Below are 115,343 nucleotides of genomic sequence, written 5' to 3'. Positions count from 1 at the left end.
ATTTGTGAATCATCAATTTGGAACAGCAAGTGCACAAGCGATGGTATTATTTGTTTTCATTTTTATTGCTACATTACTTCAATTTAAGTTTGCTGAGAGAAAGGTGCATTATAAATGATCGTTAAACAGTGGAAACAAAATTTCCTATTATACATGCTGCTCATTATTAGTGCAGTAATGGTGTTTTTTCCTGTACTCTATGCGTTTTTAATAAGCTTTATGACACCAGATGATATTCAAATGAGAAGGTTATTTCCGACCCAATTTACTTTCGATAATTTTATGAATATCTTTCGAAAAGTACCGCTTTTTACATACTTGTACAACAGTTTAATTGTATCGACGATTGTTATGATTGGACAACTTATCGTATCCAGTTTAGCAGCTTATGCTTTTGTTTTTCTTCAGTTTAAAGGGAGAAACGTAATTTTCTTCTTGTTTATTTCAACGATGCTTATTCCGTGGGAAGCAACGATGGTACCGAACTTTTTAACGATTCAAAACTTTGGTTGGATCAATAGCTTTGCTGGGATGACAGTGCCATTTTTTGCAACAGCTTTCGGTATTTTCTTATTACGCCAACATTTTATGACGCTTCCGAATGAATTGAAAGAAGCTGCTTTTATTGAAGGGATTGGAAATGTAAGGTTTTTATTCAGCGTTGTAATTCCGTATTGTAAAACGAGTTTTATTACGCTTGGAGTATATAGCTTTTTAACAACATGGAATATGTACTTGTGGCCGCTCTTAGTGACCACTGATGAAAAAGTCAGAACAGTTCAAATTGGTGTGAAGCAACTTCAATCTCAAGAAGTTGCAACTGATTGGGGAAGCGTAATGGCCGGTGTTACGGTTATCGTCATTCCAACGTTGATTTTACTATTTTTAGGGCAAAAGCAATTACAACAAGGATTAACAAAAGGTGCAATTAAATAAGCATACATAGGAAAAGGTGGGATTGAGATGAGTTTATTGAAAAAAAGTGCTGCTCTTTTAATGGCAGCCACAATGGCATTAACTGGGGCTGCTTGTTCAAATAGTAAAACAGAGGGGAAACCTGAAGCGCAGGCAAAAGTAGCACCAGTTGAAAAAAATGGTGATAAAACTGTAATTCGTTTTTGGCATGCGATGGGTGGAAAAACACAAGGTGTACTAGATGGGCTTGTTGCAGACTATAATAAATCGCAGAATAAGTACGAGATAAAGGCAGAGTTTCAAGGAACATACGAAGAGTCTTTAACGAAGTTTAAAACGATGTCTGCTACGAAAGAAGCTCCAGCTCTTGTTCAATCGAGTGAAATTACAACGAAATATATGATTGATAGCAAAAAGATTACGCCTATCGATAGTTGGATTAAAAAAGATAAGTACGATACATCAAAATTAGAAAAAGCAATTACAAATTATTATTCAGTTGATGGAAAAATGTATTCTATGCCATTTAATTCATCTACGCCAGTATTAATTTATAATAAAGATGCTTTTGCAAAGGCTGGGTTAGATCCAGAGAAAGCTCCACAAACATATGCTGAATTAAAAGAAGCCGCGAAAAAGTTAACGTTTAAAGAAGGCGGAAATGTAAAACAATATGGATTTTCTATGCTCAATTATGGTTGGTTCTTTGAAGAATTGTTAGCGACACAAGGGGCTTTATATGTAGATAATGAAAATGGCCGTAAAGATGCTGCAAAGAAAGCGGTATTTAACGGTAAAGAAGGACAGAAAGTATTTGGAATGTTAGATGAATTGAATAAAGCTGGTGCACTAGGAAAGTATGGAGCAAGTTGGGATGATATTCGTGCCGCGTTCCAATCTGGACAAGTTGCTATGTATTTAGATTCTTCAGCAGGTGTTCGTGATTTAATTGATGCATCTAAGTTTAATGTAGGTGTTTCGTATATTCCGTATCCAGAAGATTCAAAGCGAAATGGTGTTGTTATTGGCGGTGCATCATTATGGATGACGAATATGGTTTCAGAAGAAACGCAGCAAGGTGCATGGGACTTTATGAAATATTTAACGAAGCCAGACGTACAAGCAAAATGGCATACTGCAACAGGATATTTCTCAATTAATCCAGATGCATATAATGAATCGTTAGTAAAAGAGCAATATGAAAAATATCCACAGTTAAAAGTAACAGTAGAACAATTACAAGCGACGAAGCAATCTCCAGCAACTCAAGGTGCATTAATTAGTGTATTCCCAGAATCACGAGATGCAGTTGTAAAAGCATTAGAAGCAATGTATGACGGAAAGAATAGTAAAGAAGCGTTGGATGAAGCTGCAAAAGCAACAGATAGAGCGATTAGCATTTCAGCTCGTACGAGCCAAAAATAAAAGAAAGCCGTATCCTAAAGGGATACGGCTTTCTTTATAGGGAGATAAGGGATCAAAGAAATGATGAACTCTTATCTCTTTTATATGAGTAAAGGGTCTAGAATGAATATTGTCCTTTTCATTATTTATTTAACTCCATTGCAACTTGCTTACCATTTACGAAAACCTCTACCACCGCTACTACAACTTCCATCACTTTTTTCATATCTCATCTCTCCTTGTTTTTTGTTTCATTTCTTACTTTTAGTATAAGGAAATATAGTAATTACAACTATCGAATTGAATGACAAGAGACTTACAGTGTTGTAAGGAAATTAGCTGCATTTGTAATAATAATACTTTCTAGTAGTTGAGTTCAGAAAATTCCTTTAAATAAAGTTATAATTAGAAATAACTTTATTTAGAAAGAAGGAGAAAAATGAATAGGATACTTGTCATTAGTGATATTCATGGAGAGATTGATAAATTTAAAAAGTTACTTGAGGAAATACAATACAACGCAAAACAAGATCAATTAATTCTATTAGGGGATTATGTGGATCGTGGTCCGAATGCACGTGCTGTACTTGAAAAGGTGAAAGAGCTAAAAGAAGAAGGAGCATTCGTTTTAAAGGGAAATCATGAAGATATGATGATTAAAGCGCTAACGACAGATGAGGAACGCTCATGGAACCATTGGGTAAAAAGAAATGGTGGAGATAAAACGTTATATAGCTATGGATTTGTAGAAGAAGATATTGCAGTTAATGAAGGGGACTTCCAAAAGCCAATTTTACAATCTCACGTATTAGAGGAACATGTAAAATTTATTCAAGAATTAGATCATTACATTGAAACAGAAGAGTATATATTTGTACATGCTGGTGTTGAGCCAATGAAACGAGTTTCTGAATCTGAACCATATACGTTAATGTGGATCCGTAATGAATTTCATAGTGGATATAGTGGCGAAAAGGTTGTTGTATTTGGCCATACGGAAACAAAAACGCTTCATGGTAGTGAGAATTGCGGAGTATATTTTGGTAGTAATCGTATTATTGGAATTGATGGCGGGGCTGTGTATGGCGGTCAATTAAATTGTTTGGAGTTGCCGAGTAAAAAGGTGTACGTAGTAAAAAATTGAAAGAGATAAGGGGAATCTTATTTCTTTCAATTTTTTATTAAGCAAAATTTAAGAAAGAGTTTTTATAATAAAGGCTCAAAATTTTATATCTAGCAAAAACTTAGAAGGAAATAGTTGAAAATGAAATTACATAATAGGATTACATTCTTTCGTTATGAAGAGCAGAAATGTAATAATAAATAGAATTGAACTATAGTATGGAAGGTGAGAATATGCGCTTACTTGTAGTAGAAGATAATGCTTCGTTATTAGAGTCTATCGTACAAATTTTGCGTGATGAATTTGAAGTAGATACAGCGTTAAATGGAGAAGATGGATTGTTTTTGGCAATGCAAAACATTTATGATGCAATTTTACTTGATGTGATGATGCCAGGAATGGACGGGTTTGAAGTAATTCAAAAAATACGTGATGAAAGAATTGAAACGCCAGTCCTGTTTTTAACAGCGAGAGATTCTTTAGAAGATCGAGTGAAAGGATTGGATTTTGGCGGAGACGACTATATCGTAAAGCCGTTTCAAGCACCAGAACTAAAGGCGAGAATTCGTGCTTTATTACGCAGAAGTGGTAGTTTAACAACAAAGCAGACAATTCGATATAAAGGAATTGAATTGTTTGGAAAAGATAAAGATGTTCAAGTAGAGGGACAAGATATTAAGCTGACATTAAAACAATATGAGCTTTTAGAGTATCTCATTCAAAATAGCGGAAAGATTTTAATGCGTGAACAAATTTTCGATCGTGTTTGGGGATTTGATTCAGATACGACAGTAGCAATTGTAGAAGTGTATGTGCATCATTTACGTAAAAAATTAGAGCCATTCGGTTATCAGAAAGATATTCAAACTGTTCGTGGTATTGGATATATATTAAAAGAGAAATGAAAAAAGGAAGTATGTTTCAAAAAACACGCATTCGTCTGACTATAGTGAACTCATTAGTATTTATCCTATTAATAGGAGTATTAGGTAGTATTGTTTATTCGTACACATATAAGCGTATTTATAATGAAGTGGATCAATCTATAAAAATGATGGCTCAGTATGGAGAAAAACTAGATGTTAAAATACCACCAAGAAAACGCATGGAGAAAATCCAAATTGGAGATCCGCGGGTAACTAGAATAACTTGGAATGGGAAAATAGTGAAAATAGAGGGCGATAATCGTAAATTCCGTTCTATTTTTGAAGAGAATTTGGAAAAGTTTTCTCCAAAAAAGTTAGAGGATTTGCAAGATATTGAAGTGCAAGGACGATATTTTAGAGCATTTTCGCTTCAAAAAGATGGAGAAATAGTTCAAATCGTGCGAGATATAACAGCGGAAGAAGGAATGTTAAATACTTTATTTTTAATTCTCGTGATAGGTTGTAGTATAGGAAGTCTCTGTGCAATAGGTATCGGCTTTTTCCTAGCTGGCAGAGCACTCATACCGATTCAAAATTCATGGGAGAAACAGCAGCAGTTCGTTTCCGATGCATCGCATGAATTAAGAACGCCACTTGCAGTTATTCAATCAAAGACGGATGTGTTATTTCAGTCCCCCTCCGCTACGATAGAAGAAAAAGCGATGGACATTTCTACAATATCTAAAGAATGCAGGCGGTTATCGAAACTAGTTAGCAACTTATTGTTGTTAGCACGTTCGGATTCAAATCAAATTGAGATGGATAAAAAAACATTTGAAATGGGTAAATTGTTAGAAGAAATAGTAGATCCATATAAAGAAATTGCTTCTTATCAAGAAAAAGAGATGATATTAAAAGTAGAACGTAACATGTCTTTTATGGGTGATAGAGAACGGATTCATCAAATGATGGTCATATTGTTAGATAATGCGATGAAATATACGAATGAAGGCGGTCATATTCGAATTGATTGCACGCAAACGAGCAGCTCGATTTGTATACAGGTGAAAGATGATGGGATAGGCGTGAAAGTAGAGGATATCCCAAAATTATTTGATCGTTTTTATCAAGGGGATAAAGCAAGGAGTACATCAGAGGGAGCTGGATTAGGTCTTTCAATCGCCAAGTGGATTGTAGAAAAGCATTACGGAAAAATATTAGTAGAGAGCAAATGGGGAGAGGGTACTTGTTTTGAAGTAGTTCTCCCTAAAAATCAAAAAATATAAGTAAGAAGACGATCTTGTTTTTACAAGGTCGTCTTTTTTTAAGGGAAAGTTAAGAAACTATTTATATTATGTATTGCATAAAGAAAAATTGTTACATGAAGAAGAGATTATAGAGGTGTATGTGAGTAAATTTTCTCGATCATAATGTTATCTCAGGCAGTGATGAGATGTATGTATAGTATTTAAAAAATGATCCCGCTATTTTCTGGACAGTAAAACTCGGCTGGAGTCGGGCTGTCCGGAAATACTCGATTGGTGAAGGCTAATATTCAGTGGAAGATGAAGCTTCCCATTGAGTATAGTTTCACTTTATGGGAATGATGGGAAAGAAAGTATAAGAGGGAGGAATTAATTTTGAAAAAGAAAATGATGATGGTATTCACTATTGGAGTAATGAGTTTAAGTATATTAGGCGGTGCCTCTCCTTCTGAAACATCGAAAGGAAAGACAGACTATGCGCAGCGCAGTAAAGAGCAATTAAACAATGGAAAGATACATGTAATAAATACAGAAGAAAAAGCAGAGAAATTAGGTATTGAAACGGAAGGAAAAGAACAAATTACGCTAGAAAAAGAAATTCATGAAACAGAAGTAGGCAGAGAAGCAGAACAGTTAGGAATTTCGATTGAAGGAAAAGATGTTGGAATTCTTTCAGAAGAAATCTATGAAACAAAAGTGAAGCAAGAAGCGTTAAACTTAGGGATATCTGTAGAGAACAAATCGATTGTGGATTTAATAAGCCAAATCAATGCAATCAAAATTAATAAGGAAGCAGAGAAATTAGGCGTTTCGACTGAAGGAAAAGAAATAGAAGAGGTTGCGGAAGAAATTTATGGAACGAAAGTAAGAGAAGAAGCAGGAAAGTTAGATATTTCTCAAAAAGGAAAAGAGATAGAAGAGTTAGCGCAAGAAGTGTACGAACAAAAAGTACAGGCAGAAGCAAAAAAATATCATATTGATTTGTATGGTAAAGATATATATCAAGTATTAAGAGAAATTAATGAACAAAAAGTGCTACAATTGGCAGATGAGCTTAATATGGACAAAATGAATATGAACATTCAAGAATTAGCAGAAAAAATAAAAAGAGATCAGCCTGAAAAAGGAAAAGAACTAAATTTTGTACCGATGGTTCGAACGGATGCTGACGCGTTTTATTCTTATTTAACGAATTAAAAAGGGCGTGAGAGTGATACGAAAATTGAAGTGGTATATATGCATAGCTTTACTTGGCGTAGCAGTATGGAGTGTATATACAAATGGAATCACAAAGTATATGGAGAAATTAACATCCTTCATACAAAGCGGAAAAAGAACGGAGTTTAGTAATAATGATGAAAAGATCCTCTTATCAAATGTGCCTTTAATTCAGCAGTTACCAGAGCTGGATAGAGGGTGTGAAGTGACAAGTTTAGCAATGATGTTACAATACGCAGGCGTTTCAGTAGATAAGATGAAATTAGCAAATGAAATAAAAAAAGTTGATTTTATGGTTGATGGTGTACGCGGAAATCCGAATGAAGGGTTTGTAGGAAATATTTATACCTTTTCTGAATCCGGCTATGGTGTATATCATGGGCCACTTTTTCAGTTAGCGAAAAAATATTTATCTAATAAAGCTGTGGATTTAACAGGAAAGAGTATAGAGGAAATATATAAGAGTGTAAAAGCAGGGCAACCGGTAGTCATGATTACAAATGCAACATATGCTCCTTTAGATGAAGATGAATTTACTACATGGAAAACAAATAGTGGGGATGTTTCTATTACATATAATGAACATTGTGTTGTACTTATTGGGTACGATAAGGAATCTGTATATATTCGAGACCCGCTTGATGATAGCTTAGATGTGAAAGTACCAAGAGAAAACTTTGAACAGGCATGGGTGCAAATGGGGAGTCAGGCAATTAGTTATGTAAAGAGCTCTAAATAAATTAGGACGGAGAGTTTTAACAATATAGCTATAAGGTGAAGGATAGAGGTTTAAGGAATTATAAGAAAAGTTTTGTAGGGTGTTTTGTTTAGAATAGAAGCTGTTAAGAAATAAGAGAACTTTAGCATATATAATGCTAAAGTTCTCTTATTTTTATGATTAAAATGCTTAGAAGTAGTGAATATATAAAAATGCATAATCGACGAAAAAAATACATTTTATCATTATATATTGTTTTATGTATGTTAATTGTATAAAATTACACAAGTATTCACATTACATAAAGGAGGCTTATTATGCAAAATATATTTAACTGGGTTAAATGTATGAGTATCAAGAAAAAATTAATCATTTCATTTTTTATTATTTTAACTATACCAGGACTTATTATCGGTGGTGTTTCATATCAAACTGCCAAAACAAATTTTGAACATCAAATGACAGATAAAGCAAAGGAGAATATTTCAGTTTTAAATACTGTTATTTCTCAAAATATAGAAGAGAAATTTGTTGATGCGACGTACTTTGCAGACATCTTAACAGAGGATACATATCCAAATGGACAAGAAGAAATAGTAAGAACGAAGTTAGCACAATATATAAAGCTTCATCCAGAAGTAGAAGGTATTTATATTGGAGCGCAGACGGGGAAGTTTATAAGAGAACCATTTATTCAAATGTCTGATGGCTATAATCCAACAGATAGATCATGGTATAAAGAAGCGCAGGAAAATAAAGGAAAGGCAATTGTTACTGCACCGTATCAATCGGCATCTACAAAAAATATGGTAGTAACAATTGCTAAAGAAGTAAAAGATGGTAAAGGTGTTATAGGTATTAACTTGAATTTGGATAACATCCTAAAGATTTCAAAAATGATTAATATTGGTGAAAAAGGCTATGCAGTTATTTTAGATCAAAATAAGCAAATTGTTAGTCATCCGTCTAGAAAGCCTGGTTCAAAGGTTACTGATCCTTGGATTAAACCAATTTATGAAGACAAACAAGGAAATGTATCTTATACAGAACAAGATGATAAAAAGAATTTAATCTTTGCAACAAATGAGAAAACAGGATGGAAAATAGTTGGAGTTATGTTTGACGAAGAAATTATGCAAGCTGCCAGTCCAGTGTTTTATAAGACTTTGATTGTCATAGCTATCGCTATTGCATTTGGTAGTGTATTAATTTATTTCATTACAAATTCTATTACAAGGCCATTACGAAAAATAGCTGAATCGGCACATAAAATTAGTAAGGGAGATTTAACCGAGAAAATTACAATCCACTCCAAGGATGATATAGGGAAACTAGGGAATTCATTTAATGAAATGTCTACGTCTTTACAAGATGTGATTACCCAAATTAGCTTTTCGGCAGAGCATGTTGCAGCATCGGCAGAAGAGTTAACAGCGAGCGTACAGCAAGCGAATGATGCGACAGATCAAATTACAATTGCAATGGAACAAGTATCAGGTGGGGCTGAGTCACAAAGCCAAGGTGTTGAAGAAGGCGCGGCTACATTACAACAAGTAAATACAGCAATTCAAGATGTAACTGGAAGCGCAGAGTCAATTTCTATTTCCTCATTACATGCGCGAGAAAGAGCTGAAGAGGGAGAAGATTTAGTTGAACAAACCGCAAAACAAATGCAGTCTATTTCTAGATCGGTATCCGATTCAGATGCTATTATTAAACTTCTTGATGAGAAGTCAAAGCAAGTAGGAGCTATTTCTGAAGCAATTCAAAACATTGCAACTCAAACAAACTTATTAGCTTTAAATGCGGCTATTGAAGCAGCAAGAGCAGGTGAACAGGGACGAGGATTTGCTATTGTAGCCGATGAAGTTAGAAAATTAGCAGAGCAATCAGGAGAATCATCTGGAGAGATTGCAAATTTAATTGCAGAAATTAAGGCTGATATTGAACATACTGTTAAGGCAATGGATAATGTGAGTGGGGAAGTTCAACAAGGCTTAGATGTTGTAACAAAAACGAAAGTAAGTTTTACAGAAATTTTAAGTTCTACTACTCATATTGTTTCTCAAGTTAATCAAATGGTAGAAACAACGAGGAGAATCGCTGGAGATGCAAATGAAGTGACAAATGCTATTGATGAAATTGCAGCGGCTGCAGAAGAAAATACAGCTAGTATGCAAAGTGTTGCAGCGTCAACAGAAGAACAAGTAAATTCGATGGAAGAAATTAGTTCAGCTTCGCAAAACTTAGCTGAGATGGCCGAAGAACTACAAGCAATGACTAGTAAATTTAAAGTATAATAACAGCAAATAAGTAAGGTGAAAATAATATCACCTTACTTATTTTTCTATTCAGCAATTAGGGGAGTCATTAGTGGGATGAAAAAAAGAAAAAAACTATGGAATTTATGGAAAACGATTACATTGCTAGTTTGTACAGTTGTAATTTTTTCTTTACTTGTTACAGATATATTAATTAGTCATAATGTAGAGCGGACAACGGAGGATAGCCAGGCAGAGAAAGCAAAAACGATTGCCCATATTGTGGCAAATGATTCGATTGTAATCGATGGTTTGATTGGAAAAGCAGATACTTCTGCAATTCAAACGTATACAAATAGAATATTAAAAAACACAGGTGTTCAATTTATTGTAGTTATGGATATGAATGGAATAAGAAAATCACATCCAAACCCTCAAAAAATAGGTCATCATTTTATTGGAGGAGATGAAGGGCCTGCATTGAAAGGAAAGGAACATGTATCGCTAGCAGAAGGAACGTTAGGTATTTCAATGCGAGTGTTTGTACCTATATTTTCTGAAACAGGTGAACAACTTGGAGCGGTAGCCGTTGGTATCTCGGCAGATAATGTAAAAGAGAGAGTTAAGGAAAGTAGACATATTATTTATATCGGTGTCGGAGTTGGAGTACTAGTCGGAATTATAGGAGCAATATTGCTAGCTAGACATATAAAGAAAAGTTTATTCGGTCTTGAGCCGCACAGGATAGCGAAAATTCTTGAAGAAAGAAATACGATGTTACAATCTGTAAAGGAAGGCATTATTGCTGTAGATAAAGAGGCGAGAGTAACGTTAATTAATAATGAAGCGAAACGTCTATTTAAAAAAAGTGGACTTGAAGAAGATTTTATAGGTAAAGACGTTGAGCTATATATGCCGAATTCGCGTATAAAAGAAGTATTGCAAACGGGAGAGGTACAATTAAACGAAGAACAAAATATTTACGGAATTACGATTGTGACGAATCGTGTTCCTTTATATGTAAAAGGAGAAATAGTTGGCGCAATTGCAACATTTCGTGATAAAACAGAGATTAGAAAACTAGCAGAGGAACTAACTGGTATTAGGCTATATGCGGAAGCATTACGGGCACAATCTCATGAGTTTATGAATAAAATGCATGTTGTATTAGGGCTTACACATATGAAACAATATGAAGAATTACAAAAATATATAAGTGGCATGGTATCAGAGCATCAATATGAAATTGGTGGAGTTATGAAAAGAATAAAAAGTCCAGTATTTGCTGGTTTTTTACTAGGTAAACTTAGCTATGCTAGGGAGAAAAATATTAAGTTAATTATAAGTGAAGATTCTTACTTGCCGGAAATATATGATGAAAGTATTACTCATGAACTTATTACGATTGTAGGGAACTTAATAGATAATGCATTAGAGGCAGTGATACATTGCAAAAAGAAACAAGTTGAAATTGGGGTGCAATATCAGAATACATTAACTATTACAGTGCAAGATACGGGGAAAGGTATAGAAGAAGACGAAGTGGATGCATTATTTACAAAAGGTTATTCCACAAAAGGGGATAATCGCGGTTATGGTTTGTATCTTGTAAAAGAAAGTATACAGCGAATAAATGGGGAGATTCACATTTCCTCCTTATTAGGAGAGGGAACAACGATAACAATTGAAATACCTAAAGGTAGGGATGAGAAGCAAATATGATTAAAGTTTTAATTGTAGAAGATGACCCGATGGTAGCAATGTTAAATACACATTATTTAGAGCAAGTAGGAGGATTCGAACTTGTTCAAGCAGTTAACTCAGTAAAATCGGCGATAGAAGTATTAGAGAAATCACGAATAGATTTAGTCTTACTTGATATTTTTATGCCTGAAGAGACTGGATTTGAGCTTTTAATGTATATTCGGAACCAAGAAAAAGAAATCGATATTATGATGATTTCAGCTGTACATGATATGGGGAGTATTAAAAAAGCATTACAATATGGCGTAGTAGATTATTTAATTAAACCATTTACATTTGAACGATTTAAAGATGCATTAACTATATATCGAGAAAAACTTACTTTCATGAAAGAACAACAAAAAATTAGTCAATCGGAATTAGATTCGTTAATTTTACAAAAAGAAAAAAGAGAGCCTACTGTCAATAAAGAGCTCCCGAAAGGATTAACGAAGCAAACGTTGCAATTAATTTGGCAGAAGATCGAGTCGCTGAATGGACGAGCGTTTACAACAGATGAAATGGCACAATTAGTAGGAATTTCAAGAGTTTCTATTCGAAAGTATGTAATGTTTTTGACTGAAATTGGAGTGTTAGAAAACGAAATGGTGTATCAGCATGTGGGAAGACCTGTAAGTAAATTAAGATGTGTTGATCAAAATAAAATAGGTTTTTACGTATAAGCGACTTATTATAAGTCGCTTATACTTTTTTTAATTACAAAACCAATTACAAAACTTACAAAAACTATTTTTACTATTGAAAGCGTTTTAATATTGTTATTAAGAAAACAAGGGGGTGCCATATGGGAATTCAAAAGAATGTGGAAGCGGTATCATTTGCTGAAGGAAATGAATTGAAAAATGAATCTTTCGCTTCTAAAATTATGAACGTTAAAATCGGTGTTATACCTTTACCGTTATATGTAGTATTGGCTGCTATTATTTATGGGGCATCTGTATATAATAAATTGCCAGCAGACATGATTGGTGGTTTTGCAGTTATTATGATCATGGGTATTTTCTTAGGTGACATTGGGATGAGAATTCCAATTTTAAAAAATATCGGTGGTCCAGCAATTCTCTCATTATTTATTCCATCATTACTTGTATTTTTTAACTGGATGAATCCAGCTTCAATGGAAGCTGCGACTATGTTAATGAAAAAATCGAACTTTTTATATTTATATATTTCTTGTTTAGTAGTCGGAAGTATTTTAGGAATGAATCGTAAAGTGTTAGTGCAAGGTTTCGTTCGTATGTTTATTCCTTTAGTAGTAGGAACATTAGCTTCTGTAGCAGTAGGATTATTGGTCGGTTCACTATTCGGGTTTGAAATGAAGCATACATTCTTCTTTATTATCGTACCAATTGTGAGCGGTGGTATTGGAGAAGGGATTTTACCATTGTCATTAGCATACAGTGACATTTTAAATGAATCATCAGCAACATTCGTATCACAGCTTATTCCGGCAGCTATTATTGGGAATATGTTTGCAATCGTGAGTGCAGGGTATATGAAGCGTTTAGGCGAGAAGAGACCTGAGCTTAGTGGTAATGGTGTATTAGTGAAAACAGACAATCAAGCAGAATTATTAAAAGAACAAAATACAGAGAAGCCAATTGATTTCTCATTAATGGGAGCAGGTTTATTAATTGCATGTACGTTCTTTATCTTCGGAGGGTTTGCTTCTAAGTTCATCGGTATTCCTGGGGCAATCATTATGATTTTCTCAGCAGCACTTGTGAAATACTTTAAACTAATGCCAGCAAAAATGGAGCAAGGAGCATTCCATTTATATAAATTTATTTCAAAGAATTTAACTTGGCCGTTAATGGTCGGATTAGGATTGCTATATATTCCGTTAAAAGACGTAGCGGCAGTTCTTTCAGTGGGATATGTTGTTGTTTGTGCATCGGTTGTTCTTACAATGGTAGCATCAGGTTTTCTTATAGGAAAAGTGATGAAAATGTATCCAGTTGAATCAGCAATTGTAACTGGATGTCATAGCGGTTTAGGCGGAACTGGAGATGTTGCTATTTTATCAGCTTCAAATCGTATGGAATTAATGCCTTTCGCACAAATTTCGACGCGTTTAGGCGGGGCAGCAATGGTTGTAACAGCGACAATCTTATTAACAATGTTTTCATGATCAAACAAGCTAGCTATATTCATATAGCTAGCTTGTCAAATTAAGGGGAGATTATAAGTATGTTAGAAAATCAAATTAATGAAAGATCATTGTTATTGCATAAAGAGTTGGTAGGGAAAATTGAGATTACAAGTAAGGTAGAAGTTAATACAGCGGATGATTTAAGCCTGACTTATACACCAGGTGTAGCGGAGTCTTGTAAAGCAATTGCAGCAGATGAAGAAACAGCGTATGACTATACAGCAAGAGGGAATATGGTTGCAGTTGTTTCAGATGGAACAGCAGTACTTGGTTTAGGGAATATTGGACCGAAAGCGGCTATGCCTGTTATGGAAGGGAAAAGTATTTTATTTAAAAAGTTTGCGAATGTAGATGCTTTCCCGTTATGTTTAGGGACGACGAATGTGGATGAAATCGTTACCCTTGTGAAAAATTTAGAACCTACATTTGCAGGTATTAATTTAGAAGATATTGCAGCACCACGTTGCTTTGAAATTGAAAAACGATTAAAAGAAGAAACGAATATCCCTGTATTCCATGATGATCAACATGGAACAGCTATTGTCGTCTTAGCAGCTGTTATTAATGCATTAAAAGTTGTAAGTAAACAAATGGATAATGTGAAAATTGTTATTAACGGTGCGGGTTCGGCAGGAATTGCAATTGGAAAATTATTATTAAAAGCTGGTGTAAAACACATTACGTTAGTTAGCTTAGAAGGTATTGTTTGTGAAGGTGAAACATGGATGAACGAAGCGCAAATTGAAGTTTCAAAGAAGACAAATCGAGAATATGTGCGTGGAACATTAAAAGAAGCGATTCATCAGGCTGATATCTTTATTGGCGTATCTGCGCCTAACGTATTAACGAAAGAATTTGTAAAGACGATGAATGAGAAAGCGATTGTGTTTGCAATGGCAAATCCAATTCCAGAAATATTCCCAGAAGATGCATTAGAAGCTGGAGCTGCTGTAGTTGGAACTGGTCGTTCTGATTATTCAAATCAAGTAAATAATGTATTAGCGTTCCCTGGTATATTCCGTGGTGCTTTAGATGTACGCGCGACTGATATTACAGAAGAGATGAAATTAGCGGCAGCATATGGGATCGCTAACATAATTACGGACGAAGAGCGTAGTGCGAACTATGTAATTCCAAATCCATTAGATAAAAGAGTTGTTCCGAATGTTGCAGAAGCAGTAGCGAAAGCAGCCATAGATTCAGGTGTGGCACAAATTACGAAAATGCCAAGTTATAAATAGTAAAAAGCAGTGCCTTCAAGGCACTGCTTTTTTGAGGTAAGAAATCAAAATAATGAAGAAGTGTAGAGTTATTCGTGCTCCCGCATTATTTATCCCGCCCAAAATTCAGTGGATGCAAGGAAGTAGATTAGTTTTGACAACTTACTCAACAGTGATTACAAATTGATCATAATATTTTTCATTCACATATATATTTAATACCCATAATCCGGATGAAGGTAGCGATATAGTGAGAGGGAGTTCGTTTGTAGTAGAATCGATTGTATTTGAAGTAGTCCAAGTTTGTTTGGAAGTTTCTTGTTGATAGAGTATTGGTGTTGGAGTTACAGATCCCTGTTTTAGCGCGATAATAGATACATTTCCAGTTGGTATTTCAGGATCTAGAAAGTACCACATAATTTCATTTTGTTCATTTGCGACAATAGATGTATCAGCAATTGCAATTCTTCTTTCAATCCCCTTTAAAGGTATCTTTCCGTCTACGAAGGAGGGCGCTTCTTCCCAATTTACATCTTTTAAAACACTAAGATGAAAAAAGGAAGGTGCGTTAACCTGAGATGATGATGTTACTATGGCTTCTTTTTTTAGTGCTTTTGAATCAGGTTGAGCCTGTGTGCATCCAGTGATGAGAAAGGAGAAAAGTAGCATAGTTCCGATTTTTTTCATGGTGCCACGCTCCTAATTATTATTGTTAGTGTAATTGTATTTGCTAGATAGCGGGACAATTCCTTTAAAGTATAAAAAGAGGTCGTAAGTTTTGTACGACCTCTTTTGACATTTTTTTATATTTGTTCAGTTGTGTAGGTTGGCTCGGTCTCTTTTTGAGGCATCGTCAAAAAAATAACAGACAGAACGATACATACGCCGCCTAATAATTGATATGATCCAAACGATTCATTTAGCCAAGTGATTGAAACGATGGCTGCTACAAGTGGTTCAATACTAGATAAAATACTTGTTTCTGTTGCTGCTAAATATTTAAGACTACCAATATAAAGAAGGAAAGAAAGGGTCCCACTAATAATGATAAGAATAAGCATAGAAAAAGTTTTTAGTGTAAGAGTTTGTGAAAATTGATTCCATCCAAATGAACGATTATAAATAAGTAGTGCAATTTCTCCGATTAACATCCCCCAACCAATTACTACAGTTGTTCCGCATTCTTTAATGAGAGAAGCTGGATGAAGGGTATAAAATGCAAATCCAATTGCCGTTAATAGTCCGAAAATAATGGCTGATTTAGATAAAACAATATTTTCGATTGAGCCATTTGTAATAATAAAGTATGTTCCTGTTAGCGCAGTTATAATTGCAAGTAGTTGCATAGAAGCAGGGAATTTTCTTTTCTGAAATGCAACATACATTGTAATAAGAACAGGGCCTAGAAATTGAAAGAGTGTTGCTGTGACAGCATTACTAATATGAACTGTTTCGATAAAGGCATATTGCGCGCCGAGCATGCCAAGAATAGAGAAAATAATAAGCTGTATAGAATGTCTAGGATGTTTCCAAATTTGAAATATGTTTTGTTTCTTTATTAGTAAGATAGACAAAATAAATACTCCTGCAAGCAACAAGCGAATTGTTAAAAAATCAATTGATGATACGTTCGTATGTTGAAATAGCCATTGAATCATCGGTCCAGATAATCCCCATAATGTGGCTCCTGTAATAATCATAATGAGTCCAATACGTCTATTTTTGTTCATGATCATGCATCTCCTCTTTAGTATTTGATTTTTTTTGTGTGACATGATAAAAGGAATTATATATAAAATCTGGTACTGTAAAAAGTATCAGATTTTAGTTTTATTAAGGGGTCAGATATTATGTTAGAATTAACGCCTAATTTAAATATGAATAGTAAGAAGGCATTGTATGTGCAGTTGTATGAGTATATAAAAAAAGAAATTAAAAATGGAACGATTCTATCTTTTACGAAGTTACCGGCTAAGCGAAAGTTAGCAACACATTTACAAGTAAGTAAAAATACAGTAGAGGCAGCTTACGAGCAATTACTTGCAGAAGGTTATATTGAATCAATTTCGAGAAAAGGTTATTTTGTATGTAAGATTGAGCAAATGGTTCATGTAGAAGAAAACGAAGAGAGAATAGAAGAAGTACCCTTTCAGGAGAGGGATTATAAATTTGATTTCACACAAACAGGAGTCGATACAAATGCTTTTCCGTTCAACATGTATCGGAAAATTATAAATGATGTATGGCAGCCTCATAATAATGAGTTGCTCTTTCTTGGTCACCCACAAGGAGAATGGAGCTTAAGAGAAGAAATTGCGAACTATTTGTATGAATCTAGAGGTGTGCGTTGTGCAGCTAGTCAAATCGTATTAGGAGCGGGAACACAAATATTAGTGAAATTACTGTTTCAATTATTAAAAGGAAGTAATTATGCAGTTGAAAACCCAGGTTATCATAGGAAAATGGTTGTTTTTGAACAGGGAGAAGAGAAGGTTCAAATGTTGTCTTTAGACAGGGACGGAATTTGTATGGCAGATTTAGAAAATAGCGATGCAAATATTGTATTTGTAACTCCATCCCATCAATTCCCATGCGGAATGATTATGCCTATCACGAGAAGGATGCAGCTTTTACAATGGGCGAAGAAAGAAGAAGGTAGGTATATTATTGAAGATGATTACGATAGTGAATTTCGCTATTCGGGAAAACCTATACCGGCACTGCAAGGGTTAGATACAGACGGGAAAGTTATTTATATGGGGACGCTATCGAAAGCATTGTTGCCATCATTACGGATGAGCTATATGGTGTTACCAAAGAAATTGATTAAAAAGTATCAACAACAATATTTATTTTATACACAAAGTGTTTCAAGAATGGACCAAGAAGTGATTAGAAGGTTTTTAAATGAAGGATATTGGGAAAAACATATTCATAAAATGCGTGTCGTCTATCGAAAGAAGAGAGATCGACTTGTTTTTGAACTAGAAAAGTACTTCTCAAATCGTGTTGAAGTGATAGGAGAAGATTCAGGATTGCACATTTTATTAAAGGTGCATAATGGAATGCGGGAAAAAGAATTAATTAAAGAAGCTGCGAAACATAGTATCAAAATATACCCTGTGTCTACGTACTATAAAGACGGTACTGCACCTGAAAATATAGTACTACTTGGATTTGCGATTTTATCAGAAGAAGAAATTGCGAAAGCGATTCAATTATTAAATAAGGCATGGTTTATAAAAAAGTAAAAAAACATCCTCATATATGAGAGGATGTTTTTTATTATTTATTTTCATCTAGGAATAAGACCATATGCTCTTCATCCCAATATTGTCCGTTATATTTCAGTGAACGTTCTTGTACACCAAACGTTTTAAAGCCTAATGACTCATAAAGTTTCTTCGCACCATCGTTTCCGACAACAACATCAAGCATAACTTGTTCTACGTCTAAAGATTTAGCAAGCTCAAGACATTCTTTAATAAGTGCTTTTCCTGCTCCAAGTCCGCGTGCTTTTGGAGACACATATACGGAACCAATTTTTGCTTTATGTTCTTGTTTTACATATGGTTTCGTTTCCAGTGTAGCAACTCCGATTAATTTTCCGTCTTTAAATGCACCTAGTGTATAGTTTTCGTCTTGTGCTAGTTTTTGTGCTTTATATTCAATAGCACACTCTTTATTAATAATATCTTCATAAGAAGAGCTGAAAGCTTCAGGGTTTTGCTTTAATCCTTCTACGCGAAGTTCTAAGTAAATTTCTGCTTCGTCTTTTGTTAATACATGGATATCCAATTATATCACCCTCCAGATCTTTGACAAATGTACCTTTACCACGCTATTCGCGGGCAGTAAGGCTCCAATTTTAAAATTCGGCGAATGCGCGGAAGTTAGGTGGGAGGTAACTGCCCGTAAATGCCCGATTGGTTCAACTAATAATCCATGGAGTGAACCTTTCCATGGATTAAAGTTTCACTTTATTTTATATTGAAATAAGAATAATTTCAAAAGCTTAGCTTCTAAGGGCAGATTTTATGAACAAAATAACACCAGTAGTGTTTACTACTACTGGTGTTTTCACACGCATCTTATTCAAAAGGAATCTCGATTATAAAGTTTGTCCCCACTCCTAATTGGCTTGTTACTAGAATGGAACCGTTATGCAATTCTACAATTTCCTTTGCAACAGCCAGTCCGATACCTTTTCCTCCAGTAGCCCTTGTTCTGGATTTATCAACACGGTAAAAGCGATCGAAAATATGCGGGATATCTTCTTCTGGAATACCTTCACCTTCATCTTGTACACTGATTGTAAAATAATCTGCTTCCGTTAGTACACGTATTGTTATAGTAGTGTTTTCTGGTGAATGCTGATAAGCATTATGCAATAAATTTAACATAACTTGTTCCATGCGTCTTTCGTCTATGCAAACTTCTAAATCGTTTTTACAATATACATGAAGTTGCATTTGTTTGTTCGTTAATGTTGTTTTTGTTTTTTCAACCATTCTTTCTAAAAATGGTTGAAGAAGCATCGTTTGTTTTTTAATAACAAATTGGTGTTGTTCTAATTGTACAAGCATAAATAAATCTTGTACGAGATCGGTTACACTATCCGTTTCGTCCTCAATGATTTGTAAATATTCTTCGCGTTCTTCTTTCGTTAAAGAGTCTCTCTTTGCTACCTTTGCATAACCTTTCATATAGGTTAATGGAGTTAATAATTCGTGAGCAACACTAGCGAGGAATTCATTTCGTTCTTTTTTCATATACGTAAGTTCACTCGATAAATCTTCAATCGTTTTTGCTAAACTTCCAAGTTCATCATTTCGTTTAATTCCTAATTGAATTGGCTTATTTAATTTTGAAATTTTTTCGGTCGCTCTTTTCATTTTTATAAGCGGCTCTGTAATAACTCGAGAAAAAACAAAAACAGAAATCGTTGTTAAAATAATTGTTAAAATACTGATGATAAGAAATTGGTCCATGAGTTTAATTAACATATTTTCTAAAAAAGATGTCTTTAATAACATATGTAAGTTACCTTGAAATCCAGTTATTTCAAGTGGGCTTACTGTAGAGATGAATTTCGATTTTTTCCAGTTTTTTTCTACGATCACCCCGTTTTGGGGGATATTTTTCGTTTTGCAAATAAGTTGTTTTTGCATTTCCTTTGTTACGGGTTCTGAGGTGGAAATAATTTTGCCGTTCTTGTCAGTTATAATGATAGTGGTATCGGTGTTAGCAATTAATTCTGAGCCAATTAATTCTTCAGCTGCATGCTCGATAGTGAACTCTTGATACCAAGGGCGTTTAGGTCGTTCGGTGTTTGGTTTTTGTTTAGAATATTCATTCCATTTTGCGCGGTTTACAATTTTGTCACGATACCGATTGCCTTTTTCTAATAGAGCACCTGTTTCTTCTGTAATCCGCATTTTTGAAATACTTTTGTAAAAGGATACGAAAGCAATTGTTTCAATACATAAAGCTAATATTAAAAAGTATGTCCCAATTTTAAGTGAAAGTTTACTCATTTTCCCACCATACCTTATTCATAATAAAGGGTCAGTGGTATGATATTTCCACTGACCTAAATAATTATTCACTTTTCCATTTATATCCGACTTTATAAACGGTTTCTAAATAATCCTCGACTGGAAATCCTTTTTTACGTAATTTATCACGGATATTGCGAATATGCGAATCAATCGTTCTATATTCGATGTCTGTTTCATAGCCCCAAATTTTTTCGATTAAATCATCTCGGCTGTAAGCACGGTTTGTATTTTGTAAAAACAGTCCAAGTAATGAAAATTCGATAGGAGTTAGTGAGATTTTTTCGTCATACACTGTGACAGTATGTTTCGTTTTATCCCACTCAATACCATTGAAGCTAACAAAGCCATCTTTCTTTGTCCGGCGTAATATAGCTTCAATTCGTGCGACTAATACATGCTCATCAAATGGTTTTGTGATATAGTCGTCTGCTCCCATAGTAAGGCCTTTAACCATATCGTAATTTTGATTACGAGCTGTTAGCATAATGATTGGAACGTTGGAAATTTGACGGATTTGATAGCAAGTATCCCATCCATCCATATTTGGCATCATAACATCTAATAAAATAATATCGAATTTTTTTTGCTCGATTAATTCCAGCGCTTCAAGGCCAGATTTAGCTTTCATACAAAAATAGCCGCGAGGGCTTAAGAAAAGATCTAGCAATCGTAACATACGTTCTTCATCGTCTACTAATAAAATTTTTACCATAATCTTGTGCACCCCAAACTATTCATTCTACTTGTATAGTTTACATGAAAATAATAAAAAACTCTTTTTATGTGATTGAATGGATGGCTGATTTTTTCGCTCAGGGCAATTGACATAAAAAATGCACTAGTTTTGCACAACTATTATTTATAATAGAAAACGTAGCGACACAAATACCCTATGTTGCGACATAACGTCATGTCATTTTATTTATAAAATGACAATTCCATTCTATTGTGTATGTGAGATAGAGAGGGTTTTCGTATTCACCTCGCATCGGATAAGAAAAATTTCCTATCTCACACTTTTTTTAAAAGGAGATAATACACATGAATCCAAAAGAAGAAATTTCAAAAAAAGAAAAGCAAGATCGTAATACGGTTGTAATGTGTGTTGCCGTATCTATGATTATTATTATAAGTTGCGTAAATAAAATTTTGGGGATTTTATAATATATAAAAGCTGATTACTTGTTAACAAGCAATCAGCTTTTTTTATTTTATCCGATTGGTGTGGAGTAATAACTAGTGGGGGAATGACTTCCTGGATTAAAGTTCTACTTTATCAAGAGGCATATTTTTATATAATAAACCAAGGTAAAATTGCTAATCCAGAAGTTACCATTGCTGTAGCACATATTAAAAAGATAGCTCGTTTTTTTTGTTTCATGTCACATTCTCCTCTACATATCAATTGAATGCTGTTCGTTCATTTTATATTTTTAGTATAATGAATGGAAAGGATTGGTACGATCGATAAAGGTGACATGAAGATTACATTGTTGTAATGAAAAAAGCATCTTTCTTAATAAGAAGATGCTTTGGGAAAACTATCCCGCTATTTGTGGATTAATAATCAGTGGGGATAGACACCCCCACCAATTAAAGTTTCACTTTATATTGAAGTATTAATCATTTAAGAATAAAACCATATGTTCTTCGTCCCAATATTGACCGTTGTGCTTTAATGAACGTTCTTGCACGCCGTAAGTTTGGAAACCTAATGACTCATATAGTTTTTTTGCGGCATCGTTACCAACTACAACATCGAGCATAAGTTGTTCTACATGTAATTTATCGGCATTTTCAATAATTGCTTTAATTAGAGCTCGTCCTGCCCCAAGGCCACGTGCTTTTGGGGAAACAAAAACGGAGCCGATTTTTGCTTTATGTTCTTGTTTAATGAATGGTTTTGTTTCTAAAGTAGCAATACCAATCAAATCGTTATCGTTGAAGACACCTAGAGTATACTTATCGGGATTGCTTAATCTTTTTGCCATAGCAGCTACAGGATTTTCATGTTTAAGAACATCTTCATAAGAAGAGCTAAAAGCTTCCGGGTTCTTCGTTAAACCTTCCATACAAACTTTTAAATATATTTCTGCGTCCTCTGTTGTTAATAAGCGAATTTCCATAGTTGTAACCTCCTTGGTGGATTTCAAATAAATCCATTACTTTTATAAGATTGAGTATGCGTTTTTTAGCAGTCTCTTTTAATTTGTAAAAGAATGAAAAGATATATGCTACAATGTTTTGATTTAATTGTGTAATGAAATTATATATTAACTTTATTAACTATTCAAGTCCTTAATATATTACATTTTTATAACTAAAATAACTCCTCGATCGAGGAGTTATTTTTTAAACATTCAATTGATAGCCATCAATTCGTTTTGGATGTGTGTAAATATTACAAGAGTCATTTCTAATAAATCCTACGACTGTAATGCCTAAGTCATGAGCAAGTTGCAAGGCTAGTTTTGTTGGAGCGGATTTGGATAGAACAATTTCACAGCCGATTTTTGAAACTTTGAGTAAAATTTCAGATGAAATACGTCCGCTAAATGCGATAATTTTTCCTTTAACAGATATATCATTACGTAAACAATAGCCGTATATTTTATCTAATGCGTTATGTCTCCCGATATCCATTCTTGATATAAGGATATTGTTTCGATCACATAGCGCAGTATTGTGAACACCGCCGGTTTGGCGAAATGTAGTGGAAGATTGTTGTAAGGCATTCATTAAGTAAAAGCATTCTTCAGGAGTAATTTTTACATGTATATCATGTAAATCTTTTGCTTTTGCGGCGTCGTTTACGAAAATAAAACCTTGTCTACCTTTTCCGCAGCAAGAAGTGATGTATCGTTTATTATATAAAGTTTGATAGAGTGGATTCACTTTTGATGATTTTACATGGACAATTCCGTTCTCTTTTTGAACCCATATTTCTTCAACATCTTTATAGGAAGAAATAATTCCTTCAGAAATTAAAAAACCAACTACCATATCTTCAATGTAATTTGGTGTGCATACAACTGTTACGTATTCTTCACCATTTAATTTAATAGTAATAGGAGATTCTGTAACAATCTCATCAACTTGTTTTGAAAATGAGCCAGATTGATAGCGTACAATCGTATATGTCTCTTGCGTAAACTCCATATTAAATTCCCCTTTTATATGTATTTTTCTCCCACATTTATCATAAAACATTGAAAAAATAAAAACACCTATTAGCAGGGAAATCACAGATTATTTTGGTTATTATTGTATATGTACGATATAATAGAACTGTAGAATAGTGACATTTTCAAGCTTTCGTAGTTATACCTTATAACATCAAGAATCGACTTCATAAGAAAAGGATTTCAGCAGAGCGTTTCAAAAATATGTACAGTAACTTGTTTTTTGAAAACGGATTCATAAACGTGTTGTACAGTTGGTTGTAAGGAGTGGGGAAACTATGGCAGAACAGACAGTCCGTGTAACCGTTGATGGTAAAGAATTTGCTGCATCAGGTGAAAAGACGATACTACAATTATTTAACGAGAGTAACTTGGAACATCCTCAAATTTGTCATGTACCAGAAGTAGATCCAATTCAAACTTGTGATACATGTATTGTAGAAGTAGATGGGAAGTTAATGCGTGCTTGTTCAACGCAAATAGAGAACGGTATGCATATTGAAAGACAGTCGCAGCGCGCAAAAGAGGCGCAGACTGAGGCGATGGATCGAATATTAGAGAACCATTTATTGTATTGTACTGTTTGTGATAACAATAATGGTAACTGTAAAGTGCATAATACAGTGCATATGATGGAAATTGAAGAACAGAAATACCCGTATGAACCGAAAGTAAGTGCGTGTGAAGTGGACATGTCACATCCGTTTTACCGGTATGATCCCAATCAATGTATTGCTTGTGGACAGTGTGTAGAAGTATGTCAAAACCTACAAGTCAATGAAACTATATCGATTGATTGGAATTTAGACCGCCCGCGTGTTATTTGGGACAATGGTGTAAGTATAAATGACTCGTCTTGTGTGAGTTGTGGGCAATGTGTAACAGTTTGTCCATGTAATGCGTTAATGGAAAAAACAATGCTAGGTGAAGCTGGGTTTATGACAGGATTAAAACCAGATGTGTTAGATCCGATGATTGATTTTGTAAAAGATGTAGAGCCAGGATATAGCAGTATTTTAGCAGTTTCAGAAGTGGAATCTGCGATGCGCAAGACGAAGGTTAAAAAGACGAAAACAGTTTGTACATTTTGCGGTGTAGGTTGCTCGTTTGAAGTGTGGACGAAAGACCGTCATATTTTAAAAGTACAACCTGTTTCAGATGCACCGGTTAATGGTATCTCTACATGTGTAAAAGGCAAATTTGGATGGGACTTTGTAAATAGTGAAGATCGCATTACAAAGCCATTAATTCGCCAAGGAGATATGTTTGTTGAAGCTTCTTGGGAAGAAGCTCTTGAAGTTGTTGCATCTAACATGCAGCATATTAAATCAGAATACGGCAGCGATGCATTTGGGTTTATTTCTTCTTCGAAAGTAACGAATGAAGAGAATTATCTTATGCAAAAATTAGCTCGTCAAATATATGGAACAAATAATGTAGATAACTGTTCCCGTTATTGTCAATCTCCAGCAACAGACGGCTTATTTAAAACTGTCGGTATGGGTGGGGATGCTGGAACAGTGAAAGATATCGCTGAAGCAGGTCTTGTTATTATCGTTGGTGCGAATCCGACAGAGGGACATCCTGTACTTGCGACGCGTGTGAAACGTGCTCATAAATTACACGAACAAAAATTAATTGTAGCAGACCTTCGTAAACATGAAATGGCTGAGCGTGCGGATATATTTGTTCATCCGAGTCAAGGAACTGATTATGTATGGCTTGCTGGTATTACGAAATATATTATCGATCAAGATTGGCATGATAAAAAGTTCTTAGCTGAAAATGTAAAGAACTTTGATGAATATAGCAAAATGTTAGAAAAGTATTCGCTTGATTACACAGAAGAAATTACGGGGATTTCTAAAGAGAACCTGAAAGAAATGGCTCGTATGGTATATGAAGCAGACGGTACTTGTGTACTTTGGGGAATGGGTGTAACTCAAAATACAGGTGGTAGTACAACTTCAGCTGCAATTTCAAATTTATTACTTGTTACGGGTAACTACCGTCGTCCTGGTGCAGGTGCATACCCATTAAGAGGACATAATAACGTACAAGGCGCTTGTGATATGGCGACCTTACCGAATTGGCTTCCAGGTTATCAAGCGGTATCTGATGATACGCTCCGTGCTAAATTTGAAAAAGCGTACGGTACGACGATTCCGAAAGAGCCAGGATTAAATAATATTGCAATGTTACTTGCGGCGGAAGAAGGAAAACTGCGCGGTATGTATGTTATGGGTGAAGAAATGGCTTTAGTAGATTCAAATGCGAACCATGTGCAACATATTTTAGAGAATTTAGATTTCCTTGTTGTTCAAGATATGTTCTTATCAAAAACAGCTCGTTTTGCTGATGTTATTTTACCGGCAGCACCGAGCTTAGAAAAAGAAGGGACGTTTACGAATACAGAACGTCGTATTCAAAGATTATATGAAGTATTGAAGCCGCTTGGTGATTCAAAACCAGACTGGTGGATTTTACAAAAAGTAGCTCGTGCACTAGGCGGAGATTGGAATTATGAAAACCCAAGTGAGATTATGGATGAAATAGCATCGCTTGCACCGTTATATTCTCAGGCAACATATGATCGTTTAGAAGGATGGAATAGTTTATGTTGGGGTAGCCATGATGGTAGCGATACACCGCTATTATATGTAGATGGATTTAACTTCCCAGATAAACTTGCTCGTTTATCATTAGATGAATGGGTACCACCAGTTGTGGCGCCGGATGAGTATGATTTACTATTAAATAATGGTCGTATGCTAGAGCATTTCCATGAAGGGAATATGACGAATAAGTCGGCTGGTATTTTATCTAAAGTATCTGAAGTATTCGTTGAAATTTCACCTGAACTTGCTAAAGAGCGTAATGTGAAAGATGGTGGTCTTGTAGAATTATCATCGCCGTTCGGAAAGATTAAAGTACAAGCACTTGTTACAGACCGTGTAACGGGAAATGAGTTATATTTACCAATGCATGCGACAGTAAATGAAGAGGCTATTAATATTTTAACAGGAACAGCGACAGACATTTATACGTGTACACCAGCTTATAAACAAACGATGGTGAAACTGCGCGTATTACGTGAAAAAGGAAATCGTCCATTACCATCTTCAAACCCGCGAGATAAAAAACGCCATCCACAAAATGGTGTTGAAATTCAGCAAAAGTGGCAAAGAAAACAATACGTATCACTTGTGGACTAGGGGGCGGAGATAGTGGCAAAAGAAATTACGTTAATTAAAAAGAAAGTTGTAACAGAAGAAGAGAAGAAACAGCAATTAGCAGAGGAACTGTTCACGGAGTTAGCGAATAACCGTGAAGCAGTCGAGGAAACGATGCAATTACTAGCGCAATTACAGAAAGCTGGTATTTTAGATGCGGCAATTAGTTTACTTGCTGCGAAAGAAGATGTTTCGAAAATTGCTGTTGAGCAATTAAATCGTGAACCAGTGAAAAATGCACTGAACAATATGATGGGGGCAGGAGAGGCTTTATCTTCAGTTGACCCAGAGGTAACAAAACAAATCACATCGAGTTTAGTTACTGGATTGCAATTTGCAACAGATGAATTAAATAGTGGTAAAAAAACAAAAGTGATGGATTTCTTTAAAGTATTAAAAGATCCAGATATCAATAGAGCAATTACATTCGGTTTTAGCTTTTTGAAAGCATTTGGGCAAGGATTAGAGAAAAAATAGAGTAGATGAAAAAGTGATGGGAAATAGCCATCACTTTTTTCATTGTATGTATAAGAGTGTTCATGTTAAGCGGAATATATTATTATTAAAAAGATGGATTAGAAATGGAAATGTGGAATCCATCTCAAATATCGTTTTAGAATGTGGAGGAATATATGCAACACCGTAAAAGACTATCTATACCAGGAGTAATGAGCCATTCCTTTCAAACAGTAAAATTTGCTTTTTGGAATGTATTAACCTTTCAACTTGCTTATAAATTGTTAGCAGCGATTGTGTTTGTTCCACTGTTTGGGATCATTTTTAATAAATTATTGTATTTTGGTGGTTACGCAAATGCGACAAATGATGAATTATTAGCATTTTTGAAAACACCATACGGCATTTTGGCAATCGTAATTTTATCCTTGTTAGCACTGTTTCTTATCTTTACGGAATTTGCGGTGCTTATTATTATTTCGTATTTCGCTCATAAAAGACAAAAGGTGAAATTACGCCCGATTTTATATAAAACCGTAACGTACTTACCTACGCTTTTCACATATTGCTTACCAGGATTTATTTTATATGCTGTCGTATTATTACCTCTTTTAAATATGGGATATGAAACGGCATTAATTCCGCAAATCCAAATTCCTAACTTTATTACAGGAGAACTGTTTAAAACGACGATGGGACAAGTAGGCTATTACACGTTCTTTGCCGTAGTTGCGTATTTGAACCTTCGCTGGATTTTCGTTCTACCTATTGTCGTTTTAGAACAAAAGCCGTTTCGCACAGCAGCGCGTAAAAGTGCAGCTTTAGTAAAAGAAAGCTTTTTTAAAGTACTATTCTTTTTAGTAGGATTTTTCATTTCAATAGGGATTGTTTATATTTTGTTTTTTGGAATATATTTATTGTGCCTATGGGGTGTGTATGAATTTACAAACCCGGAAGGAACATTTGCGTTATTAGCCGAATCAACGATTTCTGTATTCCTAACAAGTACATTGTATTTATTTAGCTTTATTGTGACACCATTTTATATTATGGCTATAACAAGATTGTACTTACAAAAGGTTCCGGTTGAAGATGTGTTATTAGAAGAAGGATTAGATTATTCGAAAACGAAAGCAGATAAATGTTTCTTTCAAAAACATCGCTGGAAATTTATTAGTGTATATATTGTAGGGATTATTACGGCCGGAATGGTCGTTGCCTTCATTGTAACGTTTATTTCAAATTCGTATAAAGAACCGATTATTATGGCGCACCGCGGATATATATCAAAAGGGGTAGAAAATACGAAAGAAGCTGTGCAAGGTGCTATTGATGCAAAAGCAGACTACGCTGAAATAGATGTATTACAAACGAAAGACGGTGAGCTAGCGGTTATACATGACTTGAAGTTAAAGCGTCTTGCAAATGCCAATGTGCATGTGTCAGATTTAACGATGGATGAATTAAGACAGCTTACTCTTAGTCAAGATGGATTTTCAGGACAAATAAGTACACTTGATGAAATCATTAAGCTTGCAAAGGGGAAAATCAAACTCAATATTGAAGTGAAGCTTCATGGGGGCGAAAAAGACTTTGTAAATAAAGTATTAAAAGCGATTAAAGATAATGAATTTGAGAAGCAATGTGTAATTCAAACGTTACACTATCCACTCATTAAAGAGTTTAAGCGTGCAAATTCAGATATAAAAGTAGGATATATACTGTATGCAAGTAGAGCTAACTTAAAGAATGTAAAAGCTGACTTTTATGTAGCAGAAGAATACATGTTAAATAAGAAATTAGTAAAAGAAGCAAGGAAGTTAAATAAGCCAATTTACGTATGGACAGTAAATGATATGGAGAGTTTAAAGGCATATTATAAGTTAAACGTAGATGGTATCATTACCGATTATCCTGAAGATGCACGTGAAACAATTAAGGAGTTAAAAGAGCAAGAAGCGGAAGAAAGTGATCTGTTTGATAAAATTACTGAAACAACAGATGATTTGTTTTCAAAGTTATTTATAAGTTATCCAGCTGCTGGCTAAATGCCAGCAGCTGTTTTTTGTAAAAAGAATATATTTCTAAAATATTGTGTAAAGTAATAACTGTATATGTATACGTCTTCATTTGGAGTTTTTACATTGTTATATTATTGTCAAATAATAAATGATTACTGCTTATTTTGAAGGGATATAATAAAAATAGAGTAATAGATAATGAAATAGAACGAACTTCCTAATAGAATCAATGTTTTATATATTTACACTATTCTAAATATATAAACTTTAGAAAAATGATATGTTAGCGTTTTCATAACTTTTAAGTTATGCTAGAATAAGGACATAAGTTATTAATTATTACAAAAAGAAAAAAGACTTTCTTTTTTCTGTTAATTATAAGGGGGCATTTCATTATGCGTATTGGGGTACCAGCAGAAATTAAAAACAACGAAAACCGTGTGGCAATGACACCAGCTGGTGTTGTACATTTAATTCGTAACAATCACGAAGTATTTATTCAAAAGGGTGCAGGTTTAGGATCTGGTTTCACAGATGCTCAGTATGTTGAAGCTGGAGCAAAAATTGTTGATACAGCTGAAGAAGCTTGGAACATGGAAATGGTTATGAAAGTTAAGGAACCAATTGAAAGCGAATACAAACACTTCAGTGAAGGTTTAATCTTATTCACATACTTACACTTAGCTCCAGAACCAGAATTAACAAAAGCTTTAATCGAGAAGAAAGTAGTAGCTATTGCGTACGAAACAGTACAATTAGAAAACCGTTCATTACCATTACTTGCACCTATGAGTGAAGTAGCTGGTCGTATGGCTGCACAAATTGGTGCACAGTTCCTTGAGAAAAACAAAGGCGGTAAAGGTATCTTACTTGCAGGTGTTCCAGGGGTTAAACGTGGTAAAGTAACAATTATCGGTGGTGGACAAGCTGGTACAAATGCTGCTAAAATTGCAGTTGGACTAGGTGCGGATGTAACAATCATCGACTTAAGTGCAGAACGTCTTCGTCAATTAGATGACATTTTCGGAAACCAAGTAAAAACTTTAATGTCTAATCCTTACAATATTGCAGAAGCTGTAAAAGAGTCTGATCTTGTAATTGGTGCAGTATTAATCCCAGGTGCAAAAGCGCCAAAACTTGTAACAGAAGAAATGATTAAATCAATGGAACCGGGTTCTGTTGTTGTAGATATCGCGATTGACCAAGGTGGTATTTTCGAAACAACTGACCGTATTACAACTCATGATAACCCAACTTACGAAAAACACGGTGTTGTTCATTATGCAGTTGCAAACATGCCAGGTGCGGTTCCACGTACATCAACTCTTGCATTAACAAACGTAACAGTACCATATGCAGTACAAATTGCTAACAAAGGCTACAAAGCTGCTTGCCTAGGCAACACTGCATTATTAAAAGGTATTAACACATTAGATGGCTATGTAACATTTGAAGCTGTTGCAGAAGCTCACGGTGTAGAGTACAAAGGTGCTAAAGAATTATTAGAAGCAGAAACAGTATCTTGCTAATAGAAGCATTATACAAAACAAAATCGAACAATATATAAAACAACATGATAAGAGCTAAGAGATAATACCTCTTAGCTCTTCTTGGCAAAAGGGGGCATTCATCGTGGCCAACCTATTTAAAAAGAAATCCGTTACGCAATTGTTAGGGGAAAGTAAAAGTAAAACTTTAACGAAAACGCTAGGGGCATTCGACCTAACAATGCTAGGAATTGGTGCGATAATTGGTACAGGAGTTCTAGTATTAACTGGATTAGTAGCAGCAAGAGATGCTGGTCCAGCAGTTATTTTTTCATTTATGATTGCAGCAATTGTTTGTGGATTTGCAGCTTTATGTTATGCGGAAGTTGCATCTACACTCCCTGTTTCAGGTAGTGTGTACACATATTCGTATGCAACAATTGGTGAGTTTGTTGCTCATTTAATGGGATGGACATTGTTATCCGTATATGTCGTAACGACTGCCGCAGTAGCTGGCGGATGGACGGGTTATTTCAATAATTTAGTGAGTGGATTGGGACTTGAAATCCCAAAAGCATTGCTAACGATTCCAGCGCAAGGTGGTATGGTAAACTTACCGGCAGTTATCGTTACGTTAGTGATAACTTGGTTATTATCACGAGGTACAAAAGAAAGTAAGCGTGTGAATAACATAATGGTATTAATTAAAATTGGTATTGTTGTTTTATTCATTGCAGTTGGTGTATTCTACGTGAAACCAGAAAACTGGATACCATTTGCACCTTACGGTTTAAGTGGAGTGTTCGCAGGGGGAGCAGCAGTATTCTTTGCTTTCTTAGGATTTGATGCATTAGCAACTTCTGCTGAAGAAGTAAAAAATCCGCAACGTGATCTACCAATTGGTATTATTGCCTCGTTAGTTATTTGTACAATCATTTATGTTGTAGTTTGTCTCGTTATGACAGGTATGGTTTCTTATAAGGAATTAGATGTACCTGAAGCTATGGCATATGTGTTAGAAGTTGTAGGACAAGATAAAGTGGCTGGTGTAATTGCTATTGGAGCTGTAATCGGTATTATGGCTGTAATTTTCGCTTACATTTATGCGACAACACGTGTATTCTTCGCAATGAGCCGTGACGGTTTATTACCAAAATCTTTTGCGAAAATTAACAAGAAGACTGAAGCGCCAACATTTTCAGTTTGGTTAACAGGAATTGGTAGTGCTTTAATTGCTGGATTTATCGATTTAAAAGAATTGTCGAATTTAGCGAATATTGGAGCGTTATTAACATTCGCCATGGTTGGTGTAACTGTTATCATTCTTCGTAAAACGCATCCGAAATTACAACGTGGATTTATGGTACCACTTGTACCGATCTTACCGATTATTTCAATTGCATGTTGTCTATTCTTAATGGTAAATTTACCATTAACAACATGGATATACTTCGGTATTTGGTTAGCAATTGGAGTAGTTGTATACTTTGTTTATTCGAAAAAACATAGTCATTTAAAAGACGATGGAAGTTCGCAGGATAATTTAGATCAAGCTAATTAAAGGGATATAAAATAGTAAGCCTTGTGCGTCTAGGGAGCGCACAAGGCTTTTTCTTTTGGATAAGGAAGGAAATAAATGTTAAATTGTCGAATTTTTATGTCGGAATATGAAAAAAGGGGAGGAAGAGGAATGCTAGAAACGAAAGTGGTTGTTGGAGCAGAGGAGTATAATAATAACCCTGGTTGGTTACATACGAATGAAGAAGAATTAAATTTATTGCGAAGAGAAACTTGGCTTGATAAATTTCAACCTAATTCTTTATCAGCAATTTTAGCGGAACATGTATGGGAGCATTTATCGTACGAAGAAGGAATCGAAGCTGCAAAAATTTGTTATGAGTTTTTAACGGAGGGTGGATATATTCGTTGTGCAGTGCCAGATGCATTTTTCCCAGATGAAGAATATCAGCAAGGTGTACAAGTAGGTGGACCAGGGCCATTAGATCATCCAGCAGCAAGTCATAAAATCGTTCATAACTATAAAACAATCACGTCCATGTTTGAATCGGCAGGTTTTCAAGTTAGGACTTTAGAATACTGTGATGAGAATGGTAAGTTTCATTATAATGATTGGAATGAGAAAGATGGTTTTATTTATCGCTCGAAACGTTTTGATCATAGAAATCAAGATGGTACATTAGAATTTGCTTCGTTAATTGTGGATGCAGTGAAACTTTAATCAGTGGGGGTTCTTCATCTCCTGTTGATTATTAGCCTTCAACAATCGGGCTTTTACGGGTAGCTAATGTAGGGGAAATAAGAGAAGGATGCACGATAGTTTTCGTGTATCCTTTTTGTATGAAGAGTATGATAGGTGTGGAGAATATTGATATGTATATGTTGAAATATGAATGGAATTGTCAAAAAAATCTTTCGGATTTTATTGACACATATGAGTAGGCGCTCATATAATAAAAGTATAAGATATATGAACAGTTGTTCATATGTTCAATTAAAGAGGTGAGCTATAATGGCTGAAAATAAAGTAGAAACACCGCAGGAAACTTGTTCTCAAACGGTAATTCATGAGGAAGTCGTGGATCAAGTGAAGCAAACAATTCCGACTGATGGAAGTTTAAGTAAAGTAGCAGAACTATTTAAAGTATTAGGTGACCGTACGCGTACGAGAATATTACATGCATTATTTGAAGCTGAAATGTGCGTTTGTGATTTAGCTTATTTATTAGGAATGACACAATCGTCTATTTCACATCAGCTACGTGTGTTAAAGCAAGCGAAACTTGTAAAGAATCGTAAAGAAGGAAAGGTCGTTTATTATTCGTTAGCTGACCAGCACGTAATTCATATCTTCGAGCAAGCGTTTGAACACGTAAACGAGGAAGAATAAAAACGCGAGGAGGGAGAACGATGGCAGAAGCATTAGTGAAAAAGAAACTGATGTTAGAAGGTTTAGATTGTGCGAACTGTGCAATGAAAATTGAAAAAGGCGTTGGGAATATAGAAGGAGTAAATTCTTGCTCTGTAAACTTTGCAACAAAGACGATGGTTTTAGAAACAGCACAAAATAAAGAAAATGAAGTTGTGACAGAAGCAAAACAGCTTGTTACAAAGTTAGAACCACATATTAAAGTGCAAGAAGAGCAAAAAAATAAAGCTGCAAAAGAAGTTTTTATATTAGAAGGTTTAGATTGCGCGAACTGTGCAATGAAGATTGAAAATAAAGTTAAGGAAATGCCGACAGTTTCAGAAGCAACTGTTGATTTCGTATCAAAGAAATTACGAGTAGAAGTTGCGAATAAAAGAGAGTTAGAATCGACTGTAGAAGATATAAAGAATGTCGTTCAAAAGTTAGAACCAGATGTGAAAGTTGTTCGTGAAGAAAAGAGCGGCCATGACCACGGACATAGTCACGACCATGGTGAAGCAAATGTGAAAAAGATGATAGGGCGATTAGTAGTCGGTGGAATTTTGACAGGAATTGCTGCCTTAGCTGATTTACCACAAATGATAACAATTCCATTATTCGTCCTTGCGTATTTATTAATAGGTGGAGATATCGTTTGGAGAGCGGTAAGAAACATAACTCGCGGCCAAGTATTCGATGAAAACTTTTTAATGGCAATTGCAACTGTAGGAGCTTTTGCAATTCAACAATATTCAGAAGCTGTTGCGGTAATGCTATTTTATCAAGTAGGGGAACTATTCCAAAGTATTGCAGTAAATCGCTCTCGAAAATCAATTACTTCATTAATGGATATTCGCCCTGATTATGCGAATGTAAAGGTTGGAAATGAAACGAAACAAGTATCACCGGAAGATGTACAAATCGGCGATTATATTATCGTAAAACCGGGTGAGAAAGTACCATTAGACGGAAAAGTAGTCGAGGGAACATCAATGATGGATACTTCAGCACTTACAGGTGAATCTGTACCGCGTGAAGTAGAAGTTGGTAATGACGTATTAAGTGGTTTTGTAAACCAAAATGGTGTATTAACAATTGAAGTTACAAAAGAATTTGGTGAATCTACTGTATCAAAAATTTTAGATTTAGTTCAAAATGCAAGTAGTAAAAAAGCACCGACAGAAAACTTTATTACGAAATTTGCGCGCTACTATACTCCTGTTGTAGTTATTACAGCAGCGATCATGGCGTTTATTCCACCGCTTATTTTAGAAGGTGCTACATTCTCCGAGTGGATTTATAGAGCGTTAGTATTCTTAGTTATCTCTTGTCCATGTGCGTTAGTCGTATCCATTCCTCTTGGATTCTTTGGAGGTATCGGTTGTGCATCCAAAAGTGGGATTTTAGTAAAAGGAAGTAACTATTTAGAAGCATTGAATGATGTGAAATATATCGTCTTTGATAAAACAGGTACATTAACAAAAGGTGTCTTTAAAGTTACAAAAATGGAGCCAAGTGAAGGTACTACTAGTGAAGAACTGTTAGAGTATGCAGCGTTTGCAGAAGTATATTCAAATCATCCAATTGCACAATCTATTCGAAATGCATATGGAAAATCAATCGATGAAAATGCTATTGAAGACTATAGTGAAATTTCTGGTCATGGTACAGTTGTAAAAGTACAAGGAAAAGAAATTTTCGCAGGTAATGCTAAATTAATGAGAAAAGAAAATATTGAATTTAAGCAACCAGAAACAGTAGGTACATTAGTTCACGTTGCTGTAGATGGTAAATACGCAGGTTATATTGTTATCTCAGATGAGGTAAAAGAGGATTCAAAACAAGCGATTCAAAAGTTAAAAGAACTAGGTATCAAGAAGACAGTGATGTTAACTGGGGATGCAAAAGCAGTTGGTGAAGCTGTTGGAAAAGAATTAGGTTTAGATGAAGTTCACGCAGAACTACTACCACAACAAAAAGTAGAAGAGATTGAAAAAATTGATGCGGCTAAGCGTGGAAAAGAAAAAGTTGCTTTCGTTGGTGATGGTATTAACGACACGCCAGTATTAGCACGAGCGGACGTTGGTATTGCTATGGGTGGCTTAGGATCGGATGCAGCGATTGAAGCTGCAGATATCGTTATAATGACTGATGAACCTTCAAAAATTGCAACAGCTGTTAAAATTGCAAAACGCACAAGAAGTATTGTATGGCAAAATATTATATTTGCATTAGGTGTAAAAGGATTAGTTTTATTACTTGGTGCTTTTGGTATAGCGACAATGTGGGAAGCTGTTTTCTCAGATGTGGGTGTGACGTTAATTGCAGTATTAAATGCAATGCGTGTACTACGAGTGAAAGATTTATAAAAAGAGGGCGCAATTGCGTCCTCTTTTTTATCGGTTATTTTGTTGAAAGTGACTCAATAAAATAATATCAAATATTATTTTAGTTTTTAATAACGCAATATTAAATTTTACAAATAAAAAATATTCACCTTGTTATTTTAATATATTTTTTACAAATATTCATATAGTATTGAAAAAACAGAGAAGGAGGAAACTTCTCTGTTTATTTTTGTATGTTTTTTTCAACTTGTTCACGAACAGTTTGAATATAATTCATTTTATGATCCCAGCATTCTTGGCTTAAATCGACAGGATACTCTTCGGGGTTTAAAGTTCGCATGTATTCTTCCCAAAATAGAGCGAGACTCTGTTCGTTATACTTTTGAATATCTAATATACTTGGTAGTTCGTATGTTCTTTCACCGTTAACGAAAATGTCTTTATGCAGTTCACGTGCTTCAAAGTTTGTTACGAATTTACTTATGTATGTGTGAACAGGGTGGAACATTTTTAAGCGTTCTTCTTTTTCAGGCTCTTCAGAATCTAACGCAATATAATCGCCTTCAGCATGATTATTAACCCTGTTGACTATACGATAAATTCGTTTAAGCCCTGGAGTTGTAATCTTTTCAGGGTTAGATGAAATTTTAATCGTGTCATTTAATTTCCCGTCAGTATCTTCAATCGCAACTAGTTTGTAAACAGCCCCTAATGCTGGTTGTTCAAAGGATGTAATTAATTTTGTTCCAACACCCCATACGTCAATTTTTGCACCTTGAGATTTAAGGTGCATAATTGTGTATTCATCTAAATCGCTAGAAGCGATAATTTTTGTATTTGTAAACCCAGCCTCATCTAGTAATATTCTTGCCTTTTTAGACAAATAAGCCATATCACCACTATCAAGACGAATGCCATAGAAATCAATACGATCTCCAAATTCTTTTGCAACACGAATCGCATTTGGAACACCAGATTTTAATGTGTCATATGTATCGACGAGAAAGACACATTTTTTATGAGTTTCAGCGTATTTTTTAAACGCGACATATTCATCGCGATACGCTTGAACGAAAGAGTGAGCATGTGTGCCGGCTACAGGTATCCCGAAGCGTTTTCCAGCACGAACGTTGCTTGTAGATGAGAAACCGCCAATAAAGGCAGCGCGTGTTCCCCAAAGGGCAGCATCAAATTCATGAGCACGTCTTGTGCCAAACTCTAAAAGTTCATCGTTATTTGCAGCATGCTTCATACGAGCAGCTTTTGTTGCAATTAATGTTTGGTAATTCACAATGTTTAAAAGGGCAGTTTCAATAATTTGTGCTTCACCGAGTGGTGCATCAACACGTAATAAAGGCTCGTTATTGAATACAACTTCACCTTCTTGCATACCACGAATGACCCCAGTGAATTTCATATTTTGTAAATAATGAAGGAATTCTTCTTCAAATTGTAATTCTGCTAAATAAGCGATATCGCTCTCGGTAAAACTGAAATTTTCTATGTACTCTACAATTTTTTCAAGACCAGCAAAAACAGCGTAGCCATTCTCAAATGGAAGCTTTCGAAAATATAAATCAAAAACAGAACGGCGATTATGAATACCATCTTTCCAATATGTATAAGCCATGTTGATTTGATATAAATCTGTATGTAAGGCATAACTATCGTCTTTATAATAATTCATTGCGAAAACACCTCCGTAATTTGGTTATAGTATACCAATTTTACGACGTTCGTAGCAAAGAAGAGATATTGATGTGAAGTCAAGAGAGAAAAAAATGAAATAATGCATATTTTTTAGAAAATTAACATTTATCAATTTATATTTCTTTAAATTTTATGTATTATTAGAGTAATGGGGGTAATGAGAATGGAGGAGGACAATGCAACAAACATTAGAAAAAATAGGCAAACAAGTCTTTTATAAACGGCTACAGCAAAAAATGACACAAGAAGAATTATGTCAGGGCATTTGTTCTGTCTCATACTTAAGTAAGATCGAAAATGGAAAGATCGAAGCATCAGAAGAAATTCTACAATTGCTCTGCGCAAGATTAGAGATTGCTGTAACGGATTTAAGAGATGTAGAAGAAGATGTGAAGGGGAAGCTGGATGAATGGTTGAATGCACTAGTTCATTTGGATAAGCAACAAGTAGAACGCATATATGAAGAGTTGCAAGGTGAAATGAAGCATGTTTTGGATTTTGAAATTATAAATTATTATAAACTGCTGTATACACGTTATTTAATGATGAAGCGGGATCTCCCTGCTGTTGAAGAAGAATTGGACGGATTGAAGAAAGTGTATAAGAAATACTCGCCTTTTCAGAAGATGTTATATACGTATAATAAGGCATTATTATATTCTGTGCAGTACAAATATACGCAAGCGTTAGAGTATTTGTTAAAAACAGAATCGATGGCGAAAGAGTTAGGATATTATGAAACAGGAATATATTATAATTTAGCATTGACATATAGTCAGATGGAAATAGATCATATGACATTATACTTTGCTAATGTGGCATTAGAAGGTTTTAAAAGCGAATATAAATTTAGAAATATAATTAATTGTAAGTTTTTAATTGCGTTTAGTTATACTAGAAAAAAACAATATAATGAAGCTATGGAAATCTATAATCATATCATAAGAGAAGCAACTTCTTTTGCTGATAAAGATAATATTCTTTCTATTGCTTTAAATAATATTGGTTATCTGTACTACCGACAAAAAAATTATGCCAAGGCGAAAGAGTATTATATAGAATGCTTAAAATATAAAAAAGAAGAGGATATGAATTATATTGATGCCATGTATGAGCTCTCGTTGCAGTGTATTCAATTAGGAGAACTTGAGGAAGCGGCTGAATGGATTGAAAAAGGTATCCTTGCTGCAAGGAAAGATGAGAGATACAAAGGGATGTTATATTTATTGTTAAATTTAAGATATAAATATTTTGAAGAAAGAGACCTCTATAAAAAATTTCTAGAAACAGAAGTAGTTCCTTTCTTTAAAACAGAGGAAAATATAAAAGATTTAAAGAAAGTATACTTAGAACTAGCTGAATACTTAGAAGAATGCTCAGATTTTAAAGAAAGTAATCGCTATTATAAATTAGCAATTACTTTATTAGAAGAATAAAGAGGAGGGATAGTATGAAAAAGTTAATTGCAGGAACATTTGTGGTTATGGCAATTGCAGCTGTAGTATTGGATATTCAGTATGCTTGGAAGCCGGATACTCTAGGGCAAGAAGCTAAAACAGTTGAACAAATTAATTTATAAAAAAAACCCTTTCCTAACGGAAAGGGTTTTTTCAATATTTGTTCCTCAAAATTCTACAAAACTTGAGAAAATAATTATTTGAATTTTTAGTATATTAATAGTGGAAACATAATGCTAATATGAAACTACTCTTTTTCAAAAAAATTTTTATTAGGGGGAAGGTTCATGAAAAAGAAAAGTTTAGCGTTAGTGTTAGCGGCAGGAATGGCAGTTACTACATTTGGAGGGACAGGCTCTGCGTTTGCAGATTCAAAAAATGTGCTCTCTACGAAGAAGTACAATGAGACAGTGAAGTCGCCTGAGTTTATTTCTGGTGATCTAACTGGAGCAACTGGCAAGAAAGCGGAATCTGTTGTGTTTGATTATTTAAATGCAGCAAAAGGTGATTATAAGCTAGGGGAAAAGAGTGCGCAAGATTCTTTCAAAGTGAAACAAGTGAAAAAAGATGCTGTAACTGATTCAACAGTAGTACGTATGCAACAAGTTTACGAAGGAGTACCTGTATGGGGTTCTACTCAAGTAGCTCACGTAAGTAAAGATGGTTCTTTAAAAGTATTGTCTGGAACAGTTGCACCTGATTTAGACAAGAAAGAAAAGTTGAAAAATAAAAATAAGATTGAAGGCGCAAAAGCGATTGCAATCGCGCAGCAAGATTTAGGTGTAACACCGAAATATGAGGTAGAACCAAAAGCGGACTTATATGTATATCAAAACGGTGAAGAAACAACATATGCATACGTTGTAAATCTAAACTTCTTAGATCCAAGCCCAGGAAACTACTACTATTTCATTGAAGCAGACAGCGGTAAAGTGTTAAATAAATATAATAAACTTGATCATGTAACAAATGAAGATAAGTCACCAGTTAAGCAAGATGCTCCTAAACAGGAAGCAAAAGCTGCTGCAAAGCCAGTAACAGGAACGAATAAAGTGGGAACTGGTAAAGGTGTATTAGGAGATACGAAATCGCTTAATACAACGTTATCTGGGTCATCTTACTACTTGCAAGATAATACGCGCGGGGCAACAATTTTCACATATGATGCGAAAAACCGTTCAACATTACCGGGAACATTATGGGCAGATACAGATAATGTTTTCAATGCAGCGTATGATGCAGCAGCAGTAGATGCTCATTTCTATGCTGGTAGAACATATGATTATTATAAAGCTACATTTAATAGAAACTCTATTAATGATGCAGGAGCACCATTAAAATCAACAGTTCATTACGGAAGTAAGTATAATAATGCATTCTGGAACGGTTCACAAATGGTATACGGAGATGGTGATGGTGTAACATTCACTTCATTATCTGGTGGAATTGATGTAATTGGTCACGAATTAACGCATGCTGTTACGGAAAATAGCTCGGATTTAATTTATCAAAATGAATCAGGAGCGCTAAATGAAGCAATTTCTGATATCTTTGGTACTTTAGTAGAATACTATGATAATCGTAATCCAGATTGGGAAATTGGTGAAGATATTTACACGCCTGGTAAAGCAGGAGATGCACTTCGCTCTATGAGTGATCCAGCGAAATATGGTGACCCAGACCATTATTCTAAGCGTTACACTGGTACTAGTGATAACGGTGGGGTTCATACGAACAGTGGTATTATTAACAAGCAAGCTTATTTATTAGCAAATGGCGGTACGCATTCTGGTGTAACTGTAACTGGTATTGGTAAAGATAAATTAGGTGCGATTTACTACCGTGCAAATACACAGTATTTCACGCAATCTACTACATTTAGTCAAGCTCGTGCTGGTGCAGTACAAGCTGCAGCGGATTTATATGGTGCTAGCTCTGCAGAAGTAAATGCAGTGAAGCAATCATTTAGTGCTGTTGGTGTAAACTAAGGATTTAAGGGATAGATATTAATAAAATACTTCAAAAATAAAGAAGGAGCATAGGCTCCTTCTTTATTTTTTTCTCCATTTTTTCCACAAATAGAACAATCCAATGCAACCTGCGATTGTTACAATCCACTTCGCTTCATTTGTTCCGTTCATAACATGATATGCCGAATATACTTCAATCAATAAGGCCGGTATTTTACCTATTGTACTGGCAATACTGAAGGAGAGTAATGACATTTTCCCTAGAGCTGCAAATAAAGTCACGATACTTGATGGGATGAAAGGTATCAATCGAAACGATAGAACGAGTAGAAAGGCCTCTCTACCTTCTACATAAAGAAGACGCTCTACCTTTGGATACTTATTTACTTTATCGTGAGTGAACTTTTGAAGGCCTATGCGATAAATATAAAACGAGATAATAGCGCCTAATGCTTCGCCTGCGATCGAAATGAGTGTGCCATTTGTAACGCCAAATAGCTGTATATTAATGGCGGTTAAAAAGATGCTAGGGATAAAACCTAAAAGACTGATGATGATATTGATTAAGATACTAAGTGGAATTGCGATTGAATAGTATTCTGTTAGGAAATTTTGAATCGTTTCTGCCATATTATAAAATCCTTTATCTTTTTTTGCATTACACCATATTTCGAATGGATAGGCAAGGAGAAATTTACATAATGTAGAAAACGTTGACAGAACGGCATTTGTATACGGTATATAGGTATTGGGTATACAAAAAAGGGGGTATATTTTAATTTGTTGAAAAACACTACATAAACCTTGTTTTTAAAGGGTTTATGTAGTGTTTTAAATGGTATTTTAATTCGGGAAATAATTAGAAAATCACAGGGGTATATTTTAAAGTAGGTGAAAAATAGTGGTTTGATGAAGATAGAGTGGTAAACATAGCAAAATAGCTGAAGGGTTTAAAAAATGTATGTGTTTTTTCGTTGTGAAATTGACTTTTAGTGAAGTTACGATAATAATCATGGAAGAGGTGATATGATGAAACGAATAAGTAGTCTTTTCTTCAGTAGTTTACTGGCATTGATGCTGATCTTAAGTGGATGTGCAGGAAAAGAACAAAAAACTGAGAAACAAACAGGGAATCAAGGTACGTCAGTAGAAAAAATTAGTGATAATATTTTAGATGAAATGGAAGGGCCGCCTAAAAATGGTCATACGATTGAAAGGCATGTAGGTAAATCAGAAGAGGATTTGAAGAATCGTTTGAAGACAGATAAAGTATCAGCGGCAAGTACATATTATGATAAAGAAACAGCGACGAAAGCTGTAAAAGATAGTTTGAAGCAACATGATAAAGAAATTCAAGATTGGTTAAAAAATTCTAAAGAGGCTCGTCTCGTATTAAATACAACTCATTCATTCCCGGTCGGGAAAACGGTAATAAAGAAAAATATGAATGTAAAAGATAAGTTAGTAAAAACTGTTACTGTTTTAGCGAGAGATAAGTCAGGAGATTTAGGATATAAGATTATTACTTCTTATCCATCTGACAAATAAGAAGGGGGAGTACATATGTATACGACATTACAATACTTTCTTAAATCATACTGTACGTTAAGTATTCATGAGGATGAAATAGTAAGCGTGATGGCAGAGTTTATAGAGCAAGAAGATGAAGAAATTGTTTTGAAATTACGCGATGAATTAGTATATATGAAGAACAAGAACGCGTGGGAAGAAGCGTGCGTACTGGCTGCGAAGCAAGGGAATCGTATATGGTCTTTAGAAGAAACGAAGGATCATCTTGAAACTTTTTTACTATTACTGCAAAAGAAAAAGGCGTGAGTAGATCACGCCTTTTTCTTTATGCTTTTTGAAATTTGTCCGTTTGATAGTATCTCATTGTTTTGGGGCACTTTTATATACGCTTTTTGAAATTTGTCCATTTGATAGTACTTCGCCGTTTTGTGTTACTTTTTTATACGTAACCGCTGTTATTTTATCATTAGTTCTACTAATTACTTGAGAAGAAACTTCAACATTTTTACCAGTATTTGTACCGAAAATGCGTGTAGTAATACTCCCTCCATTTGAAAATGCTTGAATATAAATATGATTACCTGTATTGTTTTTAAATTTTAAATCCGGACCATAGTCTGCCACTGCTGCATCTTGCCCAAGTGGTAAATAATTTACGGGCATAGAATGATTACTTCGAGAAACAATTCCTAAATCTGCCCTTAAAGCTGCGCTATATAAAGTACTACTGACTTGGCAAACGCCTCCGCCTGCACTTTGTATAACTTTACCTTGTGAATATACTGCGGCAGATTTATAACCATGTGCAGCATCAGTTACACCAACACGGCCATTAAAACTAAACGTTTCATCAGGTGCTACAATAACTCCACTTAAAGTATTAGCTGATTTATTTACGTTAAAGGATTGATTACCATTACGGCCAGCCATTGGAGTAGAGTACTCAGCAATGACTTCTTTAATTCCCATTTTCTGTATATCTTCTGTAGAACGTTCTGGTTTTATTAATGTAACCGGTAATGTAACATCTGATTTACCAGTAGTAATAGCTTCGTTTGTTAAATCGCGTAGTTTGCCTTTATCAATTTTTTCTCCGTTTTGACTTTGGCTAACATTTACAGTAGAGCCTTCAATACTTAATTCTGCATTAACAGGATTTTTTAATGTTTCATTATATTTATCTTTTATAAAGGTTTCATAAGCTGTTGTATTTAATTGTGGTGTTAATTTATAGTCACGTTTTAATTCATCGTTTTCAGCTTGCTTCCGCATTTTGTAACGACTCATTACGTTTCCTTCTTGTTCTTTAAAGATTTTGTTTACAATATCTTTCTCTTTATAATTTATACCTAAATCTTTCCATATGTAAGTTTGTTTATCATCTTGGAATATGTAGGTAAGAGATTTTTGATCTAATTCATTTATTTTTTGATTAATAATTGCTTGAATATCTGCTTTATTTTTTCCAGCAAGAGAAATACCTTCAAACTTAGTATTTGGTAATGCGGTGTTATTTAATTGATTATTTAATTTGGATACATATTGATATCCACCAATACCGCCTACACAAAGTAATATGCCCCCTGCAATTGCAGAACCGATCAGTATTTTACTTAGCTTCATTTATTTCCCCCCAGAAATTTGTGTATAAATATATGTATTACATTTTTTGTATAAAAATGATGAAAATAACAGTATGTAAGTTCTAGTATACTATTATTTCCACTGCGTGTGTAATGTTTTTATAAAAAATGTTACACTGTTGTAATAATTGTCTCTTTTTGTCACAATATGCATGAAAAATTTGTTGAAAATTATAATAAAAAGGCTGTCTAGAAAAATCTAGCAGCCTTTTTATTATAATTTTTTATGCTCATTTTTATTCGTAACACCGAGATGTTCTTGAAGTGTTGTCGATATATTATTGACGCTTTTTTCGTTTGGAACGTAATAATAAATACCATCTATATATTTATCTGTACCTTCCACTTGAAATTTGTCCATTTTTAAACTTGAATCCATTGAATTTTTTGCAATTGTCATCATATCATCAAAAGTTAAATTTGTTTTTAAATCATTATCGACAGCATCTAGTAGGCCACCGATTTTATTAATGGAATTAAGAGATAGTGCTTTTTCGGCAATAGCTTCTAAAACAAGTTGTTGTCGTTGACCACGCATATAATCGCTATCGATGTGACGAGTTCTAGCTAGTGCAAGTGCCTCTTCTCCGTTTAAATGTTGACGTCCTTTTTTAAGATGAATTGCATTTGCTTCGTCTTTACTATTTTGTTCTGTAAACTCAACAGGAACATCGACAGTAATACCGCCAAGGGAATCAACGATTTTGATAAAGGATTTAAAGTTAAATTTTACGTAGTAGTCAACAGGAACGTCTAAAAAGTTCTCTACTGTATCAATCGTGCTGTCTACACCGCCGAATACGTGTGCATGTGTAATTTTATCGTATTTATCACGTGACTTAATGTAGACGCGTGAGTCACGTGGAATGCTTACAAGTTTAACGGATTTATCGTTTTTATTAATTGTTGCAAGTAATAGCGCATCCGTACGAGTTGCTTTTCCATAATTTTTTTCTCTAATATCACTTTCATCAACACCCATAATAAGTACGGAAATGTTATCAGTCATAGGTTTAACTGCTTTTTCACGTTTGTTGGATTTATCTCCTCGACCTAGTTCAGAATAAGCGTTATTTAAAATGGATTTTGCTTTACTGTATATATGGAAGGAGTAACCTCCTGCTCCAAGTGCTACAATTAGTAATGGAATAAGAAGGAACCAAAGTAGGCGTTTTTTCTTTGAGCGTCCTTTTTTGGCTCGCATATTGTTGTTTGTGTCGGATTTCATCATTTTTTCTCCTTTAAAACTATCAAAGTGTATACATCTAGGTGTATTAAAACACATAAAAAATATTTTACGCTAAATAAAAGCGATTGTACATGTATAAAAAATAGATGTCTTGATTATTTATCCCGCATTAACGGGCAGTAAAACTCCCACCTCAAAGTCCAGCGAATGCAAGGAAGTTAGGTGGGAGTTAACTGCCCGTAAAAGCCCGATTGGTGAAGGCTAATACTCAGAGGGGGATAGTCCCCTCTGAGTAAAGTTTCACTTTATAAGACACCTATTCGTTATTGTATACAAAAGATAGGGATAAGAAAATGATAAAATTTTACCTAATTACAACATAATACTTACGATAATTGCAGATAAAATACTAACGAGAGTAGCTCCATATAGTAATTTAAGCCCAAACCTTGCCACAACATTTCCTTGGTCTTCGTTTAACCCTTTTACTGCACCGGAAATAATTCCAATAGAAGAAAAGTTGGCAAAAGAAACGAGGAAAACAGAAATGATACCAACTGTACGGGGAGAAAGGCTATTGGAAATTTTACTAAGATCCATCATTGCTACAAATTCATTCGTTACAAGCTTCGTTGCCATAATGCTACCAGCTGCGACAATTTCAGAACTTGGTACACCGATAAGAAATGCAATAGGTGCAAATACGTAGCCGATTAATTGCTGAAAAGTGATGCCGAATATAATGAGGAATAGGTCATTAATGCAGCTAATCAATGCTACGAATCCGATGAGCATGGCGCCAACGACAATGGCTACTCGGAAACCATCAAGAATATATTCGCCAAGCATTTCAAAGAAACTTTGCTTTTCACCTTTTATTTCCAAAATATCTTCTTCATCTTTAACGTCGTAAGGGTTAATGATGAGTATGATAATAAAACCGCTAAATAAATTGAGAACGAGTGCGGTTACTACATATTTAGGTTCAATCATCGTCATATAGGCACCTACGATAGACATAGATACTGTTGACATGGCTGATGCACAAAGTGTATAAAGACGGTGTTTTGGAATTTGTGCTAATTGCTTTTTTACCGTAATAAACACTTCTGATTGGCCGACAATAGCGGAAGCGATGGCATTGTAAGATTCTAATTTCCCAAGACCATTTATCTTGCTAAGAAAGAAACCAATCCAATGAATAAAAAATGGTAGTATTTTGAAATGTTGTAATATACCAATTAAGACGGAAATAAAGACAATCGGTAATAATACAGTAAGGAAAAATGACATCTCACCTTTATTTGCAAGACCGCCAAACACAAAGTTTATACCATCAGCAGCATACTCGAGTAGCTTTGTGAAAAGGCTGGAAATGAACCGAATAAGTATGAGACCAATTTCTGTATTTAATAATAAATAGGTTAAAATTAACTGTATAATAAGCATGATGAAAATAGGTTTGAATTTAATGTGTTTCTTATTATTGCTAGCAATATAAGCAAGGAAGAAAACGACGATAAGTCCGACAAAAAAAGTGATAAATTTCATAGTAAGCCCCCTAAAAGAGATGTTCTGCTATATATGTTTTTCATTTCAAGGGAGAATATGCATCTTTGGTAAAGAAAGGAATAGAGAAATCATGAATATATGTAAAGTGCATCACGTTGCAATTATTTGTTCGAATTATGAAGTGTCAAAGGATTTTTATACTATAATATTAGGTTTTAAAGTGATAAATGAAGTATATAGAAAGGAACGCGATTCTTATAAGTTGGATTTATGTGTAGGAGAAGAGTATCAAATAGAATTATTTTCATTTCCAAGTCCGCCTGAGCGCCCAAGTTTTCCAGAAGCAGCTGGTCTTAGACATTTAGCATTTGCAGTTATAAATATAGAAGAAGCTGTGACGCATTTAAATCAATGTGGTGTTGAGACGGAATCGATACGTATTGATGAAATAACGGGGAAGAAATTCGTCTTTTTCCAAGATCCTGACGGTTTACCTTTAGAATTATATGAGGTTTGAAAATTGGTGAATTTTATATAGGGTTGCTTTCTAATAATTGAAGAAACTAAAGTGAAACTTCTTTTTAAAAGGAGGTGTAACTTTAGCTAAGAAAGCTAAAGGGCATATGTGGATATTTTAAAATTATTGATGGTAGCCATTCTTATTGCATTAACAGCTTTTTTTGTGGCTGTTGAGTTTGCAATTATTAAGGTGCGTAGCAGTCGCATTGATCAACTCGTTACTGAAAAACGACGAGGTGCATTGGCTGCTAAAAAAGTAACTGCAAATTTAGATGAGTATTTATCAGCATGTCAGTTAGGTATTACGATTACTGCGTTAGGGCTCGGGTGGTTAGGAGAGCCAACTATAAAACATTTACTCGAGCCATTGTTCTTAAAGTTACAATTATCTCCTGCCATTGCTAGTACAATTTCATTTATTATTGCCTTTGCAGTGATTACATTTTTACATGTTGTTATTGGGGAACTTGCCCCAAAAACATTAGCTATACAAAGGTCAGAGCAAGTTAGCTTATTATTATCAAAGCCACTTATTTATTTTTACCGAGTTATGTATCCGTTTATTTGGGCTTTAAATGGTTCAGCAAGGCTTGTAACAGGTTTATTTGGATTACATCCAGCTTCTGAACATGAAGTAGCTCATTCAGAAGAGGAATTAAGGTTAATCTTATCGGAGAGCTATGAGAGCGGAGAGATTAATCAAAGGGAATTTAAATACGTAAATAATATTTTTGAATTCGATAATAGAGTAGCAAAGGAAATTATGGTACCTCGTACGGAAGTTGTAGGATTATATGAGGACGAGCCGTTTGAAACACATATTACAGTAATTGCGCAAGAAAAATATACGAGATATCCTGTATTTGGTGAAGATAAAGATGAGATTATCGGAATGGTTAATGTAAAAGATTTATTTATTCGTTATATGGATGGTAATCGAGAGGAAGAGTGCTCGATTACACCATATACAAGGCCAGTTATTGAAGTATTAGAAAATATCCCAATTCATGATTTGCTATTACAAATGCAAAGAAGGCGAATTCCGTTAGCTGTATTATATGATGAATATGGTGGTACAGCAGGCATTGTCACGCTAGAAGATATTTTAGAAGAAATTGTTGGAGAAATTCGAGATGAATACGATGAAGATGAACACCCGCCTATCGAACACATAAGCGAAGGATGTAAAATTGTAGAGGGAAAAGTGCTTATTAGTGAAGTAAATGATTTATTTGGCATACATTTGGTTGCTGATGATGTAGATACAATTGGTGGTTGGATCATGGTACAAAAACAAGTCGTTGCTGAAGGGGATGTTATTGAGAAACATGGTTTTTATTTTAAAGTCCTTGAAAAGGATATGCATCAAATTAAACGAGTTGAGATAAAGAAAGTAGAAGAATGATTTTCTATAAACTTTAATAAAAAGGATATATAGAAAATTAAATGTTTGCGCTTTCAAAAAAGGTGCTATATAGTGAAGGTGGATACTGAAAAATTCTTCTGAATAATACTCGTATTTTGAGATGGCGGATTTTTTAGATAAGGATTTAGAATGAAAAAGTATAGGTGATGCAAATGATAGCAACGAAGGATATACGTATAGAAAAAGATTTTTTAGGTGAAAAGGAAGTACCAAGTGTAGCTTATTATGGTGTACAAACATTACGTGCCGTAGAAAACTTTCCAATTACAGGATATCGCATTCATCCGTCACTCATTACGGCAATGGCAATTGTGAAAAAGGCGGCGGCACTTGCGAATATGGATACCGGTTATTTAGCTAAAGATATTGGGCAAGAAATTGCGGAAGCAGCACAAGAAATTGTTGATGGAAAGTTCCATGATCAATTTATTGTGGATCCAATTCAAGGCGGTGCTGGAACTTCCATTAATATGAATACAAATGAAGTAATTGCGAATAGAGCATTAGAACGTATGGGATACGAAAAAGGTGAGTATGCGAAAATTAGCCCAAACACGCATGTGAACATGGCTCAGTCAACAAATGATGCGTTTCCAACGGGAATTCATATTGCAACTCTTATGATGTTAGAAGAGCTTCTTATTACAATGGAAGAACTTCATGCTGCTTTCCGTACAAAGGCAAAAGAGTTCGATCACGTCATTAAAATGGGACGTACACATTTACAAGATGCAGTGCCAATTCGCCTTGGACAAGAATTTGAAGCGTATAGCCGCGTGCTTGCGCGTGATATAAAAAGAATTAAACAGTCTCGTCAACATTTATATGAAGTGAATATGGGGGCGACAGCTGTTGGTACGGGATTAAATGCAAATCCTACGTATATTGAACATGTGGTAAAACATTTACGAACATTTAGCGGATTCCCACTTGTCGGCGCAGAGCATTTAGTTGATGCAACGCAAAACACAGACGCATACACAGAAGTATCTGCAGCATTAAAAGTATGTATGATGAATATGTCTAAAATTGCAAACGATCTTCGTATTATGGCGTCTGGGCCACGTGTCGGATTAGCAGAGATTCAATTGCCTGCACGCCAACCAGGTTCATCTATTATGCCAGGTAAAGTAAATCCAGTTATGGCAGAAGTAATTAATCAAGTTGCTTTCCAAGTAATTGGTAATGATCATACAATTTGCTTGGCTTCAGAAGCAGGACAATTAGAATTAAACGTAATGGAGCCTGTGCTTGTATTTAATTTAATTCAATCTATTAGTATTATGAATAACGGATTCCGTGTATTCCGAGAATACTGTATTAAAGGAATTACAGCAAATGAAGAATTGCTGAAGCAATATGTTGAGAAAAGTGTTGGAATTATTACAGCAGTTAACCCTCACATTGGTTATGAAGCAGCATCTCGCATTGCTCGCGAAGCGATTGAAACAGGGAAATCTGTTAGGGAGTTATGCTTAGAACATGGTGTACTGACAGAAGAAGAATTGGATATTATTTTAGATCCATTCGAAATGACGCATCCTGAAATTGCTGGTGCTTCTTTATTAAAGAATAAGAAGATGTAATGTGAAAAAACACCGATCTATTTGGATCGGTGTTTTATTTTTAAAAGATATTAAATACAGCATTTAATTGAAGTAAGCTAATAATAGCTAAGAAGATTAAACTATATTTCATCACTGTTTTAAATAGAGCAGATTCTTTACCAACTAGTCCAACTGCCGCACAAGCAACTGCTATGGATTGTGGTGAAACCATTTTTGCTATTGTGCCACCAACTACGTTTAATGAAACGAGAGTAGATGGGACGATGTTTAATTGATCGGCAGTTACTGCTTGAAGTGGTGCGAATAGTGAACCACTAGATACTACTGAACCAGTAATGAATACGCCAATCCATCCTAAGATTGGAGAAAGAATAGGGAATACATTTCCAGTAGAAGAGAATGCAAGTCCAAGTGTAGATGACATACCAGAGTAGTTCTCTACGTAAGCTAAAGCGATAACGCTACAAATTGTATATACTGGAACCTTTAATTCTTTTATTGTTTCAATCATTAATTCTTTAATCATTTTGCCGTTTACACGGTAAACGATAAGTGAAACGATAATTGCTAATACAATCGCAGTAGTTGTAGAAGAGAATACATCTAGTTTGAAAATCGCTGCGAAAGGTATATCAGCTTTTGTGATTGGTGCAGTTTTTATAACTTGATTATGAAGACCAGGGAATTGAATGTTAAATACTAAGTTTGCTAATGGACCATCCGGAGCAAATAAAGCTTTAATTGGTTTTAAATTAAAGATTGTTACAAATGCAGTTAAGAATACGAATGGAGACCAAGCATATAAAATTTGATTGAATGTATGAGATTCTTTTTCTTCTTGTTTTTCTTCTTTAGCAGAAGATTTTGGTTGCCAAACACGTAAGAATAATGCAAGAGCGACCATACTTATGACTGCTGCGAAAATATTAGTAAGTTCAGCGCCTAAGAAGTAAGTTACAACGAACTGAGTAATTGCGAAAGAAACACCACTTACAAGAATACCTTGCCAAGTTTCTTTAATGCCTTTAAATCCATCTACCATTGAAACAAGTAAGAACGGTAAAACAATGCTAATGAATGGCAAAATGTAAACTGCTTGACGACCGACAGTTAATGCATCTATTCCAGTTAATTGTGCAGGTACTGTAACTGGAATACCCATAGCCCCCATAGCACCACCAGCGATATTAGCTACTAAGCAAATGCCCGCTGCTTTTAATGGATTAAAGCCCATACCTACAAGTAATGCAGCTGTAATAGCAACCGGAACACCGAAACCAGCTGCGCCTTCTAAGAAAGCGCCGAAAGAATAAGCGATTAATAATACTTGTAAACGTTGATCATTTGTAATACTTGAAATGCTATCACGAATGACATTGAATTGTTCTGTTTTAACAGTTAATTTGTAAAGGAAGATAGCTGCGATAACGATAGTACAAATTGGATAAAATCCAGATAAAACACCAAATCCGGCAGATGCTACTGCTGCAGTTGTAGGCATTTTATAAACAAATATAGCAAGAATAATAGCAACAATTACACTGTAAAGCCCAGCCATGTAACCTTTCATTTTGAATCCCACTAAACAAATAATGAAGCAAAAAATTGGAAGTGCTGCGATTAGTGCAGATAACCAAATGTTGTTTAATGGGTCATAAATTTGTGTCCAAGTACTCATAATAATGACAACTCCTATCTATTATATGTGAAGAAATTCACATTATTTGTGAAACAATTCACAATCAACTTACATGCTTAGTATATTCTCCTTCAACACTATTGTCAACGTAAAAAAGTATAATTATTCCATAATAGTGTTAAAAGAAAGCTTTGTTCATAAAGTAGACAAAAAGCGCACTTAAATGTATTTGAGTGCGCTTTTTAAAGTGAAACTTTATTCAGTGAGTATTTTGTTCATATGTCATTGTCCCAATAGGTGTATAGTAGATGCCGTCTTTTGTATCGAATATAAAGTTTGATATATTGCACTTATCTGTCCTGTTTGATCTAGTTGGGGAAGGAGTGGTTTATTTCATTATGAGGTTTTGAATAACATTCCAGCCAAATGTAATATGAATAAAAAATAAGAAGCAAATTCTTAATACTAGAGCATCTCTTTTTACTGAAAATTCCTTTTAGTGTAACAAAGAGGTTAAGTATACTCCAACTACTTTACGGAAGTTTATCAATTATAGACGGTATTTTACAATATCATTACTTTGCGTTTCAATGAGGTGAAAATATAACAAAAAGCCTGATAAAACAACGTTTGCAAGCAAAGTATTTGTAGCCCTTTGTTTTGCTTTTTCGTTATATCATATAGTATAATATTCAAAATCAGTAAGGATTTTTTCCTGAATTCTATGCTGATAAAGGTGGAAAAAATTTTCAGCGTTATAGGTTGATAAAGTTATGTCGTAACAGGAAATATAAGAACAGATATATAAATAAATAAAAAGAAAATAAAAACGAAAATGAGGGGAACTTTATGAGCCAAAATCAATTCGAATGTCGTATTTCAGAAGAAGATGTACAAATGTTAAGAGCGTTAGCGCATCCGTTGCGTCTACGCCTAGTAATGGAACTAATGCAACGTGGAACGTGTAATGTAACACAACTACAGGAAGTATTAGAAATTCCGCAATCAACGGTTTCACAACATTTAACGAAGTTAAAGCAAAATAAGGTAGTGCGCTTTGAGAGACGAGGATTAGAAGTGTATTATCAAATCCATAATGATAAAGTAAGTGCAGTAGTAAAAACATTATTTTCTTAAAATTTGAATATTATGGAAAAAGACGTGTGGAATATACGTCTTTTTTTATTTGTCAGAAAGGTAGCGAGAGAGTAAATATTAACAAGTGAGGAAGAAATGACTATCAATCAACATGCTGCCTTACGGAATATATTCTAAAAGGAAAAGAAAAAATAGAAAGGAGTGTAGTAAGCAAAAGGAGGGATAGTAGTATGGATGTGCAACGTGTGAAACAAATCTTATCTTCTTCAAGTAAAATTGACGTTACATATGAGGGCGTACCAGTATGGATTGAGAGCTGTGATGAGCAGAAGGGGAGTGCCCAAGTGTATGACGTATCTAATCCTGGTGAGAGCGTTCATGTGGACGTGACGGCTTTAGAGGAGAAATAATAAAAAAGACGCTTCTAATTTTAGAAGCGTCTTTTTGTTATTCCATCATATGTGCAATTTTCTTAGAGAACATAAGAAGTACTAATCCTAGTACGATTACGATAACACCGATGCTTGCAAATACTTCTAAATATCCTAAAGATTGAGTGAAAGCAGCTAATTGTCCTGCTAATAAGTTTGCAAAGCCAGTACCAGCTAACCATACACCCATTAATAATGATGCTAATTTAACAGGAGCGATTGCACTTACCATAGATAATCCAATTGGTGATAAGAATAGTTCACCGATTGTGTGGAACATGTAAGTGAATACAATGAATAGTAAGTTTGCTTTCATTGTAATGTTACCTTCATCGCTACCAGTTTTTAGAACAGCTAAAGTTAAAACTAAGTACCCGACTCCTAGTAAAATCATACCAAAAGCCATTTTTGTAGGGATTTTTAAATCACCATTTTTTGTTTTTGAAAGTTTAATCCATAATGCAGAAACTGGTAATGCTAATAAGATAATGAATAATGGGTTTACAGATTGGAACCAAGGTGTTGGAATTGTAAATCCACCAATTGTACGATCTACGAACTTATCTGTGTAAAGTGTTAAAGAACTACCAGCTTGTTCAAATCCTGCCCAGAAGAATACAACGAAACAAGTTAAAATTAAAATTGCAACAGTACGTTTTTTCTCTTGTGGTGTTAAAGGTTTTTTCTCAACAGCTTTTGCATTGTGTTCTTTAGATTTTTTCCCCACAACTGTTGTTCCAGCTGATCCTAAGTAACGAGGTGCTAATAAGTTAAATGCAATCTGCCCAATAATCATACCGATACAAGCTGTTAAGAAACCGTATCTGTAATCTGCGAAGTAACCGCAAATGAATGGAGCGATAAGAGCTCCTAAGTTGATTCCCATGTAGAAGATAGTGAAGGCACTATCACGACGAGAATCGTTGTCGCTATATAATTGACCTAATAAAGTCGAAATATTTGGTTTGAAGAATCCGTTACCGATAACTAATAATCCTAATCCTAAAAATAGTCCAGTTTTCGTATTCATTGAAAATAGTACGAAGTTACCAATCGCCATAATGATACCGCCAATAGTAATGGCGTGTCGTTTCGTAATGAAATGGTCAGTTAACCAGCCACCAATAATAGGTGTGAAATATACAAGCATTGTGAAAATACCGTAAATTTGAACTGCAACTGCTTTATCAAAGCCTAAACCGCCGCTTACTAAGCTCGTTGTTAAATAAAGAACTAATAAGCCACGCATTCCGTAATAACTAAATCTTTCCCATGCTTCTGTAAAGAACAACAAGTATAACCCTGGTGGATGTTTTTTTGGTGATTGTTGCTCTCCAGCTTTGTCTAATTTTAAAGCTGCATCCATTTTTGTTTCCCCCTAATCCTGTATAACGGATATTTATGTAATCATTTTAATTTACAAAATATTTAGAAGTCAATAGAATTATATGGAAATAGAAAGAAAATTTCTGAAAAAGTTCTATTTTCTTCAACCGTTATTGTATTTTGCCCTGAAAACTCGATAATAAGCGTTTTCAAATGTAGTAATTGAATTCTAAACGAATTTAAAATAGTGATTAATCAGAAAATTTAGATTAAAATATTTATTCTGATATAGAGAAAATATATTCTATTTACTTTTATAATATAACATATTGGGAATAAAAATACAAAATGAAATAATGTGACACTTCAGTGAAATGAAAAAACCAGCTCCATAAAAGAGGGGAGCTGGTTAGAATAAATTTATTTAACGAAGCGTTTTTCAATGTCGTCTAGTAGCAAGTTAGCAGCCATTACACCGCCAGCTGTATTCCAAATAACATCGTCAACTTTGTATGCTTTTCCGTTCTTTACTGCATTTAAGTTTTTAAATAGAGGATCGTTTATATATTCTTTTTCTAGTTCAGAACCTTTTTTCTCATTGCCTTTATCGAATGTGAAGTAGAATAATACATCGCCATCCATTGCCGAAATACGTTCTTTAGATACGTTACGCTCTGCAAAATCATCTTTATTTTGATCACCAGGACGTTTAAATCCAAGTTCTTTTAAAATAACACCAGAGAATGTATCACCGTGATAAATACGAACATCACCAGGCATAAAGCGTACCATAGAAATTTCTTGATTTACTTTATCACCAAGTTTGCCTTTTAAATCTTTCATACGTGTTTCGTAATCAGCTAAAACCTTTTGGCCTTCTTTTTCTTTATTTAATGCTTTTGCATAAAATTTGAAGTTATCTTTCCATTCACCACGTAATGTTTCTGAGAACACAGTAGGTGCAATTGCTTTTAGTTGTTCGTACACTTTTTCGTGGCGCATTTTGTTACCAATAATTAAGTCTGGTTTTAAAGAAGCAATTGTTTCAACGTTAACTTGTCCTTCATCACCAACAACTTTTACATCTTTCATTTTATCCTTAATATGTGGATACCATGGGTCACCAGTCCAAGACTTTACAGCACCAACTGGTTTCACACCTAATTCAAGTAAAGCTTCAGTTCCTTCATTTGTTAAGATAACTACACGTTTTGGATTAGCGGGAACTTCTGTTTTACCCATTGCATGTTCTACAGTAACCACTTCTTTTTTATTATCTTCTTTTGTAGATTCTTCTTTGTTATTTGATTTTCCACAAGCACTTAAAAGCATTGAAAATGCTAGTAAAAATACAAATAATGTAAACGATTTCTTCCGCATGAAATTCATTATGTACCCCCTACATGTTGAGAATATTTTTCAATAGCAAGCATGATATTAAGCCTTTATCTTTTGATTGTCAATACATATGGATGAAAATAATTCTCATTTCCGTTGACAATGAGAATTAAGTTGAAATACACTAACAACGTATCATTATACATTGAAGGGGAAACGCTGCATGTTATTAAAAACAAATCGAGCAAAATGGATTGGATTATTTGTTGGAATCATTGCAGTCGTTATTTGTATTTGGGGAAGTATTATTTTTGGATATACAAATACGAGTTGGAAACTAGCATTGGATGCTTTTTTCCATTTTAATGGTTCCAATGAACATATTATTATTCAAAATGTACGTCTGCCTAGGGCGTTAATTGCAGCTAGTGTTGGTGCTAGTTTAGCCATTGCAGGCTGTCTTATGCAAACTTTAACTAAGAATCCACTTGCTTCACCAGATTTTATTGGATTAAATTCAGGCGCTGCGTTCTTCATAGTTGTAGCAATTGTTATCTTTTCTGTGACGTCATTATCGGCTTTCACGTGGATTGCCTTTTTAGGAGCGGCAATTGCAGCTGTACTTGTATTTGCTTCTAGTTCTTTAGGAAAAGAAGGGACGACTCCTCTTAAGTTAACATTAGCAGGTGTCGCGATAAGTGCTTTATTTTCATCATTAACACAAGGGTTGCTTGTTTTAAATGAAAAGGCAATGGAAGAAGTATTGTTTTGGCTTGCCGGATCTGTACAAGGAAGAAAAATAGAAATTTTACTATCTGTATTCCCGTATTTATTAGTAGGATGGATTGCATCTCTTATGATGGCAGGAAAAGTAAATACATTGATGATGGGAGAAGATGTTGCAAAAGGTCTCGGACAACGAACAATTTTAATGAAATCATTCGTACTACTCATTATTGTATTGTTGTCGGGTGGTTCAGTTGCGGTTGCTGGCCCAATAGGATTTATAGGAATTGTAACTCCGCATTTTGCCAGATTTCTTGTTGGAGTTGACCACAGATGGAGAGTGCCATATAGCGGATTGTTAGGTGCAATACTATTAATCTTAGCGGATATAGCCGCAAGATATGTCATTATGCCACAAGAAGTACCAGTAGGGGTTATGACAGCATTTATCGGGGCCCCATTCTTTATTTATATTGCACGTAAGAGAGGGCTTAGCAAATGAAGAAGTATATCCCGTTTCGTATAGGAAAAGATGGATTCTCGTTTTTAATGTATAAACGAGCTAGTCTCGTCTTGGTGAGTTTATTAGTAATTTTAATAGGATTATTTTTTGCAAGTGCAGGTATGGGAGATATGAAGGTTGCTCCTTATGACGTATGGCAAGCGATTACTGGAAATGGCGATGCGATGTCAAATATGGTTGTAAATAAGTTTCGTATGCCGCGTATTTTAATTGCGATCCTTGTAGGAATTGCACTTGCTGTAGCAGGTTGTATTTTACAAGGGCTCGTTAGAAATCCGCTTGCTTCCCCTGATATCATTGGAATTACAGGTGGTGCAAGCGTAGCAGTTGTACTCTTTTTAGCTATATTTAGTGATAAAAACAATGCGCTAACAGTAAGCATTCATTATATGCCGCTCGCAGCTTTTGCTGGAGCGACGATTGTAGCGCTTTTTGTATATTTATTTGCATGGAAAAATGATGGCTTATCACCGATTAGTCTTGTTTTAATTGGTGTTGGATTTTGGGCGTTAACGAAAGCGGCAACAACGTTATTTATGTTATTAGCACCAATTTATCAAGCGAGCCAAGCAAATGTATGGATTACAGGTACTGTTTACGGCTCTTCATGGCAAAATGTGATGGTACTTGCGCCTTGGGTTCTCATTTTAACGGTAATATCCTTTATCGCTGCTAGACATTTAAATGCACAAGAGCTAGGGGATGATATAGCGGTAGGACTTGGTGTTCCTTTAACGAAGTCGCGTGTATTTATGTTATTACTTAGTACAGCTTTAATTGGTGGGGCGGTTGCCTTTGCCGGAGGGATTGGGTTTGTTGGTTTAATGGCACCTCATATTTCGCGAAGATTAGTTGGTTCTTTATACGGTGCATTACTCCCAGTTGCAGCTATTGTCGGTGCAATTTTAGTACTCGCTGCGGATTTAATTGGGCGCACAATTTTCACACCACTTGAAATTCCAGCAGGGGTATTTACATCAGCAATTGGTGCACCTTATTTTATTTATTTACTTTATAAAAGTCGGAATTCATAAAGGGAGATGAATATGCAAAAAGCATTGGAGACAAAACGTTTGACGCTGTCCTATGGTGAAACAATTATTATCGATGAGTTGGATTTAGAAATTCCAAAAGGTGAAATTACAATCTTCATCGGTTCTAACGGTTGTGGAAAATCAACTTTATTACGTTCACTAGCTAGATTATTAAAGCCAACAAATGGTGATATTTTGTTAGATAATCAAGCGTTACAAAGTATGCAAACGAAGCAAATTGCTCGTCAAATGGCAATCTTACCGCAAGGACCCCAAGCACCAGAAGGGCTTACAGTATTGCAACTTGTAAAGCAAGGACGTTATCCATATCAAACTTGGTTAAAGCAATGGTCAGAAAAAGACGAGGAAATGGTACAGAAGGCACTTGCAGCAACAGGTATGACAGAATTTGCTGAGCGGGATGTGCATGCTCTTTCAGGTGGGCAACGTCAACGTGCTTGGATTGCAATGACGCTTGCACAAGATACAGACATTATTTTACTGGATGAGCCAACTACATATTTAGATATGACTCACCAAATTGAAGTGCTAGATTTATTATTCGAATTAAATGAAACAGAGCAACGAACAATTGTTATGGTATTACACGATTTGAATTTGGCATGCCGTTATGCAGACAACATTGTAGCTATTCAAGATAAACGAATATATGCACAAGGTAAACCAGAAGAAGTTATTGACCAGAAGTTAGTTCGGGATGTATTCCGTATGGAGTGTCAAATCAGTACGGATCCGTTGTTTGGAACACCACTATGTATCCCGCACGGAAGAGGAAGACGATTAGTTAAAGAAGTTGCTCAAGCAATGAGATAACGAAAAAAGACGATGGGGATTCATCGTCTTTTTATTTTTTGCAAGAAAATAATAGAAAGAGGGGAATTCGTAAACGTCGTTCATATTCCTCTTCACTTTGAAAATAGGTTTGATTTGGTGTAGCTTCTTTTAGATTTATAATGGTAAATCCGGCTTGCTGTAATAATGTGAAATACTCTTCCGTTGTACGATGATATTTAATAACTTCTTGGTCAATCCATGGTTCAACCCGTTTGCCTAGTTTAAAATAATCATCGACGAACCAGCTCGTTCTTTTACCACTCGTTTGCAAGCTTTCAAATGAAGAGGTAATAACAGGATGTTGAACGCTAAAGATGAAGGTTCCATTTGTTTTTAAAGTTTTGTACACATTTTGAAAAATGATATGAAGATGTTCAATATAATGTAAAGCGAGTCTAGATGTGACTAAATCAAAAGTGGATGGGGAGTATGTATAATCTTTGAGGTTTATCAAATGAACAGATCCATTTTTATTTTCTAGTTGTTTTTTAGCTTTTTCATACATAAGCTGAGAGCCTTCAATGCCAGTGTAAGAGTGGCATCCGTTTTCTAATAATTCCTCGCCAAACTTAGCATCGCCACAACCTAAATCGAGAATTTGTTTTCCTTTTACATCACCAATGAGTTGAAAGAATGCTGGCTTTTCAATGGATTCATTGGGGCTATTTTCGCGGTATCTTCGTTTCATATATTGCTCAAAAAACGCTTCGTTATTATATACATCAGATTCTGTAAATGCCATGTTTGAAGCCTCCCTAAATATTTTTTTAATTCTATCAAATATGGAATGTAAATGATAGATTTCTTGTAATGAATCATATATAATTAAAATTTGTAAGCGGTTTCTTTAAACTATTTTTCTATAATAAATTCTGAAAACGTGTTAAGCTAGTAGAGGGATTATTAGAACTATTAAGACAATAATCCGCTTACATGAACGATGGGAGGCTTCACGATGTCTAGTAAAACACTTGCGAAATTTTTAGAAGAAAATTTAGAGGATTTAAAATCAAAGGGGCTTTATAACGTAATTGATCCGCTTGAAAGTCCAAATGGACCGATTATTACAATTGGCGGCAAAGAATATATTAACTTATCTTCAAACAACTATCTTGGATTAGCGACTGATAATCGCTTACAAGAAGCAGCGATTGGTGCAATTCATAAGTACGGTGTTGGAGCAGGAGCTGTTCGTACAATTAACGGTACTTTAGATTTGCATATTAAATTAGAAGAAACAATTGCAAAGTTTAAACATACAGAAGCAGCAATTGCTTATCAATCAGGATTTAATTGTAATATGGCAGCGATTTCAGCTGTTATGGATAAAAATGATGCAATTCTTTCAGATGAATTAAATCATGCATCTATTATTGATGGTAGTCGTCTATCAAGAGCGAAAATCATCGTTTATAAACATTCTGATATGGAAGATTTACGCCAAAAAGCAATCGCGGCGAAAGAATCAGGTCTTTACAATAAATTAATGGTTATTACAGACGGTGTTTTCTCAATGGATGGAGATATTGCAAAATTACCAGAAATTGTTGAGATTGCAGAAGAGCTAGATTTAATGACATATGTAGATGATGCACATGGTTCAGGGGTACTTGGAAAAGGTGCAGGTACTGTGAAGCACTTCGGTCTTTCTGATAGAGTTGATTTCCAAATTGGTACATTATCAAAAGCAATTGGGGTAATTGGTGGATATGTAGCAGGGAAACAAAACTTAATTGATTGGTTAAAAGTTCGTTCACGTCCATTCTTATTCTCTACAGCATTAACACCAGCTGATGCAGCAGCTTGCATGAGATCAATTGAAATCTTAATGGAAAGCACAGAGTTACACGATCGTTTATGGGAAAATGGTCGCTATTTAAAACAAGGGTTAAAAGAACTTGGCTTTAACATCGGAGAAAGTGAAACGCCAATTACACCTTGTATTATTGGTGATGAAGTATTAACACAAGAATTTAGTAGACGTCTAAATGAAGAAGGCGTATACGCAAAATCTATCGTGTTCCCAACTGTAGCTAAAGGAACAGGACGCGTTCGTAATATGCCTACAGCAGCTCATACGAAGGAAATGCTAGATGAAGCAATTCTTAAATATGAAAAAGTAGGGAAAGAAATGGGCATCATTTAAGTAACGACATCTTTTGAATAGCTTGCAAATGAGGAGTGGGGAAAATGAAAAAAATTCTAGTAACCGGTTCTTTAGGGCAAATTGGTTCTGAACTAGTAATGAAACTTCGTGATGTATACGGCGCATCAAACGTTATTGCAACAGATATTCGTGAAACAGATAGTGAAGTAGTAACGTCTGGTCCATTTGAAACGTTAGATGTAACAGATGGGCAAAAACTACATGATATTGCAAAGCGTAATGAAGTAGATACAATTATTCATTTAGCAGCTTTACTTTCAGCAACAGCAGAAAAAAATCCGTTATTTGCTTGGAATTTAAATATGGGTGGACTTGTAAATGCATTAGAAGCAGCTCGTGAATTAAACTGTAAGTTTTTCACGCCAAGTTCTATCGGTGCATTCGGTCCATCAACGCCGAAAGATAATACGCCACAAGATACAATTCAGCGTCCTACTACGATGTATGGGGTAAACAAAGTAGCAGGAGAACTACTATGTGATTATTATCATCAAAAGTTTGGCGTTGATACGCGCGGTGTACGTTTCCCAGGCTTAATTTCTTACGTAGCTCCTCCAGGAGGCGGAACAACTGACTATGCAGTTGAAATTTATTATGAGGCGATTAAAAAAGGTGCATACACCTCATACATTGCTGAAGGAACGTACATGGATATGATGTATATGCCAGATGCTTTACAAGCGATCATTTCATTAATGGAAGCTGATTCAAGTAAGCTAGTGCATAGAAATGCGTTCAACATTACAGCAATGAGCTTCGAGCCAGAGCAAATTGCAGCATCAATTCGTAAACACATTCCGACGTTTACAATGGATTACGCAGTAGATCCAGCTCGTCAAACAATCGCTGATAGCTGGCCAAACTCTATTGATGCAACAGCAGCAATGAAAGAGTGGGGCTTTAAAGCAGAATACGATTTAGACAAAATGACAACGGACATGTTGGCTAAGTTAAAAAAAAAGCTCACAGCTGAGTTAGTGATGAATTAATAGGAAGGGTCGATTCTTAGGAATCGGCTCTTCATTCTTTTTGAGAGGGGGAAAATAACATGCAAAGAGTTGATGTCGTATATGCACTAATACATGACGAAGAAACAGATAAAATATTAATGGTACATAATGTAGAACAAAACGTTTGGTCATTGCCAGGCGGGGCTGTTGAAAAGGGTGAAACGTTAGAGGAAGCTCTAGTAAAGGAAGTAAAAGAAGAGACAGGTTTAACTGCTATGGCAGGTGGACTTGTTGCAATCAATGAAAAATTCTTTGAAGAATCCGGGAATCATGCACTACTTTTTACATTTCGAGCGAAAGTACTAACGGGCGAGCTACATGCAGAAGATGAGGGAGAAATTTCTGCGATAGAGTGGGTGGAGCGAACAATCGCAAATGAACGATTCCCATTCTACGATGGAGGATTCGAGTCATTGTTAGAAGTAGCCATTCCATACAAGTTTCAACCAGAAACAAAGTAATTGAACGAAAAAAAGGAGCCAAAAGGCTCCTTTTTTCTATTCAATCGTCTTCAGTAATAGCTTTTTCAGTAGTGGTTTAATCTTCAATCTTAAATCTTCAGCATGATTTGCAACTAAGAAGTGATGATTATAAATGTTTTTCATTAATTGATAAGTCGCTTCTTTCGCTTCGCCTTCTTCGATGAAGATACCGATTACTTCCATACCACTTTTACGAGCGAGTTTCACAGCTTCATGCGTATCTAAAATTCCGTCTTGTTGATAGTCTAGGGCAGAAGGTTCACCGTCTGTGAAGACTAATAGAAATTTATGTTTTTCTGGTCTTTTCGCAAGCTTTTCAGAAACGATACGAATAATATATCCGTCGCGGTTATCTTCTTCTTCACGAAGTTGCATAATTTCTGGACCAACGTTTGGTAACGTTGAGTTTTTGTAATTTACAACCTCATGGATAACGTTCGGTTTATCTTCAGGTTTAGCACTAGAAGCATCTTCCCAAAATCCGCTAATAGCGTGCGGGATCTTTAAAGATTTCAACGCTTCATGGAATAAGACAACACTCTTCTTCGTTTCTTCCATTTTGTTATACATAGAACCAGAACAATCCACTAATAGTTGGAATGCAACGTCGAGCTCTTGCGATTCTTGTCCTTTTTTATAAAACATGCGCGGCTGCTTTTCAGTATAAATACGAAGGAATTTCTTCCGAAGTCTTCCGTAGTATTTATCACTATTTGCATTCGTTTTATTTTCAATCGTTTTTTCGATAATTTTCTTTAATTCTTTTACATCTTTATTAACGACTGATTTGATAGCTTGGTAATCTTTTTTCTCGTCAGGATTTGATTTGCGAGCTTCTTTAAATGTATGAGAGGCACCTACATTATACTTACCATATGCACCCTCGCTTTGGCTAGAAGCGTGTGAAGCTCTTGCTTCTTCTGTATCAGCACCATCAAAGTTGGATTGTGTACTTTTTTGAGAAGTACCTTGTACAGAACCAAGTGCTTGATCGCCATCTTCTGATTCACGAGCAGTATCACCCATCATGTTTGTTTTTGTTCCGCTTTCTAATTCAAAGCGTAAAAAGTTCTCGTTTTCGTTATTTTTATTTTCACGATGCCATGTGGAGAAGCTTTCATCCATTTTGTTTTTATTGTCATCGTCATCTATGAGCTGCGTATCATCATTTGCTAAATCTTCAACGCGGCAGTTCTTTTCATCTGCAATGACAGATAAATAAAGCGGAGCATGTCCGAAATAATTGTTAAGCATATCATTTTCAAGAAGCTCCTCTAAGCGGTAGCGAATTTTCTCAACGATATACATAATATCTTCGGTATTATGGGCTTGGAATGTCTCATGCAAAATTACTTCAATTTGCTCGAAATATTCATTAGTAAACATTTCATATTTATCGCTCGTTAATGAAAGGTAACATAGACAAAATAGACGATCACCGTGATAGTTACGAACGCGGTTTATTTCATTTTGTGAGCCGAAGTAATTGCGGTACATTTCTTTTCGGCGTTTAAAAATATGTTTCGTGCCAGGTCGTAAGTTTTTTACGATTTCCTCGACACGTAAATCTTCTAATAGAACAAATAATTGTGTTAAGAACTTCTTTAGGGGCGATTCTTGTAATTCAATCGCGTAAGAACGAATTAAAGCCATGTCCGAGTAATGTTTATTACCAAGTGCTTTTAAGAACACTTCGCTTTTTAATCCGATTACTGTATCTTCTTCTTTTCGATCATCCCAAAAGTGACTAATGACAACCTTTTTTTCAATTTCGTCGTAGTATGCTTTATAGCCATATTCAAGATAGGCATCGTCTTCTTTTAGAAGGGCATACATTAAGTTTTCCATTTGTAGAAACAGCGACGCATCAATTTTTTTGTCACTAAAAATTTGTCTCATGAATTATCCCTCAAAGAAATAACTTTCTGCTAATTCACGGACAGTCATTTGTTCTGTTTCATCATTTAATTTCGCAATAATGCTTCGCTCAATAGCGCGCATAACAGGAATATATACACCTAAATCGCATGCGTCGATAATACCACGAATACTTGCTGCTTCTTCACTTACACGCCCATCACGAGCTAAAGGCATAAGGTCGCTTGCAAATGCAACGAACTTTTCAATTGTTGCAACATCATTTAATTTTGATTCAGATAGTAATAGTTCTTTTAATGTGTCACCTTGAATATAAGGAACTTCAATAATAACAAAACGGTTTTTTAATGCTTCGTTTAGTTCACTTGTCCCAACATAACCTTCGTTAATCGCAGCAATTACGCGATATTCGTCATCACCGTATACAACTTCTTGTGTAAATGGGTTTGTAATCATTTTACGGTAATCTAGTGCACCGTGAAGAAGTGGTAACGTTTCAGGTTTTGCCATATTGATTTCATCAATATATAGGAAGTGACCGTTCTTCATTGCTTTCATAAGAGGACCGTTAACGAACGTAACTTCAGATGCTCCGTCTTTCGTTTGTAATGTGTTGTATCCTAAAATACCTTCCACATCTAAATCGACAGAACAGTTAATGCTATGCATTGGTTTTTGGAATAAAGAAGAAAGAGTTTCCGCTAGTACCGTTTTACCACTACCAGTTGGTCCTTTTAATAGAATATTTTTGCCAAGAAGAAGTGCCGTAATAGCATCTTCGATAATGCTGTTATCAGATGCTTTATATATTTTAGTACCGATTAAATGAGCATTTTCACCAGCTTCTTGTTTATTCTTTTCATGAATTGTAGAAAGCTGCTGTTTTAAATCAGAATGTATATGAAATTGTTCTAACATGTATTTCCCACCTAACATTATTTTCATAAAGTAATACATCTTATGATAACTTGTTTTAATATGGTATGCAAAGAAAAGGAGAAGGGGGAAATATAAAAGAAAAAGCAATCAATATCACATTGATTGCTTATAGTAAAGGAGAAATCAGTCGCATAAAGGACTCTAATATTCTTTTTTTGATACTTCTTTTTTGGAATGAGTTCCATTTAATTTCAGTAGAGTGTTTAAAGTCTTCTTCAAAATCGCGTTTAATATCATGAACGGTTTCTGATTCATAGAGTACGCTAATAATTTCATAATTTAATTCAAAGCTACGTACATCCATATTTGCTGTTCCGATTGTTGCAATTTTATCGTCAACGAGTACAATCTTTGCGTGCATAAATCCATCTTTATAACTGTAAATAGAAGCACCGGCTTTTAAAAGTGGAGTGAAATAGGATTGAGATGCTTGATCGCTAATAATACTATCACTCTTACCAGGATATAAAATGCGTACATCTATGCCAGATATTGCACTTAAGCGTAATAATGTTAAAGTTTCTTGATCCGGAATAAAGTATGGTGTAGCGATCCAAATAGATTTTTTGGCTGAGCCCATAACAGCTAGTAATGTATTACGAATACTTTTATCATCTGAGCTTGGTCCACTTGCTACGATTTGCACCGCACCTGTTGCATCCAGAATTTCTTTTCCTGGGAAGTATTGTCTATTCATAAATTGATCCCAAGAATAAGTATTCAATCCACTAGACGCATAAAGCCAATCTTCTAGAAAGATGGCTTGTAATTTATACAATGCTTTTCCTTCTATTTTTAAATGACTATCACGCCAAACAGGGAATTTTTTTGAGCGACCAAGATATTCATCACCTACGTTAAGCCCTCCGGTAAAACCAATTTCTCCATCTACAATGACGATTTTACGATGATTACGATAATTAACTGTCTCCAGTAACCAAGCTGAAAAAATAGGGTCAAATTCGACAATTTCAATTCCAGCTTTTTTCATAGGTTGTAAAAATCGTCGTCTTAACGTATTACTTCCGAGTCCATCATAAAGGAAGCGTACAATAACACCCTCGTTTGCCTTTTGTATTAAAGCATCTCGTACTTTTGTACCAATCTCATCAGATTTATAAATATAGTATTGAATATGTATGTGATGTTTTGCATTCTCGATTGCTTGCAAAATTTCTGAAAAGGTTTGATCGCCGTTTGTTAAAAGTTTTGTCGTTGTTCTATCTGCGGCAGGCCCGCCTCCAAATTTTTGTACGACTTCTGTTAAATGTATGGAACGTTCATGTAATGGGACTGTGAGTGATAATTCTAGTCGTCTTCCTTCTAATATTTCGCGGAATAATTTTCTTTGTTCTTCTGAACGATGGAGATGTTTTTTTCTTCTCCAACGGCTACGCCCGAAAATAGAGTATAAAAGTACACCTACAACGGGAAGAAGTGCTAATACTAAAAACCAAGCTAAAGTACTTTGGGGAGATCTATTTTCTATAAAAATAACGAATGAAATTCCTACGATTGTGATGGACCATAGAGCACCGACAAACGTATATAACGAAATAACCGATGTATTTAATAGGAAAAGAACGATAGATACGATTGTAAATATTAATAATAATTGAACGATAGGTTTCTTCATTTCTATATAATTCCTCTAATCTTTCTTAAATATAGACTTCTTAAATAGAAGATATAATCTGACATCCTTATTATAAAGTGTTTTGTTTTTTTTACAAAATATAGACATTTGTCCTATACTTTCCGCATTTGTCCTACATACAGTATATTGTTACGTTGTTATCCCGTTATTTGCTGGGTAGTAAAAATCCCATCTCAAAATTCGATGAGTGCAAGGAAGTTAGGCGGGAAATGATTGTCCATAAATGCCCGATTGATTTGGGCTAATAATCAGTGGGGGAGGGACAAAGCCCGCGCCGATTAAAATTTCACTTTATATAGCAAAAGGGATGAATAAAATGTATGGTCGTCCAATTGGAGGATTTGGTTATCCATATTACTCGAATTATGCTTATTATCCAGATTACCAACAAGATCCGTATTATTCATACAATATTAAAGTGAGGAAATTGAAAGGGAGAGGTGAATAATGAATTATATAGAAAATAACGGAGTGTATTATCGCAATCATAATGGAGGACACCATCATAATGGAGGACATAATCATCATGGAGGACACAACCATTATGATCATCACCATCATCATCACGGTGGTGGATGGGGCTGGGGTGGAGGCGGCTCATGGGGAGGCGGAGTTTTCCCAGGAAGTTTTGCGGGAGGTATGTTAGGTGGGCTTACAGCAGGTGCATTAACGGGTGCAGCAAGTGGAGGTTATTATCCAGCACCGTACCCAGTAACATATCCAGCACCATATCCAGTTCCATACCCAGGTTATCAGCAAATACCATATCAGTATTAAACAAAAAAGAGGTTATCCTCTTTTTTGTTTAATACTATATTTATTTATGAAATACTTCCAAAATAAAGGTAAAAATATGTTAATATTTTATTATTGTAATTCAAAAACATATATACCAATTTAAACTTTTATATTATTATTCGTGAATAGTTATATAGTATGTTCTAATGTCTATTTTGCTATTAAAAAGCATAGAGGTTAGACGCGAGTGGAATGAGTAGGAACAAGGGTTGCATAGAGCAAGTTAAAGGAATGCGGTATAATAAGGCAAGCTAATTAGGGAGATGAGAAGCTACTAATTATAATTGGAACGGTATTATATTGCTTTTTTTTACAAATAATATTATGTTATTTTAATCGGCATAATTCAAAATGTGATGTATGTAAAGGGTTATTATTAGAAAATGAAATATCTCTATTTCTATGAAAAGAAACAAGTTGTGTTTTAGTTAGATAGGAAGCAAGGAGAGATGCGCATGCTAGAACAAAGAGGTCATGCATTATATGACTCTTCATTGCGAGATTTAAAGTTAGCATTAGATGAGTCTTCAATTGTTGCAATTACAGACCGAAAAGGTCTTATTACATATGTAAATGATAAGTTTTGTGAAATCTCCAAATATAAAAGAGAAGAGTTAATAGGAAAAGATCATCGTATTTTAAATTCAGGATATCATCCGAAAACTTTTTTTCAAAACTTATGGAAGCGTATTTTGAATGGGAAAGTATGGAGAGGTGAAATCCAAAATCAAGCAAAAGATGGTACATATTATTGGGTTAAAACCACAATTGTTCCATTTTTAAACGAGAAAGGAGAGCCGTATCAATTTATCGCGATCCGAAATGACATTAGTAGTAGAAAAGAAGCAGAACAGAGATTACGATTGAGTGAAAGCCGTTATAGGGAACTTGCATATCATGATGCTTTAACGAGTTTACCGAACCGATTACAGCTAATAACGACTGTTAATGAACTGATTGCAGGGAAAAAGGAATTTGGCATAATATACTTTGACTTAGATCGTTTTAAATTAGTAAATGATACGTTAGGTCATATGATAGGAGATTTACTTTTAAGCGAAGTTGCTTCACGGTTGCATTATGTGTTAGGAGAGAAAGATGTTCTGGCTAGGCTAGGTGGCGACGAATTTGTGCTGTTAACAAATGAACATACACAAGATGAGATGCGGCAGTTAGCGACATCGGTATTGTCATGTTTTCAGGCACCATTTATGCTTGAAGGTCATGAAGTATACATTTCAGCTAGTCTAGGACTTTGTTCATATCCACAAGATGGACAAGACGTGGAAACACTATTGAAAAATTCGGATTTAGCTATGTATAGTGCGAAAGAACAGGGAAGAAATGCGGCGTGTTTCTTTACAGATGAGTTACGTGCAAAAATAAATCGTAGAATGAAAATCGAGTTTGCTTTGCAAAAGGCAATTCGTGATGAAGAATTAGATGTAGTATTACAACCTATCATTGATTTGAAAACGAAGAAATATACTGGCATTGAGGCTTTAGTGCGCTGTATGACAGAAGAAGGGCCTATTTCACCAAGCGAATTTATTCCAGTAGCTGAAGAATCTGGACTTATTATAAAATTAGGAGATTGGGTATTAGAAAAATCGTGTCGCCTGTTTAAAACATTACCGGATTACCAAGAAGGATTAAGGTTATCTGTGAATTTATCCATACAACAATTAATGCAGAAGCGTTTTATTTTGTCTGTACGTAGCATCTTAAGGAGAACTGGTTTTCCTCCGAATCGTTTAATTTTAGAAATAACGGAAAGTATTGCTGTTCGCCATTTTGATTATATTATCGCTACATTACAAGAATTAAGAAGTATGGGCGTATTAATTGCTTTAGACGATTTTGGAACTGGCTATTCCTCATTGTATTATTTAAAACAATTGCCACTTGATATCGTAAAAATTGATCGTAATTTTATTCGTGAATTTCATTATGATCATGCACAGCCAGAAAGAACGATTGTAAAATCTGTTATTGAAATTGCCCATAGTTTAAATTTAGCAGTAGTTGCTGAAGGGGTAGAAACGGTAGAACAAGAAAGTTTATTACAATCCATGGGCTGTGACTATGTACAAGGATTTTATTATGCAAAACCTTTATCCGTAGGAGAGTTAAAAGAAAAGTTAATTACGGATTTTTAATAGAAAAGAGAAGCTAAAAGCTTCTCTTTTTTTAATTCGTTTTTTGTGAGTTTTTCATTAATACGGGATAAAGAATAAGACCTAATATAAACAATCCAATTCCTAAGAAGAACGTTTTTAAATCAGCAGTTCCCGTTTTGATAACCCAAATAGAGTATACAAATGCTAATGTAGTAATAACCCCGTCTTTTATTCGAGATCCTGGCATTATATCATATGTTTCTCCTGTAATAACCAATTTAAATTGGTACAGAGTAGAAACAAGGTATGGAATTAAATAAGCTAATGTTGCTACAACGATAGCGAAATTATATGCTTCTGAAACAGTGCCAGAAATCGTTGAGAATAAGAAGATTTGTGTCATCACATTTGTAATAAATAATGATTTTGAAGGACTACCCTTTTTATTTGTTTTACTGAAAAACTTAGGGAAAAGTCCATTTTTGGCAGCCTGGTAAGGTACTTCTGAACTAACAACAATCCAGCCAACAGTAGATCCAAATAAAGATACAAGTGCTAGTAACGCCATTATATATGCGCCTTTATTGCCGATTGCTAAATTTAATGCGTCTACTAATGGTTTTTGAGACTCTTTTAAAGCTTCTTGCGAGAGAGCTCCCATTGTAAGTAAAGTAATTGACATGTAAATAATAAGAGCAATAATTAGGCCGAAAATTGTAGCTTTTTTTACATCACGCTGTGATTTTGCGCGGTTAGAAAGCATAACCGCTGATTCGATGCCGATAAACGCCCAAAGTGTTGCAATAGCAGCTGAATTGATTTGTCCACCTAACGAGATGGATTGTCCAGCTTCATTCATAAATGTTTGACCGTCTCCGAAATTAGAGGCGTTGAAAATGAATAATGTAATCACAATAAACATTGTAAATCCGATAATTTTTGCAATGGTAGCAAGAAGATTCATATTTCCAGCTCGATCAATATTTTGAGAAAGAATATATTGAATTCCCCATAACATAAGGCTACATACTAGAAAAGTTAACCCTTTTCCTAGTTCTAGTGAAAATCCATTTATTGAAAAGAGAATTTGCTTACTTTGTAAAACTGGAAAAAATGTTGATAAATATCCAGCAAAGGAAATAATAACAGATGCTGTTGCTGCCCAGTTCGCAGCCCAATATCCCCACGCCATACTATACCCTGCAACTTTACCTGCTTTTTTTGAAGGAAACATCGCTTGAGCGTAACTTTGTGGTCCTGCTTTTAATTCTGGTTTTCGAATTGCTAAATTTCCAAATACGAGTGCAATCATAAATACGCCAAGTCCTGTAATACTCCATGCGAGTGTAGAACCCATTGGACCTGATACTTGTGCTAAATTTGCTGGGAGCATAAATACGCCACCGCCAACCATATTCCCGATAACAAAAGCTGTTAAAACCCATAATCCCCATTTTTTCGTTTCCATTTTTGTTAACTCCTTTGTAGTAAGATTTGCTTAAACATCATTTTTTACTAGCTTTTTGGCAATAAAAAAAGAGCCATGTAGATAAAAAATACCTACATGGCTCTTCGCCAAAGCGTAGGTACAACGGGAATAACCCTTGTACCTACGCGTAAATTTTCCGCTAGGTTTCAAGGGTTACGTATGATGATGATGTTTTTGTGCAAATGTAACTACAATTGTTGTATAAGTAAGCATAGTTCTTTGCTCCCTTTCTCCTCTGATTTTGAAGTTAGTATACTACATGTTTTTTTGAATGAAAAGAAAAATATAAAAACTTTTATAAAAATACGTTTTAGAGATTAAATATTTACCTATATTTTTCTTGTACTGGAAAATAAGTGAGAGATTGGCAGAAGAGTGTAGCATGGTATAATACATATAGAATTAGAAGGTGACAAGGGGCTATTGTAGATGATGAGTAAGTATGAGCAAATTTATATAGAAATCAGTAAGTCTATTGATAATAAGCACTTAAAAGAGGGATGCAAAATCCCATCAGAAACAGAATTAATGAAGCAGTATGAGGCAAGCCGAGGTACTGTAAGAAAAGCAGTAGATTTATTGCAAGAGCGTGGATATGTGCAAAAAATTCATGGAAAAGGTGTTTTTGTATTAAAGCGAAAAAATATTGAGTTTAACTTCGGTGGCATTGTAAGTTTTCAAGAAGAAAATGAGCGTCTAGGACGTCATTGTATTACAGAAGTCGTGGAAATGGAGAAAGAAGAAGCGACAAAAGAGGTTGCAAAATTATTAAACGTGAAAGAAAAAACAGAAATAGATCATATTAAACGTGTACGAAATATTGATGGAGAAAAAGTAATTTTAGATATAAATCATTTTGTATCTGAGTTTATTCCAGGATTAACGAGAGAAATTGCAATGGCATCAATTTATAAATACATTGAGAAAGAATTAGGGCTACATATTAGTTATTCGCAGAGGGTAATTGAAGTGCAGCCGTGTACAGATGATGACCGAAAGTATTTAGATTTAAATGGCACAGATTATGTTGTCGTTGTGAAAAACTTTACTCATTTATATGATGGGAGTCAGTTCGAATATACGGAATCACGTCACCGCTTAGATATTTTTCACTTTTCGGATGTGGCGCGAAGAAAGTAAAGAGGTGAAACGAAATAACGTTTCATCTTTTTTTTTATAAAAAAAACATCAACTCATATATACGAGTGTTGACTAACTTATATATACGAGTTAATATGTAAGTGTAAACGGTATCAAAAAAAGAAAAGAGGGACGGGAATATGGGGAAAGACTATCGTAAAACAGCAGAGGAAGTGTTGCAGTACATTGGTGGGAAAGACAATATTGAACAAGCTGCGCACTGTGTAACGAGGCTCCGTATCGCTTTAAAAGATGAAAGTAAAATAGATAATGATAAATTACAGTCTGTTTCATTAGTAAAGGGAGCGTTTCATAATGCTGGGATATTTCAAATTGTAATTGGTCCAGGGGATGTAGATCGTGTTTACGCTGAATTGATAACGCTTGCAGGTATGAAGGAAGCGACAGTGGCTGACGTGAAAGATTCTGGAAATCAAAAGTTAAATCCAGCTCAAAAGTTTGTAAAAGTATTTTCAGATGTATTTATGCCGATATTACCAGCAATCGTAACAGCTGGTTTACTAATGGGGATTAACAATTTATTAGGGGCAAAGGACTTATTTTTTGATGGTAAAAATTTATTAGATGTTTATCCGAATTTAGGTGGGCTTTGGGATTTAATTAATATGATGGCCAATACAGCATTCGTATTCTTACCAGCACTTGTCGGTTGGTCAGCAACGAAGCGTTTTGGTGGTAGTCCAATACTAGGTATTGTTATGGGCTTAATGCTTGTGCATCCGGCCTTATTAAACGCCTGGGATTATGGAAAAGCAGCGACTGGTTTAGAGGGTCAAAAGATTGAGTACTTCAATATTTTAGGATTGTTCCAAATTGAAAAGGTAGGATATCAAGGTCAAATTTTACCGGTGTTAGTAGCAGCATTTGTATTGAGTAAAGTAGAGATTTTCTTAAAGAAACATGTACCAAATGCAATTCAATTATTAGTTGTACCAATTACAACAATCGTTGTAACAGGTGTATTAGCATTAGGAATTATCGGTCCAGTTACACGTCATATCGGAGATTTATTAACAGCTGGATTAGTAGGCGTATATGAAACAGTACCAGTAGTTGGAGCAGTATTATTTGGAGCATTGTATGCACCACTTGTAATTACAGGTATGCATCATATGTTTATTGCTATTGATCTACAATTAATTGCACAACACGGCGGTACATTTATTTGGCCGATGATCGCTCTTTCTAACATTGCGCAAGGTAGTGCGGCACTTGCAATGTTCTGGATTTCTAAAAATCAAAATGATAAAAGTATGGCATCGACATCAGCAATTTCCGCGTACTTCGGTATTACAGAGCCAGCGATGTTTGGTGTGAATTTACGAAATAAGTTTCCGTTTTATGCAGCAATTATAGGATCTGCTGTGGCAGCGATATTCATTACATTAAATGGTGTATTAGCACCTGCTATCGGAATTGGCGGATTGCCAGCATTTATTTCGATCATTCCGAAATCGATTCCAATGTTTATTGTAGGAATGATTATCGCAGTTGTAATCCCATTTACGTTAACATGGTTATTTGCGAAAAGAGTTAAACAGAAGTAGGAGGAAGTTAAACATGAAGGATTGGCATAAAAGTGTAGTCTATCAAATTTATCCGAAGAGCTTTAATAGTTATTACAATAAAGAAACCGGTGATATAAAAGGGGTTACAGAGAAACTAGATTATTTAAAAAAACTCGGAGTGGATTATATTTGGTTAACACCGATATACCAATCACCACAAAATGATAATGGGTACGATGTAAGTGATTATTATAGCATTGATCCATCTTACGGAACGATGGAAGAGTTTGAAGAGCTTCTAGAAAAAGCGAAAGAACGTGACATTGAAATTATGCTTGATATCGTTGTAAACCATAGTTCGACGGAGCATAAGTGGTTTAAGGAAGCAAAAGAAGATAAAAATAGTCCATATCGCAATTATTACATTTGGCGTGATGAAAAAAATAATTGGCAGTCTAAGTTTGGAGGATCCGCTTGGAAGTACGATGAAAAGACTAAGCAATATTTTTTACATTTATTTGATGAGACACAAGCAGATTTAAATTGGGAAAATGAAAAGCTTCGTGAAGAAGTGTACGATATGATGCGCTTTTGGCTTGATAAAGGGGTAACAGGATTCCGCCTTGATGTTATTAACTTAATTTCAAAAGACCAACGTTTCTTAAGCGATGACGGAAGTACCGCGACAAGTGATGGACGTAAATATTATACGGATGGTCCGCGTGTTCATGAATATTTACAAGAGATGAATAGAAATGTATTTGAAGGGAAAGAGGTAATTACAGTTGGAGAAATGTCATCGACGACAATTGATAATTGTATTAAATACTCAAACCCTGAGCGCAATGAACTAAGTATGACGTTTAGTTTTCATCATTTGAAAGTAGATTATCCGAATGGTGATAAGTGGACGAAAGCTGATTTTGATTTTATTAAATTAAAAGAAATTATGTCTAACTGGCAAATTGAAATGCAAAAGGGCGGGGGATGGAATGCATTATTCTGGTGTAACCATGACCAGCCTCGCATCGTGTCACGCTTCGGGGATGATGGGAAGTACCGAAATGAATCTGCGAAAATGTTAGCGACAGCTATGCACATGCTGCAAGGAACACCTTATATTTATCAAGGGGAAGAAATCGGTATGACGAATCCTAAATTCGAGTCCATCGAGCAATATCGTGATGTGGAATCGTTAAATATATATGATATAAAGCAGGAAGAAGGCTTATTAAAAGAAGAGATTATAGGGATTTTAAAACAAAAATCTCGTGACAATTCTCGTACTCCGATGCAGTGGAATGAAGAGGTGAATAGTGGTTTTACAACAAGTACCCCTTGGATTTCAGTAGCTGAAACCTTTAAAGAAATAAACGTAGAGAAAGCATTACAAGATGAGGAGTCTGTATTTTATCATTATAAAAAGTTAATTGAACTTAGAAAAACTTACGATGTTATTACAGAAGGAGAATATGCTATTTTAGATGAAAATCACCCTAAGATTTGGGCATATACACGTACTGTAAATAATGAAGTATTACTTATTATTAATAACTTCTATGGAGAAGAAATAACGTATTCTGTACCAGCCCATGTTCAATTAGATGGAATGAAACAAGAAGTACTACTGTCGAATTATAAAGATTCCAGCAAGGATATTACAAAACTTAACTTAAGACCATATGAATCAATTATATATCGATATACGAAATAAAAGGTTGTATGCCCACGCGGCATACAACCTTTTATTTTAAGACACCACTATACAAAATATTTACGTCTACTTCTGGTTTGAATTTTACTTTTGCATAATCTTTATTCCAATTTTTTTTCTTCCATAAGTCTGGATGATATGCAATAAGATGTCTTCCAATACCGAAAGCATCACAATTTGCTTTTTGTAGTTTGTTTGTTATTTTTTTCGCTTCTTTCGTAAGTTGTTTCGATAAGTCTTTATTTAGTTTTTTTCGTTCTCCCATTTTATAAATATTATCTCTTGGGGCTTCAAGTGCTATTACTTTTAGTTGGAGCTTAATGTGAGCATAAACATTTCCTTTTTTATCTGTTGTTATTTTTAAGTCTCGTTTTAACTTTCGATTGCTAATTTCCATTGTTAAATAATCAGATGTTTTCTCTGATTCATCGCTAGTAAGTTTTTGGGTTATACGGGCACTTGTTCCCATTTTTCCGGTTAATAATACGAATAAAACAGATTGTTTCAAAGGTAAATGCCCAGTTAATTTATCATTGTTAAATAAAGCTAACCCGTTTGTAATTACTTCTTTTCCTTTTATTTTTATAGAAGGGAGGGTAAAGTCTTTACCGGGATCTAACATTTTTGTAGCAGCTGTTTCTAAAGTTTCTTTTGGAAATACACTCATATCTTCTAAGCTTTTCACTTTTTTCTTTAGAAAATCTCCAATTAGTAAATTTCCTACTTTCTTTTTTTCTAGTATCTCGGATGTTTCACCCTCTACTGCAATAAGTTTTACTAAAGCAGTTGGGTTTGTTGGGTCCCGAAAGCTGACATCTAAATAGGGTAGTATACCCTTTTTTAGAATTTTGGTTCCTAGCAATTGAACACCATATTTGAAGTAGCGAATATTACCAGTCACATTTTTTTTTAGGGCATCGCTTGTATCCCGTATGTTATACCCGTTTGCTGAATGTATTTCATTCTCGAATGAAGATTGCTCTCCGCTTGAACTTTTTACGAGTTCAAGCGTTTGCTGTAGTTTATTCTCTTCCGTAATATCATATCCAATACTATAAGCTAATCTCGCTTCTCTTAATGGTTCTTGATCCCAACAGCCAGAAAGGAATGAACTAGTACATAATATAAAAAATAATTTAACTCTTTTTTTGAACATACTGTTCTCCTTTCTTCTTTCTTATTACTGAATAAAGTAGAAATAAAAGAGGGAGGACAACGATGAAAATATAGGTGAACTTATCAGTGAAAGTTGCAATTACTTTTAATTCTTCAGGTGTATCTATGAATAAGGCTACACTAAATGCAATAACTCCAACGATTGGAACAGCTTGTTTATGATTAGCAAGATTGAATATATGTCCAATTCCGATAGAAGCGGCGCAATAATAACTAGCAATAGAAGCTACAACTGTTATCATCCAAATTGGTATGAATAGTAAATCAGTTCGGTCTATAATCCCGATATGTAAAGAGCGCAATAAGTAAGCAACTGGTTCTGGAATAAGCTCAACTTGCTTTGGACTAAATACGATAAAGCAAATCCAAACAGTAAAAGTATAAAAGAGAGTCACAAATCCATTAGCGATAGAAATTGCCTTTAGTTTTGCCACAGCAGTCCCATTTACTTTTGGGAAAGCGATAAGAATAATTTCAAAACCATACATAGCTGTAATTGTTTCCTTTGATGCTTGAATAATATTCCACCATCCAGCTTCTGTAATGGGAAAAATATAAGAAAAGTCAGCCCGTGAGAGCCCAAGTCCAATTAACAGTGCCATTGGGAAAATAAGAATAGAGGCCATGACATAAAACCGTACGATGACTTTAAATGTGTTATAGGCTATATAGCAACAAGCTATTGTAAATAGTATGAGAATGGCAGACCAAGGAGTTGCTTGTAATATCCATACTTTAATGACATTACAAGCACTTAACATAACCGTCATACCGATAAGGGTAAAATAAAAAACATAAGCAAAACCTAATAGTTTTCCAAATTTATTACCAAATAGCATACAAACACTTTCATACATATCAGCATCAGGAAATCGTTTTAAGAAAAGCCACATAAGTAAAATAATGAGTTGAATCGCAAAACCAGCGATGAGAACAGAAATCCAGCCACCGCCTTTCGCTATCGGGTGAAGACGATTTGGTAGAGAAAGGATACCAACCCCGATTTGGCATTGAATAACGAAAAAAGTAAATTGAACAAGTGAAATTTTACTTTGCGTGTTTGTCACCGTTCTCATCCTCTCTCGTTACATGTTGTCGTTGCATTTTTTTCGGCTTTGGATCATGAGGTCGTTCCCAAAACGACCAAATTGGGAGTCTTACAAAAGAATCTTTCATATCCTTTAGCCGCATTGGTGCAAGGGGAGAAAGGTAAGGTGTATGAAAAGAATGGAGCTGACATAGGTGAACGAAAGTTATAATTAGACCGAATGATATTCCTACATATCCGAATATAGCAGCAAGAATCATTAATGGAAAACGAAGAATTCGAACTGCTGAACTCATATCGTTTGATGGAACGAGAAAAGATGAGATTGCAGTTAAAGCTACAACGATGATCATCGTATAAGAAACAAGTCCGGCTTTTACAATCGCATCACCAATTACTAAACCGCCTACAATACCGATTGTTTGTCCAACGCGGCTCGGCAGACGAATACCAGCTTCCCGTAATAACTCGAAAATTAACTCCATTAAGAGAGCCTCAAAAATGGGGGGAAGTGGTACTTTTTCTAATGAAGCTTTAATTGTATAAACGAGTTCAAGTGGCAACACATCAGGATGAAAAGCAACTGTTGCGATATATATAGCTGGTAAGAGAAAGGCTATTAAAAAACTCACTAAGCGAATCATTCGGACGAATGAACCGACAATCCAGCGATTATTATAATCATCAGGTGATTGATAGAAAGCGAATAACGTAACAGGTACGATGAGCGCTGTTGGATCTCCGTCAGATAAAATAGCAACTCGTCCTTCCATTAAATTAGCGGCGGTTCTATCTGGGCGTTCTGTATTTAATTGCTGCGGGAAGGGTGAGAAAGATGTATCTTCTATAAATTCCTGTATGTAGCCTGGTAGCATGAGTGCGTCTGTCTTAATCATTTCCAATCTTCTTTTTACTTCTGCAACGAGATCGTCATTAGCTATATTTTGAATATAAGCAATTGCCACTTTCGTGTGCATTTCTTCACCAAGTGTGAAATATTTAACGACGACATTTGGACTTTTTATGAGTTTACGAATAGAAGCTAAATTGGTTGCTAAATCTTCTACAAACCCGGTATGTGGTCCACGTACAATGCCTTCATTATCCGGCTCTGTTATATCTCTTTTTAAAGATAGAGCTGTTTCGAAAATACAAAAACTATCAACATGTTCATGAAAATATAATGACTTTCCTTGTAATAAAAGCTGCACCCCATAATTTAAATTCGTTTCTTTTTTCATATTTAATGTGGAAAAAGCTTTATCTAAAGCCAAATCCGACCGTGTTAATAAAGGCTCGAGAGCTAATTGATGAATTAAATTTGGATCTGCTAAAGATTCGAGATATATAATGGTTCCTTTTCCGTTTTGAAAAGGGATATCTAATTTTTTTATATCATCTGAATGACAGAGTTTATTTTCAATGTAATTAATATTTTCCGGAAGCGATGGAAACATATGCTTTTGATTTTCACTCTTTTGTTGTTCTTTTTGCTCTGTCATAATTTCCACCTCTTTTAGAATAAAGTCGCTTCTGTTAATTTTTGCTTTTTGTGAGAAATTTATGCTTGTATTATTTGAAAATAAGTAGCTTGAAAGTTACGTTACGTCATCTTTTAAACTAAAGAAAATGAGAAGTAGGGGATGGAAAGAAAGTATATATTAGATTAGCGGTGTTGATATAAATCTTTTGTACTATAGAGGATAAGCCTAGCGGTATAAATAATTACATCATTCGATGAATAGGAAATTTATGAAAGGCAATTTATACTATTAGTATTGTGTCTTGCCTTTTTAGGTGCAGTACACAGCCGGTGATTGGCTAGTGGAGGTTCTTCCATTTTGCCAGTGCCGGTTTTTTATTGGATAATAGAGAAAATAAAGTTCTATAAAGAAAGAAGGGGTTGTTTTGAAAGCTGTAAATTCTATCTTTATGAGAGAAAAGATTGCTAGTTCTTATCTTTATTTTATTTCTTTTCTTGGTTTGATTACTATAACTATATCTTTACTTGAAATTAAAATCCCTTCTCATCCAACAATACTAATATTGTTATTAATATTTATGGGGATTGCAGAGTATTTTCCTGTACGATTTTGGAGAGGGACTAGCTCGCTTACCTTTCCGATAATTTACGCTATGAGTTGGCAGTTTGGAATCCATATAACTATTATTTCTATTGTACTCGTTACGCTAATTATTCACCTGCACCGCCGTTCACCGATACAAAGAATGTTATTTAATAGTACTCAGCATGCACTTAGTTTAATCTTGGCCGAATGGTTTTCAAACAAATGTATGTCCTTATTAATTAACAAAATAGATATATCAGTTCTGTATGGAAATTTAATATCTTTGTTATTATTTTGCGTGTTTTTTTGTTTTTTCAACAATCGTTTTTACGATTTGTTAATGATACTCCTTCCGCAGCCATATTTAATCTATCAGTGGTATAAAAAAACTGTAACGGTATTTCTTTGCGAAACTTTTGGTTTCTCTTATGCGGCACTGATGCACGTATTAATTAGTACATATAGTGTGGAAGTAAACGAGATTACAGTACTGTTTTTCTTTTTTCCACTTGTAGCAACTTCCGTTATTAGTTCTTTTTCTGTACGGATAAGGATGGAGAAGGAACGATTATATGAGTTATTTCTTATTACGACCGAAATTAGTCGAGGATTAACCGGAGGAAACTTGAAACATATTAAACAAGCACTTAAAGGTTTTTTTGGCATACAAGCATATGTAATATGGACAAAAGATGATGGGAACTGGAATATTCTATTAAAAGATGGGAAAGTCCGCCTAGATGTATCTGATGATTCAGAAAAGTATGGGGCGTTTGAGGAACTTTCTAAAAATCTTGTATTTAATGATTGGAAAATTGGTACGGCTCCTGGAGATGAAATATTTGATAATGTTATACGCTCACTTGTATATTTTCCTCTTATAGTAAATGATGAATTAGTCGGAATGTTTGTTGCAGGGAAAAGTAGAAATGCGGGTTTCTTTCCGGAAGATGTACAGTCGTTAGCTACATTTTCTAACCAATTAGCTAACGTTGTTAAAACAAGGATATTGATTTCTGAACAGGAAAAAAGAATGATCTTAGAAGAAAGAAATAGAATCGCCCGTGAAATTCACGATGGTATTGCGCAAACATTAGCCGGGGTGATATTCCAACTAGAATCCGCGCAGAAAAAATACCGTGATAAACCAAAAGATATGCAGCAAATAGTAGAGAAAAGTATAAAAGATTTAAGAGGAAGCTTAGGAGACGTTCGCTATTCTATTTATGCTTTAAAACCATATCCGACACAACAATTAGGGCTAAAGCAGGCGATAGCAAGTAAAATAAAATCTTTAAAACAAGAATATGAACTAGATATTACATATCATGAAAGAGGTCATGCACGTGCGCTTAGCTTTTCAAAAGAAAGGGTTATTTTTGATACATTACAAGAGAGTTTGCAAAACATTGTAAAACATGCACAAGCAGACAAGACTGATGTTTTACTTAGCTATCAAAGTGAGCACGTGCTTTTAAGGGTTAAGGATAATGGGATTGGCTTTTCACTATTTGAGTCTATGGTTAAAACGAAGAATGAGCCACATTATGGTATATTACATATGAATGAACAAGCTGAACAATTAGGGGCTACTTTACAGATTGATAGTTCTGTAGGGAAAGGGACAAAAATTACACTATTAATTCCAGATTCACAAACAAGGGGTGCGTAAAATGATTAAAATATTAGTAGTGGATGATCATGCTTTTTTACGAGACGCAATTCGGAACATACTAGAGGATGAATCTGATATGAAAGTGGTTGGAGAAGCTAGCTCTGGGGACGGAGTATTGGGAAAAGTAGAAGAATGCAGACCAGATTGTATTTTGATGGATATTAATCTTCCGGGGAAAAATGGGATTGAAGCTACAGAGTTGGTGAAAAAAAATTATCCGAATTGTCGAGTACTTGTGTTTACAATGTATGAGCATGATGAATATTTAATGGATGCACTCCAGGCTGGTGCTGATGGTTATTTATTGAAAGATTCATCATCGGAGCAGGTAGTAGCAGCAATTCGGATGTTATATCGAGGGGATTCAGTTATTCATCCGCGTATGACTAAAAAATTAATTACATATCATCAGCAAAAAATGAAATTAGAATCAAATGAAAATGAACTGACGGAACGTGAAAAGGAAATTCTTTTTGAATTAGTAAAGGGACTTAGTAATAAAGAAATCGCTGAAGCTCTATATATTAGTGATAAAACAGTTAAAATTCACATCAATAAAATTTTTAAAAAACTAAATGTGAAAAGTCGATCGCAAGCGGTGATTTATGCTGTTCGAAATCAATTGGTTCCGTTGGATTAAATAGGAAATGTTTAAAAGAACTATCATGTTTATTTATTCTTTATTACAAAGAATAAATAGCAAGATAGTTCTTTTGTACTATGTAGGTATAGAATCCTTAGAGAAAAGATACTCCTTTTGTTCAATTTTCAGAATAATCAAAATGTGAAATAATAAAAATAGAATTACATTTTAATCGTGTTAATAATTCATTTCGTGAAAATCCTTTGTTGGAAATAAATGATGGAGGGCTCTTATAGAAAGAGAAAAGTGAGTAATTAGCTATATGAGGTATGGGGATGGTAGTAGTGATGGAAATCTTTCATGATACACAAGATTAAGATTAATAGAGTTTCCAATGCTAAATAGGAAGTTAAGAATCAATTTGTTTCAAAAAATAATATTAATAATGGGGAGATGCAATATGAAACGAGGGAAATTTGGAAAGATTCTTATTGGAACGTTAACAGCTGGAATGTTATTGTCTCAAGGAATTCCATATAACGTCTTAGCTGAAGAGGTAAATACATCTACTTTAACTGGAATTGATGATGCAAATGCTATCTTGAAAGGTCTTACAAAGGAACAACGTAATGCCTTAAAAACGTTAGATACAAAACCAGGTTTTGTTATTTCGCCAGGTATCAATACAGCAAGTCCTAATAATGTGAATGTGATTATAGAGTTTAAGCAAGCACCTAGCAAAATTGAGGTATTAAAACAAGCGGCTAAAGGGAAAAAGGTAGCTCTTTCAAATGCGGAACAAAAGGTAGAGGCATCACATAAAGGGTTTAAAGCAGAGCTTGAACAGCTTCAAAAGAATAAAGAGAAAGGGACAAATTTAAAATCTGCAAAAATAACAAGAGAATATAAGAATGCTTTTAATGGTGTAGCGATTTCGTTACCTGCGAACATGATTGAAGACTTAGTTCGTACCGGTATCGTTAAGCGTGTATGGGAAGATCATGAGGTTAAAATTGATTTGCCGAAAGAAACAGCTAAGACTGCTGTTGAACCAAAAATGGCAGATAGTGTACCGCAAATTGGTGTAGACAAGCTGCATGATGAAAAAATAACAGGTAAAGGAATTAAGGTAGGTGTACTGGACACAGGTATTGATTACAATCACCCGGATTTGAAAGATGCATATAAAGGATATCGTGCAAAGCAAGGTGAAGATCCAAGCAAAATAGATCCGAACTCAATAAAAGGATGGGACTTTGTTAATAATGATGCTGATCCAATGGAGACAACGTATAAGGATTGGCAAAATTCTGGAGGATATCCTGAGATTTATGAGGGGAGTGCATATTATACATCCCATGGTACGCATGTAGCTGGGACAATCGCTGCAGACAAAAAGAATAATGTTGATTACGCGGTTACGGGAGTTGCTCCAGATGTAGATTTATATTCATATCGCGTATTAGGTCCATATGGAAGTGGACAAACAAGCGGTATTCTTGCTGCGATTGATAAAGCAGTAAAAGACGATATGGATGTTATCAATTTATCACTAGGTGCGTCTATTAATGATCCTTTATATCCTACTTCTGTGGCAGTAAACAATGCGATGTTAGCTGGTGTTGTTACAGTAGTAGCGGCAGGTAATAGTGGTCCGGAAGAAGGTACCATTGGATCACCTAGTGCAGCGGCACTTCCAATTACAGTTGGAGCCAGTGACGCTGCAATGAAGATCCCAACGTTTTCCGTCGATGCAGGTGATTTACATGTGGATAAGATGATGCTACTTGGAAAAAGCTTTACTGATAAGATTGAAGATTTGAAAGGTCAATCCGTATCAGTTGTATATGCAGGGCTCGGGAAATCAGATGATTTTACAGGAAAAGATGTAAAAGGAAAATTAGCTCTTATCCAACGCGGTGAGATTACATTTGATGAGAAAATTAAGCATGCTAAGGAAGCAGGCGCAAAGGCGGTAATCGTATATAACAATGTAGATGGTGAAATTACAAGTTATCTTGGGGAAAGTACTTCATCTATTCCATCGTTCCGCCTAACAAAAGTAGATGGTGAGAAATTACAAGCAAAAGCTGTACAAGGAGATGTGTCGTTAGCGTTTGGGGAACTAAGTAATATAAAAACAGAGGGAGATCACTTAGCTGATTTCAGCTCCCGTGGTCCTGCAACTAAGACAGATGATATTAAGCCAGATATTGTAGCACCAGGTGTGTCTATTTTCTCAACTGTTCCTGAATATATTAATGATCCAAAAGATGGAGAAAATTATCCGGTAGCGTATGGACGTATGTCAGGTACCTCTATGGCAACTCCTCATACTGCAGGGGTAGCGGCACTCATTTTACAAGAACATCCAAACTATAGTCCATTTGAAGTAAAAGAAGCACTCATGAATACCGCAGTTGACTTAAAAGAAGAGCGTTCTGTATTTGAGGTGGGCTCAGGGCGAATTGATGCATATCGTGCAGTTCATGCAGATACATCTATCGAGGTTGTTGATAAAACATCAAACGTTGTAGGTGATGAAGAAGTAGAAATTGAAGAAAAAACAGGTTCTATTGCATTTGGGTATAAAAATCAAATTGAAAATGGGCCTATTAAAGATAGTCGAAAAGTTTTAATTAAGAACAGCAGTAAAACAGATGGGAAAGAGTTTAAATTAGAGGTGGAATTTTCACCTACAAGTGTAGGTGTGCAAGATGCAGCGAAGAATGGTGTGAAGCTAAACGTACCAGATTCTATTAAAGTAGCTCCTGGTGCATCAGAGGAAATTAGTCCTGAAATTATCATTCCAGAAAACGCTGAGTTTGGTAGATATGAGGGCTATATTCATATTTCAAATAAAAACAATGAAAAAGAAGTATATCAAGTACCATTTGCAGTTAAATTCACAGAAAAAGGGATTGCGTCTGTAGATTTACTGAGAGATACAATGGCAACAGATGCTTCTAAATTCCATCCATTTATGGAAAGACCAAGTTCGCCGTTGACATTTAAATTAAATAGTCCTCTTGAAACCATTGATGCAGTTGTGAAGGACCGAAAGACAGGGAAGGCATTAGGAGTCGTTGGTACACTTAATGCAAGTAGTCTAACACCGAATGTTGAATATATGATGTTTTCTGGTATGGGAGGGTATGTACTTCCATTCACAGGAGATCCAGCTCATCCAATTGCGGATAAACCTGTTATGTTGCCTGATGGAGATTACGAATTGAACTTCGTTGGATATGATAAAGAAGGAAAATCTTATACAAAAGGCGATAGCATTATCATTGATAATGTAATACCTGAAATGAAATTTAAGGATGTACAACCTGGTATACACGAAGTCAATGATTCTATGTTTAAAGAAGAAGACGGCCAGCGTGCATTATGGGTGCATGGTAATATTTATGATTCTACAGTAGATGCATTAAAGGCAAAAGGCTTGCAGTATGATCAAAAAGCGAACCAAATTGTATATTATCAAAACTCAGCCTTTCCATCAGGTTGGCTGAATACAATTCAAGCAAATGGTGATTTTAAATTTGGAGTACTTCCAGAGGAAATAAACGAGCCGTTAAATCTAAAATTATTTGGATATGATCTTGCAACTGCAGGGAATATGGCAACTGGATATAAAGATTACGTCTTTGTAAAGGAAGGGACAGAATACGCTGTTCCAAGTTATGACAAAGATAAAATCAAATTAGGAGAGAAAATTACGTTAACTTTGAATCTTAATAATGTAAAACAGCTTATGTCAGGTACATTTGAAATTCTTTATTACAAGCAGCTATTTAAATTTACAGATGTGAAACCAAATCCAGCACTTACGGAATATGTAAAACAACATGGACTGAACCTTAAATTAGAAGATCCGAAGATAAGTGAAGAAGGAGCTTGGGAAAACAAGGTGAAAGTTGGCGCATCATTGGAAGGAAAAGAATTTAAAGGATTAGATGGAGATACACCATTTTTAGATGTTACATTCGAGATGGCGAACGATGAATACTTTAATGATTTAACTGCATTTGGAGTAGATAAGTTCTCTTATACAAAAGCTGGTGCATCTGAAGGCATTGAGATTCCTGCGTTTAAAGATAAATCTTTTGCTATTGTTTCGAAACATTCAACGGTTACAGGATATATTGGCCCGGAAGCTTTCTTGAATGAAGAGGGGTATTTAGGTAAGAAAGACTATACAAAACTAGGAGCAAAAGTGTACGCAGTTGGCAAGGATGGAAAGAAATATACAGGAACGATTGGTGATAACGGGCAATTTGAAATTCATAGTGTCCCAGTAAGCGATAAAGAATATGATATTTTCGTAGAAATGCCAGGTCATTTAAATAGTAAATTAACAACAAAAATAGGGAAAATGCAGGATGGAGAATTAGTGGGACAAAACTTTAGAGCTGACATGGATGATAACCTTGCAGGTGATGTAAACGGCGATAAAATGGTAGATATTCAAGATGCTAGAATAGCAGCTTTATCGTATGGAAAAGGAAAAGTATCTGTAAAAGATGGAGATATAAATCAAGATGGTGTTGTAGATGAAACAGATATTCGTTTTATTGAGAAAAACTTCTTGAAAAAGGGTCCAGATGCTAAAGAAAATCAGAAACCGAAAGAAAATGTAGGGCCAGTGACGTTAGAGAAAATCTTACGCTCGATTGGTTTAGAGCCAAAAAAATAAGGGGATACACTTCTAAGGGAAACTAAACGATAAAGCAATGAACACAGAAAAAATGGTTTTTGCTAACAACGGACCGGTAATGATTTACTGTAACATTACCGGTTATTTAAAAAATAGCTTTTTGAGTACATGAAGAAAATAGTTTAAAGCTAGTTTGCTTTCGTTATGGGGCAAGGTAGTTGCTTAATTAATATTGTTTGTGGGATGAAAATAAGGTTGTTGTTTGAACTTTAAAATAGGGGGGCTTGTGAAATGAGTATTAAGAAAAAACTTGGTATGGGTGTTGTAACTGCAGCGCTTGGTCTATCTTTAATTGGTGGGGGAACATATGCGTATTTTAGTGATAAAGAAGTATCACAAAACGCGTTTGCAGCGGGTACTTTAGATTTGAGTGTTAATCCTGAAGTTGTTATTAATGTCGACAATATTAAACCGGGTGATGAAATGGAGCGCGGTTTTCAATTAGTTAACAAAGGAACCTTAGCGATAGGAGACGTGAAACTTCTTACAGATTATAGTGTTATTGATGCTAAAGGAGATAATGGAAATGCTGATTTTGGTGATCATATCCGTGTTGATTTCTTATGGAATTTGGATAAAAATGAGGTTCCAATTTGGTCTACTACATTATCTGAGTTAAAGGTAGCTACGCAAAATGGAAGTATTCCTGATCTTGTACAAAAAGGTGTTGTAGACCGGGAAGGAAATGGACTTGCTCCTGGTGATGATGATACTTTCTATGTAATGTTTACATTTGTAGATAATGATGAAGAACAAAATGTATTTCAAGGAGATTCATTGAAATTAAATTGGACCTTCAATTCAATGCAGACAAACGGTGAAGAGAAATAAAGGTAAATGTTATATATAAGAATGAATTGAGAAATAGTATTTTTAATAGTGTAAAGGTTGATTTAGTGAATCAACCTTTTTTGTTTTTAGATTTTTTTATGTGTAGGGGTCGCATTTTTATAGTAGTCATAACAGAGCTTTTCACATTCATAGCAGTACTTCTAACATTTATGTCGAATTAAGAAGATATATAGGAGGGATACATATGGAAATAGCTGTAGAACGAGTTTTTACAAAGGAGATTTTAACAAGAGCTGCAAGTTTGTTTCATGTAACGGTGGAAGAAAAGCCACTTGGAGATTTTGAAAATTACATTTTTAAGGCGAAGGGTGATAGTGATGAAGATTACGTATTACGTTTAACGCATTCTTCCCATCGTTCTAAAAAAGAGGTAGAGGCTGAACTAGATTTTTTACGATATGTTGCGGAGAACGGTGCAAAGGTAGCGGGACCTCTTTACTCAACATCTCAAAATCTTGTAGAAGAAATTGTAGTAGAGGATGGAACTTTCTTTTTTGCTTCCTTATTTACATACGCAAAAGGTGAGCAAGTAAAAGGAGAAGGATCGCCATATTGGGGAAATGCTTACTTTGAAGCGTGGGGAAAAGCGATTGGACAATTGCACCGCCTTACAATGAATTACCCTAAAACTGACTACCGTGATACGTGGGAAGAGGATGAAAGTAGTATTGTTAATGAATTAGAAGATGAGAACGTGAAAGAAATTGCAGCTGTATTAATGGAGGAAATAAATGCTCTTCCAATTGAAAGAGAAACATTCGGCCTTATGCATGGTGATATTCATCCAGGCAATTTTCACTATGATGGAAAAGAGTTAACAATCTTTGATTTTGATGATGCGGCCTATAATTACTTCATTCATGATTTGGCAATGGTTCTTTATTACTCTGTTCTTTTTACACCGTGGACAGTGGAAGAAAAGACGACATTCGCTCGTAAACAGTTACAAGTGTTAAGAAAAGGGTACGAATATGAGCACAGGCTGGCGGATAGTTGGTATGAATCGTTACCTTTATTTTTACGTTTACGTGATATAGGTTTGTATGGCACGCTCCAAAAGAAATTTAAAGGGAAAGATATGCCAGATCATTTCAGAGAATTAGCTGAACAACTCTATGAAAGAATTATAAAAAGAGAAGCGATTGTGAATATATAATACATTCATATTAAAACAAAGTATATAAAATAAATATATACTTTGTTTTTTTATACAAAAATATGTTTATTTTATTAAAATAATATTGTTATAGATTCGGTATGCACGTATAATTTTATGTATATTCTGAATATTCTTTAAAAATGAGGAGGGGGAATGTTGGAAGCAATCGTAAGTTGGATCAATAATATTGTTTGGAGTCCAGCACTTGTTTATTTATGTTTAGGAGCAGGTTTATATTTTTCTATTCGAACGAGGTTTTTACAAGTAAGGCATGTAGGAGAAATGGTGAAGCTTACATTTCAAGGAGAAAAATCGGATGCTGGTGTTTCTTCTTTCCAGGCGTTAGCACTTTCATTATCAGGGCGCGTTGGAACAGGAAATATTGCGGGTGTTGCAACGGCTGTTGCATTTGGTGGTCCAGGAGCTGTCTTTTGGATGTGGGCGGTAGCTTTTCTAGGAGCAGGTTCTGCTTATGTAGAATCAACACTTGCACAAATATATAAGACGAAGCATCAAGGGCAATTCCGTGGTGGTCCGGCTTATTACATTGAAAAAGGGCTAGGAGTTAAATGGTATGCATTAGTATTCGTTGCGGCAACAATTCTTGCAACGGGGATGCTGTTACCGGGTGTTCAGGCAAATAGCATTGCTGTAAGTTTGGAAACAGCTTTCGGTATTAATACTTCTGTATCTGGAGCGGTATTAGTAGCAGCGTTAGCGCTTATTATTTTTGGGGGAGTTAAGCGAATTGTTAACGTAGCACAAGTTGTAGTGCCGTTTATGGCACTTGGTTATATTTTAGTAGCTTGTGTAATTGTAGCTATGAATATTGAAAAGTTACCAGATGCTTTCATGTTAATTTTAAAAAGTGCATTTGCATTAGAAGCAGCTTTTGGTGGGATTATTGGTTTAGCGATCTCTTGGGGAGTAAAACGTGGTATTTATTCCAATGAAGCAGGGCAAGGAACTGGGGCACATGCGGCGGCAGCTGCTGAAGTATCACACCCAGCTAAACAAGGGTTAGTACAAGCATTTTCCGTTTACATTGATACATTATTCGTCTGTTCAGCAACAGCATTTATGATGATTATTACAGGCATGTATAACGTATTTGATGCAAGCGGAAAAAACTTTATCGTCAATAAATTAAACGGTGCACAGCCGGGTCCTGGTTATACACAGGCAGCAGTAGAATCTGTTTTCCCTGGATTTGGAAACGGTTTCGTCGCAATCTCGCTATTATTCTTTGCATTTACAACAATTATGGCGTATTACTACATTGCAGAAACGAATATTGCATACTTAAATCGTGATAAAGACCGTCCTTGGATGTCCATCGTACTAAAGTTTGTATTCTTAGGAGTCGTATTCTATGGTTGTGTAAAAACAGCTGCAACAGCGTGGGCTTTAGGTGACATCGGTGTAGGAATTATGGCATGGGTTAACATTATCGCGATTTTACTACTACAAAAACCAGCATTGATCGCCTTAAAAGACTATGAAAAGCAGAAGAAAGAAGGGAAAGATCCAGTATTTGATCCGCAGGAATTAGGAATTAAAAATGCTGATTTCTGGGAGCATGAATATGGGAAAGATAAAAAAGAAGAAGTATCTTAATAGGATAGGAACGAAGGAGCAAAGGGAACGACCTTTGCTCTTTTTTTATGGACAAAATGAAGCTGAAAGTTATTTTTTTGCCTATTTTTGAATATAAAAAGAATGTACATGCTTTGTTAGAGGAAGGGGGGAGTATGGTGATTGAGTTTCGTAATGTAAATAAATATTATGGTGACTTTCAAGTTTTAAAAGATATTAATCTGCAAGTACAAAAGGGTGAAGTGGTAGTAGTTGTTGGACCTTCAGGGTCAGGGAAAAGTACATTGCTTCGGTGTATAAATCAATTAGAGACAATTACAGATGGAGAATTAATTGTACAAAATACAGAGGTACACAATAAGAAAACGGATATGAATGAATTACGCCGAGATATCGGGATGGTCTTTCAACATTTTTATTTATATCCACATAAAACGGTTCTTCAAAATATTACACTAGCGCCTATTAAAGTAAATAAAGCTTCAAAAGAGGAAGCTGAGAAAACAGCGATGTTTTATTTAGAGAAAGTAGGAATCCCGGAAAAGGCTAATGTATACCCGCATCAATTATCCGGAGGTCAACAGCAAAGGGTAGCGATTGCTAGGGGACTTGCGATGCAGCCTGAAATTATGCTATTTGATGAGCCTACGTCTGCTCTTGATCCGGAGATGATTGGAGAAGTGCTTGACGTTATGAAAACGTTAGCTAAAGAAGGGATGACGATGGTTGTCGTCACGCATGAGATGGGATTTGCGCGAGAAGTAGCAGATAGGATTTTATTTATGGATGAGGGCCAAATTATTGAGGATACAACACCAGCAGCATTTTTTGCAGACCCAGAACAAGAAAGGGCGCGTCTATTTTTAAGCCGAGTGTTAAATCATTAAAGGAGGAATTTCATGCTTAAAATGAAAAAGTTGTTTACCTTAATCGTATTCTCATGTTTATTCGTACTTGTCGTTGCCGGGTGCGGAAGTAAAAAAGATGAGGCGAAAGAAACGAATACGAAGCAAGGCGGAGCCATAGAGCAAATTAAGAAGCGTGGGAAATTAGTAGTTGGGGTGAAGAATGATACGAATTTATTTGGATTGAAAAACCCTTCAACAGGGCAGGTAGAAGGATTTGATGTTGATGTTGCAAAGGCACTTGCGAAAAAAATTCTCGGAGATGAAAAGAAACTAGAATTAAAAGAAGTAACGTCTAAAACGCGTATTCCACTATTGAAAAATGGTGATATTGATGCAATTATCGCAACAATGACAATTACGGAAGAACGTAAAAAAGAAGTTGATTTCTCAGATGTATATTTTAAAGCAGGGCAATCGTTACTTGTGAAAAAAGGAAGCAATATTAAAGGTATTGATGATATAAAACAAGGTGTGAAAGTATTAGCCGTAAAAGGCTCAACATCTACAAATAACATTCGTCAAAAGTCACCAGAAGCGACTGTATTAGAATTTGAAAATTATAGTGAGGCATTTACGGGGTTAAAAGCAGGGAAAGGTGATGTTTTAACGACAGATAATGCAATTCTTTACGGAATGGCAAAACAAGATTCAAATTATGAAGTTGTAGGGAAAATTTTCACGGATGAGCCGTACGGAATTGCTGTGCAAAAAGGTGCAGATGATTTAACGAAAGAGATTAATAGCTTACTAAAAGATATGAAGGCGAGTGGGGAGTACGACAAACTGTATGAAAAATGGATTGGCCAAAAACAAGAGTAGTAAAGTGAAACTTTAATTAGTGGAGCTTAATCCCAGTGAATAGTAAGAGTGAGGGGATGAGGGATGCTCATCCTCTTCTTGTAAAGAAAGAGGGGAGAATATGTGCCTGATTTTTCTATATTAACGAATAACATTGATATGTATTTAGAAGGCTTTAAGTATACAGTTATGTCTAGTGTAATTGCGTTAATAGGCAGTTTTATTTTAGGAGTAATTTTGGCAGTAATGCGTATTGCACCGATTCGTATTTTAAACTGGATAGGATCAGCTTTTGTGGAGTTTGTAAGAAATATTCCACTCGTATTAATTGCATTTATATTTTATTTCGCTTTACCTGTAATAGGAGTTACTTTAAATGGTTTTGTAGCAGGAACACTTACGCTTACGGTATATACTGCAGCGTTTATTGCCGAGGTTATTCGCGCTGGTATTTTATCAGTCGCGAAAGGTCAAATGGAAGCAGCGCGTTCCTCAGGATTGACTTATACGCGAGCGATGTACCATGTCGTTTTACCTCAAGCGATGAAAATCGTAATCCCTCCTCTAGGAAATCAATTTCTTAATTTAGTAAAAAACTCTTCCATACTCGGAATTATCGCTGGTGCTGATTTAATGTATCAAGGAGATTTAATTTCAACGAAGACGTTTGTTACGTTTGATGTTTATATATTTGTCGGGATGTTTTATTTAATATTAACAATTCCGCTCAGTATGCTAGTGCGTTATTTAGAAAAACGCTTGGCAAAGGAGGCGGTGTAAATGGATTTTAAGGGAGCTATAACAGGGGATCATATCCTCTTTTTGTTAAAAGGATTACTTATAACGTTAGAGGTAGCGCTCGTAGCAATTGTACTTAGCTTTATTATTGGTAGTGTAATAGGAATATTGCGCTATACGAAAATACCTGTCGTTTCACAAATATTAGGAGTTATCGTGGAAGTGATTCGAAATTTACCGCTACTTTTAATTATATTTTTTACGTATTTTGCACTTCCAGAAGCGGGATTGAAGTTAGAAATTATAACAGCTACAATTGTTGCTTTAACAATATTTGAAGCGGCAATGATATCTGAAATTGTTCGAAGCGGTCTATTATCTATCGAAAAAGGGCAGATTGAGGCTGCAAGGTCTTCAGGATTAACGTATGTGCAAGCGCTTTGGCATATTATTTTGCCGCAAGCATTAAGAAGAATGGTCCCCCCGCTTGTTAGTCAGTTTATTTCATTGCTAAAAGATACGTCGCTCGCAGTTGTTATATCATTGCCAGAGCTTATGCATAATGCTCAAATTATTAGCGGGCAAAATGTAAATTATATGATTCCGACTTTTATAGTAGTGGCTTGTATGTATTTTATAGTGAATTATAGTTTATCAATTTTATCGAGAAGATTAGAGCTTCGTTAACTCTTACAATATATGTAAGGGTTTTTCCCTTGTTTCTCCTTATTTTCCTCTAAATAGTATCTAAATCTTGCAATAATTCGATTTTTTATATTATTTTATCAGAAAAGTGTTAATTTTATATAGAAATTGTAATCGCTTTCGTGTATATTTTTATTATCAGAAAATTTTAAAAAGAGATAGGGGTACTTGTAGGGGGAGGATTAAGATGCAGCAACCAACAAATGAGAAATTACATCGTACGATGAAGAGTAGACATTTATTTATGATCGCACTTGGTGGTGTAATCGGAACTGGTTTTTTTCTAGGTTCAGGTTACACTATTAATCAGGCTGGACCAGGGGGGGCCATCCTTTCATATTTAGTGGGCGGATTTATTATGTATTTAACAATGCTTTGTCTTGGAGAACTAACGGTAGCAATGCCAGTTTCAGGGTCTTTCCAAAAGTATGCGACGAAGTTTATTGGACCAGGAACAGGCTTTATGATCGGCTGGCTATATTGGCTTGGCTGGGCAGTAACAGTAGGACTGGAATTAACATCGATCGGTTTAATGATGAAAAGATGGTTTCCAACTGTTGATGTTTGGGTATGGTGTCTTGTATTCGGAGTTATTTTATATGCTTCAAACGCTATCTCAGCGAAAAGTTACGCTGAATTAGAGTTTTGGTTCTCTAGTATTAAAGTAGTTACAATTATTGCATTCGTTCTACTTGGTGGTAGTGCATTACTAGGATTTTTACCATACGACGGAAAAGAAGCGGCACCTCTTTTCTCTAACTTCGTAAGCGATGGCGGGTTATTCCCGAATGGACTAGCTGCCGTATTACTTACAATGATTACGGTTAACTTCTCATTCCAAGGAACAGAGTTAATCGGGATTGCAGCAGGAGAAAGTAAAGATCCAGAAAAAACAATTCCACGCGCAATTCGTAATACAGTATGGCGCATTATGTTATTCTTCATTTTAACAATGACGATTTTAGTAGGATTAATTTCTTGGAAAGAAGCAGGCGTAATTGAAAGTCCATTCGTAGTTGTATTTGATAAAATCGGTATTCCGTATGCAGCTGATATTATGAACTTCGTTATTATTACTGCTTTATTATCTGTAGCGAATTCAGGATTATATGCAGCAACGCGTATATTATGGTCACTTGCAAATGAAGGAATGGCACCAACTTCTTTCAAGAAAGTAAATAAACGTGGTATTCCAATTACAGCGCTAGTCGTAACGATTGCGGTAGCTGGATTATCTCTATTCACAAGTTTCCTTGCAGAAGATACAGTGTACATGTACTTATTATCGATAGCTGGTTTATCGGCTGTTTCAAGTTGGATCATTATTGCGCTATCGCAACTTCGTTTTAGAAGTCAGTATATAAAAGGCGGAGGGAAATTAGAGGACTTAAAGTATAGAACACCACTATACCCGATTGTTCCAATTTTAGCTTTAATTACAAATAGCATCGTTGTTATTAGTTTAGCGTTTATTCCTGAACAAAGAATGGCGTTATATTGTGGTATTCCATTTATCATTTTCTGCTACATATATTATTATATGAGTAAGAAACGGAAGAAACCGATGAAAGTGGAGATGGAAAAAACAAATGAAACTAACAATCAAACACGATGATATAGAAGCAGATTTATCGTACGGTCAATTAGCGATTGGAAAAGAAAATGGGTATTCACCGTTACAATTACTCGTTTCTTCTATCGCAGGATGTAGTGCAATTGTCTTCCGAACAATTTTAGAAAAGAAACGTATTACATACGATACGTTTACAATTGAAACCGAAATTGGTAGAAGTGAAGCTTTATCAAAACCAGTTGAAAGTGTTCATTTGCACTATAAAATCAAAGCACAAAACATTACAGAAGAGCAGTTGGACAAGGCGCTGCAACTTGCAGTGAAAAATTGTACGATTGTTCAATCTGTAAAAGATAGTATAAAGGTTACGGAAACGATTGAATTAATAGGGTGAAACATAAAAACGTGAGACTACGGCTCTCACGTTTTTATGTTTTAGAAAGAGGAGAAATTTAATGGAATGTTTAGGGTGTAAATTAGCAAACAAAGAGGAAAAAATATATAAAGTATATGAAAATGAATATGTAACATGTTTTTTAGATCATGCCCCTTTCTATCCAGGACATATTTTAATTGTGCCAAAGCATCATGTTGTAGAAGTGGACGAATTAGATGATGTTGTAGCAAAATCGATTATGGATGCTTCTAAGCTTATTGTAAAAGCGATTAAGTCATTATATAAACCAGATGGAGTTACAATTTGTCAAAATGGTGGAATCTTTAATGAGTTAACGCATTACCATATGCATGTCGTACCGAGATATAAAGAGCGCTCGTTTGCCGAGTTTTATACGGTACAACCTGGAGAAAAACAGAATCATAACTTTGAAGAAACAAAGACATTGTTAAAAGAAGCGATAGAGAACATACTGCATCCCGAAAAGGCGTAAGAGTGATATTCTTAAGGGGACAGTCAGGAAAATTCTAATAAACAAAAGCCCGATTTCTCAGTTAAAATAGAGAAATTGGGCTTTTGTTTATTCTATTATTAAATTTTATCTATTAAAGAATGCTGCAGTGTCACAAAGTATATCGCTCATTCGTTATATAGAATGAGAGGAGGAATTATATGAAAGTTACAAACAACGATTATGAAAAGATGGAAGAGCTATATGAGTTGTACGAACAAAAAATTTATTATGTGGCTTATTCTATTTTAAATAATATTCAGCAGGCTGAAGATGCGGTTCAAGAGACGTTTATTACTCTTTATAAGAACTTGGAAAAGCTCCATAGCTTGGCTACTCAAGAGCTTAAACGCTACATTTTGAGGATCGCGAAAAACAAGGCGATTGATAGTTACCGGAAAAATAAACGACATGAAACATTTTTAGAAGAATATGAAAGAGAATCAATAGAAGCAGTAGATGAAAATATTGAAGAGTGGGAAAAACGTAAAATGTCTGAGGTTCAAATTGATACATTGCTAAAAGAGTTAAATGAATCGAACAGACAGGTGTTTAAGTACAAAGTCTTCTATAACTTAACGTATCAAGAAATTTCAAGTGTCATGGGGATAACGGAGGCCAATGTCCGTAAGCAGTTTGAACGCGCTCGAAAACGAGTTCAAAATATGATAGGAGGTATACAACATGACGAATTCAAAGAACTCCAAAGAAATATATGAACTTGCTGAAAAAATTGCTTTAGATGATTTTGATAAACTCGAAGAACAGCATGAATTTTCACATACATATACGCGCAAAAAGAAATTGTTTATGGAGGAAATGCAGCTGAAAGATGGACAACCGCAGAAAAAGCGTAAAAAACATCGTATGTTAATCGCTGCTGCTTGCTTATTGATTGGCATGCCGACAACAGTTTTTGGGGCAGTGAAAGTCTATAATATGATTGTCCAAAAACAAAATTACGAAGTAAATGTTTCAGTAACAAATAAGGATTCGAAAAAGAGTGATAAGTGGTATAAGTTGAAGATTGGTAAATTGCCAGAAAATATGGAAGCAATTGATGACAGTGCTATGAAATATTCATTTAAAGATAACTACGCAATGGGGGGATTTTCATTCGCTCTTCGGAGGGTAGGGGAAAATACAGATTTTCAAACTCTGTATTCGAAAAGTTACGAAGAAAAAGAGATAAATGGTAGGAAAGCAGTAATTGTCCATAAAGAAACAGGAAACAACAATGTAATGTTTGACAGAAAGGTCTTTCTCTTTTTTGAGAAAGAAGGGATTATGTTAGAAAGTTATATTGGATCCGATGTAAACGAAGAACAAATGATGGAAGTGTTAGGGAGCATTTCACTTGAGCCTACGTCAAAAGAAAAGGCATCACATATAGTAGAATATGATGAAAATCGTTTTAGCAAAGCAGATGAACCTAAAAAAACTAAGGTGACTCCTTTGAAAAAAGATAGCAAACGGCTATTTCATATAGGGAAAAAAGTTCCAGTCACGATAACGATGGATGACAGCCAAGTTGAATATGTGATAGAAAAAGTTGAAGTCTTTGATTCAATCAAAGATTTTAAACAAGAGAACTTTAATGAACTTGGCTTAGAAATACTAAGCAAGAATAAGGCTTTAAACCAGATAGGAGAATTGCTACCATACAGACGGGATGAATATAAACTCGGAAATGGTAAAGATTCAATTGATAAACTAGTAGAATCAAAATTAGTTAATCCTAAATTTGTTTACTTAACAACAAAAGTGAGAAATATTGGTAAAAAGTCGACGGAAGAAATTTATATGCACCCATCCATAAAGTTGCTTAAATCTGAAGGTAATGCATGGAACTACGCTGAAAGAGATGGAATTGCGGAAAAAAATATTATGACAGGCGAAGTTGATTATTTAGAACCTCACGGAGAAGGGAAAAGCTTTTACAATATTGGCAGTATCCGACCAGGACAAACGGTAAAAGTTAACTTAGGTTATTTTGTAGATGAGGATAAGCTGGATTCAATTTTCCTTGATGCTTTCCGTTACAGTGGGTTTAGTGGGACGGAGAATATGAATGCGAAAAATCGTTGGTGGTTCGATATTCGTCAATAATAAAACAATAGGAATAACTAGACTAAAAAGTTGCTTATATTTAGCAGCTTTTTAGTCTTCATACATATTTAAAATTTCTTTCGCACGTATACGTAAACCATCTATCAATTCTCTCGGTTCTAAAACTCGTGCATCTTTTCCCAGTCTATAAAATAAAGGCGTAATAAAATGGATTTCACCTTTATCAATTGTTGAATGTATATATCCTGTCCCATCTTCGTTTACTTCAACGAATTCCTCAAGATAAGGAACGCTTTTACATTGGCGTACGCCTTCTGTTGTCAGTAAAACATGTAACTGAGTAGGACTGTGTACTACGTTAGAGTTAGAGGCAAACCACTCTTCTAAATTCATGAATGTATCCTCATTTTCTTCCGTTGATAATATAGAAAGAATACGATCGATGCGATACAGTAATACCTTTTTCCTGTCATAGTCATAGGACGGTAAGTACCATAGCCCATCATGAGCATATACACCGATAGGATGAACATGTTTTGTTTTTATCCCCGATTTAGATTCGTATTGAAAGTGTAAATTTTTATTTTCAATAGCCGCTGTTAACACTTCGTTTAAAAGTGGTGTCTCAATTGTTCTCTTCGGATTCCAAAAGGCGATATAAGAACGTATTTTATCAACTTTCGCTTTCGCCTCATTTTGTAGAGAGCTATATAGTTTATGAGTAACAGAATTGATTTCTGTATTAAAAGGCAAGTCTCTGTAGTAGCTTAAAGATTGAAAGGCAAAAAAGATGGAGACTGCTTCTTCTTCGGTAAATAAAATAGGCGGAATTACTCTATTCGTTAATACTTTATATCCTCCGTTGCGACCCTGTTCAGCGTAAATGGGTAATCCCATATCACCTAAATCTAAAATGTATCTATGGACAGTACGAACAGAAATATTAAATTCATCAGCTATTTCTTGAGCTGTAAATGTTTTTTTCGCAGAAGCAAATATAAGAATATCTAATAAGCGTTTAGCTTTTGACAAATGTATCACCTTTTTTCTTTTTAAACATGACATAAATTGTCGTGTTTTATTGTTAGTATATTGTTTACATCATAATGTTATCAAGATGAGATGTAAGGAGGAAAAAATATGTCACGTGAAATAGTTTTATTTATTGCGGCGAGCTTAGATGGATATATTGCGAAAGAAGATGATGATTTAGAGTGGTTAATGGAAACGGAAGGAGAGGGAGATAACGGTTATACAGAAATGTACGAAACGATTGATACAATAATTATGGGAAAAAGAACGTATGATTATGTAGTAGAGCATATGGAAACATTCCCGTATGTAGATAAAAAATGTTATGTTTTTTCTAACTCAGAAAAAGGTTCAAATGAACACGTGGATTTTGTAAATGAAGAGGTAGTGGAGTTTACGAAAAGGTTGAAAGAGCAAGAAGGGTCTAAAATATGGATGGTCGGTGGAGGGAGTCTACTGAGAGAATTCTTTAAGAATAATCTAATTGATGAATATGTTGTCACGATTACCCCTCACATATTAGGTTCTGGAGTTCCGTTATTTCAAGCGAAGAATCCGGAAATTAATTTAACTTTAACGGATACGAAACGTTTTGGGCAATTTGTAAATTTATATTATAAAGTAAAGTGATAAAAAAACACGACTATTGATGGTAGTCGTGTTTCTTTATAGATGGTAATGAAATTATAAAGCAAGACCCGTAATCGACTTCGCTCGTTACAATAATATTTCCGCCGTGTAGTTCTACAATTTCTTTTACGATAGATAGCCCTAAACCAGTTCCGCCTGTAGATCGTGTTCTTGCTTTATCGACACGGTAAAAGCGGTCAAAAATGTGAGGGAGGTCTTCAGGTGGAATACCTTCGCCTTCATCTTCAATTGTAATGGAGATACGTTTATGTTCTTCTGTAATAGAAATGTTTATATGAGAATGTTCTTTTGAATGTCTATAAGCGTTATTTAAAATGTTTACTATAACTTGTTCAAATCGCTGTTCATCTAAGTTTACTAGCAGTGTAGGAGGACAAGAGAAAGAAACCTTAATATATCTTTCTTTATACATGGCGTTTACTTTTTCAGCTATGCGAGTAAGGAAGGTGTGTAAATGCACTTCCTTTACTTGAATAGAAAAGTTATGTTGTTCCATTTGTGCGAGTGAAAATAAATCTTGAACTAAGTTTGTAATGTAATCAGACTCATCTTTTATAATTGATAAATATCGCAAACGTTGTTCAGAAGGGGTGCTTTCTTTTAAAGCAATGTCAGCATAACCTTTTACGTATGTTAACGGTGTTCGTAATTCGTGAGCAACACTTGCTAGAAATTCACTTCGCTCTGTTTTCATATAATGTAAATCATTTGCGAGCGTTTGAATAGATGATGCTAGTTCACCAATTTCATCATTTCGAGTAGTCGTTAATGAAACGGACAAATCGCCTTTACTCATTTTTTCAGTTGCATGTTTCATGTGTAACAATGGTTTTGTTAATAAACGTGATAATAGGAAAATTGTGATGACTGTGAGTAGAAACGTGATGGCACCAGCAATAATGAATTGTTTCGTTAATCCATTAACTAACTTTTCAATTGATTCTGTTCCAAGAAACATGTATACATAGCCTTCATGTTTTCCATCTACTACAATGGGGCTAACTGTACATATATAATTAGATGTTTTCCAATGATTTTCTATAATCTCTCCATTATGGTCTGTTCGAGTTTGCATTTTACTAATATGATCGTTTATAGTCGTGTTTATTTCGTTAGATTTAGCTAGTATTTCTTTATTTGCATTTGTAATAACGACAGTTGTTTCAGCTTCAGATTCCATTAATGCTACGTGAGAGATGGTTTGCTCATCGTAATATTTTTCAAGTACATCTCGATGACTATTTCCTCGCTTTAATAAAGCTGTCATTTCTTCATTTACTCTAGTGTTTACAAGACTATAATAGAGCAAAATAAAGAGAACACTTTCAATTAAAAGTGTAACAATTAAAAAATAAAATCCGAATTGAATTGAAATTCGTTTCATCGTTTTGCCCCTTACTGTTCAGTATCAATCCATCGATAACCTACTCCATACACGGTTTTTAAATGATGATCAATAGGGAAATTTGCTTTTCGCAATTTATCACGTAAATTACGAATATGTGAATCGACTGTGCGATCTTCTGTATTTGTGTTTAACCCCCAAATTCGTTCGATGAGCTGATCACGGTTTAATACGTAGTTCACATGGCGTAAAAATAATCCGAGTAAAGAAAATTCAATTGGTGTGAGAAGGAGTTCTTCATTATGGACAGAAATGAAGTGTTTTGTTTCATCCCATACAATACCGTGATATTGGATTTGTTTATGTTCATTTGTACGTCTTAAAACGGCTTCAATTCTTGCGAAAAGTTCTTCTTCATGGAAAGGTTTCGTTACGTAATCATCGGCTCCAATTTTTAATCCTTGAACGACAGCTACTGTTTGATCACGAGCTGTAACCATAATAATAGGAATGTTACTAAATGAGCGGATTTTTTTGCACGTTTCCCATCCGTCCATCTTTGGCATCATAATATCGAGTAAAACAAATTTAAAGTTTCGATTTTCTATATGTAAAATAGCTTCTTCTCCTGAAGTCGCACATACGCAGTTATATCCAATTGGTGTAAGATAAAGCGTTAATAATTCAAGCATTCTCGGTTCATCGTCTACGAGCAGTATATCAATCATAGAGAGCCCTCCATATTTATAATCGTTACTTAAAGTGTAATGCAAAATCATGAAGAAATGGTGCAGATTATCATGCATCTGCATAATTTCTTCAGAATTGCTTGTTATTGTAAAGGTGAAATTCTAATTTAGGTAATCATATTGGCTCGAAAACGATTGATACGGAGGCGGTATAGTGAAAAAAGTGACCCGAGTTTTTGGGATAACAATAATTACAGCGGTTGGTCTTGCAGCATGTGGGCAAACGAATGATATGGAACATAAAAATCATGAATCTACAAAAGAGAAGAAAACAGAGCAAAAAGAGATGAAAATGAATCAAGAGGTAACTGCGCCGAAAGAAATGAATAAAGGGGCATCTAATGATTTATTAACAACAAGTTTAAAAAATATAACGAGATTAAATACAAATGATCCATTGCAAATGGCAGTACTAACTTCGCAAACGATATGGCCAGCAACGCATAAAGAGAATCAGCCAGGCGCTATTATTTTAGTACCAGTAAATGAGTGGCAATTAGGTATTGCGAGTGCGGATCTTATTCACCATCCGAATAATGGGCCGATTTTATTTATAGAAAAAGAAAAGGTACCTGAAATGACGTTAAAAGAAATAAAACGATTAAATCCGCTCGGAACGAAAGATGGAACACAAATTATGGTGATGGGGGATGTAGGTGCATCTATCCTTGAGCAATTAAAAGAATATAAAGTAAAGCAAATAAAAGAAACGGATCCAGCTATATTTGCTAAAGATGTTGATAAAGAATATGCCGATATAACAGGAAGCTATCCAAATAGCGTTATTGTCGGTTCGTCTGAAGAAGAAGGACGTTTGTATACAACACCAGCTGTAAACTGGATTTCTCATATGCCAGAGCCACTACTCTATACAGAAAAGAATAAAGTGCCAGAAGCGACAATTGAGGCGTTAAAGATGAGAAAAGATAAAGTGAATATATATGTGTTAGGACCAGAGAAAATCGTTTCAAAAGAAGTAGAACGAGAGTTAAGTAAATATGGGAAAGTAACGCGTATTAGTGGAGAGACACCAGTAGAAAATTCTATCGCATTTGCGAAGTTTAAAGATGAAAAAACAAAATTCGGCTGGGGATTCACAAAACCAGGTCACGGTTTGTCATTTGTTTCAAGCGAAACACCAGACTTAGCAATTGCAGGAGCACCTTTTTCACATATGGGTAAACACGCACCTGTTGTCTTGCTGGGGGAAGGTAAAGCTTCACAACCAGTTTATGACTTCCTTGCTAGTATTCAGCCGAAGTTTAAAGATGACCCAACACTGGGACCATATAACCATGGCTTCCTTTTAGGTAGTACGAGTAATATTTCATTTGAAACACAAGGAATATTAGATGAGAGATTAGAGATTATCCAAGAGAGTGGTCAAGGTCACGGTGGACATTAATGAAACGAGAAAAGACGCTATGAAGATAGCGTCTTTTTTTAGGAAACTTTTACATAGCATAATATCCTTTACTCGTTATATAATAGCCTTCGTGCAGTCGGCTAGATTTTCTTATGGAGAAAATCAAATTATAAAGGAGTAGAGGAGTGGTATTTTGTTTCAAACGATAAAAAATGACTGGTTTTCTAATGTGAGAGGGGACGTGTTATCAGGAATTGTCGTTGCTTTAGCATTAATCCCTGAAGCGATAGCCTTCTCTGTTATTGCAGGCGTGGATCCGACAGTTGGACTATACGCCGCCTTTTGTATTGCAGTTACCATTTCATTTGTTGGCGGAAGAACTGGAATGATTTCAGCTGCAACAGGTGCAATGGCATTATTAATGGTAACGCTCGTTAAAGATCATGGTTTGCAATATTTATTTGCTACAACAATATTAACAGGTATTGTCCAAATTATTTTTGGCGTGTTCAAACTGAGCTCATTTATGAAGTTTGTTCCGAAATCTGTTATGAGTGGTTTTTTAAATTCACTTGGAATTTTAGTTTTTACAGCGCAATTGCCACATTTTAAAAATGCAACTTGGCAAATGTATGCACTCGTTGTATTAGGACTTGCAATTATATATTTATTTCCACGTATTACAACGGCTGTGCCGTCTACGCTTATTTCAATTATTATTGTGACGAGTATTGCACTTATGAGCGGATTACAGTTGAAAACAGTAGGAGATATGGGAAGCCTGCCGAAAGAATTACCGTTCTTTAGTATTCCTGACGTGCCTTTTACACTTGAAACATTAGGGATTATTTTACCTTATGCAGTTATGCTTGCAATTATCGGTTTACTAGAATCATTATTAACAGCTTCAGTTTTAGATGATATGACGCATACGGAAAGTAATAAACATAAAGAGGCACGTGGACAAGGGATTGCGAACATTGTTGCTGGATTTTTCGGAGGAATGGCAGGATGTGCAATGATTGGCCAATCTGTTATTAACATTAAGTCAGGTGGACGAGGGCGTTTATCAACATTTGTAGCGGGCGGATTTTTAATCGTATTACTATTTGTTTTAGGTGATTATGTTGTTCATATTCCGATGGCAGCTTTAGTTGCAGTTATGATTATGGTTTCAATTGGAACATTTGATTGGAACTCTGTAGCGACGATTCATAAAGTGCCAAAAGGAAATGCGTTCGTCATGATCGTAACGGTTGTCGTTGTTCTTATCACCCACAATCTAGGATTAGGCGTGATCATCGGGACAGTAATTAGTGCTGTTTTATTTGCATTCAACATGGCAAAGATTCACGTGAAACATTTATATATTGAAAATAAGAAAATATACGAAATTCATGGCCAACTATTCTTCGCATCTACGGCAGATTTTATAAATGCTTTTTCATTTGATGAAGATGTAAAAGAAATTGAAATGAACTTTACTCATGCACACGTATGGGATGATTCAGCAGTGGCCGCAATTGATAAAGTTATCATGAAGTATGAACAAAGTGGTGTGAAAGTAAGTATAACGGGATTAAATGAACGTAGCTCAAAACTTGTTGCAAATTTAGCAACTTATAATAAAAGAATTGCTAGTTAAAAGCCTCCTTTTTAGGGGGCTTTATTATATAATACGAGTAGGATAACGAAAAGGGGATTCAGCATATGTACAAACAAATTATATTAGCATGTGATGGTTCTGAACATGCACTTCGGGCAGCGGAGCATGCAATACATATTGCGAAATGTAGTGAAGAAGCAAATGTTGAAATTGTATATGTCGTAGATAATAGAACAGCAAAATCAGATATTATACACGGACAAACAGATTTTGAAACAATATCAGCTAGTCGGAAAGATAAATTAAAAGAGATTGAAGGATTATTAAAGGAAGAGAAGATTTCTTATAAATTTACGATTCTGCATGGTGATCCTGGTGATACGCTCGTTCAATATGTAAATACAGGGGATATAGATCTTGTTATTGCTGGGAGCAGAGGATTAAATACATTACAAGAAATGATGCTTGGTAGCGTAAGTCATAAAATAGCAAAACGAGTGAAATGTCCAGTAATGATTATAAAATAAAATGAAATAGCACGTAACTAAGACTTTGGGGTACCCGAGGTCTTTTTTTATGTATAAATGACATCCTTTTGTGGAAATACTAGATATATAAGTTGAAAAGATGTTAACTTACAAATTTGTAAGTTTGTTGTTAGGAAAATCGATGTTATGAAAATTTTCCCATTGGTAAAATAAAAGTATCAAAGGGGAGATAGGGAGGATGGAAGGTATGAAATCATTTCAAAATTTATCATATAGTCAAGGGGTAAGCTTAATTTGTTTAGGGGGATTTGCTGCATCTGTTACGTTAGCTGTATTAATAAAGGTATTTCATCAAATTTTTTAATTTTATAGTAGGGAAGGAATTGATTGTTATAGCTAGTAAGAAAAGTGCTGTAAATAAAGAATAGCTCTTAGCATATAGAATAAACGCTAAGAGCTATTTTTATGTTTGTTTACATATTTATATTTTGTTTAAGCTTGTTTTGACTTTGCAGATCCTGTATTTAAAGTAAGGGCAAGGAAGAACATTGCAAGTACGCAAGATACAAGTAATAAAATGAATCCGCCATCCCATCCGAATGCATCTACAATAAAGCCCATAGCTGCGCTAGCAAAAGTAGCTCCGCCTAGGTAACCAAAGAAACCAGTTAGGCCTGCTGCAGTTCCAGCAGCTTTCTTTGGTGCTAAGTCAAGTGCGTGAAGACCAATTAGCATAACAGGTCCGTAAATTAAAAATCCAATGGAAACAAGTGCGATACTATCAATGATTGGGTGACCAGCAGGATTTAGCCAGTAAACAAGAACGGCAATGAATACACCGACCATAAATAAAATACCAGCAGGTGCGCGACGTCCTTTAAATAGTTTATCACTCATCCATCCGCAAAGAAGTGTACCTGGAATACCAGCCCATTCATATAGAGCGTAAGCTGTACGTGAGCTACTATGAGTAAAGCTTTTTTCCTCTACTAAATAAGTAGGAGCCCAGTCTACAACGCCGTAACGTACGAAATATACGAAAACGTTCGCGATAGCGATGTACCATAAAAATTTATTGTTTAGTACGTATTTAAATAAAATTTCTTTTACCGAAAGTTCGCGTTCGCGATCTTTCACTTTTTCACCTGATGGATATTCGCCAGTATGTTCCTCAATAGAAGGTAATCCACAAGATTGGGGTGTATCTCTCATCGTAATTAATACATAAATACCAACTAAAATTGAAAGAATACCTGGGAAGTAAAATATACTTTTCCAGTCATTTGCAAAGAAGTATAAGCCTAATGTAACGAGAGAAGGCATAAGTGCGCCGCCGACGTTATGAGCGACGTTCCAAATAGACATTTTTGTACCACGTTCACTAATAGAGAACCAGTGAACCATCGTACGACCACAAGGAGGCCATCCCATCCCTTGTACCCATCCATTTAAAAATTGAAGTACAAACATAAGTATAATGCTCGTTGTAATGAAAGAAAATGAGCCGAAAATAATATTAATGATACCTGATAAAAATAGCCCAGCTGCTAAAAAGTAGCGAGGATTACAACGGTCGGATACGATACCCATAAGAAATTTACTTAATCCGTAAGCGATAGATACTGCTGAAAGGATAACCCCAAGTTCCCCTTTACTAAAGCCTTGTTCAATTAAGTATGGCATTGCTAGTGAAAAATTTTTTCGAACAAAGTAGTAACCTGCATAACCGATGAAGATACCTAAAAATACTTGTAAACGTAATTTACGGTATTCGCTATCAATGCGATCAGCTGGTAAGCGTTCTGCATGGGGCGCAGGTTTAAATAATTGTGTGAAAAACATAAAATGAAAATCCTCCCCTAATTAATTGGAAGCGTTTAAGACAGAGAGAATATAAAAAGGCCATGAAATATAAAAAAGTTCCCTTTTTTATGATTCATAGCCGTATACTCCGATTCTCCGTGACTGTCAATATTAACTTCGACGAAAATTATACAACTTTGTGACAAAAATGTAAACGTTTTTATGAATAAAAGGTATTGACGGATTTTGTTCGTGGGATTAATATTTAAATACGTTAAATATTTTATTGTTTAAATAAGAGGTGGATAACATGCCAAATGATATGACTCATATTGATAAGATTCAAGCTCTTACATTCGCTATAGGAAAGAAAATGCAAACAGAGCTATTGGAACAAATGCAAGCATCAGGACTTACACCACCGCAATTTTATATTTTAAAGATTTTAGATCATTACGGAGCTTCAAGAGCGACACAATTGGCGGAGAAAATGTATGTAAAACCGAGCGCCATTACAGTAATGATCGACCGTTTAATTGATCATGAGTTAGTAGAGCGTTATCACGATGATAATGATCGCCGTGTTGTTGTCATTGAGCTAACGAAAAAGGGGAAAAATACAGTAAAAGAGGCGATGGCAGCTCGTAATGAGCATATCGCAAAATACTTTTCACAATTAGAATTACAAGAACGAGAAGATTTGTTGCGCCTCTTTGAAAAGTTAGAAACCATTATTTGCGGGACACAAGAGAAAAAAGAGAATAAATAAGAGGAATTGAGGAGATTACATGGAGCAACAAGGCAATACAAATAGAAAGTTGTTGTTAATTGGTTTAGTAATTGCGATGCTATTTGCTGCGTTAGACGGAACAATCGTTGGTACAGCGATGCCGCGTATCGTTGGTGAACTTGGCGGACTAAGCTTAATGACATGGTTAACAACAGCTTATATGTTAACATCAACGACAGTCGTACCAATTGCAGGTAAATTAGCGGATTTACTTGGGCGTCGTAACGTATATATAACAGGGCTAGTTATTTTTATGATTGGTTCAGCGTTATGTGGTATGGCAAATGGTATGACAGAATTAATTATTTTCCGTGGTATTCAAGGTCTTGGTGGCGGTATTATGATGCCGATGGCTATGATTATTATTGGAGACATGTTCACGGGAAAAGAACGTGCGAAATGGCAAGGTATTTTTGGTGCGTTATACGGTCTTGCTTCTGTAATTGGACCACAAGTTGGTGGTTGGATTGTAGACGCAGTGAACTGGAGATGGGTATTCTACATTAACTTGCCAGTCGGTATTTTAGCAACAATCTTTATCGCAATGGGATTAAAATCACATAAACAAACGGGACCAATTAAAATTGATATCGCTGGAATCTTTACGATGATTCTTGGTGTTGTAAGTTTATTACTTGCGTTAACGTTTGGCGGAAAAGATTACGCATGGGATTCTTGGCAAATTATCGGTTTATTTGCACTAGCTGTAATTGGTATCGTTAGTTTCGTTATCGTTGAAACGAAAGCTGAAGAACCAATTTTACCGATGCATTTCTTTAAAAACCGTACGTTTACAATACTTAATGCGATTGGATTCTTTATGAGTATCGGAATGTTCGGTGCGATTATGTTCGTACCATTCTTCATGCAAGGTATTGTAGGAGTAAGTGCTGCTGAGTCGGGAACGATTATGACACCGATGATGATTACAATGATTGTTATGAGTATTATTGGTGGGCAACTTGTATTAAAAGTCGGTGTAAAACCACAAATTATCGCAGGTATGCTTATTATGGCTGGTGGTTTCTGGTTATTAACAACGATGGATATGCACACAACTAAACTGACTGCAACTTCTTATATGATGGTTATCGGTTTAGGAATGGGTCTTGTAATGCCGACATTAACATTAGCGTTACAAGAAAGCTTCCCGAAAAAAGACCTTGGTGTCGTAACATCATCAAGTCAGTTTTTCCGTCAAATCGGTGGGACATTCGGTATTACAATTTTAGGATCAATTATGAATAACACGTCAGGTACAACATTAACAAATAAGTTAGTACCTGTATTAGATACATTCCCGAAAGAAGCGGGACAAATGGTAACAAAATTTAAAGATATGATTCATACAGACCCACAAGGTTTATATTCGATGCTATTTAGTCCAGAGGCATTAAAACAAATGCCAGAAGCATTTGCTAACAGTATCGTACCAATTTTGAAAAATTCTTTAGTAGACTCACTTCATACTGTATTCTTAACAGGATTAGTATTTATCGTAGTAGGCGCTATTTTTACGATTTTCTTACAGAAAATTAAACTGTCGGATCGTAAAAAAGATGCTGAAAAGCCTGCTGTAGAAGAACAAGAAAAAACTGTATCATATTCGTAATGAAAAAGCATCGCCATTAGGCGATGCTTTTTTGAGTATAACCTTAAAAGCTTTTTTGTGAGAAATGATTGACGTATTTTTATAAATGCGTTATATTATTTTCTGTAAACGGTTACATGAAATGAGGAGAAAAGAGAATGAGTACGATTAAAGACGTTGCGAAATTAGCGGGAGTATCTGTTGCGACCGTTTCCAGAGTGTTAAATAAAAATGGATATGTTCATGAGGATACGTTAAAGAAAGTAGAACGAGCAATTGAAATGCTAGATTATAAACCTAGTACAGTAGCGCGTTCTTTATATAATAAAAAATCTCGTTTAATTGGGTTAGTAGTTCCAAATATCGTGAATCCATTCTTTCCAGAAGTTGCACGTGCCGTAGAAGATGTAGCACATAAACAAGGTTACACAGTTGTCCTTTGTAACTCTGATGAAAGTTTAGAAAAAGAGAAACAATACATTGATGTACTTAGACAAAATAATGTAGATGGATTTATTGTAGCAACGAATCCACAAAATAGTATAAATTACATGAATTTATCAGTTCCAGTCGTTGCGATTGACCGTATGTTTAATGAGCGTATTCCTACTGTATATGCTGATAACTATGCAGGAAGTCAGGATGCGACAAGGTTGTTAATAGATAAAGGATGCAAACATATTGCACATATTCGTGGACCACGTGATGTAAGTACAGCGAATGAGCGTTTTGAAGGTTTTGTAGATATCATTACGCAAAATAATCTTTCATATATGATTGCAGAGAGTACATTTGACCCAGCAAATAGTGAGCGTGTAGCAATGGAATTATTAGAAGAATACCCGCATATTGATGGTATTGTTGCTGGGAATGATTTAATTGCAATTGGTATTGTAAAGGCTGCACTTCAAAAAGGAATGGCTATTCCTGACGATTTACAAATTATCGGATTCGATGGAATTTCTTTAACAGAAATGATGTATCCATCTATTACAACTGTTGCACAGCCAATATATGAGATGGGGAAAATTGCAACAGAGTTGTTGTTAGAGCAAATGGAAGGAAATGCATTGGAAGAGAAACACTATCGTTTACCGATTAAAATTATAGAAAGAAATACAACGAAGTAAGGAGATGAAACAGATGCCAAATATTGCAGTAGTAGGTAGTATTTCAATGGACTTAGTGGCTGTTTCAAAGAAACGGCCGAAAGCAGGAGAAACAGTAATTGGTGAAGCATTTCATACGATCCCAGGAGGGAAAGGGGCGAACCAAGCAGTTGCTGCAGCTAGATTAGGTGCCAATGTAGCAATGGTTGGAGCAGTAGGAAATGATGATTACGGAACAGTAGTTAGAAAAAATTTAGAGAACGAACGTGTTTTTATCGACTATGTGGTACCGGTTACAGATAGAACGACAGGAATTGCTCATATCGTTTTAGCAGAAGAGGATAACAGTATTGTTGTCGTACAAGGAGCAAATGCTCTTGTGAATGAATCGGTTGTAAATCGTTCAAAAGATCTTCTCGTAAAAGCTGATATGGTTGTTCTACAATTAGAGATTCCGCTTGAAACAGTAAAGTATGTTCTATCTATTTGCGAAGAACATAAAATTCCAGTTATGTTGAATCCAGCGCCAGCACAAGTGTTATCAGAAGACATATTAGAAAAGGCAACGTATATTACGCCAAATGAACATGAGTGCCGCATTGTATTAGATGATTTTACATCACCAATTGAAGATTTACTGGCGAAATATCCAAATAAACTATTGATGACAGAAGGTTCTAACGGTGTTCGTTTCCATAATGGTACGGAGATTCTACATATTCCTAGCATTGCTGTTGATGTAGTGGATACGACTGGAGCTGGTGATACATTTAATGGTGCGTTAGCAGTTGCACTTTCTGAAGGAGAAACGCTTCAAAAAGCAATTCGTTTTGCGAATATTGCTGGAGGCCTTTCTGTAACAAAACTTGGGGCACAAGGCGGTATGCCGATGAGAGATAGAGTACGTGAAGTGCAGGTGATTGTCGGATGAAAAAGCACGGTGTATTAAACAGTGAGATTGCGGCAGTCCTGGCTTCACTCGGACATACAGATACGCTTGTAATTGCTGATTGCGGATTACCGATTCCTGATGGAGTAAAGCGAATTGATTTAGCTGTTGAACTTGGAAAGCCGAGTTTTTTAGATGTATTACAAGTTGTAGCTGATGATATGGCAATTGAAAAAGTGACGTTAGCAGAAGAAGTCATTATCAATAATGCGGAAGTAAATAAAGAGATTGAGCTGCAATTAAAAGAACCAGCATTTGAATATGTATCACATGAACAATTTAAAGAAAATACAAAAAAAGCGAAGGCAATTATCCGTACAGGAGAGGCTACGCCTTATGCCAATGTAATTTTGCATGCAGGCGTGATTTTTTAATAAAGGGAAGTGATGAGAATGCGTATTGAAATGAAAAACATTTCAAAGGCGTTCAGTGGAAATCCTGTTTTGAAGAATGCACAGTTTATGATTGAAGCAGGAGAAGTCCATGCATTGATGGGGGAAAATGGAGCGGGTAAATCGACGCTCATGAAGATTTTAACAGGTGTATATACAAAAGATGGTGGAACAGTCACGATTGATGGGCAAGAACGCACTTTTAAAAATGCGAAAGAAGCGGAAGAGTACGGCATTGCATTTATACATCAAGAACTGAACATATTGCCAAATTTAACAGTAGCTGAAAATATGTTTCTCGGTAAAGAGTTAATGTATGGGAAAACAGGTGTTTTACGTACTCGTCAAATGAACGCGATTGCGCAGCAGCAATTGGCGGAGCTAGGATTACATGTAAAAGGTGCTATGTTAGCAGGAGAGCTATCAGTTGGACAACAGCAAATTATTGAAATTGCGAAAGCATTGATGACAAGCGCAAGCGTTATTATTATGGATGAACCAACTGCGGCACTGACGGATCGTGAAATTGAAACGCTCTTTACAGTTATAAATAAGTTACGTAAAGAAGGGGTTTCATTCGTTTACATTTCACACCGCATGGAAGAAATATTCTCAATATGTGATGCTATTACAATTTTGCGTGATGGAGAATATGTAGGGAAAAGATTAATTCCGGAAACGTCATTTGATGAAGTAGTGAGTATGATGGTGGGGCGCAGCATTGGTGAACGTTACCCAGAGCGAAATAGTCAAATTGGTGAAGTAATTTTTGAAATGCGTAACGGAACGAAAAAGGGGAAATTTGAAAATGTTTCGTTTCAAGTTAGAAAAGGTGAAATTCTTGGTGTAGCTGGCTTGATGGGAGCTGGTCGCACAGATATTATGAAAGCGATATTTGGATATGAACCTTTAGACTCTGGACAAATTTTTATAAACGGACAAGAAGTAAAGATTGATAGTCCGATAGATGCAATTAGACAAAGAATTGCTTTCATTACAGAGGATAGAAAGTCTGAAGGATTAGTGTTAGATTTCTCAATTCGAGAAAATTTAGCGTTACCGAATTTAGAAAGTCTTTCAAAGGGAAGTGTCCTTAGTAACGAACTAGAACAACAGTTTACAGAGGACATGATGAAACTTCTTAATGTGAAAGCATCTAGTGGAGAGCAAGCGGTGAAATCTCTTTCTGGTGGAAATCAGCAAAAGATTGTAATTGCGAAATGGTTAGGTATTCATCCGCAGTTACTCATTTTAGATGAGCCAACAAGAGGTGTGGATGTTGGAGCGAAAAAAGAAATTTACTCTATTATGAATAAGCTTACTGAACAAGGAGATGCCGTTATTATGGTATCATCTGAGCTGCCCGAAGTTTTAGGGATGAGCGATCGAGTTCTTGTTATTCATGAAGGAAAAGTCGGCGGTATTTTAGGGAAAGATGAGGCATCACAAGAGTCTATAATGGCACTAGCTACAGGGGGAGAGTAAGGATGGCTAAGAAGGGGAATGTATTACAACAACTCGGTTCTTTAATCGGTTTAGTATTAATTATTGTCGTAATTACAGCTTTAAATCCAGCATTTATTGAAATTCCAAATTTATTTAATATACTGCGTCAAGTATCGATTAATGCGCTTATTGCATTCGGAATGACCTTTGTAATTTTAACAGGGGGTATTGACTTATCGGTAGGTTCTATTTTAGCATTATCAAGTGCACTTGTTGCTGGAATGATGGCAAGTGGCATGGACCCGTTCCTTGCAATGGCAGTTGGACTACTTGCTGGTCTTGTAATGGGAATTGTAAACGGTATCATCATTGCGAAAGGAAAAGTAGCTCCATTTATTGCGACTTTAGCAACAATGACTATTTTTCGTGGGTTGACGCTTGTTTATATGGACGGACGTCCGATCACTGGTCTTGGTGATCATTTAATGTTCCAAATGTTTGGCCGCGGTTATTTTCTTGGTATTCCGGTACCAGCTGTTACAATGATGATCGCTTTCGCAGTGCTGTACTTCATTTTGAAGAAAACGACATTTGGTCGCCGTACATTTGCAATTGGTGGAAATGAAGAAGCAGCAGCACTATCAGGTATTAATGTTACGAGAATTAAAGTAATGATTTACGGTCTTTCCGGAATCTTGGCAGCGCTTGCAGGTATTGTCTTAACATCACGATTAGATTCAGCACAGCCGACTGCGGGTACTTCTTACGAATTAGATGCAATTGCAGCAGTTGTATTAGGAGGGACAAGTCTTTCTGGAGGAAGAGGATGGATTGTTGGTACATTCATCGGTGTACTTATTATCGGTGTACTAAATAACGGTTTAAATTTATTAGGTGTATCTTCTTTC

99 protein-coding genes and 1 pseudogene (2 of these 100 only partly in view) are annotated in these 115,343 nt (G+C 35.2%); 73 read left to right on the top strand and 27 right to left on the bottom strand.

All coding sequences use genetic code 11. The annotated features are described in order from the left end of the window. From A6J74_RS14010 to A6J74_RS13950, 14 genes and pseudogenes are all read left to right on the top strand, one after another. Window positions 1-118: the end of a carbohydrate ABC transporter permease gene (locus A6J74_RS14010; RefSeq protein ID WP_000573573.1), read on the top strand. It extends 815 nt beyond the left edge of the window; 118 of the gene's 933 nt are visible here — the last part of the coding sequence; the start codon falls outside the window, past its left edge; the stop codon is at window positions 116-118. Then, on the top strand, window positions 115-936 hold the full coding sequence (locus A6J74_RS14005) for a carbohydrate ABC transporter permease (RefSeq protein WP_000635953.1): 822 nt from the start codon (window positions 115-117) through the stop codon (window positions 934-936). Before A6J74_RS14010 ends, A6J74_RS14005 begins: the two co-directional genes overlap by 4 nt. A gap of 27 nt (window positions 937-963) precedes the next feature. Next, on the top strand, window positions 964-2,340 hold the full coding sequence (locus tag A6J74_RS14000; RefSeq protein WP_000054808.1) for an ABC transporter substrate-binding protein: 1,377 nt from the start codon (window positions 964-966) through the stop codon (window positions 2,338-2,340). Window positions 2,341-2,758: 418 nt separating this feature from the next. Further along, window positions 2,759-3,463, top strand: coding sequence for a metallophosphoesterase family protein (locus A6J74_RS13995; protein ID WP_001079919.1), 705 nt, complete (start codon window positions 2,759-2,761; stop codon window positions 3,461-3,463). A 212-nt stretch (window positions 3,464-3,675) separates the two neighbouring features. Then, a complete protein-coding gene (locus A6J74_RS13990) occupies window positions 3,676-4,347 on the top strand; it encodes a response regulator transcription factor (protein ID WP_001238627.1) in 672 nt (223 codons plus the stop codon). Window positions 4,348-4,358: 11 nt separating this feature from the next. Then, on the top strand, window positions 4,359-5,594 hold the full coding sequence (locus A6J74_RS13985; protein ID WP_033657392.1) for a sensor histidine kinase: 1,236 nt from the start codon (window positions 4,359-4,361) through the stop codon (window positions 5,592-5,594). Between the two features lie 354 nt (window positions 5,595-5,948). Continuing rightward, window positions 5,949-6,770, top strand: a complete 822-nt coding sequence (locus A6J74_RS13980) for a hypothetical protein (RefSeq protein ID WP_000728558.1) — start codon at window positions 5,949-5,951, stop codon at window positions 6,768-6,770. A 13-nt stretch (window positions 6,771-6,783) separates the two neighbouring features. Then, the gene (locus A6J74_RS13975) at window positions 6,784-7,530 is read left to right on the top strand and encodes a C39 family peptidase (RefSeq protein WP_000619781.1); all 747 of its coding nucleotides are present in this window, start codon (window positions 6,784-6,786) and stop codon (window positions 7,528-7,530) included. Between the two features lie 296 nt (window positions 7,531-7,826). Then, window positions 7,827-8,822 (top strand): annotated as a pseudogene (locus A6J74_RS30790) (HAMP domain-containing protein); the annotation flags it as partial. 39 nt (window positions 8,823-8,861) lie between these two features. Next, window positions 8,862-9,809: a methyl-accepting chemotaxis protein gene (locus tag A6J74_RS30785; protein ID WP_438285140.1), complete on the top strand. Its 948-nt coding sequence runs from the start codon at window positions 8,862-8,864 to the stop codon at window positions 9,807-9,809. 78 nt (window positions 9,810-9,887) lie between these two features. Then, window positions 9,888-11,492, top strand: a complete 1,605-nt coding sequence (locus A6J74_RS13965; protein WP_000746368.1) for a sensor histidine kinase — start codon at window positions 9,888-9,890, stop codon at window positions 11,490-11,492. Beyond that, a complete protein-coding gene (locus A6J74_RS13960) occupies window positions 11,489-12,196 on the top strand; it encodes a response regulator (RefSeq protein ID WP_000598683.1) in 708 nt (235 codons plus the stop codon). Before A6J74_RS13965 ends, A6J74_RS13960 begins: the two co-directional genes overlap by 4 nt. Before the next feature lie 122 nt (window positions 12,197-12,318). Next, a complete protein-coding gene (locus tag A6J74_RS13955; protein ID WP_000512713.1) occupies window positions 12,319-13,665 on the top strand; it encodes a 2-hydroxycarboxylate transporter family protein in 1,347 nt (448 codons plus the stop codon). A 59-nt stretch (window positions 13,666-13,724) separates the two neighbouring features. Further along, window positions 13,725-14,927: an NAD(P)-dependent malic enzyme gene (locus tag A6J74_RS13950; protein WP_000892433.1), complete on the top strand. Its 1,203-nt coding sequence runs from the start codon at window positions 13,725-13,727 to the stop codon at window positions 14,925-14,927. Window positions 14,928-15,068: 141 nt separating this feature from the next. Here the strand turns inward: A6J74_RS13950 and A6J74_RS13945 are convergent, their stop codons facing one another. Both A6J74_RS13945 and A6J74_RS13940 read right to left on the bottom strand, forming a co-directional pair. After that, on the bottom strand, window positions 15,069-15,593 hold the full coding sequence (locus A6J74_RS13945; RefSeq protein WP_000719667.1) for a DUF4871 domain-containing protein: 525 nt from the start codon (window positions 15,591-15,593) through the stop codon (window positions 15,069-15,071). Window positions 15,594-15,709: 116 nt separating this feature from the next. Then, entirely contained in the window at window positions 15,710-16,636 is a 927-nt protein-coding gene (locus A6J74_RS13940) for a DMT family transporter (protein ID WP_080609531.1), read from the bottom strand. A gap of 120 nt (window positions 16,637-16,756) precedes the next feature. Between A6J74_RS13940 and pdxR the strand changes: the two genes are divergently transcribed. Then, window positions 16,757-18,157, top strand: a complete 1,401-nt coding sequence (pdxR, locus tag A6J74_RS13935) for a MocR-like pyridoxine biosynthesis transcription factor PdxR (RefSeq protein WP_000891910.1) — start codon at window positions 16,757-16,759, stop codon at window positions 18,155-18,157. 34 nt (window positions 18,158-18,191) lie between these two features. Here pdxR and A6J74_RS13930 read toward each other — a convergent pair whose 3' ends face one another. The 3 genes from A6J74_RS13930 to A6J74_RS13915 form a co-directional block, all read right to left on the bottom strand. Next, entirely contained in the window at window positions 18,192-18,704 is a 513-nt protein-coding gene (locus A6J74_RS13930; RefSeq protein ID WP_000351211.1) for a GNAT family N-acetyltransferase, read from the bottom strand. A gap of 293 nt (window positions 18,705-18,997) precedes the next feature. Next, window positions 18,998-20,443 carry a HAMP domain-containing sensor histidine kinase gene (locus A6J74_RS13920; protein WP_000041010.1) on the bottom strand — a complete coding sequence of 482 codons (1,446 nt, stop codon included), beginning with the start codon at window positions 20,441-20,443 and terminating at the stop codon, window positions 18,998-19,000. A gap of 64 nt (window positions 20,444-20,507) precedes the next feature. Further along, window positions 20,508-21,179: a response regulator transcription factor gene (locus A6J74_RS13915; protein WP_000238941.1), complete on the bottom strand. Its 672-nt coding sequence runs from the start codon at window positions 21,177-21,179 to the stop codon at window positions 20,508-20,510. 329 nt (window positions 21,180-21,508) lie between these two features. On the opposite strand from A6J74_RS13915, the gene A6J74_RS30445 reads away from it, so the two are divergent. After that, on the top strand, window positions 21,509-21,631 hold the full coding sequence (locus A6J74_RS30445; RefSeq protein ID WP_001068390.1) for a hypothetical protein: 123 nt from the start codon (window positions 21,509-21,511) through the stop codon (window positions 21,629-21,631). Window positions 21,632-22,086: 455 nt separating this feature from the next. On the opposite strand, the gene A6J74_RS13905 is transcribed toward A6J74_RS30445, so the two are convergent. Both A6J74_RS13905 and fdhD read right to left on the bottom strand, forming a co-directional pair. After that, entirely contained in the window at window positions 22,087-22,593 is a 507-nt protein-coding gene (locus A6J74_RS13905; RefSeq protein WP_000405887.1) for a GNAT family N-acetyltransferase, read from the bottom strand. Between the two features lie 226 nt (window positions 22,594-22,819). After that, window positions 22,820-23,626 carry a formate dehydrogenase accessory sulfurtransferase FdhD gene (gene fdhD, locus A6J74_RS13900; RefSeq protein ID WP_000397291.1) on the bottom strand — a complete coding sequence of 269 codons (807 nt, stop codon included), beginning with the start codon at window positions 23,624-23,626 and terminating at the stop codon, window positions 22,820-22,822. Window positions 23,627-23,927: 301 nt separating this feature from the next. Between fdhD and fdhF the strand changes: the two genes are divergently transcribed. From fdhF to A6J74_RS13855, 8 genes are all read left to right on the top strand, one after another. After that, the gene (fdhF, locus tag A6J74_RS13895; protein WP_000840632.1) at window positions 23,928-26,864 is read left to right on the top strand and encodes a formate dehydrogenase subunit alpha; all 2,937 of its coding nucleotides are present in this window, start codon (window positions 23,928-23,930) and stop codon (window positions 26,862-26,864) included. 12 nt (window positions 26,865-26,876) lie between these two features. Beyond that, on the top strand, window positions 26,877-27,359 hold the full coding sequence (locus tag A6J74_RS13890) for a helical membrane plugin domain-containing protein (protein WP_001040512.1): 483 nt from the start codon (window positions 26,877-26,879) through the stop codon (window positions 27,357-27,359). A 155-nt stretch (window positions 27,360-27,514) separates the two neighbouring features. Beyond that, entirely contained in the window at window positions 27,515-29,386 is a 1,872-nt protein-coding gene (locus A6J74_RS13885) for a glycerophosphoryl diester phosphodiesterase membrane domain-containing protein (protein ID WP_001164746.1), read from the top strand. A 368-nt stretch (window positions 29,387-29,754) separates the two neighbouring features. Then, on the top strand, window positions 29,755-30,888 hold the full coding sequence (ald, locus tag A6J74_RS13880; protein ID WP_001219740.1) for an alanine dehydrogenase: 1,134 nt from the start codon (window positions 29,755-29,757) through the stop codon (window positions 30,886-30,888). A 103-nt stretch (window positions 30,889-30,991) separates the two neighbouring features. Further along, complete coding sequence (locus A6J74_RS13875; protein ID WP_001284896.1) at window positions 30,992-32,407, top strand: amino acid permease; 1,416 nt, start codon at window positions 30,992-30,994, stop codon at window positions 32,405-32,407. Between the two features lie 129 nt (window positions 32,408-32,536). Beyond that, the gene (locus A6J74_RS13870; protein ID WP_000894487.1) at window positions 32,537-33,085 is read left to right on the top strand and encodes a class I SAM-dependent methyltransferase; all 549 of its coding nucleotides are present in this window, start codon (window positions 32,537-32,539) and stop codon (window positions 33,083-33,085) included. Window positions 33,086-33,376: 291 nt separating this feature from the next. Beyond that, complete coding sequence (locus A6J74_RS13860) at window positions 33,377-33,754, top strand: ArsR/SmtB family transcription factor (RefSeq protein WP_000829680.1); 378 nt, start codon at window positions 33,377-33,379, stop codon at window positions 33,752-33,754. 20 nt (window positions 33,755-33,774) lie between these two features. Next, window positions 33,775-36,141: a heavy metal translocating P-type ATPase gene (locus A6J74_RS13855; RefSeq protein WP_000796580.1), complete on the top strand. Its 2,367-nt coding sequence runs from the start codon at window positions 33,775-33,777 to the stop codon at window positions 36,139-36,141. Between the two features lie 202 nt (window positions 36,142-36,343). Here the strand turns inward: A6J74_RS13855 and A6J74_RS13850 are convergent, their stop codons facing one another. Further along, window positions 36,344-37,807, bottom strand: a complete 1,464-nt coding sequence (locus tag A6J74_RS13850; protein ID WP_001110354.1) for a nicotinate phosphoribosyltransferase — start codon at window positions 37,805-37,807, stop codon at window positions 36,344-36,346. Between the two features lie 199 nt (window positions 37,808-38,006). Here A6J74_RS13850 and A6J74_RS13845 point away from each other — a divergent pair, with 199 nt between their 5' ends. The 3 genes from A6J74_RS13845 (at window position 38,007) to A6J74_RS13840 (ending at window position 41,275) form a co-directional block, all read left to right on the top strand. Beyond that, complete coding sequence (locus tag A6J74_RS13845; RefSeq protein WP_001187940.1) at window positions 38,007-39,266, top strand: helix-turn-helix transcriptional regulator; 1,260 nt, start codon at window positions 38,007-38,009, stop codon at window positions 39,264-39,266. Window positions 39,267-39,280: 14 nt separating this feature from the next. Continuing rightward, window positions 39,281-39,409, top strand: coding sequence for an NprX family peptide pheromone (locus A6J74_RS29775; protein WP_000733136.1), 129 nt, complete (start codon window positions 39,281-39,283; stop codon window positions 39,407-39,409). Window positions 39,410-39,574: 165 nt separating this feature from the next. Continuing rightward, entirely contained in the window at window positions 39,575-41,275 is a 1,701-nt protein-coding gene (locus A6J74_RS13840) for a M4 family metallopeptidase (protein WP_000730355.1), read from the top strand. A 63-nt stretch (window positions 41,276-41,338) separates the two neighbouring features. Here the strand turns inward: A6J74_RS13840 and A6J74_RS13835 are convergent, their stop codons facing one another. Then, on the bottom strand, window positions 41,339-41,887 hold the full coding sequence (locus A6J74_RS13835; protein WP_000852219.1) for a TVP38/TMEM64 family protein: 549 nt from the start codon (window positions 41,885-41,887) through the stop codon (window positions 41,339-41,341). A 399-nt stretch (window positions 41,888-42,286) separates the two neighbouring features. Between A6J74_RS13835 and A6J74_RS13830 the strand changes: the two genes are divergently transcribed. Beyond that, on the top strand, window positions 42,287-42,805 hold the full coding sequence (locus tag A6J74_RS13830; protein WP_000822696.1) for an RNase A-like domain-containing lipoprotein: 519 nt from the start codon (window positions 42,287-42,289) through the stop codon (window positions 42,803-42,805). Window positions 42,806-42,820: 15 nt separating this feature from the next. Then, window positions 42,821-43,093: a hypothetical protein gene (locus A6J74_RS13825; RefSeq protein ID WP_000288801.1), complete on the top strand. Its 273-nt coding sequence runs from the start codon at window positions 42,821-42,823 to the stop codon at window positions 43,091-43,093. 54 nt (window positions 43,094-43,147) lie between these two features. Here the strand turns inward: A6J74_RS13825 and A6J74_RS13820 are convergent, their stop codons facing one another. The 3 genes from A6J74_RS13820 to A6J74_RS13810 all read right to left on the bottom strand — a co-directional run bounded on the left by A6J74_RS13820 (window position 43,148) and on the right by A6J74_RS13810 (window position 47,170). After that, the gene (locus tag A6J74_RS13820) at window positions 43,148-44,410 is read right to left on the bottom strand and encodes a VanW family protein (protein WP_000777336.1); all 1,263 of its coding nucleotides are present in this window, start codon (window positions 44,408-44,410) and stop codon (window positions 43,148-43,150) included. Between the two features lie 234 nt (window positions 44,411-44,644). Then, window positions 44,645-45,661 (bottom strand): LCP family protein, encoded by a 1,017-nt coding sequence (locus A6J74_RS13815; RefSeq protein ID WP_002105716.1) that lies wholly within the window; start codon window positions 45,659-45,661, stop codon window positions 44,645-44,647. A 330-nt stretch (window positions 45,662-45,991) separates the two neighbouring features. Then, window positions 45,992-47,170, bottom strand: a complete 1,179-nt coding sequence (locus A6J74_RS13810) for a NupC/NupG family nucleoside CNT transporter (protein WP_000668851.1) — start codon at window positions 47,168-47,170, stop codon at window positions 45,992-45,994. A 91-nt stretch (window positions 47,171-47,261) separates the two neighbouring features. Here A6J74_RS13810 and gloA2 point away from each other — a divergent pair, with 91 nt between their 5' ends. The 3 genes from gloA2 (at window position 47,262) to aspA (ending at window position 50,662) form a co-directional block, all read left to right on the top strand. After that, window positions 47,262-47,648, top strand: a complete 387-nt coding sequence (gloA2, locus tag A6J74_RS13805) for an SMU1112c/YaeR family gloxylase I-like metalloprotein (RefSeq protein WP_001017657.1) — start codon at window positions 47,262-47,264, stop codon at window positions 47,646-47,648. 108 nt (window positions 47,649-47,756) lie between these two features. Continuing rightward, complete coding sequence (locus A6J74_RS13800; RefSeq protein ID WP_000353290.1) at window positions 47,757-49,055, top strand: hemolysin family protein; 1,299 nt, start codon at window positions 47,757-47,759, stop codon at window positions 49,053-49,055. Between the two features lie 173 nt (window positions 49,056-49,228). Continuing rightward, the gene (gene aspA / locus A6J74_RS13795) at window positions 49,229-50,662 is read left to right on the top strand and encodes an aspartate ammonia-lyase (protein WP_000562163.1); all 1,434 of its coding nucleotides are present in this window, start codon (window positions 49,229-49,231) and stop codon (window positions 50,660-50,662) included. A 40-nt stretch (window positions 50,663-50,702) separates the two neighbouring features. Here the strand turns inward: aspA and A6J74_RS13790 are convergent, their stop codons facing one another. Further along, entirely contained in the window at window positions 50,703-52,322 is a 1,620-nt protein-coding gene (locus A6J74_RS13790) for an L-lactate permease (protein ID WP_000109129.1), read from the bottom strand. A gap of 810 nt (window positions 52,323-53,132) precedes the next feature. Between A6J74_RS13790 and A6J74_RS13785 the strand changes: the two genes are divergently transcribed. Together A6J74_RS13785 and A6J74_RS13780 are read left to right on the top strand one after the other, a co-directional pair. Continuing rightward, window positions 53,133-53,420 carry an ArsR/SmtB family transcription factor gene (locus tag A6J74_RS13785; RefSeq protein WP_000081428.1) on the top strand — a complete coding sequence of 96 codons (288 nt, stop codon included), beginning with the start codon at window positions 53,133-53,135 and terminating at the stop codon, window positions 53,418-53,420. Window positions 53,421-53,611: 191 nt separating this feature from the next. After that, entirely contained in the window at window positions 53,612-53,791 is a 180-nt protein-coding gene (locus A6J74_RS13780) for an acid-soluble spore protein H (RefSeq protein WP_000383122.1), read from the top strand. A 37-nt stretch (window positions 53,792-53,828) separates the two neighbouring features. Here A6J74_RS13780 and A6J74_RS13775 read toward each other — a convergent pair whose 3' ends face one another. Both A6J74_RS13775 and A6J74_RS13770 read right to left on the bottom strand, forming a co-directional pair. Continuing rightward, complete coding sequence (locus A6J74_RS13775; RefSeq protein ID WP_000338301.1) at window positions 53,829-55,178, bottom strand: peptide MFS transporter; 1,350 nt, start codon at window positions 55,176-55,178, stop codon at window positions 53,829-53,831. Window positions 55,179-55,558: 380 nt separating this feature from the next. Continuing rightward, window positions 55,559-56,527: an ABC transporter substrate-binding protein gene (locus A6J74_RS13770; RefSeq protein WP_001010250.1), complete on the bottom strand. Its 969-nt coding sequence runs from the start codon at window positions 56,525-56,527 to the stop codon at window positions 55,559-55,561. Between the two features lie 172 nt (window positions 56,528-56,699). Between A6J74_RS13770 and A6J74_RS13765 the strand changes: the two genes are divergently transcribed. From A6J74_RS13765 to A6J74_RS13755, 3 genes are read left to right on the top strand one after another with little or no spacing between them, the layout of a single operon-like run. Further along, window positions 56,700-57,704, top strand: a complete 1,005-nt coding sequence (locus A6J74_RS13765; RefSeq protein ID WP_000925227.1) for a FecCD family ABC transporter permease — start codon at window positions 56,700-56,702, stop codon at window positions 57,702-57,704. Further along, on the top strand, window positions 57,701-58,759 hold the full coding sequence (locus tag A6J74_RS13760) for a FecCD family ABC transporter permease (RefSeq protein ID WP_000760042.1): 1,059 nt from the start codon (window positions 57,701-57,703) through the stop codon (window positions 58,757-58,759). Before A6J74_RS13765 ends, A6J74_RS13760 begins: the two co-directional genes overlap by 4 nt. Window positions 58,760-58,771: 12 nt before the next feature. Beyond that, window positions 58,772-59,593 carry an ABC transporter ATP-binding protein gene (locus A6J74_RS13755; protein WP_001167946.1) on the top strand — a complete coding sequence of 274 codons (822 nt, stop codon included), beginning with the start codon at window positions 58,772-58,774 and terminating at the stop codon, window positions 59,591-59,593. Window positions 59,594-59,624: 31 nt separating this feature from the next. On the opposite strand, the gene A6J74_RS13750 is transcribed toward A6J74_RS13755, so the two are convergent. Continuing rightward, window positions 59,625-60,356, bottom strand: coding sequence for a class I SAM-dependent methyltransferase (locus tag A6J74_RS13750; protein ID WP_000885937.1), 732 nt, complete (start codon window positions 60,354-60,356; stop codon window positions 59,625-59,627). Window positions 60,357-60,569: 213 nt separating this feature from the next. On the opposite strand from A6J74_RS13750, the gene A6J74_RS13745 reads away from it, so the two are divergent. Genes A6J74_RS13745 through A6J74_RS13735 form a run of 3 tightly spaced genes read left to right on the top strand, consistent with a single transcriptional unit; the run spans window position 60,570 to window position 63,252 of the window. Then, window positions 60,570-61,760, top strand: coding sequence for a glycine C-acetyltransferase (locus A6J74_RS13745; protein ID WP_000095899.1), 1,191 nt, complete (start codon window positions 60,570-60,572; stop codon window positions 61,758-61,760). A gap of 44 nt (window positions 61,761-61,804) precedes the next feature. Continuing rightward, window positions 61,805-62,770, top strand: coding sequence for an L-threonine 3-dehydrogenase (locus A6J74_RS13740; protein WP_000723133.1), 966 nt, complete (start codon window positions 61,805-61,807; stop codon window positions 62,768-62,770). A gap of 59 nt (window positions 62,771-62,829) precedes the next feature. Further along, entirely contained in the window at window positions 62,830-63,252 is a 423-nt protein-coding gene (locus A6J74_RS13735) for an NUDIX hydrolase (protein WP_001189948.1), read from the top strand. A 36-nt stretch (window positions 63,253-63,288) separates the two neighbouring features. Here A6J74_RS13735 and A6J74_RS13730 read toward each other — a convergent pair whose 3' ends face one another. From A6J74_RS13730 to A6J74_RS13720, 3 genes are all read right to left on the bottom strand, one after another. Then, window positions 63,289-65,172: a vWA domain-containing protein gene (locus A6J74_RS13730; protein WP_001248838.1), complete on the bottom strand. Its 1,884-nt coding sequence runs from the start codon at window positions 65,170-65,172 to the stop codon at window positions 63,289-63,291. Between the two features lie 3 nt (window positions 65,173-65,175). Continuing rightward, a complete protein-coding gene (locus tag A6J74_RS13725; RefSeq protein ID WP_000892990.1) occupies window positions 65,176-66,069 on the bottom strand; it encodes an ATP-binding protein in 894 nt (297 codons plus the stop codon). A 127-nt stretch (window positions 66,070-66,196) separates the two neighbouring features. Further along, window positions 66,197-67,726, bottom strand: coding sequence for a cardiolipin synthase (locus A6J74_RS13720; RefSeq protein WP_000743022.1), 1,530 nt, complete (start codon window positions 67,724-67,726; stop codon window positions 66,197-66,199). 337 nt (window positions 67,727-68,063) lie between these two features. Here A6J74_RS13720 and A6J74_RS30440 point away from each other — a divergent pair, with 337 nt between their 5' ends. From A6J74_RS30440 to A6J74_RS13710, 3 genes are all read left to right on the top strand, one after another. After that, window positions 68,064-68,195, top strand: a complete 132-nt coding sequence (locus tag A6J74_RS30440; RefSeq protein WP_000274356.1) for a hypothetical protein — start codon at window positions 68,064-68,066, stop codon at window positions 68,193-68,195. Next, window positions 68,195-68,524, top strand: a complete 330-nt coding sequence (locus A6J74_RS13715) for a hypothetical protein (RefSeq protein ID WP_001106417.1) — start codon at window positions 68,195-68,197, stop codon at window positions 68,522-68,524. Before A6J74_RS30440 ends, A6J74_RS13715 begins: the two co-directional genes overlap by 1 nt. A 476-nt stretch (window positions 68,525-69,000) precedes the next feature. Continuing rightward, the gene (locus A6J74_RS13710) at window positions 69,001-70,704 is read left to right on the top strand and encodes a putative bifunctional diguanylate cyclase/phosphodiesterase (protein ID WP_000893352.1); all 1,704 of its coding nucleotides are present in this window, start codon (window positions 69,001-69,003) and stop codon (window positions 70,702-70,704) included. A 31-nt stretch (window positions 70,705-70,735) separates the two neighbouring features. Here the strand turns inward: A6J74_RS13710 and A6J74_RS13705 are convergent, their stop codons facing one another. Further along, window positions 70,736-72,133, bottom strand: coding sequence for an amino acid permease (locus A6J74_RS13705; RefSeq protein ID WP_000448439.1), 1,398 nt, complete (start codon window positions 72,131-72,133; stop codon window positions 70,736-70,738). A gap of 450 nt (window positions 72,134-72,583) precedes the next feature. On the opposite strand from A6J74_RS13705, the gene treR reads away from it, so the two are divergent. From treR to treC, 3 genes are all read left to right on the top strand, one after another. After that, window positions 72,584-73,294: a trehalose operon repressor gene (treR, locus tag A6J74_RS13700; protein WP_000987222.1), complete on the top strand. Its 711-nt coding sequence runs from the start codon at window positions 72,584-72,586 to the stop codon at window positions 73,292-73,294. A 140-nt stretch (window positions 73,295-73,434) separates the two neighbouring features. Then, window positions 73,435-74,862, top strand: coding sequence for a PTS system trehalose-specific EIIBC component (gene treP, locus A6J74_RS13695; RefSeq protein ID WP_000513928.1), 1,428 nt, complete (start codon window positions 73,435-73,437; stop codon window positions 74,860-74,862). Window positions 74,863-74,875: 13 nt separating this feature from the next. Further along, on the top strand, window positions 74,876-76,537 hold the full coding sequence (gene treC, locus A6J74_RS13690) for an alpha,alpha-phosphotrehalase (protein ID WP_000656133.1): 1,662 nt from the start codon (window positions 74,876-74,878) through the stop codon (window positions 76,535-76,537). 31 nt (window positions 76,538-76,568) lie between these two features. On the opposite strand, the gene gerKC is transcribed toward treC, so the two are convergent. Genes gerKC through gerKA form a run of 3 tightly spaced genes read right to left on the bottom strand, consistent with a single transcriptional unit; the run spans window position 76,569 to window position 80,263 of the window. Further along, complete coding sequence (gene gerKC, locus A6J74_RS13685) at window positions 76,569-77,693, bottom strand: spore germination protein GerKC (protein ID WP_000474021.1); 1,125 nt, start codon at window positions 77,691-77,693, stop codon at window positions 76,569-76,571. Then, a complete protein-coding gene (locus tag A6J74_RS13680; protein WP_000185800.1) occupies window positions 77,674-78,780 on the bottom strand; it encodes a GerAB/ArcD/ProY family transporter in 1,107 nt (368 codons plus the stop codon). Before A6J74_RS13680 ends, gerKC begins: the two co-directional genes overlap by 20 nt. Beyond that, on the bottom strand, window positions 78,761-80,263 hold the full coding sequence (gene gerKA / locus A6J74_RS13675) for a spore germination protein GerKA (protein WP_080609527.1): 1,503 nt from the start codon (window positions 80,261-80,263) through the stop codon (window positions 78,761-78,763). Before gerKA ends, A6J74_RS13680 begins: the two co-directional genes overlap by 20 nt. Before the next feature lie 406 nt (window positions 80,264-80,669). Between gerKA and A6J74_RS13670 the strand changes: the two genes are divergently transcribed. From A6J74_RS13670 to A6J74_RS13600, 15 genes are all read left to right on the top strand, one after another. Then, window positions 80,670-82,502, top strand: a complete 1,833-nt coding sequence (locus A6J74_RS13670; protein WP_000648902.1) for a GAF domain-containing sensor histidine kinase — start codon at window positions 80,670-80,672, stop codon at window positions 82,500-82,502. A 1-nt stretch (window position 82,503) separates the two neighbouring features. Next, the gene (locus tag A6J74_RS13665) at window positions 82,504-83,145 is read left to right on the top strand and encodes a response regulator (RefSeq protein WP_000590661.1); all 642 of its coding nucleotides are present in this window, start codon (window positions 82,504-82,506) and stop codon (window positions 83,143-83,145) included. A gap of 403 nt (window positions 83,146-83,548) precedes the next feature. Continuing rightward, window positions 83,549-87,790: a S8 family serine peptidase gene (locus tag A6J74_RS13660; RefSeq protein ID WP_000820217.1), complete on the top strand. Its 4,242-nt coding sequence runs from the start codon at window positions 83,549-83,551 to the stop codon at window positions 87,788-87,790. 252 nt (window positions 87,791-88,042) lie between these two features. Continuing rightward, window positions 88,043-88,642, top strand: coding sequence for a TasA family protein (locus tag A6J74_RS13655; RefSeq protein WP_000023361.1), 600 nt, complete (start codon window positions 88,043-88,045; stop codon window positions 88,640-88,642). Between the two features lie 205 nt (window positions 88,643-88,847). Then, on the top strand, window positions 88,848-89,819 hold the full coding sequence (locus A6J74_RS13650; protein WP_000401664.1) for a phosphotransferase enzyme family protein: 972 nt from the start codon (window positions 88,848-88,850) through the stop codon (window positions 89,817-89,819). A gap of 159 nt (window positions 89,820-89,978) precedes the next feature. Beyond that, a complete protein-coding gene (locus A6J74_RS13645) occupies window positions 89,979-91,439 on the top strand; it encodes an alanine/glycine:cation symporter family protein (protein WP_000387486.1) in 1,461 nt (486 codons plus the stop codon). Window positions 91,440-91,576: 137 nt separating this feature from the next. Then, window positions 91,577-92,305, top strand: a complete 729-nt coding sequence (locus A6J74_RS13640) for an amino acid ABC transporter ATP-binding protein (protein WP_162861747.1) — start codon at window positions 91,577-91,579, stop codon at window positions 92,303-92,305. Window positions 92,306-92,317: 12 nt separating this feature from the next. After that, window positions 92,318-93,145, top strand: coding sequence for a glutamine ABC transporter substrate-binding protein GlnH (gene glnH, locus A6J74_RS13635; RefSeq protein ID WP_000916471.1), 828 nt, complete (start codon window positions 92,318-92,320; stop codon window positions 93,143-93,145). A gap of 102 nt (window positions 93,146-93,247) precedes the next feature. Continuing rightward, entirely contained in the window at window positions 93,248-93,904 is a 657-nt protein-coding gene (locus A6J74_RS13630) for an amino acid ABC transporter permease (protein WP_001112673.1), read from the top strand. Continuing rightward, window positions 93,905-94,549, top strand: a complete 645-nt coding sequence (locus A6J74_RS13625; RefSeq protein WP_000345979.1) for an amino acid ABC transporter permease — start codon at window positions 93,905-93,907, stop codon at window positions 94,547-94,549. Window positions 94,550-94,754: 205 nt separating this feature from the next. After that, window positions 94,755-96,182 carry an amino acid permease gene (locus A6J74_RS13620; protein ID WP_001187119.1) on the top strand — a complete coding sequence of 476 codons (1,428 nt, stop codon included), beginning with the start codon at window positions 94,755-94,757 and terminating at the stop codon, window positions 96,180-96,182. Continuing rightward, entirely contained in the window at window positions 96,157-96,534 is a 378-nt protein-coding gene (locus A6J74_RS13615) for an OsmC family protein (RefSeq protein ID WP_000778840.1), read from the top strand. Before A6J74_RS13620 ends, A6J74_RS13615 begins: the two co-directional genes overlap by 26 nt. A gap of 61 nt (window positions 96,535-96,595) precedes the next feature. After that, on the top strand, window positions 96,596-97,030 hold the full coding sequence (locus A6J74_RS13610) for an HIT family protein (RefSeq protein ID WP_000388979.1): 435 nt from the start codon (window positions 96,596-96,598) through the stop codon (window positions 97,028-97,030). 179 nt (window positions 97,031-97,209) lie between these two features. Continuing rightward, window positions 97,210-97,767 (top strand): RNA polymerase sigma factor, encoded by a 558-nt coding sequence (locus A6J74_RS13605; protein ID WP_000869268.1) that lies wholly within the window; start codon window positions 97,210-97,212, stop codon window positions 97,765-97,767. Further along, window positions 97,733-99,157: a DUF4367 domain-containing protein gene (locus A6J74_RS13600; RefSeq protein WP_000185119.1), complete on the top strand. Its 1,425-nt coding sequence runs from the start codon at window positions 97,733-97,735 to the stop codon at window positions 99,155-99,157. Before A6J74_RS13605 ends, A6J74_RS13600 begins: the two co-directional genes overlap by 35 nt. A 51-nt stretch (window positions 99,158-99,208) precedes the next feature. On the opposite strand, the gene A6J74_RS13595 is transcribed toward A6J74_RS13600, so the two are convergent. Beyond that, window positions 99,209-100,183, bottom strand: a complete 975-nt coding sequence (locus A6J74_RS13595) for a helix-turn-helix transcriptional regulator (RefSeq protein WP_002047189.1) — start codon at window positions 100,181-100,183, stop codon at window positions 99,209-99,211. A 75-nt stretch (window positions 100,184-100,258) separates the two neighbouring features. Here A6J74_RS13595 and A6J74_RS13590 point away from each other — a divergent pair, with 75 nt between their 5' ends. Further along, window positions 100,259-100,780 (top strand): dihydrofolate reductase family protein, encoded by a 522-nt coding sequence (locus A6J74_RS13590; RefSeq protein ID WP_000085758.1) that lies wholly within the window; start codon window positions 100,259-100,261, stop codon window positions 100,778-100,780. 13 nt (window positions 100,781-100,793) lie between these two features. Here the strand turns inward: A6J74_RS13590 and A6J74_RS13585 are convergent, their stop codons facing one another. Continuing rightward, a complete protein-coding gene (locus A6J74_RS13585; RefSeq protein ID WP_000822529.1) occupies window positions 100,794-102,185 on the bottom strand; it encodes a sensor histidine kinase in 1,392 nt (463 codons plus the stop codon). Between the two features lie 11 nt (window positions 102,186-102,196). Next, on the bottom strand, window positions 102,197-102,874 hold the full coding sequence (locus tag A6J74_RS13580) for a response regulator transcription factor (protein WP_000565470.1): 678 nt from the start codon (window positions 102,872-102,874) through the stop codon (window positions 102,197-102,199). Window positions 102,875-103,049: 175 nt separating this feature from the next. Between A6J74_RS13580 and A6J74_RS13575 the strand changes: the two genes are divergently transcribed. The 4 genes from A6J74_RS13575 (at window position 103,050) to A6J74_RS13560 (ending at window position 106,719) form a co-directional block, all read left to right on the top strand. Then, on the top strand, window positions 103,050-104,300 hold the full coding sequence (locus tag A6J74_RS13575) for a cell wall-binding repeat-containing protein (protein ID WP_000758141.1): 1,251 nt from the start codon (window positions 103,050-103,052) through the stop codon (window positions 104,298-104,300). A 154-nt stretch (window positions 104,301-104,454) separates the two neighbouring features. Next, window positions 104,455-105,906: a SulP family inorganic anion transporter gene (locus A6J74_RS13570; RefSeq protein WP_000487910.1), complete on the top strand. Its 1,452-nt coding sequence runs from the start codon at window positions 104,455-104,457 to the stop codon at window positions 105,904-105,906. 65 nt (window positions 105,907-105,971) lie between these two features. Beyond that, window positions 105,972-106,394, top strand: a complete 423-nt coding sequence (locus tag A6J74_RS13565) for a universal stress protein (protein WP_000277986.1) — start codon at window positions 105,972-105,974, stop codon at window positions 106,392-106,394. 208 nt (window positions 106,395-106,602) lie between these two features. Continuing rightward, the gene (locus A6J74_RS13560) at window positions 106,603-106,719 is read left to right on the top strand and encodes a DUF4027 family protein (protein ID WP_000834733.1); all 117 of its coding nucleotides are present in this window, start codon (window positions 106,603-106,605) and stop codon (window positions 106,717-106,719) included. 128 nt (window positions 106,720-106,847) lie between these two features. Here A6J74_RS13560 and glpT read toward each other — a convergent pair whose 3' ends face one another. Continuing rightward, window positions 106,848-108,197 (bottom strand): glycerol-3-phosphate transporter, encoded by a 1,350-nt coding sequence (gene glpT, locus A6J74_RS13555; RefSeq protein ID WP_000466380.1) that lies wholly within the window; start codon window positions 108,195-108,197, stop codon window positions 106,848-106,850. A gap of 271 nt (window positions 108,198-108,468) precedes the next feature. On the opposite strand from glpT, the gene A6J74_RS13550 reads away from it, so the two are divergent. The 7 genes from A6J74_RS13550 to A6J74_RS13520 all read left to right on the top strand — a co-directional run. Beyond that, a complete protein-coding gene (locus A6J74_RS13550; RefSeq protein ID WP_001132370.1) occupies window positions 108,469-108,927 on the top strand; it encodes a MarR family winged helix-turn-helix transcriptional regulator in 459 nt (152 codons plus the stop codon). 19 nt (window positions 108,928-108,946) lie between these two features. Further along, entirely contained in the window at window positions 108,947-110,560 is a 1,614-nt protein-coding gene (locus tag A6J74_RS13545) for an MDR family MFS transporter (RefSeq protein WP_000437658.1), read from the top strand. A gap of 137 nt (window positions 110,561-110,697) precedes the next feature. Further along, window positions 110,698-111,669 (top strand): ribose operon transcriptional repressor RbsR, encoded by a 972-nt coding sequence (gene rbsR / locus A6J74_RS13540; protein WP_000104025.1) that lies wholly within the window; start codon window positions 110,698-110,700, stop codon window positions 111,667-111,669. 13 nt (window positions 111,670-111,682) lie between these two features. After that, window positions 111,683-112,579, top strand: coding sequence for a ribokinase (rbsK, locus tag A6J74_RS13535; protein WP_001132875.1), 897 nt, complete (start codon window positions 111,683-111,685; stop codon window positions 112,577-112,579). Beyond that, entirely contained in the window at window positions 112,576-112,971 is a 396-nt protein-coding gene (rbsD, locus tag A6J74_RS13530) for a D-ribose pyranase (protein WP_000716145.1), read from the top strand. Before rbsK ends, rbsD begins: the two co-directional genes overlap by 4 nt. Before the next feature lie 18 nt (window positions 112,972-112,989). After that, on the top strand, window positions 112,990-114,474 hold the full coding sequence (rbsA, locus tag A6J74_RS13525; RefSeq protein WP_001217695.1) for a ribose ABC transporter ATP-binding protein RbsA: 1,485 nt from the start codon (window positions 112,990-112,992) through the stop codon (window positions 114,472-114,474). A 2-nt stretch (window positions 114,475-114,476) separates the two neighbouring features. Then, window positions 114,477-115,343, top strand: the 5' portion of a protein-coding gene (locus A6J74_RS13520; protein ID WP_001074641.1) for an ABC transporter permease subunit. 69 nt of this gene lie beyond the right edge of the window; 867 of the gene's 936 nt are visible here — the first part of the coding sequence; it begins with the start codon at window positions 114,477-114,479; its stop codon lies beyond the right edge, outside the window.

Origin of the sequence: Bacillus sp. FDAARGOS_235, from assembly GCF_002073415.2 — a bacterium.
Lineage (GTDB): Bacteria > Bacillota > Bacilli > Bacillales > Bacillaceae_G > Bacillus_A > Bacillus_A toyonensis.
The sequence above is the reverse complement of the archived record's forward strand: the minus strand, read 5'-3'. Positions and strand labels throughout refer to the sequence as shown.

What these genes read in the sequence shown, in the direction of transcription:
- ald (WP_001219740.1), top strand. Translation starts at nt 29,755, where the DNA reads ATGCGTATTGGGGTACCAGCAGAAATTAAAAACAACGAAAACCGTGTG.
- A6J74_RS13915 (WP_000238941.1), bottom strand. Translation starts at nt 21,179, where the DNA reads ATGGTAAAAATTTTATTAGTAGACGATGAAGAACGTATGTTACGATTG.
- A6J74_RS13770 (WP_001010250.1), bottom strand. Translation starts at nt 56,527, where the DNA reads ATGAATTTCATGCGGAAGAAATCGTTTACATTATTTGTATTTTTACTA.
- A6J74_RS13655 (WP_000023361.1), top strand. Translation starts at nt 88,043, where the DNA reads ATGAGTATTAAGAAAAAACTTGGTATGGGTGTTGTAACTGCAGCGCTT.
- rbsD (WP_000716145.1), top strand. Translation starts at nt 112,576, where the DNA reads ATGAAAAAGCACGGTGTATTAAACAGTGAGATTGCGGCAGTCCTGGCT.
- gloA2 (WP_001017657.1), top strand. Translation starts at nt 47,262, where the DNA reads ATGAATATATGTAAAGTGCATCACGTTGCAATTATTTGTTCGAATTAT.
- aspA (WP_000562163.1), top strand. Translation starts at nt 49,229, where the DNA reads ATGATAGCAACGAAGGATATACGTATAGAAAAAGATTTTTTAGGTGAA.
- A6J74_RS13830 (WP_000822696.1), top strand. Translation starts at nt 42,287, where the DNA reads ATGAAACGAATAAGTAGTCTTTTCTTCAGTAGTTTACTGGCATTGATG.
- A6J74_RS13945 (WP_000719667.1), bottom strand. Translation starts at nt 15,593, where the DNA reads ATGAAAAAAATCGGAACTATGCTACTTTTCTCCTTTCTCATCACTGGA.
- A6J74_RS29775 (WP_000733136.1), top strand. Translation starts at nt 39,281, where the DNA reads ATGAAAAAGTTAATTGCAGGAACATTTGTGGTTATGGCAATTGCAGCT.
- A6J74_RS13810 (WP_000668851.1), bottom strand. Translation starts at nt 47,170, where the DNA reads ATGAAATTTATCACTTTTTTTGTCGGACTTATCGTCGTTTTCTTCCTT.
- A6J74_RS13730 (WP_001248838.1), bottom strand. Translation starts at nt 65,172, where the DNA reads ATGAGACAAATTTTTAGTGACAAAAAAATTGATGCGTCGCTGTTTCTA.
- A6J74_RS13545 (WP_000437658.1), top strand. Translation starts at nt 108,947, where the DNA reads ATGGAGCAACAAGGCAATACAAATAGAAAGTTGTTGTTAATTGGTTTA.
- A6J74_RS13835 (WP_000852219.1), bottom strand. Translation starts at nt 41,887, where the DNA reads ATGGCAGAAACGATTCAAAATTTCCTAACAGAATACTATTCAATCGCA.
- gerKA (WP_080609527.1), bottom strand. Translation starts at nt 80,263, where the DNA reads ATGACAGAGCAAAAAGAACAACAAAAGAGTGAAAATCAAAAGCATATG.
- A6J74_RS13870 (WP_000894487.1), top strand. Translation starts at nt 32,537, where the DNA reads ATGCTAGAAACGAAAGTGGTTGTTGGAGCAGAGGAGTATAATAATAAC.
- A6J74_RS13780 (WP_000383122.1), top strand. Translation starts at nt 53,612, where the DNA reads ATGGATGTGCAACGTGTGAAACAAATCTTATCTTCTTCAAGTAAAATT.
- A6J74_RS13565 (WP_000277986.1), top strand. Translation starts at nt 105,972, where the DNA reads ATGTACAAACAAATTATATTAGCATGTGATGGTTCTGAACATGCACTT.
- A6J74_RS13590 (WP_000085758.1), top strand. Translation starts at nt 100,259, where the DNA reads ATGTCACGTGAAATAGTTTTATTTATTGCGGCGAGCTTAGATGGATAT.
- A6J74_RS13860 (WP_000829680.1), top strand. Translation starts at nt 33,377, where the DNA reads ATGGCTGAAAATAAAGTAGAAACACCGCAGGAAACTTGTTCTCAAACG.
- A6J74_RS13965 (WP_000746368.1), top strand. Translation starts at nt 9,888, where the DNA reads ATGAAAAAAAGAAAAAAACTATGGAATTTATGGAAAACGATTACATTG.
- A6J74_RS30445 (WP_001068390.1), top strand. Translation starts at nt 21,509, where the DNA reads ATGAATCCAAAAGAAGAAATTTCAAAAAAAGAAAAGCAAGATCGTAAT.
- A6J74_RS13950 (WP_000892433.1), top strand. Translation starts at nt 13,725, where the DNA reads ATGTTAGAAAATCAAATTAATGAAAGATCATTGTTATTGCATAAAGAG.
- A6J74_RS13760 (WP_000760042.1), top strand. Translation starts at nt 57,701, where the DNA reads ATGAAGAAGTATATCCCGTTTCGTATAGGAAAAGATGGATTCTCGTTT.
- A6J74_RS13725 (WP_000892990.1), bottom strand. Translation starts at nt 66,069, where the DNA reads ATGTTAGAACAATTTCATATACATTCTGATTTAAAACAGCAGCTTTCT.
- A6J74_RS13990 (WP_001238627.1), top strand. Translation starts at nt 3,676, where the DNA reads ATGCGCTTACTTGTAGTAGAAGATAATGCTTCGTTATTAGAGTCTATC.
- A6J74_RS13940 (WP_080609531.1), bottom strand. Translation starts at nt 16,636, where the DNA reads ATGAACAAAAATAGACGTATTGGACTCATTATGATTATTACAGGAGCC.
- A6J74_RS13740 (WP_000723133.1), top strand. Translation starts at nt 61,805, where the DNA reads ATGAAAAAAATTCTAGTAACCGGTTCTTTAGGGCAAATTGGTTCTGAA.
- A6J74_RS13745 (WP_000095899.1), top strand. Translation starts at nt 60,570, where the DNA reads ATGTCTAGTAAAACACTTGCGAAATTTTTAGAAGAAAATTTAGAGGAT.
- A6J74_RS13850 (WP_001110354.1), bottom strand. Translation starts at nt 37,807, where the DNA reads ATGAATTATTATAAAGACGATAGTTATGCCTTACATACAGATTTATAT.
- A6J74_RS13785 (WP_000081428.1), top strand. Translation starts at nt 53,133, where the DNA reads ATGAGCCAAAATCAATTCGAATGTCGTATTTCAGAAGAAGATGTACAA.
- A6J74_RS13765 (WP_000925227.1), top strand. Translation starts at nt 56,700, where the DNA reads ATGTTATTAAAAACAAATCGAGCAAAATGGATTGGATTATTTGTTGGA.
- glpT (WP_000466380.1), bottom strand. Translation starts at nt 108,197, where the DNA reads ATGTTTTTCACACAATTATTTAAACCTGCGCCCCATGCAGAACGCTTA.
- A6J74_RS13985 (WP_033657392.1), top strand. Translation starts at nt 4,359, where the DNA reads ATGTTTCAAAAAACACGCATTCGTCTGACTATAGTGAACTCATTAGTA.
- A6J74_RS13585 (WP_000822529.1), bottom strand. Translation starts at nt 102,185, where the DNA reads ATGAAACGAATTTCAATTCAATTCGGATTTTATTTTTTAATTGTTACA.
- A6J74_RS13620 (WP_001187119.1), top strand. Translation starts at nt 94,755, where the DNA reads ATGCAGCAACCAACAAATGAGAAATTACATCGTACGATGAAGAGTAGA.
- A6J74_RS30440 (WP_000274356.1), top strand. Translation starts at nt 68,064, where the DNA reads ATGTATGGTCGTCCAATTGGAGGATTTGGTTATCCATATTACTCGAAT.
- A6J74_RS13905 (WP_000405887.1), bottom strand. Translation starts at nt 22,593, where the DNA reads ATGGAAATTCGCTTATTAACAACAGAGGACGCAGAAATATATTTAAAA.
- pdxR (WP_000891910.1), top strand. Translation starts at nt 16,757, where the DNA reads ATGTTAGAATTAACGCCTAATTTAAATATGAATAGTAAGAAGGCATTG.
- fdhD (WP_000397291.1), bottom strand. Translation starts at nt 23,626, where the DNA reads ATGGAGTTTACGCAAGAGACATATACGATTGTACGCTATCAATCTGGC.
- A6J74_RS13995 (WP_001079919.1), top strand. Translation starts at nt 2,759, where the DNA reads ATGAATAGGATACTTGTCATTAGTGATATTCATGGAGAGATTGATAAA.
- A6J74_RS13885 (WP_001164746.1), top strand. Translation starts at nt 27,515, where the DNA reads ATGCAACACCGTAAAAGACTATCTATACCAGGAGTAATGAGCCATTCC.
- A6J74_RS13720 (WP_000743022.1), bottom strand. Translation starts at nt 67,726, where the DNA reads ATGAAGAAACCTATCGTTCAATTATTATTAATATTTACAATCGTATCT.
- A6J74_RS13580 (WP_000565470.1), bottom strand. Translation starts at nt 102,874, where the DNA reads ATGATTGATATACTGCTCGTAGACGATGAACCGAGAATGCTTGAATTA.
- treC (WP_000656133.1), top strand. Translation starts at nt 74,876, where the DNA reads ATGAAGGATTGGCATAAAAGTGTAGTCTATCAAATTTATCCGAAGAGC.
- A6J74_RS13840 (WP_000730355.1), top strand. Translation starts at nt 39,575, where the DNA reads ATGAAAAAGAAAAGTTTAGCGTTAGTGTTAGCGGCAGGAATGGCAGTT.
- A6J74_RS13845 (WP_001187940.1), top strand. Translation starts at nt 38,007, where the DNA reads ATGCAACAAACATTAGAAAAAATAGGCAAACAAGTCTTTTATAAACGG.
- rbsA (WP_001217695.1), top strand. Translation starts at nt 112,990, where the DNA reads ATGCGTATTGAAATGAAAAACATTTCAAAGGCGTTCAGTGGAAATCCT.
- A6J74_RS13600 (WP_000185119.1), top strand. Translation starts at nt 97,733, where the DNA reads ATGACGAATTCAAAGAACTCCAAAGAAATATATGAACTTGCTGAAAAA.
- A6J74_RS13855 (WP_000796580.1), top strand. Translation starts at nt 33,775, where the DNA reads ATGGCAGAAGCATTAGTGAAAAAGAAACTGATGTTAGAAGGTTTAGAT.
- A6J74_RS13790 (WP_000109129.1), bottom strand. Translation starts at nt 52,322, where the DNA reads ATGAGTACTTGGACACAAATTTATGACCCATTAAACAACATTTGGTTA.
- A6J74_RS14005 (WP_000635953.1), top strand. Translation starts at nt 115, where the DNA reads ATGATCGTTAAACAGTGGAAACAAAATTTCCTATTATACATGCTGCTC.
- gerKC (WP_000474021.1), bottom strand. Translation starts at nt 77,693, where the DNA reads ATGTTCAAAAAAAGAGTTAAATTATTTTTTATATTATGTACTAGTTCA.
- A6J74_RS13815 (WP_002105716.1), bottom strand. Translation starts at nt 45,661, where the DNA reads ATGATGAAATCCGACACAAACAACAATATGCGAGCCAAAAAAGGACGC.
- A6J74_RS13605 (WP_000869268.1), top strand. Translation starts at nt 97,210, where the DNA reads ATGAAAGTTACAAACAACGATTATGAAAAGATGGAAGAGCTATATGAG.
- A6J74_RS13610 (WP_000388979.1), top strand. Translation starts at nt 96,596, where the DNA reads ATGGAATGTTTAGGGTGTAAATTAGCAAACAAAGAGGAAAAAATATAT.
- rbsR (WP_000104025.1), top strand. Translation starts at nt 110,698, where the DNA reads ATGAGTACGATTAAAGACGTTGCGAAATTAGCGGGAGTATCTGTTGCG.
- A6J74_RS13650 (WP_000401664.1), top strand. Translation starts at nt 88,848, where the DNA reads ATGGAAATAGCTGTAGAACGAGTTTTTACAAAGGAGATTTTAACAAGA.
- A6J74_RS13710 (WP_000893352.1), top strand. Translation starts at nt 69,001, where the DNA reads ATGCTAGAACAAAGAGGTCATGCATTATATGACTCTTCATTGCGAGAT.
- A6J74_RS13825 (WP_000288801.1), top strand. Translation starts at nt 42,821, where the DNA reads ATGTATACGACATTACAATACTTTCTTAAATCATACTGTACGTTAAGT.
- A6J74_RS13625 (WP_000345979.1), top strand. Translation starts at nt 93,905, where the DNA reads ATGGATTTTAAGGGAGCTATAACAGGGGATCATATCCTCTTTTTGTTA.
- A6J74_RS30785 (WP_438285140.1), top strand. Translation starts at nt 8,862, where the DNA reads ATGTCTACGTCTTTACAAGATGTGATTACCCAAATTAGCTTTTCGGCA.
- A6J74_RS13960 (WP_000598683.1), top strand. Translation starts at nt 11,489, where the DNA reads ATGATTAAAGTTTTAATTGTAGAAGATGACCCGATGGTAGCAATGTTA.
- fdhF (WP_000840632.1), top strand. Translation starts at nt 23,928, where the DNA reads ATGGCAGAACAGACAGTCCGTGTAACCGTTGATGGTAAAGAATTTGCT.
- A6J74_RS13750 (WP_000885937.1), bottom strand. Translation starts at nt 60,356, where the DNA reads ATGGCATTTACAGAATCTGATGTATATAATAACGAAGCGTTTTTTGAG.
- A6J74_RS13735 (WP_001189948.1), top strand. Translation starts at nt 62,830, where the DNA reads ATGCAAAGAGTTGATGTCGTATATGCACTAATACATGACGAAGAAACA.
- A6J74_RS13955 (WP_000512713.1), top strand. Translation starts at nt 12,319, where the DNA reads ATGGGAATTCAAAAGAATGTGGAAGCGGTATCATTTGCTGAAGGAAAT.
- glnH (WP_000916471.1), top strand. Translation starts at nt 92,318, where the DNA reads ATGCTTAAAATGAAAAAGTTGTTTACCTTAATCGTATTCTCATGTTTA.
- A6J74_RS13550 (WP_001132370.1), top strand. Translation starts at nt 108,469, where the DNA reads ATGCCAAATGATATGACTCATATTGATAAGATTCAAGCTCTTACATTC.
- A6J74_RS13705 (WP_000448439.1), bottom strand. Translation starts at nt 72,133, where the DNA reads ATGGAAACGAAAAAATGGGGATTATGGGTTTTAACAGCTTTTGTTATC.
- A6J74_RS13820 (WP_000777336.1), bottom strand. Translation starts at nt 44,410, where the DNA reads ATGAAGCTAAGTAAAATACTGATCGGTTCTGCAATTGCAGGGGGCATA.
- rbsK (WP_001132875.1), top strand. Translation starts at nt 111,683, where the DNA reads ATGCCAAATATTGCAGTAGTAGGTAGTATTTCAATGGACTTAGTGGCT.
- A6J74_RS13660 (WP_000820217.1), top strand. Translation starts at nt 83,549, where the DNA reads ATGAAACGAGGGAAATTTGGAAAGATTCTTATTGGAACGTTAACAGCT.
- treP (WP_000513928.1), top strand. Translation starts at nt 73,435, where the DNA reads ATGGGGAAAGACTATCGTAAAACAGCAGAGGAAGTGTTGCAGTACATT.
- A6J74_RS13595 (WP_002047189.1), bottom strand. Translation starts at nt 100,183, where the DNA reads ATGTCATGTTTAAAAAGAAAAAAGGTGATACATTTGTCAAAAGCTAAA.
- A6J74_RS13920 (WP_000041010.1), bottom strand. Translation starts at nt 20,443, where the DNA reads ATGAGTAAACTTTCACTTAAAATTGGGACATACTTTTTAATATTAGCT.
- A6J74_RS13615 (WP_000778840.1), top strand. Translation starts at nt 96,157, where the DNA reads ATGAAACTAACAATCAAACACGATGATATAGAAGCAGATTTATCGTAC.
- A6J74_RS14000 (WP_000054808.1), top strand. Translation starts at nt 964, where the DNA reads ATGAGTTTATTGAAAAAAAGTGCTGCTCTTTTAATGGCAGCCACAATG.
- A6J74_RS13715 (WP_001106417.1), top strand. Translation starts at nt 68,195, where the DNA reads ATGAATTATATAGAAAATAACGGAGTGTATTATCGCAATCATAATGGA.
- A6J74_RS13775 (WP_000338301.1), bottom strand. Translation starts at nt 55,178, where the DNA reads ATGGATGCAGCTTTAAAATTAGACAAAGCTGGAGAGCAACAATCACCA.
- A6J74_RS13755 (WP_001167946.1), top strand. Translation starts at nt 58,772, where the DNA reads ATGCAAAAAGCATTGGAGACAAAACGTTTGACGCTGTCCTATGGTGAA.
- A6J74_RS13665 (WP_000590661.1), top strand. Translation starts at nt 82,504, where the DNA reads ATGATTAAAATATTAGTAGTGGATGATCATGCTTTTTTACGAGACGCA.
- treR (WP_000987222.1), top strand. Translation starts at nt 72,584, where the DNA reads ATGATGAGTAAGTATGAGCAAATTTATATAGAAATCAGTAAGTCTATT.
- A6J74_RS13560 (WP_000834733.1), top strand. Translation starts at nt 106,603, where the DNA reads ATGAAATCATTTCAAAATTTATCATATAGTCAAGGGGTAAGCTTAATT.